The following is a 111,781-nucleotide window of genomic DNA, read 5'->3' as shown; positions in this document are numbered from 1 at the left end:
CGCCTCCTCGGCGTGGGGTGCCGGGGCGCCCGCCGGACGGTTTGACGCGGGGCCACGCCCGGAGGCCTCACCGCCCCGGTCCTGGGCGTCGCCGTCCCCGTCCTGGGGGCCGCCGCCCTGGTGCGCGCCGGGGGCTGCGGCCGGGGCGGTGGCCGTGGCCCGGCCGTCGTCGTCGCGTTCCGCGGAACGCGCCGCGCCCGCCTCCGACCGGGTCTGCTCGGGCTCCGGGGCGGCGGGTGCCGGGGCGGGCACGGCCATCGGGGCCCCGGCCTCGCGTTCCGCGGAACGCGACGGGGCACCGCCGGTCGGCTCCGAGCCGGCCGGGCGCTCGCTGGGCCGGACGAACCGCTTGGCGGCGGCGCCGTCGTCGGCCGGGCCGGCGGGGTCGGGCGCGATCGCGTTGCGCCGCTCGATGCGCTCCAGACGTTCGAGCAGCCCGCCGTCGGAGGTCGTGGCCGCCGGGAGCAGCATCCGCGAGACCAGGAGCTCCAGGAGCAGCCGCGGGGCGGTCGCCCCGCGCATCTCGATCAGGCCCTGGTGCAGGATCTCGCCGTAGCGGGTGAGGGTGGCCGGTCCGAGCCGGGCGGCCTGGTCGGCCATCCGGGACAGCTCGTCCGCGGCGCCGTCGACCAGCCCCTGCTCCGCGGCGTCCGGCACGGCCTGCACGAGCATCAGGTCGCGGAAGCGCTGCAGCAGGTCCGAGGCGAAGCGGCGGGGGTCGTGCCCGGCCTCGACGAGCCGGTCCACCGCGCCGTAGACGGCCGCGCCGTCGGCCGCGGCGAGCGCGTCGACGGTGTCGTCGATCAGGCCGGAGTCGGTCACCCCGAGCAGCGCGACCGCGCGCTCGTAGGTCACGCCCTGCGGCCCGGCGCCGGCGAGCAGCTGGTCCAGCACCGACAGCGTGTCCCGGGCCGAGCCGCCACCGGCCCGGATGACCAGCGGGAACACCGGCGGCGCGACGGTCACCTGCTCCTCGCCGCAGATCTTCTCCAGCAGCGCGCGCATCGTGCCGGGCGGGATCAGCCGGAACGGGTAGTGGTGGGTCCGCGACCGGATCGTCGGGAGCACCTTCTCCGGCTCCGTCGTCGCGAAGACGAAGACCAGGTGTTCCGGGGGCTCCTCAACGATCTTGAGCAGCGCGTTGAAGCCCTGGGTGGTGACCATGTGCGCCTCGTCGACGACGAACACGCGGTAGCGCGACTCGGCGGGCGCGTAGAACGCGCGGTCACGCAGCTCGCGCGCGTCCTCGACACCACCGTGGGACGCCGCGTCGAGCTCGACGACGTCGATGCTGCCCGACCCCTCCGGGGCGAGCGCGATGCACGAGTTGCAGACGCCGCACGGGTCCGGGGTCGGCCCCTGCTCGCAGTTCAACGAGCGCGCCAGGATGCGGGCCGAGGACGTCTTGCCGCAGCCCCGCGGCCCCGAGAACAGGTACGCGTGGTTGATCCGCCCCGCGGTGAGGGCGGTGGCCAGGGGCTCGGTGACGTGCTCCTGCCCCACGACGTCGGCCAGCTTGGCCGGGCGGTACTTGCGGTACAGAGCCAGAGCCACGAGGGGAAGGCTACCCAGGGGGTCCGACACTTCGGGGACCCGCTCGGAGACAGAAGGGGACCCCGCGCACCCGCCAGAGCCTGTTGACCCTTGCTGCCTTCCGGCCCTGGGGGAGTTCACAGGATGGACGCCGCACGGGGTCCACGGACAGTGTGCCACGGACGGCGCCGTCGGGCGGCGAGGGGGCCGCGTCGGATCGCCGAGGGCGTCGCGTAACCTCGTTCGCGGAGGATTCGCCTAGTGGCCTAGGGCGCACGCTTGGAAAGCGTGTTGGGAGCAATCCCTCACGGGTTCAAATCCCGTATCCTCCGCCAGCCTGAACAGGCAGAACGCCGGGCGGCTCCCACGCGGAGCCCCCGGCGTTCGGCCGGGGCCCGATGGCGCTCGTTCAGCCGGCGGCGCGGAGCAGGCGTAGCAGTCCGAGCTCGGCGACGTTCTTCGTCAGCTCGGTGTTCACCCAGGTCAGCGTGTCACCGACGGCCATGTCCGCACCCTCCTCCCACGGGAACGTCGCCCCGGCGGCGAGGTCGTCGTCGGTCAGGCCGTCCAGCACCGCCTTCCAGCCGTCGTGCAGCTCGCGCATCCAGGAGACCGTCGACGCGGCGTCGCCGGGCCACACCACCTCGGCGCGCTCCCGCGGCTGCCTGCCCCGGAGGTGGTCCGTCGTGACGGACCACCACCAGCCGATGTGCCAGGTGACCCAGGCGATCGTCGGCACGGGGACCGGGTCGGGCTCCGGCTCCGCCCAGTCCGGGAGCCACGTGCCGTCCTCGGACCGGCGCACGGTCCGGCACAGGCGTACCGGCTCCCAGAGGAGGTCGTCGTCGCCCAGCCGCTCGAGGTGGTGGTCGAACAGGGCCCAGATCAGGTCGAACTGGCGGTGCAGGAGATCGGTGCGGGTCCGCTGCATCGTCCGACCATCGCACCGGCGCACGCCGCGGTCACCCGGATTCGTGTGGCGTGCGGAAACCGGTCCGGCCTTCGACGCACCGTTCGTTCCGGTGCCGGACGACCGATGGCCCCTCCCCCACCGGACCGACCGGCAGCCGTCGCGCCCGGCCGAAAGTACGACCGCCGACGGTCGGAACGGGCCCGCAGGCCGATCCGCACACCCCGGACATCCGCCACGCTGCACAGATGCACCGAACAGACGTCCGCGCTCCCGCGCACCCGGAGGCCGTCGGCCCCGACCGGGTCGACGCCCTCGACGCGCTGCGCGGGCTGGCCCTGTGCGGGATCCTGCTGGTCAACATCCCGCCGCTCGCCGACATGCCGCCCGCGTCGGGTGCCTGGCACGGGTCCCTCCCCCAATGGCTGGAGCTCACGGCGCACCAGCGCTTCTTCCCCCTGTTCTCCTTCCTGTTCGGGCTCGGTACGGCCCTGTTCCTGGACGGCGCCGCCCGCCGGACCGCCCGTCCACGGCTCGTGCTGCTGCGCCGGCTGCTCGTACTCGGCGTGCTCGGTGCCGCCCATCAGCTCCTGCAGCCCGGTGAGGCACTGCTCCCGTACGCGATCGTCGGTCTCGTCGTGCTGCTGCCGGCCACCTGGCTGCCGCGGCCGGTCATCGCTCTCGGCGGGGCGGTGGCGACAGCCCTGGCACTCACGTTCACCAGTGGCGGGCTCCTGCTGGTCCCCGGCCTGTTCCTGCTGGGTCTCGCCGCCGCCCGCTACGGCCTGCACCGCCGGATGGCGGCACCGGACCGGGCCGTGTGGGCCGCCGTTCTCGCCGGGGCGGTCGTCGTCGCGGTGCCGCTGCTGAGCATCCAGGTCGACACGATCGGGAGCAGCGGATTCGACCAGGTGTCCGCCGTGACGGGCCTCGTGATGGCCGTCGGCTACGCCGCGGCGCTCGTCCTGCTGACCGGCTCCCCGGTCGGGCCGTGGGTCTCGTCGGTCCTCGCCCCGCTCGGGCGGCTCGCGCTGACCAACTACCTGTCGGCGACGCTGCTGGTCCTGCTGCTGACCGCGGTCCCGGCGTTCTCCGGCCCGGACGGGTACCGCGCCCTGCTGCCGGTCAGCGCGGCGATCCTGATGCTCCAGGTGGCCGGGAGCCGCTGGTGGGTGCGCCGCTTCCGGTACGGACCGGTGGAGTGGTTGTGGCGCAGCATCTCCTGGTGGTCACCCGCACGGATGACGTAGCCCCGCCGTCGTCACCCGGCGGGGGGAACTCTCCGCCGGGACCGGGCACGGGGGTCATGATCGGACACCCGCGGGGCGGGCGGACCTCGGACGCACGGCTACCACGACAGGAGTGACGGGTGACGAGACAGGACCATCTGCGCGAGGTCGACGGCCGCTGGAGACGTGCCTCGCTGGCGACCGTCGTCACCGTCGTCGCGTTGTTCGCGGGCCAGTTCCTCTGGCTGATGCTGGGCCCCCCGGCGGACCACACCTGGCTGTGGCGCAGTGTGGGTCTGGTCGTCCCGTTCGGCGTGTCGCTGATCCTGCTCGCGCTGTGGCTGCGGCTGCGTGAGAAGCGGGGGCTGTCGAGCCTCGGCGTCCCGGTGCGGAGGCCCGTCCCGGCGGTTCTGGGAGCAGGGGCGCTCGCCCTGGTGCTGCTCGTGATCGGCTCCGTCGTCGGATCCGTCGTGGGCGGCACAAGCGACGGCGCAGCGGACACCGGAGGGGATCCGGTGTCCCAGGGAGTGCTCGCGGTGGCCGTGATCCTGGTCGCCACCGCGTTGCAGTCGTCGACCGAGGAACTGCTGTTCCGTGGCTACCTGCTCGGTGCGGTGCGGACCGGCTTCGGCAGCGGCGTCGCGGTCGCCTTCAGCTCGCTCGTCTTCGGCCTGTGCCACTCGTTCAACGCCGACATCTCCGTCGTCTACGTCACGTCGACCGTCGCCCTGGGGGCGTTGCTGGGCATCATCTCGCTGGGCAGGGGAGGACTGTGGGCGGCGTGTGGCTTCCACACCGTCTGGAACCTGGTGCAGAACCTCGTCGCCGACCCGTCCGCCGGGTCCGACACCACCGGCTCGTCGTCGGCCGGCATCGCCGTCCTCCTCGTCCTCGTGTGCTGCGTCGGGATTGCGGCGTGGTTCCGTGTCCGTCACCCGGGCCCGGATCTGCCGACGACGGCCTGATGACGGCGGCGGGTGTCCTGTTCGGGCTCGCGGCGGTGTCGGCGGCCCTCTGCGTCGTCGGGATGCTCGTCGAACGACGGCGGTTCCGCAACGCCGTGCTCGGCGGGACTGCGGTAGCCCTCCTGCTGGCAGGGACGGTCGCCGGGCTCACCCGGCTCGACATGGCCGTCGTCGACGTCGCCACAGCGCTGCTGGCGACGCTGTTGATCGTCTGCGTACTGATCCTCACCGGATTTCTGCTCGTCAACGGCGTCGTGATGATGCGGCGGGAAGGACGTCGGCCGGGGAACCTGTTGTCGCTGCTCGCGGGGCTCGCCTGTCTCGCGATCGTCGTCCTCGTCCCCCTCACCGTGGTCGTCGACAACCGGTTCCTGACGACGCTGACCTACGTGGCGCTGCTGCTCGCGGCCTGGTTCGGGTTCCTGCTGTGCAGCCTGGTCGCCTACGCGTTCGTGTACGGACGGGTGGGTGTCCGTCCCGGGGTCGACTTCGTCGTCGTGCTCGGGTCGGGGCTCGTCCGCGGTGCAGTGCCACCGCTGCTCGCCGCCCGCCTGGACCGCGCGGTCGCCCTGTGGGAACGGGAGCGGGAACGGGGCGGGGCCCCGATGCTGGTGACCTCCGGTGGGCGCGGTCCCGACGAGCCGGTCGCCGAGGCCGTCGCGATGGCCGACTACCTCGTGGACCGCGGCGTGCCGTCGGAGAGGATCCTGCGGGAGGACCGGTCGAGGACGACGCGGGAGAACCTCGTGTTCAGCAGGGCGCTCATGACCGAGCGGCTGCCCGGCCACCGGTGCGTCGTCGTCACCAACAACTTCCACGCCTTCCGCGCCGCGCTCACCGCCCGCCGGGCCGGGGTGAACGGTCAGGTCGTCGGTTCCCCGACCGCCCGCTACTACCGGCCCAGCGCCACGCTGCGCGAGTTCGTCGCGATCCTGGCCGAGCATCCGGTCCTGAACGGCGCGATCTGTCTCGCGCTGGTGATGCTCGGGGTCACGGTCGGCCTCGACCGGTAGCCGGCGGCTACTGCGACGACCCCGTCACCGCCACCCCGACGCCGAGCCCGATCATCGCGAGCCCACCGGCACCGCCGACGGCCGCGATCCGTCTCGGCGAGGAGGCGAACCAGGCCCGGGCCGAACCGGCGGCGAGGGCCCACACGCTGTCGAGCACCAGGCCGATGGCGACGAAGAACGCCCCCAGCAGCAGGATCTGCGTGACGACCGGCCCGCGGGCGTCGACGAACTGGGGCAGGAACGCGACGAAGAAGACGACGGACTTCGGGTTCAGCAGGCCGACCACCAGCCCGTCGGCGACGCTGCGGGCCGGACCCACCCGCCGGGCGTCACCGGCGGAGCGCTGCATCGCGCGGACGACGTCGTGCCGGTGCCGGAACGCCGCGATCCCCAGGTACACCAGGTAGGCGGCGCCCACCAGCTTCAGGACGGTGAACGCCACAGCGGACCGGGCGACGAGGTGCCCGAGGCCCACCGCCACCGCGACCACCTGCAGGAAGACGCCGACGGCGTTGCCGACGACCGTCGCCAGGGCGGCGGACCGGCCGGCCGCGAGCGCGCGGCCGACGGTGAACACGACGCTGGGTCCGGGGATGACGATGACGACCGCCGCGGCGGCGGCGAACGCGAGGAGTCGATGGTCCACGGCGGAAGCGTCCGCCGACCCGCCTACGGTGTCGAGCCCGTATCGGGCGCCGCCGCCGTGCGCAGGTCGGCCATGTCGTCCCGGTGCGAGGCCTCGGCGCGCAGGGCCCGGGCCACCGACGGGCCGGCGACCATGTCGAGCTCGGTGGTGACGCCGAACAGCAGCGCCTGCTCCGGGCTGCCCGGGAAGACGTGGGTGTGGGCGTCGATCAGGCCCGGGAGCAGTGTCGCCCCCGCACCCTCGACGACCTGCTCGTCCGGTCCCGGCCCGAGGCCCTCGCCCACCTCGGTGATCAGTCCGTTCGCGACACGGACCGAGTCGGCGGCGACGACGGCCCGGCCGTCGAACACGCGGACGTCGCGGATCAGGGTTCCGGGTTCCGTCACCGTCAGCACCTCGTCCTGTCCGGGCGGACGCGTCGACGACCGCCCGTCGTCCACACCGGTCACGGCCGCCGGTCCCCACCGTCGACGACGCAGAACCGGTTGCCCTCGGGGTCCTGCATGATCACGTAGTCGGCGTCGGCCGGCCGGTTGCCCCAGGGGACCTCCTGCGCGCCGAGGGCGACCAGGCGCCGGACCTCGGCCTGCTGGTCGTCGGCGTAGAGGTCCAGGTGGATGCGCGGCGGCAGGACCCGCTCGGACGGGGCGACGTCGAGCGAGACGTTCGGGCCGGGGCGGCCGTCGCCCGGGCGGAGGAGCACGAAGTCGTCGTCCGCGGGGGTGCGCGCCTCGTAGCCGAGCGCCTCGGTCCAGAACCGGACCTGTCGTGCGAGGTCGGTGACGCGCAGGACGATCGAGCCGACGACCAGCATGCGACGACGGTAGCGGGATCGATGCGGCTCGAGCCTCAGCGCAGCCGGGAGATCAGCCGGAACACCAGCCACAGCAGCGCCGCTCCCCCGCAGACCAGGCCGATGCCGACCAGCACCGCTCCCAGGATCGGCCAGGTCAGGTCCGGACCGGGCGGGTCGGGGGCGCCGGGCGGGAGGTAGTACACGTACGGCTGGTCGTCCGGATCGGGCAGCACCCGGTCCAGCCAGGACGGCAGCAGCACCATCCCGCCGGTGAACAGGCACGACCCCGCGACGACGGCGAGCAGGCGCACCCGAGAAGGGTAGGCGGCGGTCCGACCGGTCACCATCACTCGACCCGGGCCCGGCGGTCCGCCATGCTGGTACCGGACCGCCCACCCGGCGGCTCCCCGGACGAGACGCGCCGTACCCGGAACGCCAAGACGACGCATCCCTTCCGGGAGGAGCTCGTCATGGCATGGATCTACCTCGTGGTCTCCGGTGTGCTGGAGACGGTGTGGGCCGCGGCGCTGTCGCGGAGCCGCGGGTTCAGCAGGCTCGGTCCGTCGCTGCTGTTCGCGGGCGCGCTCGCCCTGAGCATGAGCGGGCTGGCCCTGGCGTTGCGCGACCTGCCGGTCGGCACCGCGTACGCCGTGTGGGTCGGCATCGGCGCGGTCGGCACCGCGCTCTACGGCATGGCCGCCCTCGGCGAGCCGGCGACGACGGCGCGGCTGTTGTGCCTGCTCGCGATCGTCGCGGGTGTGGTGGGGCTGAAGGTCCTGCACTGAGTCCCGGTACGACGACGGGGCCGGCACCCCCGTGAGGAGCGCCGGCCCCGCCGTCTGGGAGCCCCTTACTCGAAGGGTCCGTCCTTCACCAGCCCGCCGGCCGGACCCTCGACGAAGCGCGGGTCAGGCTGCGGGATCTCGGTGTCGGTGCCGTTGACGCCGTCGGGCCGGTTGCTCGGCGAGAACGTGTCGGCGGCGTCGAGGAAGCTCGCCCCGAAGGTCCCGACGGTGGCTCCCACCGCGTCGAGGCCCTGGGTGGGGCTCTGTGTGCTGGGGTAGCCGTGACCCTCGTCGGTGTCGGCGGCGGCGATCCCGGCCAGCGGGAACGCCACGGCCGCGAGGGCGCCGACGGCGATCAGCGAGCGTCGCATCCGGTTCTTCATCGAATCCGTCCTTCGGTAGCGGGGAGCAGACCGTTCACACTAACGGCCCAGTGAGATGCGGCATACGGAGCACGCCGCACCCGGCTCACATGTTGTCGGCGCCGGCCTTGATGGCCTCGCGGATGCGGTTGTAGGTGCCGCACCGGCAGATGTTGCGGATCTCGTCCAGGGCCTCGTCGTCGATGGAGCGCCCCTCGGCCGCGCACCGCTTGACCAGGTCGATCGCCGCCATGATCTGGCCGGGCTGGCAGTAGCCGCACTGGGCGACGTCGTTGTCGATCCAGGCCTGCTGCATCGGGTGCAGCTCCTCGCCCTTCGCGATCCCCTCGATGGTGGTGATCTCGTCGGACTCGGAGATGGCGCCGACCGGCACCGAGCAGGGGTTGAACGCCTTGCCGTTGATGTGGCTGGTGCAGGCCTTGCAGACGTTGATCCCGCAGCCGTACTTCGGACCGGTCACCCCGAGCATGTCGCGCAGGACCCAGAGCACGCGGACGTCGTCCTCGACGTCGACGGTGACCTTCTCGCCGTTGACCGTGAAGGTGTGGGAAGGCATGTCAGTCCTCTCAGCGGGCGACGTCGAGGCCGTTGGTCGGCGACGGCGGGATCGGCGGGACGGTCGGGTACGGCTCGAACGGCAGCGGCTCGTTGTGCAGGATCGGGAACTCGGTCGGGACCTTCCCGGTCGCGCGGGCGTAGGCGCAGGCGATCGCGCCGCAGGTCGCGGCCACGCCGAACTCGCCGGCTCCGCCGGGCTCGGGGGACTCGGAATCCTCGATGAGGACGATGTTCATCTCCGGCGGGGTGTTCCACTGCCGGGTGTAGAAGTAGTTGTCCCAGCTGGCCTCGATGAAGTGCCCGTCGTCGAGGTGCAGGCCCGACGTCAGCGTCATCGCGATGCCGTCGTTGATGCCGCCCATCATCTGGGCCTCGTAGCCACGCGGGTTGATGATCAAGCCGGCGTCGACGACGTAGGTCACCTTCGTGACGCGCGGACCGGTGCGCGCGGAACGGATCTTCCGGTCCACGGTCTCGGGGCGGCAGTCGAGCTCGACGACGGCGCAGGCGACGCCCTTGTACTCGACGTGCATCGCGATGCCCTGGGCGGTGCCCTTCGGCATCGACTTGCCCCAGTCCGCCTCCTGGGCGGCCCGGTCGACGACGTTCTTCCAGCGGGTCAGCTTGGTGTAGGCGGACCGGAACTCGTACGGGTCCTTGCCCATCTTCTCCGCGACCCGGTCCACCATCAGCTCCCGCGCAGTCGCCGTGTCGGGCGAGTAGATGTTGCGCATCGAGCTGGTGTTGAACCGCATGTCGACCTCGTTGAGCAGCGAGGTCGCGACGCCGACGTTGTACGGGTTGGTCTGGGTGAGCACGTAGAGGCTCTGCGAGACCGTGTAGTTGCCGCCCGGGGCCTTCTGCGCCGCCGCGGTGATCGCCTCGCCGAGACCGGGGTTGCCCTCGGTGGCCACGCTGGTGTGACGGATCTCGAAGCTCGTGACGGTGTCCCCGCTGACCTGGGCCCGCACCCGGCTGGTGGCCATCGGGTGCACCCGGCCCTGACGGGAGTCGTCGGCGCGGGTCCACATCAGCTTGACCGGCTTGCCCATCAGCTGGGAGACCTCGGCGGCCTCCTCCGCGGCGTCGAAGAAGAGCTTGCGGCCGAAGGAACCGCCGCCCTGGGTGACGTGGAAGGTGACGGCGTTCTGCGGGATGCCGAGCTTCTTCGCGATCTCGGCCTGGGCCGCGATCGGGTTCTTCGCCGGGCCCCAGATCTCGGCGGTGCCGCCGCGGACGTCGGCGATCGCGCAGTTGGTCTCCAGCGAGGAGTTGCTGCGGAAGTAGAACGTGAAGTCGCCCTCGATCGTCTCACCGGGGACCTGGGGGACGGCCAGCGGCAGCTCGCCCTGGCGCAGCTTCTCCAGGACCGAGCGGTCGTTCTCGCCCTCGACGGTGCCACCGTCCCAGGAGACGTCGAGCGCGTTCACGGCGTCGATCGCCTGGCCGAAGGTCTTCGCCCGCACCGCGACGCCGGTCGTCATCTCGACGACGTCGGTGACGCCCGGCATCCCACGGACCTCGTCGAGGTTGTTGGCGCCCTGCGGGGCCGAGTTCAGGTTCGGGCCGCGGCAGATCACGGTCGGCAGGGCGTCGGGGATCTGCAGGTCGGTGGCGAACTGCTTCTTGCCGGTGACCATGGCGCGCGCATCGGACTTGGTCCGCGACGTCCCGATGACGGTGAACTGCTCGCGGTCCTTCAGCACGACGTCGACGGCCTCGTTCGCCGCGCTCGACGCCAGCTCGGTGAGCTCGCCGAACGGCAGCTCCTCACCGTTGTTGCCGGTGATGAGGCCCTGGCGGCTGCGCAGCACGTTCACGTCCTGGCGCAGCTCGTTCGCCGCGGCGTCGAGCAGGCGCTTCTGCGCCAGCGCGGCGGCCACCCGGATCGGGGTGTAGGTGGAGAAGGTCGTGCTCGACCCGGCGGTGAGCTGGTTGAACACCAGCTCGGGGCGCGCGTCGGCCTGGGTGACGATGACCTGGTCGGGGTCCAGGTTCATCTCCTCGGCGATGATCATCTGCGTCGAGGTGATGATGCCCTGACCGTTGTCGGACCGGGGCAGGGCGAAGGAGACGGTGCCGTCGCGGTTGACCTCGATGCGGATGAGGTTCGCGGTCGGGCGCATGGAGTCGCGCAGCGCGTCGAGCAGGTCGTACAGCTCGGCGGGCAGTGGCGGCGACGGAACCGCGGCCGCGTTGGCCTGCGGGACTCCGGGGAACCAGGTCTGGCGCCCGATCTCGGCCGCGACGACCAGCGTGGGGGCGGCGACCAGGTAGCCGAGGAACCGCCGGCGGCTGACGTTCTTGCGGCCGTCGCCGGACGCCGGGCGCTCGGGGGCGGTGGCGCTGTGAGCGGGCATCGTTGTCCTCTCCGAATGTGCTGCGGTGCACGACCCGATGCGACGTCCGGTGCGGGGAGCGGGGGACGGCTGCGGGGCATTCGGGCGATCAACGACGTGCCTGATTCGACGGATACGCGTCGGTACGCGCGCTACGTGTCATGGGAAATCCGCTGCCGGACCGTCGGAGATACCTTGATTGGCAGGTCAACGAGTTGGCGCTCAGGGTCCCCTTACCCGCAGATGCGGATGACTCGCCGCCGCAAAGTCCGCAGGATGAGGTTGCTCTACTGGGAGGGACACCACTCGTACGGGTGATCAGGTCGAGCCCGGCAGGCCCGGGACGGGTGCGCCACCGAGGGGAGTGCGCCCGCCGCCCGGACCCGTGCGGCGGGCGCTCGCCCTCACATCTTGTCGGCGCCGGCCTTGATCGCCTCGCGGATGCGGTTGTAGGTGCCGCACCGGCAGATGTTGCGGATCTCGTCCAGGGCCTCGTCGTCGATCGAGCGGCCCTCGGCCGAGCAGCGCTTCACCAGATCCACCGCGGCCATGATCTGGCCGGGCTGGCAGTACCCGCACTGGGCCACGTCGTTGTCGATCCAGGCCTGCTGCATCGGGTGCAGCTCCTCGCCCTTGGCCAGGCCCTCGATCGTCGTGATCTCGTCCGACTCCGACAGGGCACCCACCGGCACCGAGCACGGGTTGAACGCCTTGCCGTTGATGTGGCTCGTGCACGCCTTGCAGACGTTGATCCCGCAGCCGTACTTCGGACCGGTCACGCCCAGCAGGTCACGCAGGACCCAGAGCACCCGGACGTCGTCCTCGACGTCGACGGTGACCTTCTCGCCGTTGACCGTGAAGGTGTGGGAAGACATGTCGGGCTCCTCAGCGGGCGAAGTCGAGACCGTTGGTCGGCGACGGCGGGATCGGCGGGACGGTCGGGTACGGCTCGAACGGCAGCGGCTCGTGGTGCAGGATCGGGAAGTGGTCCGGCACCCGGCCGGTGGCCCGGGCGTAGGCGTTCGCGATGGCCCCGCAGGTCGGGGCGACGCCGAACTCACCGGCCCCGCCGGGCTCCGGCCGGCCGTTGTCGACCAGGTGGACCTGCAGGTCGAGCGGGGTGTTCCACTGCCGGGTGTAGAAGTAGTTGTCCCAGCTCGCCTCGACGAAGTGCCCGTCGACCAGGTGCAGGCCCGCGGTCAGCGTCATCGCGATCGCGTCGTTGATCCCGCCCATGATCTGGGCCTTGAAACCGAGCGGGTTGATGACCAGACCGCCGTCGACGGCGAAGACCGCCTTGGTCACGCGCGGACCGGTCCTCGCCTGGCGGACCTTCCGGTCCACGGTCTGCGGGCGGCAGTCGATCTCGACCAGGCAGGCGGCGAAGCCCTTGTACTCGACGTGGAACCCGATCCCCTGCGCGGTGCCGTCGGGCATCGACCGACCCCAGTCGCCCTCCTCCGCGACCCTGTCGAGCACGGCGCGCATGGCGTCGTTGCGGAGGAACTCGCGGCGGAACTCGTAGGAGTCCTTGCCCATCTTCTCGGCGATGCGGTCGACGATCAGGTCACGGGCGGTGCAGACGTCGGGCGAGTACACGTTGCGCATCGAGCCGGTGTTGAACCGCATGTCGACCTCGCTGAGCACCCGGGTCTGGGCACCGAAGTCGTACGGCGTGGCCTGGGTCAGCTCCCAGATCGACTCCGCGACCGAGAGCTGGCCGAGCGGGGCCTTCGCGGCGGCCGCGGTGACGGCGTCGCCGAAGCCGTGCCCGAAGTCGCAGGTGACGCCGGTGTGGCGCTGCTCGAAGCTGACGACGGACTCGCCGGAGACGACCGCCCGGATCCGGGAGGTGGCCATCGGGTGCACCCGGCCCTGGCGGGAGTCGTCGGCGCGCGACCAGATCAGCTTGACCGGCTTGCCGAGCTTCTGCGAGATCTCGGCGGCCTCCTTGGCCGCGTCGCCGAACAGCCGGCGGCCGAAGGAGCCGCCGCCCGGGACGATGTGGATGGTGACCGCGTTGACCGGCAGCCCGAGCTGCTCGGCGATGTCGTGCTGCACGGTGATCGGGATCTTCAGCGAGGTCCAGATCTCGCACCGGCCGTCCCGGACGTCGGCGATCGCGGTGTTGGTCTCCAGCGCCGAGCTGCTGCGGAAGTAGAAGGTGAAGTCGCCCTCGACGGTCTCCCCCGCCACCGACGGGACCGCCAGCGGCAGCTCGGCCGCCCGCACCTTCTGCAGCACCGACTCGTCGTTCTCGCCCTCGACGGTGCCGGCGTCCCACCGCACGCGCAGCGCGTTCACGCCGTCGACGGCCTGGCCGTAGGTGTGCGCGCGCACGGCGACGCCGGTGGCGCACTCGACGACGTCGGTGACGCCCGGCATGGAGCGCACCTCGTCGACGTTGGCGACCGACACCGGGGCGCAGTTCAGGTTCGGGCCGCGGCAGATCACCGTCGGCAGCGCGTCGGGGATCCTCAGGTCGGCGATGAACTGCTTGCGGCCGGTGACGATGTCGTGGGCCTGGGCGTTGCGCCGGTCGGTCCCGATGACCGTGAACTCCTCGCGCGGCTTGAGCACGACCTCGACCGAGCGGGTGGCGTCGACGGCCGCGGCCTCGGTGAGCTCGCCGACCGGGATCGCGCTGCCCCCGGCGCCGGTGATGAGCCCGGCGCGGCTGGTGAGGGTGTTCGCGTCCTGCTGGAGGAGGGCGGCGGCCGCGTCCAGCAGCCGGCCCTTGGCGATCGCCGCGGCGACCCGGATCGGGGTGTAGGTCGAGAACGTCGTGCTGGAGCCGCCGGTGAGCTGGTTGAACACCAGCTCCGGGCGCGAGTCGGCCAGGGTGACCTTCACCTGGTCCGGGTCGAGGTCCATCTCCTCGGCGATGATCATCGCGGTCGAGGTGATGATCCCCTGCCCGTTGTCCGACCGCGGCAGCTGGAACGACACCGTGCCGTCCCGGTTCACCTCCACCCGGATCAGGGCCGAGGTCGGCCGGGAGGTGTCCCGGATCGCGTCGAGCAGGTCGTAGGTGTCGGCGAGCTGGGGCGGCGACGGGATGGCCGCGGCCGAGGCCCCCGGCGGGGCGAACAGCTGCTGGCGGCCGACCTCGGCGGCGACGACGAGGGTGGGGGCCGCGACCAGGTAGCCGAGGAATCGGCGACGGCTGACGTCACGGCGTCCGGTGCGTGCACGAGTCGGGGCAGACATCGTTGTCCTCTCCTTCGCTCCGGGGCCCTGGGGAGCGGCCGACGGAGTCCGTTGGAGAGCGGAACGAGAGGGCGGCCGTCGTGATGCGCCCGCCGATGTGACGTACGGAACCCGGCGAGATCCGCACGACGTCGACGATCGGCAGGGACGTGTCCGCAGATGCGGGTCCGGTGTGTCTCACAGGTCCGAATCAGGAGGTTGCGTGCCGGATATTCCGTTCACCTGTTCGAGCGAGCATCACTACCAACTTCAGTGGGTACGGCGGCCGGCGCGCAGCAGCTTGACGAAGGTCCAGGGCAGCACGACCAGCGCACCCAGGACACCGGCGATCCCGGCGACGATGATCGCCCAGTGCCCGGCGCCCGGCTCCGGGGTCGCCGCGAGGCCCGCGATCAGCACCAGCGCCGGGACGGCGACGATCCCCGGCCACACCAGCGTGCCGAGCCACTTCTCCCCGACCGTCCAGGAGCGCCCGGTCCACAGCATCACGACACCGGCGAGCCAGCCGACGACGGGCAGCACGAAGCCGCCGAGCATCAGCATCAGGACGGTGAGGACGGGGTACGCGTCCGGGTCGCCGGGGCGGGCGGGCTCCGGGGTGCCGTGGCCGTGCGGGGTGGTGGTCATCGTGGTCATCTCCAGCTCCTCGTATCGGGGTGTGCACCCACTGTCGCGCCGGAGGGGGGTCGGCCACATCGGAGCCGGGAATGATCCACGGCGTAGGACCACGGTCGGAGACGACCGGAGACCGCTCCGCCCGTCACCGGCCGCCCGGCCCACCCGGCGCGACGTCCCGCGGTGCGCCGTCGGCTACACGAGCCGGGCAGCGCCGGGGCCGGTGAGCGCCTCCCCGGGGACACGTCGTCCGCAGACCGCGGCGAGCAGGTACGCCGCCCGGCCGCGTACCTCGGCACCGTCGCCGCGTACCGGGCCGGTGTCGGTCGCGACCAGTCGCAACCCGTCGATCGTCGTCCCGAACGAGCGCAGGTGCTCCGGGCGCATCGAGGCCAGCACGGTCGTCGCACGTTCAGGGGAGACGTGCTCGAGGCGCCCCAGTGCGAGCGCGACGTCCAGGCCGTGGATCACGTCGTGTGAGAGCGCGCCGACCGGGCCACCACCGGGTGGTGACCACGGGTCCTCGACGTGCGCGTCGAGACAGGCCACCAGCTCGCCCGGGGTGAGTGCCGCCGCGTCGTCGCGCGCGGCGCGGTCGGCGAACCGGTCGAAGGACCCCCGCGCCCGCACCACACCGAGCAGCAACCGCGGGACCGACCAGCGGAACGGCATCGTCGTGTGGGCCAGGACGTCCCGCACCCGCCAGCCGGTGCAGAGCGACGGCACGTCCCACTCGTCGTCGGACAGGCCGGAGTAGAGGGTGACCTGGGCGCGGCGTTCGTCCGCCGCCATGGGGTGCACGGTTCGCATGCCGGTAGCGACCCGGCCCGGCCGCCGATCTCATCGGTGGGCCCCGGCGGCCCGGCTGCCACCGTCACCGCCACCGACGACAGAGGGCCGGACCCCCGACTCGGGGGTCCGGCCCTCTGACCAGCGGTAGCGGTGGGATTTGAACCCACGGAGGCGTGAACCTCACGCGCTTTCGAGGCGCGCTCCTTCGGCCGCTCGGACACGCTACCGCCGACTAGGTTACAAGAAGCTCAGTCGCGGTCGGCGCACGGGGTCCGGCCGAAGAACTCGCGCATCAGGGCGGCCGCCTCACCTGCGCGGACCCCGCCGACGACCTCGGGACGGTGCGCGAGCCGCCGGTCGCGCAGCACGTCCCACAGCGAGCCCGCGGCGCCGGTCTTGGGCTCCCACGCCCCGAACACGACGCGCTCGACCCGGGCCAGCCCGATCGCGCCGGCGCACATGGTGCACGGCTCGACGGTCACGGCGAGGGTCGTCCCGGTCAGCCGCCACTCCCCCACGACGGCCGCGGCGGCGCGCAGGGCGAGCACCTCGGCGTGCGCGGTCGGGTCACCGGTGGCCTCGCGGGCGTTGCAGGCCGCGGCGAGCTCGGTGCCGTCGGCGGCGAACACGACCGCACCGATCGGGATGTCCCCGGTCGCCGCGGCACCGCGCGCGACGTCGAGGGCACGGCCCAGCGCGAGCCGGTCGGCCGGGCGGAACAACTCAGGAGCCGACGAGCTCGTCCAGCTGGACGGCGAACCCGCAGCGGCGGGCGATGGTGTCCAGCTGCTCGTCGGGGTAGAGCTCGAGGTCGGAGACGAGGATCTCCAGCTCGTCGGCGGGCAGGCCGAGGTCGGCCAGGATGCCGAGGTCGCCCTCCGGCCAGGCGTCGTCGAGGGCGTCGTCGTCCGGGGGGAGCTCGACGCGGAGCAGGTCGAGCACGTCCGCGGCGATGTCGTAGTCCAGCGCGGCGACGGCGTCGGAGATCAGCAGCCGCACCCCGCCCGCGGACGGGCGGAGGAGGACGAAGAACTCGTCGTCGACGTCGAGGAGGCCGAGCACCGCACCGGTGGAGCGCTGCGCGCGCAACGCGGTGATCGCCGCGTCGAGGTCCACGAGCGCCTCGGAATCCAGCCGGACACAGCGCCAACGGCCCTCCTCCCGGATCGCGGCGACCGCGAATCCGGGCAGGGCGGCGCCACGGGTGTCCGGGGCTGCCTCGACGCTCTGTGTGGCCACGCGCCAACGGTACGTCGCTCCGGGCTTGTGAGTCACGCCACGACCAGGTACGCGTGGTCACACCGGGCCCGCGGGCGCCGGACGGGCTCCGGTCAGCGACGATCGGTCCATGCCCATCACGCCCGCCTCGGTCGCGGGGCTCCCCGGCGGCCTGCTCGAGGCCGCCCGCGTCCTGCAGCCGCGGACGGTCGCGCTGCGCCGGGAGCTGCACCGGGCACCGGAGCTCGGACTGCACCTGCCCCGCACCCGGGACGCGGTCCTGCGGGCCCTCGACGGGCTGCCGCTGCGGATCCGCACGGGCGGGTCCTGCACCTCGGTGACCGCCGTCCTCGACGGCGACCGTCCCGGGCCGACGGTGCTCCTGCGGGGCGACATGGACGCGCTGCCGCTGTCCGAGGACACCGGACTGGACTTCGCCTCGGGCACCGCCGGCGCCATGCACGCCTGCGGGCACGACACCCACACCGCCATGCTCGCCTCGGCCGCGCGGCTGCTCGCGGACCGGCGGGACCGGATCGCCGGCCGGGTGGTGTTCATGTTCCAGCCGGGCGAGGAGGGGTTCCACGGCGCCCGGCACATGATCGACGAGGGCGTGCTCGACGAGGACCCCGAGCTGGCCTACGCCCTGCACATCACCTCGACGGTGCCGACGGGGCAGCTCCACCACCGGCCGGGCCCGATCATGGCGGCCGCGGACGTGCTGCGGGTCCGGGTGACCGGCCGCGGCGGGCACGCCTCGGCCCCGCAGGACGCCTGCGACCCGGTCCCCGCCGCCGCGGCGATGGTCGGCGGCCTGCAGACCCTGCTGACCCGCCGGGTCGGGCCGCAGGAGTCCGCGGTCGTCACGGTGTCCCGCATCGAGGCGGGCACCACCGACAACGTCATCCCGGAGACCGCGGAGCTGACCGGGACCCTGCGGACGTTGTCACAGCCGGTGCGCACGCTGCTGCACCGGGCGGTCACCGAGCACTGCCGGCACACCGCGCTGGCCTACGGCTGCACGGCCGAGGCGGAGATCGTCCCGGGCTACCCCGTCACCCGCAACGACGACCGCGCGACCGCCGGGCTGGTGCGCGTCGCGGAGAAGGTGCTCGGCCGCGGCGCCTGCGTCGCCATGCCGGACCCGCTGATGGGCTCGGAGGACTTCTCCTACGTGCTGGACCGGGTGCCGGGCTCGCTGGCCTTCCTGGGGGCGCGGCCGCCGTCGGTCGACCCGGCCCTCGCCCCGCCGAACCACTCGAACCGGGTGGTGTTCGACGAGGCCGCGTTCCCGGCGGGGGTCGCCGTCCACGCGGGTCTGGCGCTGGCCGCGACCGGCTGAGCCCCGCCCGGTACGCGACGGCGCCGCACCCCGTTGCGGGATGCGGTGCCGGGAGCGCGGACGCTCAGACGGTCTCCTCGACCTGCACGGCCGGGGCCACGCGGCCGTAGCCCTTCCAGTTGCGCTGGGCGTAGGCGGCCAGCGCGGAGGTGACCGCCAGGCCCACCCCCGTGCTCGCGATGATCGACAGGAAAACGGCGCTCGACACAGCCATGACGGCTCCTCCTCACACGGGCACGCGCCGGGTCCGGTGACCGGGTCCGGATGACCCGGGCGGAGTCGCGACGCTTGCGAGTCCCACGGGCGCTACCTGCGCCCGTCCCCTACGGTGCCACGCCCGAAAACTGCTGTCCTGCCTGCAGGAAGGCGAATCGCGATGATTCCTCTCACAGACTCGCCCACGTCACATCGAGCAACCCGGCCCGCTCCTCGTTAACGTTTCTCAGAACCACTCAACGAAACGGACACATCGTCACGGATCGACATTTACCCGACGAAAGGGTTGCCGTGGCGTGCGGTGTCGCCAGGGGGAACAACGTGGACGACACGACAGAAGGGACGGTCGACGGCGTCACCGTCACCGATCCCGCGACCATGCGGCGTGCTGTTGCGGCGGCCGCGGTCGGCAACATCACCGAATGGTTCGACTTCGGTGTCTACGGTTATCTGGCCACGACCATCGAGGCCGAATTCTTCCCACCCGGGCCGCTGTCCCAGGTGGCGGTGTTCGCGACGTTCGCGATCGCGTTCTTCTTCCGTCCGCTGGGCGGGCTGTTCTTCGGCCCGCTGGGCGACCGCATCGGCCGGACCAAGGTCCTGTCGATCACGGTCATCCTGATGGCGCTGGGCACGTTCCTGATCGGGCTCATCCCGTCGTACGCCTCGATCGGGCTGGCCGCACCGATCCTGCTCGTGGCCGCCCGCGTCCTGCAGGGCTTCTCCACCGGCGGTGAGTACGCCGGCGCCATGACCTTCATCGCCGAGTACGCCCCCGACCGTCGTCGCGGGTACTTCGGCAGCTTCCTGGAGCTCGGCACGTTCGTCGGCTACGCGCTCGGCGCCACCATCGCCTCGGTACTGCCGCTGGTCCTCAGCTCCGAGTCCATGTCGAGCTGGGGCTGGCGCATCCCGTTCTTCGTCGCGCTGCCGCTGGGCATCGTCGGGGTGTACCTGCGGGTGAAGCTGGAGGAGACCCCGGCCTTCCAGACCCTGCTCTCGGAGTCCGAGGAGCGCGAGGGCACCCAGGTGAAGGACGGCCTCAAGCTGATCTTCACGAAGTACCTGCCGACCTTCGTGATGGTCGGTGGCGTCGTCGTCGCCTGGAACGTCACGAACTACATGCTGACCAGCTACATGCCGACCTACCTGGAGACGACGGTCGACCAGCACGGCGGCACCTCGATCGACTCCACGACGTCGTCGTGGCTGCAGATCGCGGTGCTGTGGCTGGCGGTGTTCATCATCCCGCTGCTCGGGCGGCTGTCCGACCGCACCGGGCGCAAGCCGATCATGTGGGTCGGTGCGGGCGGGCTGATCGTGCTCGGCATCCCGATGATCCTGCTGATGCAGAACGGGTCGGTGCCCGCGGTGTTCCTCGGCCTGCTGGTCATGGGGCTGCTGCTGATCTGCTTCTCGGCCACCGGACCGTCGACGCTGCCGGCGCTGTTCCCGACACAGATCCGCTACGGCGGACTGTCGATCGCGTTCAACATCTTCGTGTCGGCGTTCGCCGGGACCGTGTCGCTGGTGATGTCGGCGCTCGTCCTGTCCACGGGCGACCTGCTGTGGCCCGGCTACTACCTGATCGCGGCGGGGGTCATCGGCGTCGTGACGCTGCTGTTCCTCCCCGAGACGGCGAACCGGCCGCTGCGGGACTCGCAGCCGTCGGCGGGGTCGGTGGAAGAGGCGCGCGAGATCGCGGCGACGATGCACGCCGCGCGCTGACCACCGGTTGTCGGAGTCGGGGAGCGACGGCACGCTGAGCGCGTGCTGCCGCTCCCCGATCTGTTGCGGGCCCTCGACTCCGGGGAGCTCTCCCCCTCCGAGCACGTCGACGACGTGCTGTCCCGGCTGGAGTCCGACACGACCGGCTGCGTGGTCGCCCTCGACGCCGACCGGGCCCACGAACGGGCCGCCGAGCTGACCGCGCTGTCCGCCGCCGGACGACGGCTGGGCCCGCTGCACGGTGTCGCCGTCGGGATCAAGGACCTGGTCGACGTCACCGGGCTCCCGACCCGGTGCGGCTCGCGGCTGCTGGCCGACGCCGCCCCCGCGACCGCCGACGCACCGGTGGTGACGATGCTGCGGGCCGCGGGGGCCGTGGTCGTCGCGAAGCTGCACACCCACGAGTTCGCCTACGGCCCCACCGGCGACGTCGCCGCCACCGGCCCGGCCCGCAACCCGCACGACCCGGCCCGGATCACGGGCGGCTCGTCGTCCGGGTCCGCCGCGGCCGTCGCCGCCGGGCACCTCGCGCTGGCCGTCGGGACCGACACCGGGGCGAGCGTGCGGACCCCGGCCGCGCTGTGCGGCGTCGCCGGGCTGAAGCCGCGGCGCGGGGCCATCCCGGGTGAGCGGGTGTTCCCGCTGGCCGAGTCGTTCGACACGGTCGGGCTGCTGGCCGCCGACGCCGCCTCGCTCGCCGTCGCCCGGACCGCGCTCGGGGAGCCCGGCGCGTCGGCCGCGGCGGTGCTGCCCCGGATCGGCGTCGCCGACGACGACTGGTGGCGCCCGCACGACCCGGTGATCGCCGACGCCGTCCGGGCCGCGGCCGACGCGCTCACCGCGCTCGGCGCACCCGTCGCCGCCCAGGACACCCCCGGCGTCGCCGAGCTCGCCGCCACCTACCCGGTGATCACCGGCGCGGAGGCCTACGCGACCCACCGGCGCTGGTTCGCCGAGCGCCGCGACGAGTACCAGCCCGCGACGGCCGCCCGGCTCGCCCCGCACGCCGAGGCGCCGGCGCACCTCTACGTCGACGCCCGGCGCGAGCGCCGCCGGGTCGGGCGCGCCCTGCTCGACCGGCTCGGGGCCTCCTGCGACGTGCTGCTCTGCCCCACCACCCGGCTGCGGGCCACGCCGATCGGCGCGACCGAGCACGGCGGGGTGCCGGTGCTGCCGTCGATGCTGCAGCTGACCTCGCCGTTCAACCTGCTCGACCGGCCCGTCGTCGCGCTGCCGGTCCCGGTGCCGGGGCTGCCCGCGGGGGTGCAGCTGGTGGGGATCACCGTCAGCGAGGACGTGCTGCTGGGCCTGGCGCGGGCGCTGGAGCGCGCGCTGCGGTGACGGCCGCGCCGCCCACCCGTCCATGATCACCGGTTGTGGAGTCCGGAGTGCGGTTTCCGTACCTCTGCGCTCCACAACCGGTGATCACCGGGTCGGGCGGTGCGACGAGCGGAGTCCGCGCGGGGCCGGGAACCGCGGTCTCTACCCTCGTGACGCATGCGAGCGGTGTGCGTGCTGGGGACCGGACTGATCGGCGGGTCGCTGCTGCGGGCCGCGGCCCGCGCCGGGCGTGAGGTGTGGGGCACCGCCGCGTCCGAGCCGACCGCGGCCGCCGCCGTCGCCGACGGGTTCGACGTCACCACCGACACCGACGCCGCGCTGGCCCGGGCCGCCGAGGCCGACGCGCTGGTCGTCGTGTGCGTCCCGCTGACCGCGCTGGAAGCGGTGCTGCGCCGCGTCGACGCGGTCGCCCCCACCTGCCGGCTCACCGACGCGGTCAGCGTGAAGGTGCCGGTCGCCGACGCGGTCGCCCAGTTCGCGCCCCGCACCCGGTTCGTCGGCGGGCACCCGATGGCCGGCACCGCCGAGTCCGGCTGGCCCGCCGGGTCCGCGGCCCTGTTCACCGACGCCGCCTGGGTGGTCGCCGCCGACGACGGTCTCGACGTCGAGGTGTGGCGCGACGTCGCCGAGCTGGCCTGGGACTGCGGGTCCCGGGTGGTGCCCGCGGCCGTCGACGAGCACGACGTCGCCGTCGCCCGGATCTCGCACCTGCCGCACCTGTTCGCCGCGGTGCTCGCCTCCGTCGGCGCCGGTGAGCAGGGCGACGACCTCGCCCTCGCCCTGTCGGCGAGCTCGTTCGCCGACGGCACCCGGGTCGCCGGGACCCGTCCCGAGCTGGTCCTGGCGATGTGCGAGGGCAACCGGGGCGCGCTGCTCGCCGCCGTCGACGACGCGCTGGGCAGGCTCGGCGCGATGCGCGGGGCGCTGGCCTCCACCGGTGGGCTGGCCGCGACCGTGCGCTCCGGGCACGAGGCGCGGATGCGGTGGGCCTCGACCCGCGAGCCGCTGGAGGTGCCGGTCGACCTCGGCGCGCCGGACGTGTTCGCCGAGCTGCGCGAGCTCGGCCGCCGCGGCGACGTCGTCGAGCCGGTGAAGCGCTAGAGCGTCACCCGGGACGCGATGCCCGGGTAGTCGAGGACGAAGCCGTCGTCGTCGACGGTCATGTCGGCGGCGAACGAGCCCGCGGCGAAGCCGACGACCGCGGGCGTGCCGGGCGACCCGGCCGTCACGGTGCGGTAGGTCTGCTCGGTGTTCTCGACGGTCAGCGTCGGGAGGTCGACGAACACCATCGGCAGCACGTGCTCGGCGGGCTCGCGGTGCAGGGCGAGGCGCCGGACCGGGAGCGCGTTGAACACCGGGCTGAAGGCGAGGTCCACGTCGCGGGCGCCGCCGAAGTGGCCGCGGCTGCCGCCGGAGCCGTCGTCGACCAGCCAGACGCCGTCGGTGCTGCGCGACAGCGTGAGCTGCTGCTCCCCCTCGGCGGTGGCGACGTCGACGGCGAGCCGCGACAGCGTCCCGTCGCCGGCGACGACGAGCCGGTAGGACGCGGTGAGCACCCCGCCCGCCCCGCCGCGGATGATCCGGCCGACGGCACGGAAGCCGCCGCCGTTGGTCGTGATGCGCGCCGACTCCATGCCCGCGGCGCCGTCGGTCTCGGGGTCGGACCGCCAGGTCAGCATGACCGCCACGCGCGTCACCTCCGGGTCGTCGATGTCGGGCACACCGAACCACATCGCCGCACGGACCACGCGAACGGGTGATGATCGGGCGCCCTCAGCGGGGCTCCCGGCGGACGTCGGCGGCGTCGACGTCGTCGCGGATCCCGCGGAAGACCGGCTGCCGCAGCCGGCCGGCCGCCGTCCACCCGAGGTGGGCGACCTCGGCGACGACCGTCGGGGAGCACCAGCGCGCGCCCGCGGCGTCGACCCGGGGCAGGACCTGCGCGAACGGCGACTCCGGTGCCCCGGTCAGCCGGGCGGTGAGCAGCTCCTGCACCGCCGCCCCGGCCAGCCCGGACCCGACCCGGCCGGCGAACTCCAGCCCGTCCGGCCCGGGGACACCGAGCAGCAGCGCCCCGATCCGCCCCGCACCACCGGACCTCTCGGGCTTCCAGCCGCCCACCACACACGACTGCGAGTGCCGGTGGGCGATCTTCACCCAGTCCGCGCTGCGCCGGCCCGGCCGGTACCGCGAGTCCTCCCGCTTGGCGACGACGCCCTCCAGCCCCCGCGACGCCGTCACCTCCAGCAGGGCGGCCCCGTCCGGGTAGAGCGGCGAGGTCTCGACGTGCGGGGTCGCGGACAGGTCGAGCCGTTCCAGGGTGGCCCGGCGCTCGGCCAGCGGGCGGTCGAGCAGCGGCACCCCGTAGAGGCGCAGCACGTCGAACACCATGAACGTGACCGGGCGGCCGCCCGCGGGGCCGTGGATCCGGTGGGCGAGCGCGGCGAAGCTGGGGACACCACCGTCGAGCAGCACCACCTCGCCGTCGAGGAGCACGTCGGGGGCCAGGTCCACCAGACCGGCGAGCTCGGGGAAGTTCGCGGTGACATCGCGTCCGGAACGGGTACGCAGGCGCAGTGCCGGGTCGCCACCGCCGTCGGTGACCTCGGCCAGCACGCGCATGCCGTCCCACTTGACCTCGAACGACCAGCCGGCCCCGGTCGGCAGGGGTCCGGGGGTGGCGAGCATGGGCTGCACACCGTCATGCTGTCACTCCGGACGGCACGCGAGGGGGGACCGCATGCGCGCGATCTGGAGCGGGGCCGTGTCCTTCGGGCTGGTCAGTGTGCCGATCAAGGTCTATTCGGCGACGTCCAACCACGACGTCCGGTTCCACCAGGTGCACGGTGAGGACGGCGGCCGCATCCGCTACAAGCGGACCTGCGAGGTGTGCGGCGAGGAGGTCACCTACGCCGACATCGTGAAGGGCTTCGAGACCCCCGACGGCGAGCTGATCACCCTCGACGACTCCGACCTCGCGTCGCTGCCCGTGAAGACGGGGCACGAGATCGACGTCATCGAGTTCGTGCCGAACGACCAGATCGACCCGATGCTGTTCGACAAGAGCTACTACCTGGAGCCGGAGACCAAGGCCGCCAAGCCCTACGCGCTGCTGCGCGAGGCGCTCGAGGAGACCGACCGCACCGCCGTGGTGAAGGTGGCGCTGCGCCAGCGCGAGACCCTCGCGCTGCTGCGGGTGCGCGGCAAGGCGATCGTGCTCCAGACCCTCATCTGGCAGGACGAGATCCGCGAGCCGGAGTTCGACATCCTCGACAACGAGGTCGACCTCAAGCCGCAGGAACTGAAGATGGCGTCGTCGCTGGTCGAGAGCATGGGCGCGGACTTCGACCCGTCGGAGTTCCACGACGAGTACCGCGACGCGATGGCCGACCTCATCGAGGCGAAGCGCTCCGACGGCGACGCCCGCCCGGCGCCCGCCGCGGAGGCCGCCGACGACGGCGGGGACTCGATGAGCGACCTGCTGTCGGCACTGCAGGCCAGTGTGGACGCGGCCCGGTCGACGAAGTCGGATGCCGGGTCGGGTTCCGGGTCGACGGAGAAGAAGGCCCCGGCCCGGCGGTCGTCCTCCCGGTCGACGAAGACCGAGGAGCCGGAGAAGACCGGGGAGAAGGACACCGGGACCGACGACGCGAAGCCCTCGAAGCCGGCCACCACACGTCGGCGGTCGACGAAGAAGACCGCCTGACCGGCGCCCCTCAGGGGCCGAAGCTGGACTCCGGCGGCGCCTGGTCGTTCTGCAGGGCGCCGAACAGCGCCTGGGCCCGGGTGCGGTCCCAGCGCAGGTTCGACCCGCCCGCGCTGCCGCCGATCGGGACGGTCGTCTGCACGCCGTCGCCGCCGGAGACGCCCTTCATGCCCCAGGCCAGGCCGGCGAGGTTCCAGATGTGGTCGGAGTCGTCGACGGTGATGGTGCCGGTCACCGCGGACGCCAGCGGGACCATCCGGAACGGGTTGATCAGGGTGAGCGGGCTGGTGGCCTTGCCGAGCAGCGCGGAGAGGAACTCGCGCTGCCGCTTGACGCGGTCGAAGTCCGAGCCGGGCGTCGCGCGGGTGCGGACGTAGCCGAGCGCGGTCGTCCCGTCGAGCTCCTGGCAGCCGGCCTGGATGTCGAGCCCGGCCTTCGGGTCGTCGATGGCGCGGGGGACGCACATGTCCACCCCGCCGACGGCGTCGACGGCGCCGACGAACCCGCCGAAGCCGACCTCGACGTAGTGGTCGATGCGCAGGCCGGTGGCACCCTCGACGGTCTCGACGAGCAGCTCCGGGCCGCCGAACGCGAACGCCGCGTTGACCTTGTTGCTGCCCTTCCCGGGGATCGGGAGGTAGGAGTCACGGGGGATGGAGACGAGCACGCTGCCGGAGCTGCCGGTGTGCAGCAGCATGATCGTGTCGGTGCGCTGGCCCGCCGCGTCGCCGGTGGCGAGGCGTTCCTCGTCCTCGGCGGAGAGTCCCTCGCGGCTGTCCGAGCCCACGATCAGGTAGTTCGTCCCCGACGACGACGCCTGGGAGTCCGCGGGCAGCGCCTGCACCCGGGTCATGTTCTGGTCGAGGTAGACGCCGAACCCGACGAACGCGACCAGCAGCAGGATCAGCACGGCCTTCCAGCGACCGCGGGTGGCACGGCGGACGCGGCGCCAGTCCGGCATCGACGGGCCGCGGGTGACCCGGCCGTCGCGGGGGGCCTGCGACGCGGGATGCACCCCGGCGCCCGCGCCCCCGGCCCCGGCTCCGGCGGGACGCGGCATGACCGGGCCACGCGTCGGCGCGGCGGCCCGGGTCGGTGGCGGCGCCCCGGCGGCGCGGCCGGGCGGCGGCTTGCGCAGCGGTCCGCGGCCCCCGCGCGACGGCGGGGCCCCGGGCGGCTGCTGCGGCGGGGACGGCGGCGGGAGCGGACGGCCCCCGTGTCCGGGGAGCGGGTTGCGGGGCTGGTTCGTCCAGCCGGGACTGCCGGGCCGCGCGGGACGGCCGCCGCGCGGCGGCTCGCCCTGCGGCGGGCGCCCGCCCGCGGGGGGCGGGCCGCGGAAGTCTCCGGCCATGCCTGTGCCACCCTCCGATCGGCCCGGATCCTGGGCATTCGTGGCCGACGATACTGCGCGCCGTCGTCCCCGGGACGCCGGGCGAGAGGGTCACCCCGCCCACCTGCGGTGTTCCACCCGACCGGGTGCGCGGGGGATGATCGTCGACGATGGACCTCCCCCTGCACGAGGACGACCTGGACGCCGAGGGCGTGATCCGGGCGTCGGCGATCACCCCGCACCGCCCGGACATGCCGGCCGCGGCGGTGCTGTGCTGGTTCCCCGAGGTCGTCGAGGACGTCGGGACCCGCTCCGAGGCGGTGACCGTGCTGCGCAGCGAGCTCGGCCGCAGCCCGGTGTGGCGCACGACCGGGCCCGGCGGGACACCGGTCGCGGTACTGCACCCGGGCGTCGGCGCGCCGCTGGCGGCGATGTTCCTGGAGCACCTCGCGGCGCTGGGCGTCCGCACCGTCGTCGGGGTCGGCGGGGCCGGGGCGCTGCGACACGAGCTGACGCTGGGGCACGCCGTCGTCCTGGGCAGCGCGCTGCGCGACGAGGGCACCTCGTTCCACTACCAGCCGCCGTCGCGGACGATCGACGCCGACCCGGACGGCGTCGACGCGGTGGTCCGGTTGCTCGACGAGGCCGGGGTGCCGCACGTCGTCGGGCGGTGCTGGACCACCGACGCCGTGTTCCGGGAGACCCCGGCGCGGGTCGCGCGGCGCCGCGACGAGGGCTGCGCGGTGGTCGACATGGAGGCGTCCGCGCTGGTCGCGGCCGCGCGCCGGATCGGGGTCGGCTACGGCCAGGTGTTCCTCGCCGCGGACTCGCTCGCCGGGCCGGAGTGGGAGCACCGCGGCTGGACCAGCGCCCGCGAGGCCCGGGCGGGGCTGTTCGGCCTGGCGCTGGCCGCCGCCGAGACCTGGGACGCGGGTCGGGCGGGCACCGGGCCGGAGGCGCACCCGGCGGGCGGGACCGGCACGCCCTAGCGTCTGCGGGCATGCGCGTCCTCGTCACCGGCGGTGCCGGATTCATCGGGTCCCACGTCGCCGACCGCTTCGTCGCGGACGGCCACGAGGTCGTCCTGCTCGACGCGCTGCTGCCGCAGGCGCACGGCGGGGAGGCCCCGGAGCTGGACCACGAGCTGGTCCGCGGCGACGTGCGCGACGCCGACACCCTGTCCCGGCTCCTGCCGGGGGTGGACGCGGTCTGCCACCAGGCCGCCATGGTCGGGCACGGTGTCTCCCCCGCCGACGCCCCCGACTACGCCTCCCACAACGACCTCGGCACCGCGGTGCTGCTGGCGCAGATGCACGCCGCGAAGGTGGACCGGCTCGTGCTGGCCGGGTCGATGGTCGTCTACGGGGAGGGCCGCTACGACTGCCCCGACCACGGCGTCGTCCGGCCCGGGCCGCGTGCGCTCGACGACATCGAGGCCGGCCGCTACGAGCCCCGCTGCCCGGAGTGCGGCAAGGACCTGGAGTCCGGCCTCGTCCCGGAGTCCGCGCCGGTCGACCCGCGCAGCACCTACGCCGCCACCAAGCTCGCCCAGGAGCACCTCGCGAGCGCCTGGGCCCGCCAGACCGGCGGGACGGTGTGGTCGCTGCGCTACCACAACGTCTACGGCCCGCGGATGCCCCGCGACACCCCCTACGCGGGCGTCGCGTCGATCTTCCGGTCCTCGCTGGAGCGCGGTGAGGCGCCGCGGGTGATGGAGGACGGCCGGCAGCGCCGGGACTTCGTGCACGTCACCGACGTCGCCGCCGCCAACGCCGCCGCACTCGTCGCCGACCCGGAGCCGACCGGCTTCGGCGCCGCGAACGTCTGCTCCGGCGAGCCGCACACCATCGGCGACCTCGCCGCCGAGCTGGCCCGCGCGATGGACGGCCCCGAGCCCGTGATCGTCGGCGGTGCCCGGCCCGGCGACGTGCGCCACGTCGTCGCCGATCCGGCCTACGCCGCGGCCCGGCTGGGCTTCCGCGCCCGGACCACCTTCACCGACGGGGTGACGGCGTTCGCGACCGACCCACTCCGTTCACCGATCACCACGAACCGCTGAGGGGCGCCGTTCGAACCTCCTGCGGGACCCTCCCGCATTCGGCGGGCGGTGGCCCGGCGGAGAGGTGAAGATCGCGACGTGCACCCGGAGATCGTGCTGCCGTGCCTCGACGAGGCGGAGGCGCTGCCCTACGTCCTGAAGCGGATGCCCGACGACTGGCCGGTGATCGTCGTCGACAACGGGTCGACCGACGACACCGCGGCGGTCGCGCGCGGGCACGGGGCGCGGGTGGTCGTCGAACCGCGTCGCGGCTACGGCGCGGCCGTGCACGCCGGGCTGGAGGCGGCCACCGGTGAACTCGTGGCCTTCCTCGACGGCGACGGCTCCCTCGACGCCGACGTGCTGCCCGGCATGGCCGAGACCGTCGCGTCCGGCCGCGCCGACATCGCCGTCGGACGGCGCGTGCCGGACACGGTCGGGGTGTGGCCCTGGCACGCCCGTGCGGCGAACGCGGTGATCGCCGGGATGCTGCGGACCCGAGGGGTCCCGGTGCACGACATCGCCCCGATCCGGGTCGCACGCCGGCAGGCGCTGCTGGACCTGCGGGTCGAGGACCGGGCGTTCGGCTACCCGCTGGAGCTGCTGCTGCGGGCGGGCCGGGCGGGCTGGCGGTTCGACGAGATCCCGGTCGCCTACTCCCGGCGGGCCGGCGGGCGGTCCAAGGTCTCCGGCTCGGTCACGGGCACCGTCCGGGCCGGGCGCGACATGATCCGGCTGCTGCGATGACCGGCCCCGTCACCACCGTCGTCCTCGCGAAGGCGCCCGAGCCGGGCCGGGTCAAGACGCGGCTGTGTCCGCCCGCGACGCCGGAGCTCGCCGCGGCGATCGCCTCGGCGGCGCTGCTCGACACCCTCGAGGCCACCGCCGGGGTGGCCGGCGACACCGTCGTCGCGATGACCGGGGACCGGGCCGCCGCCGTCGGCGCGGCCGAGCTGGCCGCCGCGCTGGACGGGCTCGCCGTCGTCGCGCAGCGCGGGGAGGGACTGGCCGCGCGGATCGCCGCCGCGCACGCCGACGCCGCCGCGCTGCACCCGGGCCGCCCGACCCTGCAGGTCGGGATGGACACCCCGCAGGCCACGGCCGGGCTGCTGTCCCACTGTGCGGACCGGCTCGCCGAACCGGGTGTGGACGCCGTCCTCGGCCCCGCGACCGACGGCGGCTGGTGGGTGCTGGGCCTGCGCGACCCGCTCGCCGCCACCGCGCTGCACGGCGTGCCGATGTCGACCGCCGAGACCGGCGGCCGGACGCTGGACGCGCTGCGGGCCGCCGGCCTGCGGGTGGCCCTCGCCGAGCCGCTGACCGACGTCGACACGGCCGCGGAGGCCGTCGCCGTCGCCGCGCAGGTCCCGGGGAGCCGCTTCGCCCGCGCCGTCGCCGAGCTGAGGCTGCGATGTCCGGAGGTGTCGGTGTGACCGTGACCGCCGAGGGCTTCGACATGCCGCTGTCCGGCGCCCCCTCCCGCCTGCTCTGTGACGACGGCACCGAGATCGCGCTGGACGTCGACCGCTGGGCCGACGCCGCCGGTGGCTGCGACGACTGGTTGCTGCGCCACTGCGCGGGCCCCACCGTCGATCTCGGCTGCGGACCGGGCCGGCTGCTCGTCGCGCTCGCCGCGCGCGGGATCGCCGCCCTCGGTGTCGACGGTTCCGCCGTCTCCCGGGTGCTGTGCCACCGCCGCAGCGTCGCGATGGTCCAGGCCGACCTGTTCGGCCCGCTGCCCGGCGAGGGCAGCTGGTCCCATGTGCTGCTCGCCGACGGCAACATCGGCATCGGCGGCGACCCGGTCGCCCTGCTCGCCCGCGCCGTCCGGCTGCTCGCCCACGGCGGGACGGTGCTGGTGGAGGCCGACCCGCGCCCCGAGCACACCTGGCGCGGTACCGCCCGGGTGCTGTGCGGCAGCGGTGCGGGCGAGCCGATCCCGTGGGCCGCGCAGGGCGCGGTGCCGCTCGCCGTGACGGCCGGGCGGGCCGGTCTGCGGGTGACCGACGTGCACCTCGGCGCCCGGGTGTTCCTGGAGCTGACCGGACCGTGAAGCGCGTGATGCGGTGGCGGAGCCCGATCCGGGGACCCTGGCTGACCTCGATGTTCGCCCTCCCGCTGCTGGTGGGGCTGCCGATCGTGGCGTTCACCGGGCTGCTCGACCGGCTCGCCTACGGCCGGGAGCAGGCCATCCCGGCCGCCGACGCCGTCGGCGGGCTGCAGCTGCCCTGGGTGGACTGGCCGGTGTCGCCGGCCTGGCTGTTCCGGCTCACCGAGGGCCTGCACGTCGGGCTCGGGATCGTGCTGGTGCCGCTGGTCCTGGCGAAGCTGTGGTCGGTCATCCCGAAGCTGTTCACCGCGCCCGAACGCAACCCGGTGACGCTGCTGGAGCGGCTGTCGCTGGTGCTGCTGGTCGGCTCGATCCTGTTCCTGATCGTCACCGGCCTGCTGAACGTCCAGTACGACTACGTCTTCGGCTTCTCCTTCTACGACGGCCACTACGCCGCGGCCTGGGTGTTCCTGGCCTCGTTCGCGCTGCACGTGGTCACGAAGCTCCCGACGATGGTCCGCTCGCTGCGGGGCCGCTCGCTGCGCTCCGAGCTGGCCACGCCGCTCGCGGCCACCCGGTCCGAGCCGGCGCACCCGCTGGTCGCGCCGGACCCGGACCCGCCGACGATGTCGCGGCGCGGCGCGATCGCCCTGGTCGGCGGCGGGATGCTGTTCGTCGCGGCGCTGACCGTCGGGCAGTTCACCGACCGGCTCCGGTCGACGGCGCTGCTGCTGCCCCGGGGCCGGACGACGGCGCCCGACAGCACCGAGCGGGGCGGGCCGAACGACTTCCCGGTCAACCGCACGTTCGTCGCGTCCGGGATCGCCCCGGCCGCGGTCGGGAGCGCCTGGACGCTGACCCTGACCGGCGGCACGGCACCGGTGGTGCTCGACCGGGCGGCGCTGGCCGCGCTGCCGCAGCACACCGCGGAGCTGCCGATCGCCTGCGTCGAGGGCTGGTCGACCTCGCAGGTGTGGACGGGTGTGCGGCTGACCGACCTGGCCCGCGCCGCGGGCGTCACCGATCCGGCGACGGCCGAGGTGCGGTCGGTCGAGGTGGGGAGCCCGTTCGCCCGGTCGCTGCTCAACCGCGCCCAGACGCTGTCGCCGGACTCGCTGCTCGCGCTGCGGGTCAACGGCGCCGAGCTGTCGCCCGACCACGGGTACCCGGCGCGGCTGATCGTCCCGGCGCTGCCCGGGGTGCACAACACCAAGTGGGTCGCGACGATCGGGTTCTCCCGTGCTGCTCCTCGGTAGCCGCCTGCTCGCCGCCCTCGGCTGCTTCGCGCTCGCCGGGTGGGCGGCGTACGCGATCGTCGGCGGGTCCCCCGACCTGGTCACGATGGCCTGGTGGTTCGCCGGCGCGGTCCTGCTGCACGACCTCGTGCTGTTCCCGCTCTACGCCGCCGGGGACCGGCTGCTGCTGCTCGCGCTGCCCCGCACCCGGGTGCCGCTGGTCAACCACGTGCGGATCCCGGTGCTCGGCTCCGGGCTCGCGCTGCTGATGTTCCTGCCCGGGATCATCCGGCAGGGCGCGCTGAGCACGCTGAACGCGACCGGGCTGGACCAGGAGCCGTACCGGATGCGGTGGGTGTGGCTGACCGTCGTGCTGTTCGCCGTCTCCGCGCTGGTCTGGACGGTGCGGACGCTGCTCGCCCGCCGGGCAGTATCGGAGCCATGAGCGAACCCGTCTTCGACAAGCGCGACCAGCTCGACAAGGTCGCCGCCGGCCTGCTGGAGGGCGAGCGGATCATCGCCGTCTACGACGCGATCGGCGCCGGCACCGGCTTCCTCGGCCTCACCGACCTGCGGGCGGTCCTGCAGGACAACTCCTTCGTCGGCAAGCGCACCGCGATCACCTCGATCCCCTACGGCCGGATCTCCTCGGTCTCGTTCGTCGCCGACCGGAACCTGCTGGGCCGGTTCGCGAGCTCCAGCCAGATCGCGATCACCGTCGGGGCGGCCGTGCACGAGGTGGCCTTTCGCGGCGACGACAAGGCCCGCCACGCCCACGACGTGATCCTCTGGCACCTGACCCGGTCGTGACCGGCGCTCACGCGTCGCGCAGGGCCGCCAGGAACGCGAGCAGGTCGGCAGGGCCCTGAGAGGCGATGGCGTGGACCCGGCGCAGGTCGAGCTCGCCGTAGGCGTGGACCAGCAGGTTGCGGAACGCAGCGGCCCTGGCCAGCCGGTTCGCCAGTCCGGTCTCGACGACGCCGTGCCTCCCGAGCAGGCGGAACGCGTCACCGTAGGTGGGCGGGGAGCCCAGCCCCGATGTCACGCAGGCCGACACCGCCGTGTCGATGACGACCTGGATGGCCTGCCACAGGTGCAGGACGACGGCGTCGGTCGCGTCGGTCATCGGGGCCAGCCCGTCCGGGTCCGACGGCAGCCGGTCCCGCACACGATCGAGGTGCCGGCGGACTGTCGCCGCGCGCTCGGCGAGCAGTTCCGGCCGGATCGCCCCGCTCACCGCCCGAGCCCCGCGAGGACGTCCTGCTGCGCACGCCGGATCACGGGACCGGCGTCGCACCAGAAGCGGGTGGCCTCCAGCACGAAGTCGCGATACGCGTCGCCGGTCGTGTGCAGGGCGACGCCGTCACGGGCGGCCTCGTACCGGAGCAGCGCGGTGGCCCGGTCGAGGTCCACGAGGTCGACGGCGTCCGTACCCAGCGCCGACGCGACCGCGTCGAGCAGCGTGGCCGGGTCGGCGTCGCCGCGATAGCCCAGGTCCCAGTCCGACCCGGCATGCTCCTGACCGCGGCTGCGCGACCCGTGCAGGAGCAGGAGCGTCAGCCCCGGTACCCGGGCCGCCACCGCCCGGACGGCGTCGAGCCGGGCCGGGTCCTGTGTCTGCGGTCCGGTCACGGGTGCCACGGTAGCGGCCCCGGTCGTGACCGGGGGCACGCTCGGCGGCGGTCGCCCGGCCGGGTTGCGACACTGGGGTCATGAGCACCGGCCCCGTCCCGCCCGCCACCACTCCGGACTCCACCGACGTGCTCGTCGTCGGGGCGGGACCGGCCGGGTCGGCGGCGGCGGCGTGGGCGGCGCGGCACGGGCTCGACGTCGTCCTCGCCGACTCCGCGACCTTCCCCCGGGACAAGGCCTGCGGTGACGGGCTGACCCCGCGCGCGATCGCCGAGCTGGGGCACCTGGGCCTCGGTGGCTGGGTCGACTCGCACGGCACCAACCAGGGACTGCGCGCGCACGGGTTCGGGCAGGTCCTGGAGCTGCCGTGGCCGGGCGGGTCGCTGCCGGCGCACGGCTCGGCGATCCCGCGCACCGAGCTCGACGCGGGCATCCGCCGTGTCGCCCTGGAGGCCGGCGCGACCCCGATGGAGGGCGCCAAGGCCGTCGACGTGACCTTCGCCGGGGGCCGGGTCGACGCCGTGCTGTTCGACGACGGCCGCTCCGTCCGGTGCCGCAGGCTCGTCGTCGCCGACGGGGCGCGCTCCACGCTCGGGCGGGTGCTGGGCCGGGAGTGGCACCAGGACACCGCCTACGGCGTCGCCGCCCGCGGCTACGTCACCTCCGGCCGGCACGACGACCCGTGGATCAGCTCGCACCTGGAGCTGCGCGGCGAGGCCGACGAGGTCCTGGCCGGGTACGGCTGGCTGTTCCCGCTGAACGACGGCCGGGTCAACATCGGCGTCGGCACCCTGGCCACCGACCGGCGCCCGGCCAACATCAAGCTGCGCGGCCTGATCGAGCACTACGCGAACGCCCGCCGCGCCGAGTGGGAGCTGGGCCCGAAGGTCGAGCTGGTGAGGTCCGCGCTGCTGCCGATGGGCGGCGCCGTCTCCGGGGTCGCGGGCCCGAACTGGGCGCTGATCGGCGACGCGGCGGGCTGCGTGAACCCGCTCAACGGCGAGGGCATCGACTACGGCCTGGAGACCGGCCGGCTGGTCGCGGAGCTGCTCGCGTCGGGCGCCGACCTGGACCGCGCCTGGCCCGCGACCCTGCGCTCGCACTACGGCCTGGCGTTCTCGATCGCCCGCAGGCTCGCCGGGCTGATCACGATCCCCCGGCTGCTGCCGCTGGCCGGGCCGGTCGGGATGCGGTCGCGGGCACTGATGACCGTCGCGCTGCGGGTGATGGGCAACCTCGTGACCGACGAGGACCGCGACCTCACCGCCCGTGCCTGGCGGGCCGCCGGGAAGCTGTCGGTCCGCCTCGACGACCGGCCCCCCTTCCCCGCCGCCGACCTGCGCACACCGGTCGCGGCGCGCTGAGGGCTCCGGGGCGGGAGGATCACCGGGTGGTGGCAGCGCGCCGTCCACCGGGGTGACCGGTTCCGGACGGTACGGTCGCCGCCAGGAGGTCCGCCACGACGGCGGACGGCCGGTGCGCGCGCCCGCGGCCCGGCTGCACCAGCAGACCGGGAGGGCCCGTGACCCGCGGCGACGATCCGGAGCGCACCCGCAGGGATGCGTCCGACCCGTGGCGGACGGGGAACCGCCGGCAGCGGCCGCCGGGCGGTCCCGCGCCCGACCCGACCCGTCGCGTCGGCGGGGCCCGGCCCGCGCCGCGGCGCGCCGACGACGACCCGGCGACCCGCAGCAACGCGCCGGACGCCACCCGCCGGGTCGGCCCGCCCCCCGGCCCCGGCCGCCCGGGCCCCGGTGGGCCCGGTGCCCCCGCGGACGGCACCCGGCGCCTCGGGCCCGGCGAGGCCCCGACCCACCACCTCGGCGCCCCGCCGACCGCCGCCTACCGCGCGCCGCGCCCGTCGCGCCCGGACGCGACCCGGATGATGCCCGCACCCATCACCGAGCCCGAGCTGCTCGGCGGCCGGTACCGGCTGGAGGGGCTGCTCGGCCAGGGCGGGATGTCCGACGTGCACCGGGCCACCGACACCCGGCTCAACCGGCCGGTCGCCGTGAAGATCTTCGGTGCGGCCGACGACCCGAGCGCCGACCAGCGCTTCGAGCAGGAGGCGCAGGTCATGGCGAACCTGCGCCACCCGGGTCTGGTCGCGGTGCACGACTTCGCCGTCGAGGCCGACCGCGCCTACCTGGTCATGGAGCTCGTCGACGGGCCCACGCTCAAGGACGTCATCGCCCGCGAGGACCTGCCGCCCGAGGACATCCGCCGGATCGGTACCGAGGTCGCCCAGACCCTGGCCTACGTCCATTCGCAGGGCGTCACGCACCGCGACATCAAGCCGTCGAACATCCTCGTCGACTCCGACGGCCGGGCCCGGCTCGCCGACTTCGGCATCGCCGCCCTGCTCGGCGCCGACGGCCACACCGCGGCCGGCGAGATCATCGGGACGCCGGCGTACCTGTCGCCGGAGCAGGTCCAGGGCCGACCGGTCGGGCCGCCGACCGACGTGTACGCGCTCGGCCTCGTGCTGCTGGAGGCCTGGACCGGGCGGCAGGAGTACCAGGGCCAGGGGCTGCAGGGCGCCGCCGAGCGCGTGAACCGCGCCCCGGTGGTGCCCGCGGACGTGCCCGAGCCGGTGCGGACGGCGATCGCCCAGTCCACCGCGACCGACCCGCAGCGACGCCCGGACGCCCGCCGCGTCGCCGAGATCCTCTCGGAGCCGGCCGCCGTCGCTCCGCCGGTCGTCGCACCGGAGCCGGAGCCCGAGCCGCGTGACCTCGGCTCGTCGGGGATCGGGAAGTGGATCGCGATCGGCGCGCTCGTCGTCGCGCTGCTGGTGCTGCTGCTCGGGTTCCTGCTGTTCGGCAACGGCGACTCCGACACCCAGGCCCCGCCGACCACCGAGACCAGCGCACCGCCCACCACCGAGACGACGACCGAGGCCCCGACCAGCGAGAACGACGGCGGCATCCAGCTGCCGAGCAACATCCCGGGTCTGCCGTCGGGTCTGCCCTCGCTCCCGTCGAACCTGCCGTCGCTGCCGAGCGAGCTGCCGTCGCTGCCGTCGAACCTGCCCGACCCCGGCCAGATCGGTCAGGACGCGCAGGGTTTCTGGGAGTCGATCCAGCGCTGGTGGTCCGGGATCACCGGCAACTGAGTGACCCGTCCGACCCGGTGCGGCGCGCGCCGGGCCGGACGGGGACCATCGGGGGTGACACGGGCGCGGTACGTGCCCGGTGACCACCTGCGGAGGGGTTCTCGGTGAGCGCGAGCACGGAGCAGGCGACGACCGACGCGGCCGGTGGTGCGCCGCCCGCACCGGCGGTGCCGGCGCGGCGCGACCGCCGTGGGCTCCTGACCGCGCTCACGGTCGCCGTGGTGCTGCTGTGCGCCGGCCTCGCGGTCGCCGTCTCGATCGGCGACGACGGCTTCTGGCGGCAGAGCGGGCTGCCGGTGCCCGCGCCGGGCCTGAAGGCCGCGACGGTCGTCGCGAAGGTCCTGGCCGTCGCCGCGACCGCGCTCGCCGCCGGGTCGCTGCTGGTCGGCGGCCTGGTCGCGGCGCCGCAGGGGTCCGGGACGGTCGACGTCCACGGCTACCGCGCGCTGCGCCGGGGCACCCTGGCCGCCACCGTCGCCGGGGTGTCGGCGATCGCCGCGGGCTGGCTGTCGGTGGCCGACATGACCGGCAACTCCCCCGGCGTCCTGGCGTCGGTGGGCCCGTTCGGGTGGCTCGGCGCCGCCGCGACCATCGAGGAGCCGCTGGGCTGGGCGCTCGCCGGGGCGCTGCTGCTGCTCGTCGCCCTCGGGTCGGCGTTCTCGCTGAGCTGGAAGGCCGCCGCCGCGCTCGGGCTGGTCGCCGCGTGCGGGATGGCGGTGCCCGCAGCGGTCCACCCGGCCGCGACCGGGGCCGGGCACGACTGGAGCGGGGACGCGAACGTGCTGCGCGCCGTCGCCGGGACCGCCTGGCTCGGGCTGGTCGCCGCGCTGGTCGCGTTCCGCGCGCACGGCGGCGTGATCGAGGGACGGACGGCGGGCCGGGTCCGCGGGCTGCTCGCCGTCGGCGGGGTCGTGTACCTGACCGGTGAGATCATCTTCCAGCTGGTGGTGACCGACGCCGGGCCGCTCGGCGGGTCGGCCTACGTGCGGGTCGCCGTGGTCGTCGCGGTGCTGCTCGCAGCCCTGGTCCCGCTGACCGCGCTGCTGGTCCGCGGGCTCGTCGCCGCCCCGGCCGGGCCGGTGCCGGGCCGGCTGCTGCCGGTGGTCGCGGTGCTGGGGGCGGCGGTGGCGACGCTGGGCGTCGCGAGCATCCGGCTGGTGCCGCCGCGGTTCGTCGTCGCCGACGACTCGGCGCTGCAGACCCTGATCGGCTGGGACATCGTCCGGCCGTTCTCCGCGCTCGCGGTGCTGACCGACTGGCGCTGGAACCTGCTGTTCGGCACCGGTGCGCTGGTGCTGGCCGGGCTGTACCTGGTGGCCGTGCGCCGGCTCGCGGCCCGCGGGGTGGTGTGGCCGGTCGGGCGCACCGTCGCCTGGCTGCTGGGCTGCGCGACGCTGCTGCTGGCGACGTCGTCGGGGCTGGGCTTCTACTCCCCGTCCATGTTCAGCGTCCACATGATCAGCCACATGACGCTGAACATGCTCGCGCCGATCCTGCTGAGCCTCGGCGGCGCGGTCACGCTCGCGCTGCGGGTGCTACGCCCGGCGGGCCGCGGCAACCCGCCCGGCCCGCGCGAGTGGCTGCTCGCGGCGGTGCACTCGCGCGTCGCGAAGGTCATGACCCACCCGGCGTTCGCGGCGGTGCTGTTCGTCGGCTCGTTCTACGTCCTGTACTTCACCCCGCTGTTCGACGGGGCGCTGCGGTTCCACTGGACCCACCAGCTGATGAACCTGCACTTCGTGCTCGTCGGCTACCTGTTCTTCTGGCCGCTGATCGGCGTCGACGCCGCCCCGCACCGGCTGCCGCACCTGGGGCGGCTCGCGGTCATGCTCGCGACGATGCCGTTCCACGCGTTCTTCGGCGTCGCGGTGATGAGCTCCTCGACGGTGCTCGGGGAGAACTTCTACCGCCAGGTCGGGCTGCCGTGGCTGGACCTGCTCGACGACCAGCGCACCGGCGGCGGCATCGCCTGGGCGACGGGCGAGATCCCGATGCTGCTGGTGATGGTCACGCTGGTGGTGCAGTGGTCGCGCGACGACTCCCGGGAGGCGACCCGCAAGGACCGGCAGGCCGACCGGGACGACGACGCGGAGCTGAAGGCCTACAACGCGATGCTGGAGCAGATGCGCCGGGGCGGCTGAGCCTGCTCAGCCCGGCAGCGCGGTCCCGTCCGGCTCGGCGGCGTGCACCGTCACACCCTGCTCGCGCAGCCGCGCGGCCGCGCCCGCGGGCAGCCCGGCGTCGGTGACGACGGCGTCGAAGTCGGTGAGCCCGGCGACCCGGAAGGTGCTCACGGCGCCGTACTTGTCGGAGCCGGAGACCAGGTAGGAGCGCTCGGCCGACGCCATCGCGGCCCGCTTGACCGGCACCTTCGCCTCGACCGGGGTGGTGCTGCCGCGGGCGTCGTCCCAGGAGCTCGACGAGATCAGCGCGACGTCGATGTTCAGCTCGCGGACGGCGCGGGCGGTCAGCTCGCCGACGGTGGACCGGTTGCCGCGGTCGACCCGGCCCCCGACGTGGTACAGCTCCAGGCCGGGGTGGTCGCTGAGCAGCACGGCCGTCGTCAGGTCGTTGGTGACGACCGTCAGCCCGGTGTGCCCCCACAGCAGGGCCGCGACCTGCCCGATCGTCGTGCCCGCGTCGAGGTAGACGACCTGGTCGTCGCCGATCAGCCGGACCGCCTCGCGGGCGATGGCGCGCTTCTCCGCGGGCCGGACCGACACCTTGGCGCGGTAGGTCGGCTCGCTGTGCAGCTTCTCCACCGACCGGACGCCGCCGGGGACCGAGGAGACCCGGCCCTCGGCCTCCAGCGAGGCGATGTCCCGGCGCACCGTCATGTGCGAGACGCCCAGCAGCTCGACGAGCTCGCGGACGGACAGCACGCCCGCTCCGCGGAGCTCGGTGAGCAGCCGCTCGCGGCGCTGGTCGGGGATCACTGGACGGCCTCCGGACACCTGCGGTCGAACTCGCCGACGGACCTGCGGACGATAGCGCATGTGCCGCTACGTGAAGAATATTGACTCTCGTGTGAACTGCTGTGCTAGCGTCCGCCGCGCCGCCGGGCGGTCGTCGACAACGCCGTGCTGTCGCCACCGGCGTTCGAGGAGGTCGCATGCCCCCGTCCGGAGCACCACCGGTGCGCTACGCGCTGACCGGCGCACGGGGCGGCTTCGGCCGGACCCTGCTCGCCCAGACCCGGCACACCCCGCGGGTCGTCCCGGACGCGCTGTGCGACCTCGACGTCGACGGCACCGTCACGATGTGCCGCGAGCTCGGCTTCCGCGCCGACGAGCTGGCCGTGTGCCGCACCGCCGACGAGGTCGCCGCCCGCCCGGCGGGCACCGTCGCCGTCGTCCCGGACCTGGCGCTGCTGACCGGGGCCGGGCACGACGTCCTGGTCGAGGCCACCGGCAGCCCCGCCGCGGGGTACCGCGCCGCCGTCGACGCGCTGGAGCACGACCGGCACGTGGTGATGGTGTCCAAGGAGGTCGAGACGGTCGTCGGCACCGACCTCGCCCGGCGCGCCGCCGACCGCGGCCTCGGCTACGTGCCCGGCGCCGGGGACCAGCCGGCGAACCTCGTCGAGTGGTACGCCCGCACCCGCGAACTCGGCCTGGAGGTCGTCGCGGCCGGCAAGTCCGGCGAGTACGACCTGGTGCTCGACCCGTCGACCGGCCGGCTGCGCCACCTCGACCAGGAGATCGACGTCGCCGACCCGGAGCGGCTGCTCGCCCCGCCGGAGCCGGGCGGCGTCCGCGGCACGCTGGACGCGCGCGCCGACGCAGTCGCCACGATCCGGCGCAGCGCGGCCGCGGACCTGTGCGAGATGGCCGTCGTCGCCGACGCCACCGGGCTGGTCCCCGACGTCGAGACCCTGCACTACCCGGTGGCCCGCGTCGCCGAGCTCGCCGACGTCTACGCCCTCGCCGGGGACGGCGGCGTGACCGGGCGGCCGGGCGTGGTCGACGTGTTCACCGTGCTGCGCCGCCCGGACGAGGCGAGCTTCGCCGGCGGGGTGTTCGTCGTCGTGCGCACCCACGACCCGGTGACCTGGGAGACGCTGTCCGGCAAGGGCCACGTCGTGAGCCGCGACGGGCGCTACGCCTGCCTCTACCTGCCCTACCACCTCATGGGCGTCGAGACGCCGCTGTCGGTCCTCGCCGTCGCCGAGCGCGGCCCCGCCGCGGCACCCCCGGACCGCGGTCGCCACGTCGTGCTCGCCGGGCGCGCCCGGACCGGCCTCGCCACCGGCCGCACCCTGGCCATGGGCGGGCACCACCACGACGTCGACGGCGTCGCCCCGGTGCTGTTCGCCGCGGCGGAGGCGCCCGACGACGTCGCACCCCTCTACCTGGCCGCGCACACCACGCTCGCCCGGGACGTACCGGCCGGTGCCCCGGTGCGGATCGGCGACCTCGCCGACCCCGACCCCCACCTGCTCGCGGCCTGGCGCACCGGCGCGACCGGCTGACCCCGCCCTCCCCTTCCCCGATCGGATACATCGTCGTGTCGGACATCTACGTCCTCAGCGCGTTCCTGCTCGCGCTCGTCGTCCTCGTCCTGTTCATCGCCCGCTTCAAGGTCCACCCCGTCGCGACGCTGTTCGTCGTGGTCGTCGCGCTCGGCCTCGCGCTGGGCATGGGCGGGACCGGGACGATCGACCTGGTCACCGAGGGCTTCGGCAACACCCTCGCCAGCGTCGGCCTGCTGGTCATCTTCGGCTGCGTGCTCGGGAAGATGCTCGAGCTCTCCGGCGCCGCCGAGGCCATCACCGAACGGTGCCTGCGGCTGTTCTCCGGGCGGAAGGTCCCCTGGGCCGTCGCGCTCGCGTCGTCGGTGGTGGGGATCCCGCTGATCGCGGACTCCGTCGTCGTCATGCTGATCCCGATCGTCTCGGCGCTCGCGGCCCGCACCGGGATCTCGATGATGAAGCTGGGCCCGATCCTCTACATCGGCGCCTACGTGATGACCTCGGTCGTGCCGCCCGGACCGGGCCCGCTGGCCTCCGCCGCGCTGCTCGGGGTCCCGACCGGCCAGGCGATCCTGCTCGGCCTCGCCGTCGGCGTGCCGGGCATCCTCGCCGCGACCCTCTACCTCACGACCATCCGCACCCACGTCGACCCGAAGCCCGAGTTCGTCGAGCACCTGGCCACCGGCGGGAGCGGACCCTCCGGCGACACCGCCGTGACCGAGCGGACCGCCGTCCGCGGGCCGTCGCTGCTCGCCTGCCTGACCCCGATCGTCGCGCCGATCGTGCTGATCAGCGGCGCCTCGCTGCTCGGGCCGCTGATGGCCGAGGACAACCCCGTGCGCGGGGCGCTGGAGTTCGTCGGCGAGCCCACGATGGCGCTGTTCCTGGCCTGCGTGCTGTCCCTGCCGCTGTTCCGCGGTCGCTGGCGGGACAAGGAGACCCTGACCGACCTGTTCGAGAGCGGCCTGCGGATCGCCGCGATGCCGCTCGCGCTGACCGGTGTCGGCGGGGCGCTGGCGGCCACGATCCGGGAGACCGGGGTGGCCGAGAGCGTGGCCGAGGGCGTCCAGCAGATCGGCATCTCGCCGATCATCATCCCGTTCCTCGTGGCGGCCGCGGTCTGCACCATCACCGGGTCGAACATCCTCGGTGTCATGACCGCCGCGGCGATCATGCAGCCGCTGGTGGACGTGCTCGGGCTCGCGCCGATCGCGATCTACCTGGCCTGCGCCACCGGCGCCCAGATCATGAAGCACGCCAACTCGTCGGGCTGGTGGGTCACCACCACGCTGTCCAACATGACCGTCGGCCAGGGGATCCGCTCGATCGGCGTCGCCTCGGTGATCTCCGGCGTGACCGGCTTCGCGGTGCTCAACGTCCTGATCGCCGTCGGTGTCGTGTGACGACCCCCGTACCGCCCCCCACCCCAGGAGGACGACCGTGACCACGATCGGCGCCATCGCCGACGACCTGACCGGCGCGACCGACCTCGCGATCGTGCTGACCGCCGCCGGGTTCCGCACCGCCGTCGTCCCCGGCGAGGCCGTGTCCGGTGGGCTGCCCCCGGCCGCCGACGGCACCGACGCGGTGGTCGTCGCCCTCAAGAGCCGGACCGCGCCGCCCGCCGAGGCCGTCGCGGGCTCGCTGGCCGCGCTGTCGGCGCTGCGCGCCCACGGCTGCGACCGGATCCTGTTCAAGTACTGCTCGACGTTCGACTCCACCCCCGGGGGCAACATCGGGCCGGTCGCCGACGCCCTGCTCGACGCGCTCGGCGCCCCGTGGACGGTGGTCGCGCCCGCGTTCCCCGCGAACGGGCGCACGGTCTACCGCGGCCACCTGTTCGTCGGCGACGACCCGCTCGACGAGTCGCCGATGCGCGACCACCCGCTGACCCCGATGCACGACTCCAGCCTGCCCCGGCTGCTCGCCCCGCAGGTCCGCGGCGGCGCCGGGGCCGTGGGCCTGGTCCCGCTCCCCGCGGTGACGGCCGGACCGGCCGCCCTGCGTGCGGCGCTGGACGGGCAGGCCGCCGCCGGGGCGCGGCACGTCGTCGTCGACGCCGTGTGCGACGCCGACCTGGTCACCCTGGTCGAGGCCACCGCCGACCTGCCGCTGCTCACCGGGGGCAGCGCCGTCGCCCAGGGGCTCGCCGGACCGCACGCGGCCGCGGAGGCCGCGATCCCCGCCGCGGGCGACGGGCCCCGGGTGGTGCTGTCGGGCAGCGCTTCGCAGGCCACCCGGGCCCAGGTCCGGGCCGGTGCCGCCGCGGGCCGCGGGATCCGGCTCGACCCCGCCGCGCTGCGCCGGGACCCGGCGGGCACCCACCGCGCCGTCGCCGAGGAGGCGCTCGCCTGCTCCCCCGCCGACGGCCCGGTCGTGGTCTACGCGACCGGCGACGACGGCGACCTGTCCGGTCCCGAGGCCGCGCCGCTGTTCGAGGAGGCGCTCGGCGCCGTCGCCCGGCTGCTGGTCGAGCGTGGGGTGCGGCGCCTGGTCGTGGCCGGGGGTGAGACCTCCGGGGCCGTCGTCGCGGCGCTCGGGGTCCGCGGCCTCGTGGTCGGGCCACGGCTCGACCCGGGCGTGGCCTGGGCCCGGGCCGAGCGCGGCGCCGGCGAGGAGCCGCTCGGGCTGGTCCTCAAGTCGGGCAACTTCGGCGGTGCGGACCTGTTCGTGCGGGCCTGGGACGCGGCACCGGACGGGGCACGGTGACCGGGCCGCTTCCCGGGCACCTGCTCGCGGCCGCGGACCGCGTCTGCGCGGCCGGACGGCAGGTCGTCGCGGCCGGGCTGAGCCCCGGCGCCTCGGGGAACCTGTCCGAGCGGGTCGGGGACCTGGTCGTCGTCACCCCGACCGGGCTCGGGCTCGGGGAGCTGGAGCCCGACCGGCTCGCCGTCGTCGACACCACCGGGGCGCCGGTGACCGGGGCGCGGCCGTCCAAGGAGGTCCCGCTGCACCTGGCGCTGTACCGCAGCGAGCCCGGGGTCGCGGCGGTGGTCCACCTGCACTCGCCGTACGCGGTCGCCGCGTCCTGCCTGCCCCCCTGGTCACCGGCCTCGGCGCTGCCGCCGGTCACCCCGTACTTCGTCATGCGGGTCGGCCGCACCCCGCTGGCGCCCTACGCCCCGCCGGGCTCCCAGGAGCTGGCCGCGAGCCTCGACGGGCTGCCCGGGCGGTTCACCGCCGCCCTGCTCGGCAACCACGGCTCGCTGACGGGTGGTGCCGACCTGGACCGCGCCGTCGACGCCGCTGTGGAGCTGGAGGAGGCCGCGCGGGTGACCGTGCTGCTGGGCGGGCGCGAGGCCCGGTGGCTCGACGACGGGCAGGCCCGCGAGCTGGCCGAGCGGTACGGCACGCACTGGGGCTGAGCGCCGCTCACCCCGTGCCGGCGGCCGTCGCCAGCCGGGCCAGGCCCTTCTGCAGGTCCCCGCCGAGCAGCCGGTCCATCGGCACGATCCGGCCGACCAGCGCGGCCACCCCGGACTGCTCACCCGTCATCCGCCAGACGACCTCGGTGCCGGCACCGGCCGGGGCCAGCAGGAACGCGGAGGTGCTGGTCGAACGGAACGGCTTCTCGAAGCGCACGAGGACCTCGATGCGCTCCGGGGTGTCGTCGACGACCTCCATCGTGCCGCGGCCTGCCTTGCGGTTCCCCGACCAGGAGTAGCGGGCGCCGGTGCCACGCTCGGCGCCGTCGTAGCGGCGTTCCAGGGCCGGGTCGAGGTCCTCCCACGGCGACCAGGACCGCCAGGCGTGGAGGTCGGCGACCAGGTCGTGGATCCGGTCCGCGGGGGCGTCGACGACGGTCCGGCGCTCGACGACGTAGCTGCTCACGGCGGCGACCGTAGCGGGATCCGGACGCTCGGTCTGCTCCGCCGGACGATCCGATGGGCCGAGGACCGTTCCGTAGCGAAACCTGGGGGCATGACCGACACCCTCGTACCGACGACCCGCCCCGAACGCACCGCCTGGGGCGCGGTCGCCGTGATGGCGCTGACGAGCTTCGTGCTCGTCCTCGCCGAGTTCCTCCCGCCCGGCCTGCTGACCCCGATGGCCGCCGCGCTCGGGATCACCGAGGGCCAGGCCGGGCAGGCCGTGTCGGCGACGGCGTTCGTCGGGCTCCTCGTCGCCCCCACGATCGGGGTGCTGCTGCCCCGGCTCGACCGCCGGGCCCTGCTGACCGCGCTGGCCGTGGCCGCCGCGGCGTCCAACCTGGCGGTCGCGGTGGCGCCGAACTTCGTCGTGCTGCTGCTGGCGCGGCTGCTCCTCGGGGCCGCGATCGGCGGGTTCTGGGCGATGTCGCTGGCCGTCGCGGCCCGGCTGAGCACGCCCGGGCGGCTCGGCCGCGCGGTGATGCTCGTGAACACCGGGACGACCGTCGCGACGGTGGCGGGGGTGCCGCTGGCCGTCCTGCTCGGGTCGGTGGCCGGGTGGCGGGCCGTGTTCGTCGGCGTCGCCGTGCTGTCCGCGGCCACCGCGGTCGCGATCCGGTCGGCGCTCCCGACCGTGGCCCCGGACGCCTCGGACGGTCTCCGTCCGCTGCTCGACACCCTGCGGGCGCCCGGCATCGGGCGCGGGCTCACCGGCCACGTGCTCACCGTCCTGGGGCACTTCGCCGCGTTCACCTACATCCGCCCGGCGCTCGGGACCGTCCCGGGTCTCGACGCCGGCGGGGTGGCCGTGCTGCTGGCGGTGTTCGGTGCGGGCGGCGTGGTGGGGAACGTCGTCGTCGGGCTGGTCGTCGACCGCCACCTGCGGGTCGTGCGCTTCGCGGTCCCGGCGACGCTCGCGGCCGGCGTCGCCGCGGTGGCCGCGTTCCCGGCGGTGCTGCCGGTGGTCGTCGCCGGCGTGGCCGTCTGGGGGCTGTCGTTCGGGGCGTGGCTGACGGTGGTCACGACCTGGATCGCCCGGGTCGCGCCGACCCGCATGGAGGCCGGGGGCGGCCTGCTCGTCGCCGGGTTCCAGCTCGCCATCACGATCGGGGCCGCCGCCGGCGGGCTCCTCGTGGACGGCCTCGGGGTGCGCGCGACCCTCGCCGGTGCGGCCGTCGCGGCCGCGGTCGGCGGTCTGACCTTCGGCTCCGCCCCGCAGGACCCGCCCTACGACGCGGGCGAGGACCGGACCGACGAGCGCCACCGGGACGGCGACATCCCGGACTCGCGGCGGAACGCCCGGGCGAACCCGAGCTCGGAGCGGTAGCCGACCCGGTGGGCGACCTCGGCGACCGTGGCGCTGCCGTCGGCCAGCAGCGCCCGGCCGGCGTCGACCCGGGTGGCGGCCAGGTAGTCCGCCGGGGTCCGGCCGACGACCTCGGCGAAGCGGGCCGCGAAGACCGCCCGCGACATGGTCGCCTCCCGGGCCATGTCGGCGACCGTCCAGGGGCGGGCCGGGTCGGTGTGGATGGCGTGCAGGGCGCGGGCGATCCGGGGGTCGAGCGCCGAGGCGAGCCACCGGTCGGTACCGGCCGGCTGCTGCTCGACCCACATCCGCACCGCGGTCACGGCGATCGTGGTGGCGATCCGGCTGCAGATCACGGTGTCGCCGCTGCGGACCCGCCCGCCGACGGTGCTCCACCCGCACTCCATCCCGCGCACGAGCGTCGCCATGCCGGGCTCGGCGGGCCCGAACGCGCGGGCGACGAGTGCGGTCGGGAGCGTGCCGTCGTCGCGGGGGCGGGCCGGGGCCCCGGCGAACACGACGGCGGTGAGGTCCGCCCCGTCCTCGCCGCGGACCGTCAGGTCCCCCGGCCGCGGGACGAGGACGAGGTCGCCCGCCGCGACGGTCGTCCAGCAGCCGGTCGTCGTGCGGACCGAGGCGCGGCCCTCGTGCAGGAAGACGAACCCAGCGGCGTCGCGGAGCACCGTGGCCGTCGCGCCGTCGGTCACCCGGGAGCGGCGGGACCGTTGCAGCTCCCACTCCATGCCGGCCAGCATCCGGTCGAGACGGGTGTCGATCGCATCGGGAAGGGGCGCGGTCACCCCTGGATCAGCCGCGGGACGGGCCGCCGTATTCCGGCGACCACGCCCGTCCGGTCAGGGGGTGCGGACCGTGGGCTCCACGTAGTCGGTCGACTCCTCGCCGACCGGGGTGCGTGTCCCGCCGAGGGTGCCGTCGGCCCAGCTCGCCGCCTTCCGCAGCCGCAGGCTGTTGGTGACCACCAGGAACGACGACAGCGCCATCGCGGCCCCGGCGAGCAGGGGGTTCAGCAGGCCCGCCATCGCGATGGGGATCGCCGCGGTGTTGTAGCCGAACGCCCACCACAGGTTCCCGCGGATGGTGCCCATCGTGGCGCGGGCGAGCTCGACGGTCGCCGGGAGCACGCGCAGGTCGTCGCGCACGAGCACGACGTCGGCGGCCTCCAGCGCGACGTCGGTGCCCGAGCCGACGGCGATACCCAGGTCGGCCGCGGCGAGCGCGGCGGCGTCGTTCACCCCGTCGCCGACCATGGCGACGGTGCGGCCCTGCGCCTGCAGCGCACGGACGTGGTCGACCTTGCCGTCGGGCAGCGCCCCGGCGACGACCTCGGTGATCCCGCAGGCCCGGGCGACGGCGTGCGCGGCGGCGGGCCGGTCACCGGTCAGCAGCACCAGGCGCAGCCCCATCGCGACGAGCTCGGCCACCGCGACCGGCGCGGACTCCTTCACCGGGTCGGCCAGCGCGACCAGCCCGGCGAGGGCGTCGTCGACGTGCACGGCGACGACGGTGTGCCCGGCCGCCTCCCACTCCGCGAGCCGCGGCGCGAGCGCGCCCGCGTCCTCCGGGGGGCGCCCGACGGAGACGGTGCGGCCGTCGACGGTGCCGCGGGCGCCGAGCCCGGGCAGCGCGACGAAGTCCTCCACCGCCGGGACGTCCGGTCCGGCGTGGGCACGGATCGCGGCGGCGATGGCGTGCTCGGACCCGCTCTCGACGGCGGCGGCGCGGGCCAGCACCTGCGCCGCGTCCGCACCCGGGAGGGCGGCGACCTCGACCACGGCCATCCGCCCGGTCGTCAGCGTGCCGGTCTTGTCGAGGACGACGGTGTCGGCGGCCCGGGTGGTCTCCAGCGCCCGGTGCCCCTTCACGAAGATGCCCAGCTCGGCGCCGCGGCCGGTCGCGACCATCAGCGCGGTCGGCGTCGCCAGCCCCAGCGCGCAGGGGCAGGCGATGATCACCACGGCGATCGCGGGCGCCAGCGCGCCGGCCCAGCCCGCGCCGGCCAGCAACCAGCCCCCGAGGGTGAGCAGCGCCAGCGCCAGCACCACCGGCACGAACACCGACGACACCCGGTCGACCAGCCGCTGCGTCGCGGACTTCTCGGTCTGCGCCCGCTCGACGGCCGCGATCATCCGCGCGAGCCGGGTGTCCGCGCCGACCTGCTCGGCGACGACGACCAGCCGCCCGCCCGAGGCGATCGTGCCGCCGGTGACGGCGTCGCCCGGCCCGACCTCGACCGGGACCGGTTCGCCGGTCATCGCACTCGTGTCGACGGCGGCCCGCCCGGTCTCGACGACGCCGTCGGCGGCGACCCGCTCGCCCGGCCGCACCAGGAAGCGGTCGCCGACCCGCAGCCGTCGCACGGGGACGCGGGACTCCGTCCCCCCGGACAGGACCGTGACCTCGTCGGTCTCCAGCGCGGCGAGCGAGCGCATGACACGCCCGGCGGTACGGCGGGCGCGGGCCTCGAAGTACCGCCCGGCCAGCACGAACGTCGTGACCCCGGCGGCGACCTCGAGGTAGAGCGGGCCGGACGGGTGCAGCACCGCGTCCCACCCGGTGAGGGTCTGCCGGGTGTCGAGGAACGCCATCTCGCCCAGCGACCAGGCCGACGCCGAGATCACGCCGAGCGAGACGAGGGTGTCCATCGACGTCGTCCCGTGGCGCAGGTTCAGCACGGCGGTGCGGTGGAACGGCCACGCCGCCCAGCCGACGACGGGCAGCGCCAGCGCGACGACCACCCACTGCCAGTACGGGAAGCGCAGCGACGGGACCAGCGACATCGCCAGCGACAGGTCGGCCAGCGGGATGAACAGGATGAGCGCGACGGCCATCCGGGTCCGCAGCCGCCGCAGCGCGGTGTCGTCGGAGGTGGCCTCGTCGCCGGTGTCGGTCGGGCGGATCTCGGTGGCGCCGTAGCCGGCCTTGCGGACCGTCTCGACCAGGGTCGCGACCGGGGTCGCCGACGGGTACCGGACCAGCGCGCGCTCGGTGGCGAGGTTGACGGTCGCGTCGACGCCGTCGAGCTTGCCGAGCTTGCGCTCGACCCGTCCGACGCAGGCCGCGCAGGTCATGCCGTCGATCTTGAGCTCGACCGTACGGACGTCCGTCTCCCCTACGGCCCGGTCCACGGCGCTGTCGGTACTCACGACCCCATGGTTCTACACGCGATCGAAGATCCGCCACCCGGGCCCCTGACCTGCGGCGGACCGGCGCCCCGCCGAACCGTTGCGGGGCGACAGGGCGTACAACTGGTCGTCGGGAGTGGGGGCACGCGGACGTCCGAGGAGGAACCCTGATGGCCACCGGGAAGCGGAAGGCGGCGGCGAAGAACCCGCTCACCGCGAGGAAGGGACCGTCGCAGTTCACGGTGATCGCGCTGATCGTCGTGGTGGCCTTCGCCGCGGTCGTCGGTGTCGGCGTCTACTGGAAGAACTCCGGCGGCGGGATCGCGGTACCGGCGAACGCGTCCGCGCAGGGCGTGACCGTCGGCAACGAGGCGGCCCCGAAGACGATCGACATCTACCTCGACTTCCAGTGCCCGATCTGCAAGCAGTTCGAGGCACAGTCCGGGCAGACGCTCGACCAGATCGTGTCCTCCGGCCAGGCGAAGATCGTCTACCACCCGATCGCCATCCTGGACCGGGCGTCGTCGACCCGGTACTCGACCCGTGCGGGCGCCGCGGCCGGATGCGCCGCCGCGGCCGGGGTGTTCCCACAGTTCGAGAAGGAGCTCTACGACAACCAGCCCGCCGAGGGCGGCGCCGGGCTCCCGAACGAGCAGCTGGTCGCGCTCGGGCAGAAGGCCGGCGCGGGCGGCGACTTCGCCCAGTGCGTCGACGACCAGCGCTACGCGCCGTGGGTCACCCAGATCACCCAGCAGTCGCTGCGCGACGGCGTGTCCGGCACCCCGACCGTGAAGGTCGACGGCACCCAGATCGACGCGACCCCGCAGGCCCTCCAGCAGGCGGTCGCCGCGGGCTGAGGCCCCGAACCTGGGGTGGCGCGGCCCGGATCGCCGCGCCACCCCAGCGCCGCGCTGCCGCGGTCATCCCGTGGCCCGTGGGAACCGTCAGGGTGCGATGTCGCCCGTCGCACGCCACCGGCGGACGGCGTCGGTCACCGCGGGGCCGAGCGACCGCGTGAGGTCCCTGCCCCGGTACGGCGAACGGCTGTCGCGCAGCACCGGAGCGCTCGCGTTGATGTCCTCGGCGAGGCGGTCGAGGTAGGCGTGCCCGCCCTCCTCGTGTGCACGGCGCTCGCCGTCGTCGAGCTCGACGAGCATCGCGTAGCCGATGAAGCTGTGCTCGCAGTTCACATCGAGGTACAGCCGGTCGCCGTCGCGGAGCAGGAACCACCAGTGCGGCTCGTGGTCGACGACCTCCATCACGCCCCGCAGCCTAGGCGGGCAGACTCGGGCCGTGGAGAGGTTGCGGCGCTGCCCCGACGGGTTCGAGGTCATCGTGCACGGCGGCCCGGAGCGGGACCGGGTGGCGGACGCGCTGCTCGCCGACCGCGCGCAGGTCGTCGCCGTCGCGCTGGACATGCTGGGCCGCTACCTCGCGCCCCGGTTCGCGCGGGAGGCGTTCCACCCGGAGTTCGCCGAGGTGCACCCCGAGCCCCTCCCCGAGCGGGGCGACGTGACACTCGGGCTCACCGTGACCCCCGACGACGACCCGCACGCCGAGGGCTACACCCGTTTCGACGTCCACCTGCGCCTCGACGACGACCGGTGGCACGCCGTCCGGTTCGCCGTCGGGTTCTGGTGAGCGCCGGGCGTCCGGCACGTCGGCGGACCGCTCAGCCGGGCCGACGCAACGGGCAGTCCAGCCGGGGGCAGCTGCGGAGGAGCAGCTGCCGTTCCTCCCAGCGGTCCCGGCGTTCGCGGGCGACCCGCTTCCACTGGCGCCGCTGGGTCTCGGTGTCCATCGACATGCCGATGAGCACGGAGAACCAGATGAGGGCGAGGACTCCGCCGACGAGGATCAGCGAGGTGGTCATGGTGTGCCACCTCCGCTCTGGTGCGGCGGGGTGGGGATCTCGGGACTGTGTGTGGTGCCGTCATGGTCGTGCATGGCGCACCCCCTTCAGCGGTGGTGACCGCTGTCCAGGATCTGGGAGCTGAGTATGCGGTGCGAACGCCGGCTGCACCAGACTGAAAGCAATATCCGGTCTGCAATTGCATCCGCGATAGCATCGCCGGGGACCATCCGCAGCAATCACCGGAGGACGTGTGGTCATGACCGCGGCACACGGCCCACTCGTCATCCGCAAACGTCTGGGCTGGGCCCTGAAGCAGCTCCGTGTGGCGCGCCATCGGCAGCTCTCGGAGATCGCGAAACTCCTCGAGGTCTCGGCCTCGAAGTTGTCCCGCATCGAGACGGGGCAGGTGGAACCGAAGTTCCGTGACGTCCGCGATCTGCTGGAGATCTACGAGGCCTCAGATACCGAACGCGATCGCATTCTCGGATGGGCGAACGATGCGAAGGCTCCGGGCTGGTGGGAACCGTTGGGTCCCGCTCCGTCCGGGGTGGACCTGAACATGCTCATCTCGTTGGAGGCGGAGTCTCGCGCCAAGAGCACCTTCAGCATTCCGATATCCGGACTGCTACAGACCGAGGATTACGCCCGTCTGCTGCTGACCGAGGTGTTCGCCGGCCAAGATCACGTCGAGATCGAACGCATGATGGAGATCCGGATGGGTCGTCAGAATGTGATCGAACCGGACCGGGCAGAGGCCCCACCCCTCGAACTGCACGTCCTGCTCGACGAGGTCGCCCTGCACCGGTGCGCCGACGAGGAGGTGCTGCGGGCGCAGATCGGCGAGCTGATCCGCCGCGGCGACCAGCCCAACGTCACGCTGCAGATCCTGCCGTTCCGCGCCGGCTGGACCAGCGCGACCAGCACGTTCTCCGTCTTCACGCCTCGCCATCCCGAGACGGATTGGCCGATGGTCAACGTCGAGGGCACGGAGAACGACGTCTTCATCGACACTCCGCAGGCCGTCGCCGACTACCGGCAGATCTGGCAGCGGCTCCTCGACCAGGCCATGTCCCCGGACGACAGCCGGAGGATGCTGGACCGGAGATTCGCGGGACGGTCCTAACCGCGCAGGCGGTCGAGGTCGAACTCGCCGTTCTTGACCCCACGGACGAAGGCCGACCACTCGTCGTCGGTGAATCCGACGACGACCGCCTCCGCGGTCGTCGACCGGACGCGCACACCGGTCGCGTCAGCCGCGACGGCCACGCATTCACCCTTCGCACAGAAGGAACTGGTGACGAACTGACCGTCGGACACTCTCGACCTCGGCTTCGCATCTCGCCGGTCGGGGCCGGCAGCACTGTCGGCGAGGGGGAGCGACACCGACGTCTCGCACAACGAGTGGGGGCCGGGCGAGATGTTCACTCGTTCGTTCCGGACGCTCGGTCCGTTAGCGGCATTACGCAGCCGTCGCCCGCCCGTGACGCACGGCCGAGAGCGGCAGTCGGAAGACAAGGGGTTCAACCCTGGGTGGCGATCTCACTCGGCGTCGCCGCGACCCGGTTCTCCGCCCGTCGGATCAGCACGATCCCCCCGAGGATCAGCACCCCACCACCCACCTGGACCAGGGTCGGCACCTGCGCGATCAGCACCCAGGCCGCCAGCACCCCGAACATCACCTCGGACAGCCCCACGAACGACGCGACGCGCGTGTCGAGCCGCCGGATGGCGATGATCCCCGTGAGGTACGGCAGCGCCGTCGCGAGCACGACGAGCATCCCCAGCAGCACCGGCCAGGGCACGTCGACGCCCGCCAGCCGGCCGCTGGACTCCCCCACCCGCCACGGCGTGATGCCCAGCAGACCGGTCACGGTGAGCGTGACCGCGCCGACGACCATCGCCCCGGAGATCATCAGCAACGGCGGGACGCCGCCCTCGTCGTCGCCGCCGGGCAGCAGGAAGTAGACGCAGACGCACACCGCCGCGCCGAGGCCCCACAGGATTCCCGTCAGGTCGACGCGCTGGGGCCCGAACGGGTCGACGACCAGCACGAGTCCGGCGAGCGAGACCAGGCAGCCGACGAGCGTCACCGCGGCCGGGGTGCGCCGGGTCCGCGCCCAGGTCCAGCCGACGAGCAGCACGGGCGCGAGGAACTCCAGCAGCAGCGCGACGCCCACCGACAGGTGCTGCAGCGCCTGGAAGAAGCACAGCTGGACACCGGCGACGGCGGCCAGGCCGTAGAGCAGGACCTTGCGGGCGTTCGGCGCGCTGAGCGGGTGCCGGCGCAGCATCACGACCGTGACCGGGAGCAGCAGGACGGCGGCGCCCGCGATGCGCAGCAGCGTCGTGAGCCCGGGCGACCAGCCCGCCTCCAGGAACGCCGCGCCGAGCGGTCCGGAGAAGCCGTACGCGGCGGCCGAGACCAGCGCCCACATCAGCCCGCGGACCATGTGATCCCGTGTCACGACCGAAGCACCCATAGACTCCTGACACTAGGAACCGACCATGTCAGGGGTCAACATGGAATTCGCCCATGACACCCAGGTGCTGCTCGCGGCGGCCGCGGCGCTGGTGAACACCCGTCGGGCCGAGCCGGACCCGCTCGACGACGTGCCGGGCTTCGCGGCGTGGCTGGCCGAGCAGCCGTACTCGGGGCGCCGCTCCGGCTCCGACGACGAGCGCCGGGCCGTCCGTGCGCTCCGCGAGCGGCTGGCCGGGCTGTGGCCCGCCCACGGCGACGACGACGGCCCCCACCGCGACGGCACCGTCACGCTGGTCAACGCGATCCTCGCCGAGACCGACGCGCGCCCGCACCTCGCGCGGCACGACGGCTGGGACTGGCACCTGCACGTCACGCCCCAGGACGCGCCGCTCGCGGACCGGATGGGCGCCGAGATCGCGATGTCGGTCGTCGACCTGGTGCGCGGCGACGACCTGTCCCGGCTGCGCCGCTGCGCCGCCGAGGACTGCGACGCCGTGCTGGTCGATCTGTCCCGCAACCGGTCCAAGCGGTTCTGCGACACCGGCAACTGTGCGAACCGGGCGCACGTCGCCGCCTATCGCGCCCGCCGCGCCACCCGAACCCCCTGACACCCCGTCCCCGCCGTGTCGATCAGTACCCGAGCGCGGTGCGCCCCGGTCGGGACCGCGCTCGGGTACTGATCGACGTCAGCTGCCGGGCAGGTGCTCGGCGAGCAGGGCGTTGACCTCGTCGGGGCGCTCGTAGTTCAGCAGGTGGGCCGAGTCGGCGACCTCGGCGTAGCGGGCGCCGGGGATCGCGTCGGCGATCTCGTGCAGCGCCGACGGCGGCGTCGCCGGGTCGTCCGCCCCCGCGACGACGAGCGCCGGCACCGACACCGCACCCAGCTCGGCGCGGATGTCGAAGGCGCCGATGGCGGCGCAGCAGGCGGCGTAGCTCTCGTCGTCGGCGGCGCGCAGCATGTCCAGCAGCCGCTGCTCTCCGGCCGGGTCGCGCTGCGCCCAGGTCTCGACGTACCAGGTCCCGGGCCGGGAGCCGACCATCGCGGCCGTGCCGTCGGCCCGCACGGTCGCCGCGCGCTGCGGCCACGAGTCCGGGTTCGGGAAGCGCGCCGCCGTCGCCAGGACCGCGATGCTGCGCACCCGCTCCCCGCCGTGCACGCCGAGCCACTGGCCGATCGCCCCGCCGATCGAGACGCCGACGTAGTGGAAGTCCCCGATCCCGGCGGCGTCGGCGGCGGCGAGCGCGCCGCGGCCGAGCTCGGAGATCGTGAGGTCACCGGTGACGGGGGCCGAGTCGCCGTGGCCGGGCAGGTCGAACCGGACGCAGCGGAAGCGGTCGGACAGGGCCGCCACCTGGGCGTCGAACAGGTGCAGGTCGGTCCCCAGCGACGGGCCGAACAGCACGGCCGGTGCGTCGGCCGGACCGTCCACGACGTGGTGCAGAGCGAGTGCCATGTGCCCATCCTGCACCGGCTGCGGATCGTGGCCCGGGTTCGTAGGGTCACCGGCGAGGACGTGCGCCACCGGAGCCGCTGGAGAGAGGACCGTCCATGGCCGAGCTCGAGACCTTCAGGATGCTGATCGGCGGGAAGCCGTCCGACGCGGCGTCCGGCCGCACCTTCGAGACGCAGAACCCGTTCACCGGAGCGCCGTGGGCGACCGTGCCGGACTGCGGCCCCGACGACGTCGACACCGCCGTCGCCGCCGCCCGCACCGCACTCGACGGCGAGTGGGGCGCGATGACCCCGTTCGCCCGCGCCGCCTGCCTGCGCCGGCTGGGCGACCTGATCACCGAGAACGCCGAGGCGCTGGCCCGGACCGAGGTCAACGACTCCGGGAAGCTGTACCGGGAGATGATCGGCCAGCTCAGCGGGCTCGGCGGCTGGTACCACTACTACGCCGGGATCGCCCCGACGATCGAGGGCCGCCAGATCCCCGCGCCGAACCCGAACTACCTGGTCTACACGCGCAAGGAGCCGGTCGGCGTCGTCGCGGCGATCACGCCGTGGAACTCCCCGCTGCTGCTGATGACCTGGAAGGTCGCGCCCGCGCTGGCCGCGGGCTGCACGATCGTCGTGAAGCCGTCGGAGCACTCGCCCGCCTCGACGCTGAAGTGGGCCGAGCTGATCGAGAAGGCCGGGATCCCGGCCGGCGTGGTCAACGTCGTCACCACGAACGACCGGGACACCGCCGCGCACCTGGCCGGGCACCCGGGCGTCGACAAGGTCGCGTTCACCGGCTCCACCGCGACCGGGCGGTCGATCGCGAAGGCCGCCGCGGAGAACCTGAACAAGGTCACCCTGGAGCTGGGCGGCAAGTCCCCGCAGGTCGTGTTCGCCGACGCCGACCTGGAGTCGGCCGCGAACGGGATCATCGCCGGCGTGTTCGCCGCGACCGGCCAGACCTGCATGGCGGGGTCGCGGCTGATCGTGCACGCCGACGTCCACGACGAGCTCGTCCGGCTCATCGCCGAGCGCGCGGCGACGATCACGCTCGGCGACCCGAACGCCGAGGACACCGAGATGGGTCCGGTCGCGAACGGGCCGCAGTACGAGAAGGTCCTCGGCTACCTGGAGACGGCGAAGGCGGAGGGCAACACCGTCGCCTACGGCGGGGCCGCGGAGTCCGGGCTGGGCGGCTACTTCGTGCAGCCGACCGTGATCACCGGGGTGACGCCCGAGTCCACGGTCTACCGGGAGGAGGTGTTCGGCCCGGTGCTCGCGGCGCTCACCTTCACCGACGAGGACGAGGCCGTGAAGCTGGCCAACGACACCCCGTACGGCCTGGCCGGCGCGGTGTGGACGAAGGACGTGCACCGGGCGCACCGCGTCGCCGGACGGATCCGGGCCGGCACGGTGTGGATCAACGCCTACCGGGTGGTGGCGCCGAGCGTCCCGTTCGGCGGGTTCGGGCACTCCGGGCTCGGCCGGGAGAACGGCGTCGCGGCCGTCGAGGAGTACCTGGAGAACAAGTCGGTGTGGGTGGAGCTGTCCGGCGGCACCCGCGACCCGTTCACCCTCGGCTGACCCGGGACCCCCGGTCCGGGGACTCCTCCCAGCCCAGCCGCTCGGTCCAGCGCTCGCCGCGGTCGGCACGACGCGGGGCGGGCACGCGGGCGGCGGGGGTGTCGGTACGGGTCTCGGACGTGCTCATGGGGGCCTTCCGTCGGCGGTGTGCACCGCCGTGCCCGGGGTCGAGGTCCCGGGCACGGCGGTCCTCCGGCACCGCGGCCAGGACGCGCGGGTCCGGCGACGGGGAGCGTCGCCGGATCCGGCGGCACGTCGCGCGGCGCGGAAGTCGGGGAGCGACCACGGAACCGGTGCGGACCACACGCTACGGACCGGTGGGGGCCGCTGTTCGCGAGCTGAGACCCCGACCGGTGGACGGACCCGCGAGCGCGACGGATGGGAATGCGTTCAGCCGTCCGGACCAGCCGAGCCCGTCGTTCGCGCGCAGGGTTCTCAGCGGTCGCCGAGCAGCCCGCTCTCGTGGGCGAAGACGATCGCCCGGGCGCGGTCGCGCAGGCCGAGCTTGTCGAGCACCCGTCCGAGGTGGGTCTTCACCGTCGTCTCGCCCAGGTGCAGGGCGGCGGCGACCTCGGCGTTCGACAGGCCCCGCCCGACCTCGCGCAGCACGTCGGTCTCCCGCGGGGTCAGCCGGGACAGCTCCTCGGCCCGGGCCGACGGGGCGGGGGCCTCGGCGTAGCGGGCGATCACCCGCGGCACGACGGCCGGGTCGAGCTGTCCCCCGCCGGCGGCGATCCGGCGTACCGCGTCGAGCAGCTGCTCCGGCGGGGAGGTCTTGAGCAGGAACCCGGCCACCCGCGCGCGCAGTGCCGCGTCGACGACGGCGTCGTCGTCGAAGGTGGTGAGCACCAGTACCCGGGCGGTCGAGCCGGCCGCGGCGAGCTCCGCGGCGGCGGCGAGCCCGCCCCCGCCGGGCATCCGGACGTCCATCAGCACGACGTCCGGGTCGAGGGCCCGCACCGCCCGGACCGCGGAGGCGGTGTCGTCGGCCTCCCCGACGACGTCGACGTCGGTCTCACCGTCGAGCAGCATCCGCAGGCCCGCGCGGACCAGCGCCTCGTCGTCGCAGAGCACGACCCGGATCACGGTGTCCCCCGTTCCAGCGGGAAGCGGGCGTGCACGGCGAACCCGCCGCCCGGGCGCGGCCCGGCCGCCAGCTCGCCGCCGAACAGCTCGACCCGCTCCCGCATCCCGACCAGCCCGTACCCGGCCCGGTCCGGTCCAGGGGCGCCGGTGCCGTCGTCGTGGACGGAGACGACGAGCGTGCCGTCGGAGTGGTCGACGACGACGTGCGCGGTCGCCGTCCCCGCGTGCCGGACGGTGTTGCTGAGTGCCTCCTGCACGATCCGGTACGCCGACCGGTCCAGGTCGTCGGGCAGGTCCCGCAGCCGCCCGCGGACGTCGACGACGACCGGGGTCCCGGCCGCCCGCACGTCGGCGGCGAGCTCCTCGAGCCGGGCCAGCGACGGCGCGGGCTCGGCCGCACCGGGCGTCTCCTCGCGCAGCAGCCCGACGACGCGGCGCAGCTCGTCGACCGACCGGCGGCCCAGCTGCTCCACCGACTCGAGCGCGGTGCGCTCGGCCGACCCGTCGGGCATCCGCCGGCGCACCACCCCGGCCTGCAGGGTCATCACCGACACGGTGTGGGCGACGGCGTCGTGCAGCTCCCGGGAGATCCGCACCCGTTCCTGGGCGACGGCGGCCTCGGCCAGCGCGTCGCGCTGCGCGGCGAGCTCGGCGGTCATCGCCCGCAGCTGCCCCGACCGCAGCTCCTCGCGCCGCAGCAGCACCCCCATCGCCGTGGCCGCGCCGAGGACGAACGGGTAGAACGCGATCTCCCAGGGCGAGCCGAGCCAGATGCCGACGTAGAGCCCGGCGGATCCGGCGGTGGCGGCGTAGACGCCCAGCGCGACCCGCCCGGTGCACCGGTAGCCGAGGTGGCCCAGCAGCAGCATCAGCGCGATCAGCTGTGCACCGCCCGCGCCGCCACCGAACAGCGGCGGCCACGCGAACGGCACCAGCATCAGCGGCGGCCCGGCGACCGGGACGCGGGCGGCCAGCAGGAACACCGCGGCGACGAACGCGGCCAGCCCCCACGTCGACGGCACCAGCCCCACGCCCTCGGGGTCGCCGCCGGCCTCGGCCAGCACGGCCGCCGCGCACAGCCCGGCCGCGGGCACGGCGAACGCCCACGGCATCGAGGGCTTCGGCAGGCGCACGCCCGCGACGCTAGCGGCGATCCGGGCCCTGCGGATCCTCTCCACGGAGGACCCCGGGGCCGCCCGGGTCCTCTCCGGGGCCCGCCGGGTCGGCCGACCGGGACGATCCGCCGGGGCGGGGTCCGGCGGCATCGTCGTCGCTGCTCAGGGCGCCGCGACCGGCGGGCCCGCCGAGGACGGGGAGTCCACCGATGTCCACCACCACGCCCGCCACCGCCGTTCCGGCCGACGCCGCCGCCGACCGGGCCGCGGCCTCCGTGTGGCCGCTCCGGATCGCGGGCGGCCTGCTCGTGCTCACCCCGCTGCTCGTGGCGGGCGGGTTCGCGACCTCACCGCCGCAGGCGAGCAACTCCGGGTCCGACTACGCCGCCTCGCTCGGCGCGGACCCGGTGGTCACCGGGATCTCCGCGGCCTTCCTGCACTACGGGTGGGTCGCCCTCGTGTTCGGGGCGTTCGCCGCGGTCGCGATGGTGCGGGGTCGCCGGGGCCGGGGCCTGACGACCCTCGGTGCGGCGGCGACGGCGTTCGGCGCGGTGCAGATGTCCGGGCTCCTGCTGAGCGACCACTACCTGGCGTCGATGTCGAACCGGGTCGGACCCGACGTCGCCGGTGCGGTGCTGGAGAGCCTCGACGCGGGCGTCCCGTGGGTGCAGGTCTGGCTGCTCACCGGGAAGGTGTTCGGCCTGCTGGGGCCGGCCGTGCTGATGGCCGGGCTGGCGCGGGCGGGCGTCATCGGCTGGTGGGCGGTGCCGGGCTGGCTCGCGATGTGGTTCCTCGGGCCGATGCTGGGCTCGATGGTCGGCGTCGTCGCGACGGCCGCGCTGACCGTGCTGTGCGGCGCGCCGCTGATGGTGCTCGGCGTGCGGATGATCCGCCGCGGGTCCCCGGACGTCGTCGCGGCGGGCCGGGTGGCCTGACCGCATCCGACGGCGGGCCCGCGCACCGGGGGGTGTGCGGGCCCACCGTCACGTCGGCGGCGTCACGTCGGGACCGTCAGGCCAGGACCACCTGCCCGCCCTCGACCCGCACCGGTCGCGAGGTGAGCGGGGCCTTGGCGGGGCCGTCGAGCGGGGCCCCGTCGGAGACGGCGAACAGGCTGCCGTGGCAGGGGCAGGAGATGCCGGACCGGGAGACCTGGTCGACGAGGCAGCCCTGGTGCGGGCAGGTCGCGTCGAACGCCAGGACGGTGTTCGCGTCCGGGCGGGTCACGACGAGCTTCTGCTCGGCGAAGACCCGGCCGCCGCCGACCGGGACGTCGTCGACGGCGGCGATGCCGGCGGGCGCCGCGGCGGCGCTGCTGCTCGGGGCGGCCGCCGCGGGGGCGGGGGTGGTCGGCGCGGGCGCGGCGGGTGCCGTGTCGCGCGGGGTTCCGTAGGTGGCGCAGCCCGCGGCGCAGCAGGCCACGGCGGCACCGGCGCCGGCGAGGAGCCGGCGGCGCGGGATCGGGGACACGGGGGACCTCCGGGGGACGGTGGGAGCGGTCGGGGGGGGTCAGAACGACAGGCCGTGGCCGGCGAAGAACCACAGCGCCGAGGTCAGCCAGACCCCGGCGAGGACGGCGAGCAGCACCCCGCCCGCGACGGCGAGCAGCCACCCGGGCACGCCGGGGCGGCGCAGGAGCAGCATCTTGGTGACGAACGCGCCGTAGAACAGGCAGCCGAGCGCCGAGTGCAGCAGCGCCGACGTCGTCGCGCCGGACCAGCCGAACGCGTAGAGGCACTGCACGGCGACGGGCACGGTCACCAGCACCGCGGCGCGGCCCGACCAGCGGTGCGCGACCGCGGTGACCGGGTCGGCGTAGCCGCGCATCATCATCCGGCCGGTGACGCCCTGGACGATCGCGAGGACCAGGGCGGCCGAACCGAGCCACGCCTTGGCCGCGGCGCCGCTGGAGAACCCGGCGAGGTTGACCGCGACGCCGGTGCCGACGTGCTGGCGGGCCCAGACGCCGAGCGCGACCGCGACCAGCGACCCGATGACGACGGGGAGGGCGACGACCCGCCACGACAGGCCCTCCGCCGGGAGCGCGACGTCGTGGGCCGCCTCGGCGGCGGGGAGGCGACGGGCGCGTGCCGGGTCGGGTGCCGTCGCGCGGGACCGTCGACGGCCGGGGCCGCGCCGACCGGGCCGGCGGCCGGGGCCGTCGTCGCCGTCGGCCCGGTCGCGGACGGCGGGGCGTGCGGGGCGTTCGCGGTACGCGGCGGCCGGGTCCTCGGCCGGGGCGCCGGCATCGGCCCCGTCGGCCGTCCAGTCGCCCGTCCGGTCGTAGCGGCCGGGTTCGGCGTAGCCGGCGAGCGGTTCGTAGGCGTCGGGGTGGTCGGCCGTGCCGGCCGGCCGGCCGCGGTGGTCGACGTCGTCGGACCAGTGCAGCCGGTCCGCGCCGGCGGGCCGGGAGCGGCCGGGGGTGCTCCCGGACCAGGCCGTGTCGTCGGCGCCCTCAGCCCATCCGGAGGGCGGGAGGTCACCGGCGGCCCGGCGCGGGCGGCCGGGACCCGCGGTCCCGGCGTCCCGCGCCGGGCGGCGCGGCGTGGTGACCCCGTGGGCGCCCGAACCGCCGCCCGGGGGCGGGGTGAGCGGGCCGGTCGGGGTGAACAGGTCCCCCGCGACGGCGTCGCGGCGACGGTCGGCGGTGCCCGCCCACCGGTCCGCGCCGCCGTCGGGGTCGTGGTCGGGCGCCCAGGACGGCTCCGGGACGGCGGCCCAGCCGCCGCTGTGCTCGGGGCCGCGGGGGGTCGGGATGTCCGCGGAGACCGGGGCGAACCCGACCGGGTCGGTGAGCTCGCGGTCCGCGTGCCGCGCGCGGGGGGACATCAGTACCCCCCGCCGTAGCCGCTGCCGCCGGTGGACGGAGCCGGCGCCTCGGCCGGGGCCGGGGCCTCGGCGGGTGCGGGGGCCGGCGTCGCAGCCGGGGCCGGGTCGGACGCGTCGGTCCGGGCCGCGGTGAAGTCCCAGGACCTCCCGTCGGCGCGGGCGGTGCCGGTGGCGACGCCGTCGGCGACGGTGTACTCGACCTCCGCGCCGTCCTTGCCGGTCAGGCGGGTGGTGCCGCCGGGGGTGGCGGTGCCCTTGGTCCAGGACTCGATGCCGCGGTTGTCGCAGACGTAGGCCTTCACGGCGCCGTCGGTGACCCAGATGTCGACGGTGACCTTCCCGTTCGTCGACCGGCCCTTGTAGACGACCTTGCCGGTCGCGGCCGGTGCCGGGGCGGCCGTCGGAGCGGGCGCCGCCGGGAGGGCGAGCGAGCCCGCGGCCTGTTCGACGGCGGCGGGGGCCGCCGCGGGCAGCGGTTCGGGTTCCGCGGTGAGCACGACGTTGGCCGTCGCGGCCCCGGCGGCGACCGCGCCGACGGCGACCATGGTCAGGAGGGGTCCGGAGAGTCGCATGTCAGCCCACCTCGATCCGGACCGAGTCGAACGCGGGCGTCTGGTTGGCCCGCTGCATCATCGGGGTGCGGTGCGACCCGTCCCCCGCCCACGACGAGCACTGCAGCTCGCCGGTCTGCTCGACCCCGGGCACGTCGATCGTGACGCTGTCCGGCCGTGCCCCTCCGCCGCCGTCCTCGGTGGCCTGGAAGAACAGCGGATCGGGCGACGAGTCCGGTGCCTCGCCCGGGTCGGGCAGGATCCGGCAGGCGGTGTGGAAGTGGCCGCGCTGGAGCCCCTGGCCGTTGAGCAGGGACGCCTCGGCGTAGTAGCCGCCCTGGGCCGCGGGGAGGAACCGGTCGCGGACGAGGTTCCGGGTGCTGACGGTCAGGCGGAACGCCTCCCCGAGCCGGACCTTCGTCGGGGCCTGGGTGATGAGCAGCGACGGGCTGCGGTCGGCGTCGGCGACCTCGCCGAACGCGGTGGACACGCAGCGGGGCGCCTTCTGGAAGCCGTCGTGGGCGGTGAGCCGGCTGCCGGAGCAGTCGACGGCGAGGATGTCGAGCGCCGACTGCGCGCCCTTCTTCTCCCCGTCCTTGCCCGCGTCGGGCTTGTCCCCCGCGCCGCCGGAACCCTGGTCGGCGGAGCCGCCGCCGGCCCCGGCCCCGGCGCCGTCACCGGACCCGTCACCGGAGCCCGACGAGCCGGAGCCCGACGAGCCGGAGCCCGTGTGCCCGGAGTGGTCGTGCCCCCCGCCCCCGGACGAACCGCCGCTCCCGGAGGACCCCGCGGACCCGGAGGCGCCGTCGGACGAGCCGGACGAGCCGGTCGAGTCGGACGGCCCGGAGGCGACGTTCGCCGGCCGGTCGCTCCGGTCGGCGGAGGCGGCCCCGGCGGCATAGGCGGCGGGCCCGGCGACGAGCAGGCCCAGGGCGAGCGCGGTGACCGCGATCGTCCTGCTGCGGCTGGTGGTGGATCTCATCGGTATCGGCTCCTCGGGGCGGTGCGGTGCGCTCCGGTGGTGCGGGAGGGCGGCGCTCCGGTGTCGGTGTCCAGGTCGAGGTCGTGGGGGGTGGCGTCGGTGAGGCCGGGCTCGGGATCGGGCCGCGGCCGGACGGGCGGTACGTGCGCCAGCTCGTCCCAGGGGTCGGGCGGGCCGACCGGCAGGGCCCGCCGGGCGCCGTCGCGGGGGTGGCGTGGGGCGGGGACGAGGGCGGCGGCCGGGCCGGGGGCCGGGCGGCCGCGCCGGTGCAGGGTCATGAGCAGCCCGCCCGCGGCGAGCAGCGCGACCCCGACCACCAGCGCCGGCACGACGACGTCGGACGCGGTGCGGGTCCCGGTCGGCACCGGGTCGGGCGGGGCGGGCAGCGCCGCGTAGTCGACCAGCCCGGTCGACTCCAGGTAGCCGATGTGCCGGGTGACGTACGCCGACGCCTCGTTCGCGAACTGCCGCATGAGCTCGTTGCGGGTGCCGACCTTGACGTCGGTGATCACCGGCAGGACCGAGCCGTGCGCGGCGCGCAGGATCTGCACGAACTGGCGGTCGTAGTCGGTCCCGGTGCGGGCGGTCAGGTCGTTCATCCAGCCGATCTGCTGGTCGTTGGGCCTGCTGGGCAGCAGGACCCCGAGCTGTTCGGCGGTGGAGCGGACCAGCTCGTCGAGGTCGTGGTGCTCGACGCCGAGCTTGCGGGCGACCTCGCGGACGGCGGGCGAGGTCGCCTGCTGCTCGCCCTGCTGCCCGGTCGGGGCCTCCCAGAGACCGGCGAGGCGCACCTTCTGCAGCAGGTCGCGGTCGGCGGGGCCGAGCGGACCCCACCGGGTCTGCGTCCACCCCTGCTGCTGGTCGGTGGCGGCCGACGTCGCCACCCAGTACTGGGCGAGCACGACGGCGGCGACCGCGGCCAGTGCGGCGAGCACCGACCAGCGGAGCGGGCCGGGGATCCGGCGGGACATGGGTTCTCCTCCCCTTCTCAGACCTGGGCGAACTGCTCGGTGTGCACCCGGTCGTCCGGGACACCGAGCGCGGTGAGGGTGGCGAGGACGTCGCCGACGAGCTGCGGTCGGCCGCAGACGAAGTAGTCGAGCCGGCGGGCCGGGTCGTCGAGGTCGGTCAGGACGGCGGCGAGCAGCGCGGTGTCGATCGGCCCGGTCGCCCCGGACCAGTCCGCCGACGGGCGGCGCAGCACCTCGGTGACCTGCAGGTCGATCAGCGTGCGCAGGTGCGCGAGCTCGGCCCGGAACAGCAGGTCGGCGCGGTCGCGGGCGTGCACGACCAGCCGGTACGGCCGCCGGTCGCCGCGGTCGGCGGCGGTGCGCAGCATGCTCATCATCGGAGTGATCCCGACGCCGCCCGCGATCAGCACGAGCCCGGTGGACGGCACCGAGTCCGGAGTGAACGAGCCGTACGGTCCGTCCACCCAGACCGGGTCGCCGCGGCGCAGCTCGCGCAGCCGCCCGGCGAAGTCGCCGGTGTGCCGCACGGTGAACTCGACCCGCCCGCGGTCGGACGCCGACGACGCGATGGTGAACGGGTGCTCCTCCACCGACATCCGCTCCAGCCGCAGCCAGGCGAACTGGCCGGGCCGGAACCACGGTCCGGCGTGCCGGCCGGGCCGGGCGAGGACGAGCGTCGACACGGTGGGGCTCTCCGGGCGCACGACGTGCACCCGGAACTCGCCGGTCGCCGCGCGGGCGCCCCAGCGGAGCACCAGCACCGCGACCAGCAGCAGGCCGAGCCCGCCCAGCACGGGCCCCATGACGGCGTCGCCGACCAGGTTGTTCAGCCACAGCACGTGCAGCGACGACGCGCCGACGACGACCGCGGCCAGGCTCAGGTGCAGCCAGCGCCACACCTCGTGCGAGCCGGACCGGACACCGCGCAGCGCGAGCACCAGCAGCACGACGACCGCGATCGTCGCGAGGGTGGCGGCCTGGCCGCGGGCCGGTGCGGCGAGCGGCACGAGCAGCCCGACACGTTCCGGGTGGTCGGCCACCACGCAGGCGAGGTGCAGCGCGACCAGCACCCCGGCGAGCACGCCGAGCCTGCGGTGCAGGCCGAGCAGGGTCTCCAGGCCGAGGGCGCCGGAGAGCCCGCGCACCCGGGACGGCAGCACCGCGACGATCACCATCGCCGACAGCGCGAGCAGCCCGGTCAGCACCGAGAGCTGGTGCAGCAGCGGCTGCGGTCCGGAACGGAGCATCCAGATCAACGACGGGCCGACGAGGACCGTGACCAGCACGGATCCCCACACCGTGCGGGCGCGGCGGTGCGCCAGCCAGGCGTCGGCGGGCGGCGGGGTGTCCCGCCGCAGGGGTGCGGTGACCGGATGCGGAACCGGGCGGGTCACCGGTCGCCGGGCGTGCGCCCGGCCGGTGAGGGTGCCCGCAGCGGGCGGGGGTGGTGGGTGCGCGAGCGGTGGACCGTCACGGACCGGCCTCGGGCCGGTCGCGGGTGCGACGCTACGGTCGGGCGGACGCCGGGGGCGCGTCCGCGCAGGGCGGGGCGGGTCATCGGATCACTCCGGTTCGTGGAACCGGCCGGGTGGGGAGCCCCGGCCACCGCCGCGGCATCCAGGGGGAGCGGGCCGCGGTGCGGTGACACGAACATAGGAACCCCGCCGGGACGGGGTTGCGTTCCTGAGAACGCGCACCGCCGTCCGGTCGCCGGCGTCCGGCGGGCGGGGACCGATCGCTCCGGTCGGAGTACGGACGTACGACCAACCGGCGCGATGACTCTCAGGAACATCACGTTCACCGCGCGCGACCACCGCTGGTCCCGCACAGTCGGCCTCCGGCGGCGCGGGCGGGCACGCCGGCACGGCCGGAGCCCGGACCCCCGGGCGCTCCGGAGACCGGTGGGGCCGCTCCGGACGACCGGGACGATCGGCGGGTGGACGGTCGGGAGCGGCGACCCGGCGGCTGCCGACGACCTCCGGACGCACGACGGCCGCGCCCGCCCACGGGGACGGACGCGGCCGGTGGAGGGGTCAGGCGGAGACGCGCTCCGCGGCGCGGACGCCCTCGGCGAGCTCGCGGGCAAGCGACTCGACCGCGGACGGCCCGCCGGACTCCAGCGCCTGCACGAACGCCGTCCCGACGATGACGCCGTCGGCGTAGGAGGCGACGTCGGCCGCCTGCTCCGCGGTCCGCACACCCAGGCCGACGCACACCGGCAGGGTCGCGACCTCGCGCGCGCGGGCGACCAGGTCACGGGCCTCGACGCCGACCGAGCGGACGCCGGTGACACCCATCAGCGACGCGGCGTAGAGGAAGCCACGGCTGGACTCGACGGTCATCCGCATGCGCTCCGGGGTGGTGGTCTGCGCGACCAGGAAGATCCGGTCCAGGTCGTGCTTCTCCGACGCGGCCAGCCAGTCGTCGCAGTCGTCGGGCAGCAGGTCCGGGGTGATCAGACCGGACCCGCCGGCCTCGGCCAGGTCCGCGGCGAACCGCTCGACGCCATAGCGGTCGATCAGGTTCCAGTAGGTCATGACGACGGCCGGGGCGCCGGCGTCGACGACCCCGCGGACGGCGGTGAACGCGTCGCGGGAGCGGGCGCCGTTGTCCAGCGCCTGCTGGGTGGCGCGCTGGATGACCGGCCCGTCCATCAGCGGGTCGGAGTAGGGCAGCCCGACCTCGACGACGTCGACGCCGCCGGCGACCATGGCCCGCATCGCCTCGACCGAGCCCTCGACGGTCGGGTAGCCGACCGGCAGGTACCCGACCAGCGCGGCACGGCCCTCGGCCCGGACCGCCTCGATCCGCTGCTGCACGCTGCCCATCAGACCGCTCCGTCCGTCACGGCGTTGCCCTCGTCGTCGATCAGCTGGAAGTACTTCGCGGCGGTGTCGACGTCCTTGTCGCCGCGGCCGGACAGGTTGACCAGCACGACCTTGCCCTCGCCCAGGCGCTTCGCCTCGCGCAGCGCACCGGCCAGCGCGTGCGCGCTCTCGATGGCCGGGATGATGCCCTCGGTGCGGCAGAGCAGGCGGAAGGCCTCCATCGCCTCGGCGTCGGTGACCGACTCGTAGCGGGCGCGCTTCAGGTCGTGCAGCCAGGAGTGCTCCGGGCCGACGCCCGGGTAGTCCAGGCCCGCGGAGATGGAGTGCGAGTCGCGGGTCTGGCCGTCCTCGTCCTGGAGGATGAAGCTGCGCGAGCCGTGCAGGACGCCGACGTCGCCGCCGCCGATCGACGACGCGTGCCGCGGGGTGTCGACGCCGTCGCCGCCGGCCTCGAAGCCGACCAGCTCGACGGAGGTGTCGTCGAGGAACGCGTGGAAGATGCCCATCGCGTTGGAGCCGCCGCCGACGCAGGCGCAGACCAGGTCGGGCAGGGCACCGGTGAGGTCCTGGACCTGCTGCCGCGCCTCGACGCCGATGATCCGCTGGAAGTCGCGCACCATCGCCGGGAACGGGTGCGGCCCGGCGACCGAGCCGATGAGGTAGTGCGTGTCGGCCACGTTGGTGACCCAGTCGCGCATGGCCTCGTTCATCGCGTCCTTGAGGGTCCGCGTGCCCGAGGTGACCGGGCGGACCTCCGCGCCGAGCATGCGCATCCGGGCGACGTTGAGCGCCTGGCGCCGGGTGTCGACCTCGCCCATGTAGACGACGCACTCCAGGCCCATCAGGGCGGCGGCCGTGGCCGAGGCGACGCCGTGCTGGCCCGCGCCGGTCTCGGCGATGACCCGGGTCTTGCCCATGCGCTTGGTGAGCAGCGCCTGACCCAGCACATTGTTGATCTTGTGCGAGCCGGTGTGGTTCAGGTCCTCGCGCTTGAGCAGGATGCGCGCGCCACCGGCGTGCGCGGCGAACCGCGGCGCCTCGGTGACCAGGCTCGGGCGGCCCGAGTAGGTGCGGTGCAGCTCGGCGAGCTCGGCCTGGAAGGCCTCGTCGGTCATGGCCGCGTGGTAGGCCTGCTCGAGCTCGTCCAGCGCGGCGACCAGCGCCTCCGGGACGTAGCGGCCGCCGAAGCGGCCGAAGTACGGGCCGGTCTGGTCGACCAGCCGCGCCGTGTCCCCGGCCGGGGGAAGGGCGGTGTCGGTCACGAGTACTCCCTGACGGATCGAGGACCCCGATCTCGGGCCGCCGCCGGGCGGGGATGCGCCGGGAGATCGGGCGGTCACGACGGTACACCGGGCCCACGACGCCGGACGCGGCACCGGGGGCTCTCATATATCAGCGGCCCGGCGCCGCGCGGGCGGGCCTCAGACGTAGCGCGGGCGTCCCGCGACCCAGCCCAGCACCATCTCGGCGACGATCACCGCGCCGAGCAGCACCAGCGACGGCGTCCAGGACCCGGTGAGCCCGTGCAGGATCCCGAACAGGAACGGGCCGGTCGCGCCGATGAGGTAGCCGAAGCCCTGCGCCATCGCCGACAGGTCGGTGGTCTCGGCGGCCTCCCGGGTGCGCAGCGCGATCACGCCGAGCCCCAGCGGGAAGACCGCCATGCCGACGCCGAGCAGGACCGTCCACAGCCAGGGCGCGGCGGCCGGGGCGATCGCGAGCCCGGCGACGGCGGCCAGCGAGCAGCAGGCGAGCCCGACGATCCAGCCCGACTGCGACGCCCGGTTCAGCGCGATCGGCGGGATGACGAAGCTGAGCGGGATGCCGATCAGGTTGATCAGGGCGAGCATCAGCCCGGCGTCGGTACGGGTGACCCCGACCGAGACGAACAGCTCCGAGAGCCACCCCATCGCGACGTAGGCGACGCAGGCCTGGAGCCCGAAGAACGCGGTGACCACCCAGGCCAGCGGGCGGCGCACCATCGGGCGCCGCTCCCCCGCGTCGGCGGCGCGCACGACCGGCTCCGGCTCACCGTGCCGGGCCCCGATCGTCCAGACGACCAGCGCGGCCAGCGACAGCAGCGCCCACGCCCCGACCGCGCCGCGCCAGCCGCCGAGCAGCGGCTCCAGCGGCGGCGTGAACGCGGCGCCGATCCCACCGCCCGCGGCCAGCGCGGCGGTGTAGATGCCGGTGACCCGGCCGACGGCGTGCGGGAAGGACTGCTTCACCACGACCGGGATCAGCACGTTGCCGATCGCGATGCCCGCCGCGGCGACGAAGGTGCCGCCGAGCACGACCCACGGGCCGTCGACGACGCGCAGCACGAGCCCGGCGGTCAGCACCGCCATCGCGAGGCCGATCGCGCGGGCCATGCCGAGCCGGCGGGAGAGCAGCGGCGCGGCGATCGCGGCGAGGCCGAAGCAGATGGTGGGCACCGCGGTGAGCACACTGGTCCAGACCGCGGAGGCGCCGAGGCCGTCACGGACCTCGCCGAGCACCGAGGACATCGAGGTCACGGCCGGGCGGAGGTTCGAGGCGGCGAGTGCCACCCCCACGACGAGCAGCGGGGTCCCGACGAGCGCACCGCGGCGCGACGGCCCGGTCTCCTCGGCCCGTCCGGTAGCGATGGTCTCCTCCGCGCGTGTCTCCTGCTCAGCAATGCTCACGAAACAGTATTGTTACAGACGTAGGATGTTCGGATGGAAGGATGATCCGGTGCCTCTCGTCACAGCGCGCCGCGGTGGCCTGGTCGACCAGGTCATCGACCAGCTCCGTTCCGCCATCACCGGCGGTGAGTGGCCGGTCGGTGCCCGGATACCGCCGGAGTCGGAGCTGGCGTCGTCGTTAGAGGTCGGCCGCAACACCGTCCGCGAGGCCGTCCGCGCCCTCGCCCACGGCGGCCTGCTGGAGGTGCGCCAGGGCGACGGCACCTACGTGCGGGCCACCACCGAGCTGTCCGGGGCGCTGCGCACGCTGTGCGGCCCGGAGCTGCGCGAGGTGCTGGAGGTTCGCCGCACCCTGGAGGTCGAGGCGGCCCGGATGGCGGCCGCCCGGCGGACCGACGCCGACCTGACCGTCCTGCGGGCGGCGCTGGCCGAGCGCGACCGGGCCGTCGCGGCCGTCGCGGCGTACGGCCGTCGCGGGGAGGAGCCGGACACCGCGGACCTGGAGCGTGCGGCCCGTGCGGACACCGACTTCCACGTGGCCGTCGTCCGGTGTGCGGGCAACAGCCTGCTCGTCGAGCTCTACCGGGGCGTGGTGGAGGCGGTCGCGGACAGCGTGAAGACCACGATGCCCGGCACCGCGGGCACCGAGGACGACATCTCCCACACCGGGATCGTCGAGGCCATCGCCGACGGCGACGTGGACCGTGCCGCCCGCGAGGCCGGGGACTTCCTGGACCGGCTCATCGCCGCCCGCCCGGTCACCCCCCAGAGCCCCGCCGGGGCCGGCCCCACCGCCTGACCCGCGACCCCGCACCCGGGCCGCCCGTCGACCGGCGCGTCCCGTCCGCCGCGCCGGGCCGCACGGTGCGGGCGCAGGCCCGGCACGGAGGTCACGGTCCGGTTACCCTCCTTCGCCGGACCCACCCCCCGCCCCCGACCCGATCTCGAGGAGTGCTCCGGCGTGCTGAAGGGCTTCAAGGAATTCCTGCTGCGTGGCAACGTGATCGACCTGGCGGTCGCCGTCGTCATCGGTGCGGCGTTCACGGCCGTGGTCACCGCCTTCACGAAGGCGTTCCTGGAGCCGCTGCTCCGGCTGTTCTCCGGCGGGGAGAACGCCGTGCCCCCGGGCACGATCCCGCTGACCGACGAGGTGCAGCTCGACTACGCGAGCTTCCTCAACGCCGTCATCACCTTCCTGATCACCGCCGCGGTCATCTACTTCCTGGTCGTCTTCCCGATGAAGTGGCTCCAGGAGCGCCGCAAGCGCGACTCCGAGGACCCGGCCCTGGAGACCGACCTCGACCTGCTGAAGGAGATCCGCGACCTGCTCCGCGACCAGGCCGAGCGGGACCGCGAGCGGGCCCTCGCCCCGGCACCCCGCGCCGTCGGACAGCCGCCGGTGCCGGCGCCGCCGATGCCGCCCGGCCCGCCGCCGGGCCGTCCGGTGCCGCCGCCGCACGCGTCGCAGCCGCCGCAGCCCGGCCCGGTCGACGACGGCTTCCCCGAGCCCTACCCGGACACCCCGCGCCGGTCCCGGCACCGCGGCTGAGCCCCGCTCACTCCGGGTCGTTGCCCGACGGCCCGCCTACCCGGTACGGCGTGGTCACGCCCTCGTACATGAGGTGCGCCATCAGCCCCTCCGACGGGTGCGTCAGGTTGTGGCAGTGGTCCATCCACACCCCGGGGTTGTCGGCGACGAAGGCGATCTCGTAGCTGTCGCCGTCCGCGACGTCGAGCGAGTCGATCCACCAGGGACTGCCCGTCGCGGGCACCCCGTTGCGGGACAGCACGACGGCGTGGTGCCCGTGCAGGTGCATGGGGTGCACCTCGCCGCTGCCGTTGGCGATCCGCATCCGCACCACGTCGCCGCGGGCGACCATGAACATCGGCACGTCCGGCCACATGTGCCCGTTGACCGTCCACCACAGACCGGGCACGCCGTCGACGAAGCCGGGGCGGCGGCCGATGTCGTAGTCGAAGCGGCGGTCCGCGGCGGCCGGGTCGAACCCGAGCGGCGCGGGCATGCCGTAGACCAGCGGGTCGAGCACGCGGTCCGGGCGCGGTGCCGCCGCCGGGCCGGGGCCGTCGCCGAGGACGACCGCGGCGTTGCCGCCGATCTCCACCCGGGCCCCGCCGGGCGGCACGGTCACCTCCAGGTCCAGCCGCCCGCCCGCGGTGAGCAGCACCGACTCCCCCGTCACCGGGGGCGGGTCGTGCACCTCGGCCCCGTCGATCGCGACGAGGCGGTACGGCGCCCCGGTCACCCACGCCGAGGTCGGGCCGTTGTCGGTGTTGACCATCCGGACCCGGACCCGGGTGCCGGGCGCGGCGGGGACGGGCAGCACGGCGCGGCGGCCGTCGAGCAGGCGTGCGCCCTCGTAGACGTGGGCAGCGGCGACCACGTCCGGGCCGGTGGGGCCGTCGCGCGGCTCGACGACCAGCACCCCGTACAGGCCGCGCTGCACCTGGGTGTTCGCGACCTGGTGCGAGTGGTACCAGTAGGTCCCCGCGTCGCGGGCGACGAAGCGGTAGACGAACTCGCCACCCGGCCCGACGGCGTCCTGGGTGACGCCGGCGGTGCCGTCGTCGCCGTTCGGGACGTCGACGCCGTGCCAGTGCAGCGTGATGCCGTCCGGCACGTCGGCGTTGACCAGCCGCACCTGCAGCACGTCGCCCTGCCGGATCCGGATCAGCGGGCCGGGCGACGTCCCGTTGAGGGTGTAGCCGTCGAGGGTGCGGCCCGAGGGCAGCGGGATCGCCTGCCTGCGGGCGGTGAGCGTCAGCGACACGGCGGGGGCGGCCGTCGAGGTCTCGCGCAGGGTGTCGACGCCCGCCCCGTGGTGGTCGTGCATCTCCGGGACCGGGGCACCGCCGCCGGTGTCGACGTAGCCCATGTCGGTCACCGCGTACGGGGCCGGCAGCAGGCTCCCCCACCACAGCCAGCCGATCGGGGCCAGCAGGGCGAGCGTCGCGAGCACCGCCACCACCACCCGGCGACGCCCGGGCCGCGGCGGTGCGGGCGGGCCGTCCGGCGGTCCGGGCGGCAGCTCCACCAGCGGACCGAGCGGCGCTCCGGGCTCCGGCGGTGCCGTGGAGGCGGAGCCGGGCCCCGGCGGCGCCGTGCCGACGGGCTGCCGCGGAGCCGGTACACCCACGCCGGCCCCCGGACGCGAGTCCGGGGGCCGCGGTGCGGGGTCGGCGGTGATGGCGGAGCTCCCGGGCTCAGGCGACCCGCTCGCCGGCCGTCGCGGCGGCACCGGACCGCGCACCGGCCCGGTACCCCGCCACGACCGCGCCGGCGAACAGCGCGAGCGCGCAGAGCCCGTGCAGAGCCCCGAGCCCGGTCACCGAGTGCCCGAGGATGCCGAGCAGCACCTGCAGCGCGACCAGCCCGACGACGATCCCCGCCCATCGCACCCCACCCGGGACGCGCGCGAAGAACGCGACGACCAGCAGTGCCAGCGCCAGCACCGGGACGACGATCTGCCCGTTGATGCCGTGCAGCGCGAACCCGCCGACCCCGGTGAAGTCGGTCGTCTCGCTCTCCATCCCGGCCTTGTCGAGGACCCCGCCGCCCTCGATCCAGGTGGACAGACCGAACACGGCGTAGGCGATCGCGGCGGCCTGGATCAGGACCTCCAGCGCGACGAGATAGGCGATCACTCGGTAGGCGGTACGCACGGCGACCTCCGGCTCCTGCGACGAGCGGACGCCGGACAGTGAACGCCACGTGAGCGGGGTCACACATGCTCAATCCAGATGAAACACTCCACCCTTTCGACTCGACACGGCACGAACCCCCCACCAGGCTGTGCCGGTCGCGGGCGGCACGGGCCGCCGCGGAGGGGAGCGCACCACGATGGCGGACGTCACGACGTCGACGGCGGAGGACGGGCCCGCACTGAAGCGGGTCATGGGGCCCAAGCTCCTGCTGCTGTTCATCATCGGCGACATCCTGGGCACGGGCATCTACGCCCTGGTCGGCCAGGTCGCCGAGGAGGTCGGCGGGGCGGCGTGGGTGCCGTTCCTGGTCGCCTTCGCCATCGCCATGATCACCGCGTTCTCCTACCTGGAGCTCGTCACCAAGTACCCGCAGGCGGCGGGCGCGGCGCTCTACACGCACAAGGCGTTCGGCATCCACTTCCTGACGTTCATGGTCACCTTCGTGGTGATGAGCTCGGGGATCACCTCGGCGTCGACGGCGTCGCGGGCGTTCGCGGCGAACCTGAACGAGGGCTTCGGGCTGGACCTGGGCAACGGCGGGATCGTCCTGATCGCGCTCGGCTTCATGCTGCTGGTCGCGGTGGTGAACTTCCGCGGCGTCGGCGAGAGCGTGAAGCTCAACGTGGTGCTCACCCTGGTCGAGCTGTCCGGGCTGCTGCTGGTGATCCTGATCGGGATCTACGCCATCGCCGGCGGCGACGCCGACTGGTCGCGCGTCGTCGCCTTCGACACCCCCGAGGACAAGGGAGTGTTCCTCGCGGTCACCTCGGCGACCTCGCTGGCGTTCTTCGCGATGGTCGGCTTCGAGGACTCGGTGAACATGGCCGAGGAGTGCCACGAGCCGCGCCGCATCTTCCCCAAGATCATGATCACCGGCCTGACCGTCACCGGGGTCATCTACGTGCTCGTCGCCATCTGCTCGGTGGCGCTGGTCCCGGTCGGCCCGCTGGCCGGGAGCGAGACACCGCTGGTCGAGGTCGTCCGCGCCGGCGCCCCCGGGATCCCGGCCGACGTCGTGCTGCCGTTCATCTCGATGTTCGCCGTCGCCAACTCGGCGCTGATCAACATGCTGATGGCCTCGCGGCTGCTCTACGGCATGGCCAACCAGGCCGTGCTGCCCAAGCCGCTGGCCCGGGTGCACCCGTTCCGCCGCACCCCGTGGGTGGCGATCATCTTCACGACGCTGATCTCGTTCGCGCTGATCAGCTACGTGTCGCTGGACTCTGACTCCGACGTCGTCTCCGCGCTCGGCGGCACCACGTCGCTGCTGCTGCTCGCGGTCTTCACCATCGTCAACATCGCGGTGCTGGTGCTGCGCCGCGACCGGATCGCCGAGGACCACTTCCGGGCCCCGCCCGGGCTGCCGGTCGTCGGCGCCGTCGCCAGCCTGTACCTGGTCCTGCCGTTCTCCGGGCGGGACACGATCCAGTACGAGCTGGCCGGGCTGCTGCTCCTACTCGGCCTGGTGCTCTACGCGATCACCCTGCTGCTCAACCGCAGGCTCGGGGTGAAGAACGCGGCGCTGGACCCGTCGAAGCTGGACGGCTGACGAGGGGTCCCGTTCGTCCCGGGGTGTCCGGCGGCGCGGTGTCCGTACCCGGGAATCCGGAGGTCACCGGGGCCCGCCGGTGCCACCATCGACGGGCATGAGCAGCGACATCGTCCTCGTGAGCATGCCCGCCGCCGGGCACGTCCTGCCGACGCTGCCCCTGGTCGCCGAGCTCGTCCGGCGCGGCCACCGGGTCCGCTACGCGACCGGCGCGACGATGGTCGATGCGGTCCGCGCGGCCGGCGCGGAGCCGCTGGAGGTCCCGTTCGTGCTCCCCGGACCGCCGGGGCCGGACGGGAACCACCTCGGCTTCTTCGCGGGTTCGCTGGAGGCCGTGCACCCGGTCCTGACCGCCGCGATCGGGCGGGACCGGCCGGACGTCGTCTGCGGGGACGCGCTGATCCCGGTCGGCTCGCTCGCCGCGCAGGCCTGTGACCTGCCGTTCGTCTGTCTGCGGCCGTCGATGGCGAGCAACGCGCACTTCTCGATGCGCGACCTGGTGCCGCCCGACGACCCGACGAACCGTGCCATGATGGCGGCCTTCGCCGCCAACCACGAGCGGATGGCCGCCTTCGCCCGCTCCCACGGGCTGGAGCCCGTCCCGTTCGGCTCGCCGGCGGAGCTGTCGCTGGTGTTCGTGCCCCGGGAGTTCCAGATCGCCGGGGACACCTTCGACGAGTCGTTCGTCTTCTGCGGTCCCTGTCTGGGCGAGCGCGCCCACCAGCGGTGGGACGGACCCGAGCTCGCCGACCCGCTGCTGCTGGTGTCGCTGGGCACCGCGTTCAACGACCGGGCCGAGTTCTTCCGGACCTGCGCCGAGGCCTTCGACGACGGCGCCTGGCAGGTCGTCATGGCCGTCGGCGAGCGGATCGACCCGGCCGCGCTGGGGCCGCTCCCGCGCTCGGTCGTCGTACGCCCGCACGTGCCGCAGATCGCGCTGCTCCGCCGGGCCCGGGCCTTCGTCACGCACAACGGCATGGGGTCGACGCTGGAGGCGCTGCTGTTCGGGGTCCCGCAGGTCGGGGTGCCGCAGATGGTCGAGCAGTGGGTCAACGCGGGCCGGGTGCAGGAGCTCGGCCTGGGCCGCCGCCTCGACGACCGCACCCCCGACGCCGCGACGCTGCGCCGCGCCGTCGACGAGGTGGCGGGCGACCCGGCCATCCGGTCCGCCGCCGCGGCCCTCGGCGCGCGGATGCGCGAGGTCGACGGCCCCGCCCTCGGCGCCGACGCCCTGGAACGGTTCACCGGGCGCTGAGCCCGGATCAGGGCCGCAGGACGATCTTCCCGACCTGGGCGTTGGACTCCAGGTGCTCGTGCGCGGCGACGACCTGGTCGAGGCCGTCGAACACCCGGTCCACCTGCGGGGCGAAGTCCCCGCCGCGCATCCCCGCGGCGACGAACGCGGCCGCCCGGCGCAGGCGTTCGGCGTCGCGGGTCATCGCGAACAGGGTGAACGAGCGGACGACGAGGTCGGGCAGCGTCGCCGTCGGGAAGATCGTCGGTTCGCCCGAGAGCCTGCCGTGGATGACGATCGTGCCGTCCGGGCGGACCGCGTCGGCCATCGTCTCGACGGCGGGTCCGGCGACGGCGTCGAACACGACGTCCAGGCCCCGCCCGCCGGTGATCTCCCGGCAGCGCGCGACGAGGTCCTCCTCCCCGGTGGCGACGACGTGTGCGGCGCCGGCGTCGAGCAGCGCCTGCGCCTTGGCGCGGCTGCGGCTGGTGGCGATCGGGACGGCGCCGATCCGGTTCGCGGTCGCGATCGCCGCCAGCCCCACGCTCGACGACGCCGCCGTGACCAGCACGTGGTCGCCCGGCTGCAGGACGCGCGGTTCGAGCAACCCGGCGTAGGCGACGAGGAACGGCATCCAGGTCGCGGCCCCGGTCACCGCGTCCACCGGCCGCGGGACCAGGGCCCGGGCCGGGACGAGGGCGTGGTCGCCGTAGACGGTGTGGTCGTTCATCGAGAACGCCGGGACGATGCTCACCGGGTCCCCCGCCGACCAGCGGTCCACGCCCGCGCCGACGGCGGCGACGGTGCCCGCGGCCTCGTAGCCCAGACCGGCCGGGAGCCGGGTCGGCTCGATGTACTCACCGCGCCGGAACATCGACTCGGCCCGGTTCAGCCCGATCGCCTCGACGGCGACGACGGCCTCCCCCGGCCCCGGCTGCGGCACGGGCTCCTCGACGACCGTGAGCACCTCGGGCCCGCCGAGCTCGGTGAAGCGAACGACCCTGTTCATGCCCTCCACCCTGCCGGTCGGCCCGGCCCGTGCACCCCGTCCGACCGGAGGGGCCGGACCGGCCGTGATCCACGATCGGGCACCGTTCGCGTCGCCCGGCGACCCGTCCGGTGCCCGATCCGTGATCACCGGCCGGGCAGGTCGTGCAGGCGCCCGGCGAGTTCCTTCTCGTAGAAGGTGAAGAACTCCTCGACGTCCGGTCCGGCGCTGATCAGCGCGAGCCGGTCGTAGCCCGCGTCGGCGAAGCCCTTCACCGTCGCGACGTGGGTCTCGACGTCCGGGCCCGCCCCGAACGCGTCGGCCATGTCCTCCCTGCGGACGAAGGCCGTCGCGGCCTCGAAGTTGCGCACGTTCGGCAGCTCGGCCTGGATCTTCCAGCCGGTCGGGCCGAACCGGAACAGCCGGTGCGCGGACTCCAGCGCCGCGTCGACGGTACCGGCGTAGGCCAGCGGGACCTCGGCCCAGCGGGAGCCGGTGCCACCGGCCGCGGTGTAGGCGTCGATCAGGTCGGTGCGGGGCTCGGTGGCGAACAGGCCGTCGCCCAGCTCACCGGCGATCCGGGCCGCCTTCGGCCCACCCGCGGCGACGACGATGTCCGGCAGCGTCTCCGGCAGGTCGAACACCCGCGCGTCGGAGATGGACAGGTGGGTGCCGCGGTAGGTGCGGTAGCCGCCGCTCCACAGCAGACGGATGATCTCCAGCGCCTCGCGGAGCATCGCGTGCCGCACCCCGACGACCGGCCACGGGTGTCCGGTGACGTGCTCGGACAGCTGCTCGCCGGAGCCGACACCGAGGGTGAACCGGCCGTCGGACAGCAGCGCGGTCGTCGCCGCGGCCTGGGCGATGATCGCCGGGTGGTAGCGGATCGTCGGGCAGGTCACCCCGGTGGCCAGGCCGATCCGCTCGGTCCGCATCGCGATCGCGGCGAGGATCGACCAGGCGAACCCGGAGTGCCCGTGGCTCTCCAGCCACGGGTGGTAGTGGTCGGAGATCTCGACGAAGTCGAAACCGGCCTCCTCCGCCCGGACGGCCTGGCGGACCATCTCCTGCGGCGTGTGGGCCTCGGCGAAGAGCTTGAAGCCGATCTGCACGACGGGTGTCCTCTCCTCGGGGGTGCCCCGGCGGGATTCCCGGCAGGCGTCGGATCACTCCTGCGGCAGCAGGACGATCTTCCCCGCGGTGTGCCGCTTCTCCAGCTCGGTGTAGGCCTCGCGGACCCCGTCGAGCGGGTACCGGGCCGCGATCGCGACCTGCAGGGCCCCGTCGGCGACGAGCGCGCCGAGCGCGGCGAGGTCGTCGCGGCCCGCGGCGTCGGCGGTGCCCCGGGTGGCGGCGCCGTGGGCCTGCGCACCCTCGAAGTCGATGATCGTGTTGATCCGCTCCGGGGCGACGCCGAGCTCGCGGGCGAGCGCGACGTAGCCGCCGCCGTACAGGTCGACGACAGCGTGCACCCGGTCCGGCGTCGCGGCGCGCAGGTTCGCGAGCGTCTCCTCGGGCGAGGACCCGTAGGCGACCGGGGTCACGGCCAGCTCGCGCAGCCGGTCGTGGTTGCGCTCCGAGGCGATCCCGACGACCTCCACGTCGCGCAGTGTCAGCAGCTGCACCGCGATCTGCCCCACCCCGCCCGCGGCACCGGCGACGACGACCGTCTCCCCCGGCTGCGGGTCCACCGACGCGACCGACGCGGCCGCGGCCGTCCCGGCGATGTAGAGCACGCCGGCCGTCGCGGCGTCGAGACCGGCCGGGCGGCGCAGGACCTGTTCGGCGGGCACGTCGACGTGGGTGGCCTGGGAGGCGCGGTCGTCGGTCCAGCCGAAGACGTCGTCGCCGGGCTCGACGTCGGTGACGCCCTCCCCGACCGCCGCGACGACCCCGGCCCAGTCGCTGCCCTGCCCGCTGGGGAACGTGCTGGGCCAGGCGTCGGCGAACACGCCCTCGCGCAGCGCGGCCTCACCCGGGTTGATCCCGGCCGCGTGCACCTCTACCAGGACGCGGCCCGGACCGGGGTCCTCGAACCCGACACCGGTCACGTACAGCTCGTCGACGCCGCCGTAGCGGTCGTACCGCACGGCCCTGCCCTCACGTGTGCTCATGTCGGGCAGCGTTCCCGCTCCGCGACGGCCTGCACCGATGAGCCGGGTCACACCGGGGGGTGCAGCTCCACGGCCGCGCCGGAGACGGTCCGACGGCCGCCCTTCAGCACCCAGCGGACCGGTGCGACGGCGGCGACCGCCGTGCCCGGGTCGGGTGCGTCGAGGCAGACCAGGTCGGCCGGGGCACCCGCGATGACCCCGGTGGCGGCGGCCGGGGTGCCGAGCACCCGGGCGGCGCGCGGGCCGACCAGGTCAAGGCAGGCCGCCAGCTGCTCCGGCGACGCCTGGTGGGTCAGGTTGGCGTAGAGGTTCGCCATCCGGACCAGGGAGCCGTCGCCGTAGGGGGTGAAGGCGTTGCGCACGTTGTTCGTGGCCACCGCGGCCGCGGCGTCGCGCTCGACGAGCCGGTCCAGCACGACGACCCCGCGCGGCGCCCCGGCGCCGGTCTCCCGGCCGGTGAGGAACAGGTCCGTCGACGGCAGGGAGACCACGCCGACCCCCGTCCCGGCGCACCGGTCCAGCACCGCCGCGCGCCGGTCCGGCTCCAGGAACGACCACGCCGTGCCGTGGCCCGCGGTGACCCGGCCGCCGAGCCCGGCGCGCTCGGTCAGGTCGCACAGCGTGCCGATCAGCGCGCCCTCGGCGGTGCCGTCGAACAGGTCCAGGTGCAGGTCGACGTCGGCGTCGTGGTCCGCGGCCAGCCCGAACACGCGGTCCAGCTGGCCCGCGGGGTCGTCGTCGGCGTAGGGGGCGCCGCCCACGACCGCGCGCCGGCCCGCCGCGCGGGCCCCGCCGAGCGCCTCGTCGAGCAGCCGGGCCGTCTCCGGCGAGCCGGTCAGGCCGTCCTGGGCGAACACGCAGACCTCGACGTCGACGGCCCAGGCCCAGTCCGCCGCGGCCGCCAGCACGCCCTCCAGCCCGCGCCGCCCGACGGTCGGGTCGAGCTCGACGTGGGTCCGCACCCGGGTGGTGCCGTGCGCGACGCAGGACGCCAGGACGGCCCCGGCGCGGGCGGCGACGTCCTCGACGGTGAAGTCCGCCTTCATCGCCGCGGTCTCGGCCATCGCGTCGTCGACGGTGCCGCCGGACCACGAGCAGCGGTCCGCGGTGAGCGCCTTGTCCAGGTGCAGGTGCGCGTCGACGAGACCGCCGACGACGAGCCGGTCCCCCGCGTCGGTACCGGGTGCCCCGGCGGGGGCCGGGGCACCCACCGACCGGATCCTGCCGCCGGACATCACGATGTCGACGGCGCCGTCGTGGCCGGGGACGCGGGCGCGCCGCACGACGGTCACGGCGCCGTCGTCGGCCGGGTCCGGGGGGCGCGGTGATGCGGAGGTGGTCACCCGGTGAAGACTCTCTCCCCGGCCGGGATCCCGCAGGTCGACCGGTGGACAACGGCCCGGGGCCCGGTACGGTGAACCCATCGGAAACTCGGCCGTACGTCCCCGGACACGCGGCCCCGCACCATCCGGCAGGCGGGGTCGTGGGCGAGGCGTGCCCCGAGCCGGGCGGCCGTCGTGACGTCCGCCGAGCCCGGCCGCCGGCGGCTCGGCCACACGGGAAGCTGGCCGGAGCCGCACTCCCGGGTGAGCCTGCGCGAGCACACCCCGGCGCCCGGTGTGACCGTCCTCGAGGTGATCGGTGACGTCGACCTCGCCGAGGCCGAGGCGATCCGGGCCCGGATGTCGGAGATGCTCCACCAGACGCGACCGGCGCGGGCCCTGCTGGACCTGTCCGGCGTCGGGTTCCTCGGGTCGCACGGTCTGACCGCGGTGGTCCGGTCCTCCCGGGCGGCCGGTGAGGCCGGGGTCCGTCTCGACGGGGTCACCGGCCCGGGCAACCGTGCGGTGATCCGGCCGGTGCGGATGACCGGGCTGGACCAGGTCATCACCTGGTACCCGGACCTCGACACGGCCCTGGGGGCCTGAGCCTGCACCCCGACGATCTCGTCCGCCGCGCGCCGCGCCTGTTCCACACCACGCCCGCCGCGTCGTGGCCCGGGATCGCCACGCACGGACTGCTGCCGGTCGCGGGGCTGCTCGACCTGTTCGGGGTGACCGGCGACGAGCGGGAACGGCTGCTGACCACGCGTCGCCCGCGGGCGGTGCGGCTGCACCACCCCGAACACGGCACCGCCTGGCTGCGTGACCAGCGCCCGCTCAACCCCGCCGCCCTGGGACGGATGCTCGACCCGGGGTCCGGCTTCGGTGTGGCCGACTACCTGCGCCGGATCAACGGCTGCGCGTTCCTGTGGGCGGACCCCGCCCGCCTGCGCCGGCTGCACGCGCTGCCCCGCTACGCCGACACCGAGCACGTCGTCCTCACCGTCGACACCGCGTCGCTCCTGGCCGCGCACGGCGACCGGGTGCTCGTGACCCGGATCAACTCCGGCGCCGCGCTGTTCGCGCAGGGGCGGCGCGGGCCGGACACCTTCCTGCCGGTGGAGCGGGTGCCGTCGTCGTGGCGGCCGGTGGAGGTGGCCGTGCCCGGCGGCGTCCCGGACCTGCTCGCGCACCTGGTGGACGCCCCGGCCGTACCGGAGCGCTCCGGATGAGCCGGCCGGTCGCCGTCGTGTTCGCCGACGCCTGGACCCGGCCGTCGGCCGAGGACCACACCGACGACACCGAGGCCGTCGCCGACCTGCTGCGCCGCAGCGGTCACGGGTTCGACGTCCGGACCGCGGGCCCGGCGGGCGACCGTCCACTGCGCGAGGCGCTCTCCGACCCGGACACCATGCTGTTCGCCCACCCCGGTGCCTCCGGCGACGACGAGGCCGCGTTCCGGCGGCTGCGCGCGGACAAGGGCGCGATCCGCCGGTTCGTCCACCGGGGCGGGTGCTACCTGGGCGTCTGCATGGGCGCGTTCCTGGTGGAGCACGGCTTCCTCAACCTCGTCGGCCTCGCCGTCGACGAGTACTGGTCCCGCCCGGGGGCCGATCCGTCCACCCCGGACCCGGCCCTGGTCACGGTCCGGTGGCGTGGAGCCGAACGGCGGATGTACTTCCAGGACGGGGGCGTGATCCGGCCGACACGCCGGGCGCTCGCAGAGACCGAGATCCTCGCCACATACACCGACGGCACGGTGGCCGCCTGCGTGACCCGATGCGGTGACGGCGCGGTCGGAGTCGTCGGCCCGCACCCCGAGGCCCCGCCCTCGTGGTTCCACGACCACGGTGTCGACCTCCCGGCCGACCATGATCATGACCTGGGGATCGACCTCGTCGACACGCTGGTCAGGACGGTCCACGGGTCGTCGTCGCCGTCCTGACGACGGCGGACCCCTCGTCTGGCTACGCACTCCACCCGACCGGGGTTCACCGGTTTGCGAGTGATGATCGCCACGCCCGACCTGCACTTTTCGTCCCCTCGGGAAGGGGTAGGCCGGAGTCATGTCCGACGTGTCCAACCGGTCGGCCCTCACCGGTGGGGTCGACGGCGGCGACAGCCGCAACACACAGCCGGGACAGCCCCAGGTGATCCGCCGGGACCTCCCCTACCGCCCGTCGCCGACCAAACGACCGGTGCCGACCCCGCGTCCCCGGACACTCGACGACCGTGTGCTCGTCCCCGGGGCGACCCTGGAGGCCTCGCGGGCCCGGCCCGGCGAGCAGCTCGCCGAGGTGTTCGAGGAGGCCGTCGACCACCACCCGGACGCCGTCGCCGTCGACACCGGCGACGCCACGCTGACCTACCGCGACCTCGACGGGCGCACCAACCGTCTCGCCCGGCACCTGCGCGGGCGCGGCACCGGCCCCGGCGACGTCGTCGGGCTGCTGCTCGACGACCCGGTGGAGAGCTACACCGCCATGCTCGCGGTGCTCAAGACCGGGGCCGCCTTCGTCCCGATGGACGCGGGCTTCCCCGCGGACCGCGTGGCGTTCATCCTGTCCGACTCCGCGGCCGGACTGCTGCTGGTCACCGACAGCGCGCTGGCGAAGGTCGGTGACCCGGTCGAGGGCGACGTCGAGATCCTCTCGGTCACCGGTGCGGCGGCCGCCGACATCGCCGCCTGCTCCGACGAGCGGCTCGGGCCGGACAGCCGTCGCACACCGGGCCGCGAGCACCCCGCCTACCTGATCTACACCTCCGGCTCCACCGGCCGGCCCAAGGGCGTCGTGATCGGACACCCGGCGATCTGCAACTTCGTGCGGGTCGCCGCCGACGAGTACGGCGTCCGCGCCGACGACCGCATGTACCAGGGCCTGACCCTGGCCTTCGACTTCTCCGTCGAGGAGATCTGGACCTCGTTCCTGACCGGCGCCACGCTCGTCCCCAAGCCGGCCGGGGTGTCGCTGGTCGGCGAGGACCTGCACGACTTCCTGGTCGAGCGCCGCGTCACCGCGATGTGCGTGGTGCCGACGCTGCTCGCCACCGTCGAGGCCGACCTCGACGACCTGCGCTTCCTGCTCGTGTCCGGCGAGGCCTGCCCGCAGGACCTCATCCGTCGCTGGTGGACCCCGCGGCGCCGCTTCCTCAACGTCTACGGCCCCACCGAGGCCACCGTCACCGCGACGATGGCGCAGGTCCACCCGGACCGTCCGGTGACGATCGGGCGGCCGCTGCCGACCTACGCCGCCCTCGTCCTGGACACCACCGACCCGACCCGGGTGCTGCCGTTCGGCGAGACCGGGGAGCTGGCCGTCGCGGGGGTGGGGCTGGCCGACGGCTACCTCAACCGCGACGAGAAGACCGCCGAGGTGTTCGTCCCGGCCCCGGTCGACCTGCCGAACAACCCGTCCGGGCTGATCTACCGCACCGGTGACCTCACGCGGATCAACGCCGACGGCGAGATCGAGTACCGGGGCCGCATCGACCTGCAGGTCAAGATCCGCGGCTACCGCATCGAGCTCTCCGAGATCGAGGCCGTGCTGCAGGACCACCCGTCGGTCGCGATGGCCGTGGTGGACACCTACGAGCCGACGCCCGGAACGAAGGAGCTCGTCGGCTACTACAGCCTGGTCCGCGGTGCCGAACCGCCGACCGACCTGCGGTCCCGCCTGCAGGACCGCCTGCCGTCCTACATGGTGCCCGCCTACCTCGAGCACCTCGAGCTCATCCCGATGACGACCAGCGACAAGGCGGACCGCAGGAACCTGCCCGCGCCGACCGGCAGCCGCGTGGCCGCGACCGGCCCGGTCGTGGGCCCGGCGACCGACGTCGAGCGCGGCCTGGTCGCCGAGCTCGCCACCGCGCTGCGGGTCGAACCCGCCGAGATCTCGGTCGAGGCCGACTTCTTCGACGAGCTCGGCGCCACCTCGCTGCTGCTGGCCGGGTTCGCCGCCGCCGTGCGCCGTCGCGACGACCTGCCGTCGGTGTCCGCACGCGACGTCTACCGCCACCCCACCGTGCGCCGGCTCGCCGCCGCGCTCGGCGACGTCGTGCCCACCGTGGCCGCGGAGCCGGTCGAGCCGGTGCGCGCCCGCCCGGTGGCGCACGCGCTGACCGGCGTCGCGCAGCTGCTGTTCCTGCTCGCGTCCGGGTTCGCCGTCGCCGCGGTGCTGGTCCTCGGCTACCGCTGGGTCTCCGCCGCGCCCGACGCGGTGTCGCTCACCGGCCGGGCCGCGCTGTGGACCGCGGGGGTGCTCGTCGCCGTCGTGCTGCTGCCGGTGCTCGCGAAGTGGACGCTCGTCGGCCGCTTCCGCGAACGGACCGTGCCCCTGTGGGGCGCCGCCCACCTGCGGTTCTGGGTCGTCTCGACGCTGATCCGGACCAACCCGATGGCGCTGGCCGTCGGCACCCCGCTGTACACCGGCTGGCTGCGGCTGCTCGGCGCGCGGATCGGTCGCGGCAGCGCCCTGTTCGGGGCCGTCCCGGTCGCCACCGACCTCGTCCGGGTCGGTGCCCGCACGATCGTGCACCCGGAGGCGTCGTTGCAGGCCTACCGGGCCGTGCCCGGCGCGCTGGAGTTCGGCCCGGTCGACGTCGGCGACGACTGCGTGGTCGGCGAGGCCGCCGTGCTCGACGTCCGCACCCGGATGCAGGACGGGTCGCAGCTGGGCCACGCCTCGGCCCTGCGGCCGGGTGTCACCGTGCCCGCCGGGGAGGTCTGGCACGGCTCCCCCGCCGGTCCGTCCGACTCGGACTACCGCGGGCCCGACGCCGTCGGTGCGGGGCGGCTGCGCCGGGTCGTCTACTCGGCGGTGTTCGCCGGGCTGTCCTGGGCCGTCGCGACGGCGGTGTTCGCGCTGCTCGTCGGCCTGTTCGCCCGTTTCGCGCCGCAGGTGGCCGGGCTGATCGGCCTGACCGGTGCCGACATGGGCACGCACTGGTGGTTCTTCCTGATCGGCGCGATCGCGGTGGTGACGCTGGTCGTGCTCGCCCTGCTGGTGGGCGTGCTCGCCGTGCTGACGCTGCCGCGGCTGGCCGCGCTGTTCGTGCCGGTCGACCGCACCTTCCCGCTCTACGGCGTGCGCCACGTCGCGCAGCAGATCGTGACCGGTGTGTCGAACGCGCGGTTCCTGGTGCTGCTGCTCGGCGACAGCTCGTTCATCACCGGCTACCTGAAGGGCCTCGGCTACGACCTGGACGACCTGCGTCAGACCGGGTCGAACTTCGGCACCCAGCTCCGCCAGGAGTCGCCGCGGCACGCCCGCGTCGGCGCCGGGACGATGGTGTCCGACGGGCTGCGGATGATGAACACCGAGCTGTCGCACGACTCGTTCCGGATCCGCCCGGTGCGGCTGGGCCGGGACAACTTCGTCGGCAACGACGTGCACCTGCCGCCGGACGCCCGGATCGGCGACGACGTGCTGCTCGCGACCAAGGTCATGGTCCCGGTCGACGGGCCGGTGCGGACCGGGGTGGGCCTGCTCGGCTCGCCGCCGATGGAGATCCCGCGCACCGGCGCGGGGCCGCACCCGAACCACCCGGCCACCGACGAGGAGCTGGCCCGCCGGCTGCGCTCGAAGAACCGCTACAACGCCTCGACCGTGGTCGTCACGGTGCTGCTACGGGCGCTCGGCGTCGCGGTCGCGCTGGTCCCGCTCGGGATCTCGGTGGCGCTCTGGCCGGCGTGGGGCCTGTGGGCCCTCGGCCCGGCCGTGTTCCTCGGCCCGCTGCTGCTCATGGTGTGGTCGGCGCTGCTGGAGCGCGCGACGCTCGGCTTCCGTGGCCTGCAGCCGCGCACCGCGTCCATCTACGACCGCTACTTCTGGTTCCACGAGCGGCTCTGGAAGCTCTACGTCCGGCCGGTGCTGGCCGGGACCCCGCTGCTCGTGTGGCGCAACCGCCTGGCCGGTCTGAGCGCCGGGAGGCGCGTCTTCGACGACGGTGCCGCCATGCCGGAGAAGAGCCTGGTCTCCCTCGGCGACGACGTGGTGCTCAACTCCGGGTCGGTCCTGCAGTGCCACTCGCTGGAGGACGGCCGGTTCGAGTCCGGCCGGATCCGGGTCGGCGACGGCGTGTCCGTCGGCGTGCGGGCGTTCGTGCACTACTCCACCGACATCGGCGACGGCGCGACGCTGGCCGCCGACTCGTTCCTGATGAAGGGCGAGCAGGTGGCCCCGGGTGAGCGCTGGGGCGGCAACCCGGCCGAGCCGGAGGCGGACGGCGCCCCGGTGCCCGACCACCGGGCGTCGGCGCCGGCGGAGCCCGCGGTCCCGGTGTCGGTCGTGCCCGTTCTGACGCAGCCGTTCACCGAGGAGGTGTTCCTGTCCCGGGTGCAGCAGTACCTGGAGCTGCACGACGTCGCCTGGGCCACCAACGCCTCGGTCGCGGTGCTCGACACCCTGGCCCGCAGCCTCGGCGCGGACGCCCGTGACGACCTGGCCCGACACCTGCCGTCCGGGCTGCGGGCCCAGGTCCCGTCGCTGACCGGCTACGGCCGGCGCCGCAGTCAGCACGCCGTCGACGACTGACCCGACGCCCCGAGATCGGTTGTGCACTATTGACGAGACCCCCTCCGCAAGGGACCGTGATCCGGTCCCGACAACGGAGTTGGAGCGACGTCATGCCCGAACAGCAGTCCCTGTACGACCGCCTCGGCGGCATCTACGCGATCGCCGGGGCGGTCGACGTTCTCGTCGACCGGCTCTTCGCGAACGCCTCGGTCAACGCGAACGAGGGGGTGCACGCCCACCACGGCGAGCCCGCCAACGCCCCCGGCTACAAGTTCCTGGTCACGGCCTGGTCGGTGCAGGCCGCGGGCGGCCCGCCCTGCTACCCCGGTCTGGACATGGTCGCGGCCCACGAGACCCTGGCGATCACCGACGAGCAGTTCGACGCGGTGGCCCTGGAGATCGCGTCCACGCTGAGCTTCTGCGGGGTGCCGACGGCCGAGCACACCGAGTTCATGGAGATCATCGAGCGCTACCGGCCCGAGGTGGTGCGACAGCAGCCCTCGGCCGCCTGACCGGCCGGTCCCGGGGCGTGGCCGCCGCCCCCCCGGGACCGGTCAGCGGCGGGCCGCGAGACGCACCAGGACCAGCGCGGGACCGGACGGCGCGCGGCCCCGCCGCCACGCGGCGCGCAGGCGTCGCTGCAGGTCGGCGCCGCGCACCGGGACCGTCCGCAGCGTCCCGGCCGCCACCTCGGCCGCCACGGCCAGACCGCTGATCACCGCGGGGCCCGCGCCGCCCGCGACCGCGTTCTTGATCGCCGTCGTCGAGCCGAGCTCCAGCACCGGCGACGCGACGGTCCCGAGCGCGCGCTCCAGGAACTCCCGGGTGCCCGACCCGGGCTCGCGGGCCACCAGCGGCGTCGTCGCGAGCCGCGCCGCGTCGACCGCGCGGCGCCGGGCCCACGGGTGGTCCGGCGCGACGACGAGCACCAGCCGGTCCCGCCCGACGACCTGCCCGTCGAGGTCCGCGGGCAGGTCCGGGCCCTCGACGAACCCCAGGTCGGCGTCGCCGGAGCGGACGTCGTCGACCACCTCGGCGGTGTTGTGCGAGGTCAGCGTGACCGCGGTGCCGGGCAGCTCGGCCCGCAGCGCCACCAGCCAGCGGGGCAGCAGGTACTCCGCGACGGTGAAGCTGGCGGCCACCCGCAGCCGGGCCGCCCGGTCGGTGCGCAGCGCGGCGACGCCCTCGTCCAGGGCGTGCGCGGCGTCCAGCACGGCCCGCGCCCGCTCGACGACGAGCGCCCCGTCCGGGGTGAGCCGGGTGCCCCGCGGCGACCGTTCCAGCAGGGTCAGCCCGAGTGCCGCCTCCAGGGTCCTGACCCGGGCGCTGACCGCCGCCTGGGAGATGCCGTGGGCCGCCGCGGCCCTGCCCATGCTCCCCAGGGTGGCGACCGAGACCAGCAGGTCGTAGGGCACGAGGTCGGCGACGCGCGGGGACAGGGTCACAACCTCTGATTATGACTCCGCAACCTCGCGACGGGTACCGCCGAGCCGCCGAGCGGCCGACCGTGAAGGCATGACGACGCACCTCAGCCCCCCGGCCGCGGCCGCCCCGCCGGCGCCGCACGCGTTCGCCCGCCTCGGGCTGCTGCGCGAGCTCGGCACCCCGGGCGACGCGGTCCGGTCGTTCGGGCCGAACTGGTTCGCCGCGGTGATGGGCACCGGGATCGTCGGCGGGGCGGCCGCGACGCTGCCGTTCCGCTCCCCGTGGCTGACCGCGTGGGCGACCGGGGTGTGGGGCCTGGCCTCGGCGCTGCTGGTGGTGCTCGTGGCCGCGACGGTGGCGCACCGGGTGCGGTTCCCCGAGCGGGCCCGCGCACACGCCGCGGACCCGGTGGCCGTGCAGTCCTACGGCGCCGTCGCGATGGCCCTCATGACGGTCGGCGCGGGCGCGGTCCAGTTCGGCCCGGCCGTGCTCGGCACCCCGGCCGCGCTCGCGACGAGCGGGGCACTGTGGCTGACCGGGACGGCGTTCGGGCTGGTCACCGCGGTCGGCGTGCCGTACCTGATGATCACCCGGCACACGATCGGGCCGGACGCGGTGTCCCCCGCCTGGCTGCTGCCGGTGGTGCCGCCGATGGTGTCGGCCGCGGACGGGGCGCTGCTCGTCGTCCACCTCGCGCCGGGCACGGGCCGCACCACGCTGCTGCTCGCCTGCGTCGCGCTGTTCGGGATGAGCCTGTTCGCGACGCTGGCCCTGCTCCCGCAGATCTGGAACCGGCTCGTCGTGCACGGGACCGGACCGGCGGCGGCCGTCCCGACCCTGTGGATCGTGCTCGGCCCGCTCGGCCAGTCGGTCACCGCGGCCGGGCTCCTGGCGAACGCCGCGCCGGGCAGCCTGCCCGAGCCGTACGCGGGCGCCGCGGCGGTGGTCGCGGTGGTCTACGGCGTCCCGGTCTGGGGGTTCGCGATGCTGTGGCTGGCGCTCGCGGCCGCGGTGACCCTGCGGACCGTCCGGCGGGGGCTGCCGTTCACGCTGACCTGGTGGAGCTTCACCTTCCCGGTGGGGACCTGCGTGACCGGCACGAACCTGCTGGTGGCGCGGCTGGGGACGCCGGCGCTCACCGTCGTCGCGACGGCGCTGTACGTGCTGCTGGTGGCGGCCTGGCTCGTCGTCGGGGCCCGGACCGTGCACGGTGCGCTCGTCCGCTCCGAACCTGCTCGACCCCGCGTGAGGCGCCCTCAGCGGCGCGGGTCGCTCCGGTCGGGGGACCCGAGCAGGTCGAGCTGGTAGCCGTCGCGGGTGGAGAAGTCGGCCCGCAGCACGAAGCGGTCGCCGCGCACCAGCGTGCGGCGCCACTCGACGGGGCGGCCCTTCGCGCTGCCGAGCCGCGACACCGAGAACGCGGCGGTCGACGGGCTCCCGCCCAGCAGCCGGTGCTCGGCGGGGGTCGGCAGGATCGGCGCGATGGTCTCCTCGCCGCCGGTGAGCACCACGTCGCACAGCTCGGCGTAGCGCTGGTAGAGGGCGACCCCGGTGAAGTCGGCGTGCAGCAGCGGGGCGGCCAGGTCGTACGGGAGCCACACCCGGTCCAGCGCGAGCGGCTCACCACCGGCGAGCCGCAGCCGTTCCAGGTGCACCAGCGGCGTCGACTCCTCCAGCCCGAGCCGCGCCGCGACGACACCGTCGGCGCGCACGTCCAGGGCCCGCACGACGCTGCGCTGCTCCAGGCCCATGGCCCGCACGGACTCGTGGATGCTGTAGAGCGCACCCAGGCGCTGGGCGGTCTCGACCGGTGCCGCCTGCCGCGACGGCCGGCCCCGCGTCCCGACGACGCGGCCCTCGTCGCGCAGCACCTTCACCGCCTGACGGACGGTGTGCCTGCTGACGCCGTACTCCCGGCCCAGGGCGAGCTCGCCGGGGAAGCCGTGGGTGAACGCGTCGGAGTCCAGGCGGCGGCGCAGGTCCTCGAGCAGCTGCTCCCAGAGCAGCCGTCCCGGCTCGCGGCGGAGCACGGCGGGTCCGGGGACCGGTCCGGCCTCGGCGTCACGCACCCTGGTGAATGTACGGACCGGACCGTCGCGGCCCCCCGGGCAGGCGACCCGGGCCGGTGGGTCAGCGGACCGACCAGGTGCAGGCGCCGGTGAAGACGACCGCCTCGCCGTCGAGGATCCGGGCGGCGGCCGGGCCGTGCAGGACCCCGCGGGACACCTCGGCGCCGTCCGGCCCGGTGCGGGTGTAGACGCACTCCCGGCCCGGGGCGGGCCCGTCGGTGCTCCAGGTGCCGGGCGCGAGGTCGAGACCGGCCCGGTACACGCCCTCGGCCGCCTCCCGCACCGGGACGGGTGCGGCCTGGTGGACGGCGGTCGCCTCGGCACGGTCGTCGCCGTGCACGAACACCCCGACCAGCACCACCGGCACGACCAGTGCCAGCAGCACCCACGGCCAGAGCACGGTGCGCTGACCTGCTGCGGCGCGCTCCGCGTAGTACCGCCCGTACGGTCCGGTGCCGTCCATCCACCCGCCTCACGTCCGACGTCACTCTGGTGATCGAAGCGGATACCCGTGAGTGTTACGTCCCGTCCCACGATGTGAGCGGACGTGCCGGATCGGCGGTCGTCAGATCGCGGGGTTCGCCAGCATCCCGGAGCCGAGCGCGATCGACAGCAACGCGAGCATCACGAACAGCACCCCCATGAGCAGCCACGCCTCGCCGAGCCCCTGCCGCCGGGCCCGCCGCGCGAGCGCCGCCTGCTCGGCCGCGGAGGCCACCGGCAGCGACGCCCGCACGCCGAACCGGGCGTCCAGGTCGGCGGCGGTGGTGATCCCGCCGAGCACCTCCTCGACCGGGCCGTCGGCGACGATCCGGCCGCCGAGCAGGAGCGCGACCCGGTCGCCCAGGTCGCGGGCCAGGTCCAGGTCGTGGGTGACGACGAGTGCCGTCGCGTCCGCGGCGCGCCGGCGCACGGCGCGCACGACCTGCTCGCGGTTGTGCAGGTCCATGGCCGGCCCGGGGTCGTCGAGCACCAGCAGCTGCGGCGCGCCGACCAGTGCCCTGGCGAGCGCGGCCCGCCGGCGCTGCCCCGCCGACACCGCCGACGGCAGCGCGGTGGCGTGGTCGGCCAGGTCGAACTCGTGCAGGATCCGCCAGGTCGCGGCGTCGGCGTCGGGTGCCCCGGCCGCCCGCAGCGGGTAGGCGACGTTGTCGAACAGCGTCAGCGACGCGAACAGCGACGCATCGTAGACCGAGGACCCGCCGAGCAGGACCCCCATCCGGCGGCGCAGCCCGGCCAGCTCGGCGTCGCGCAGACCGGCGACGACGTGGCCGTCCACCAGGGTCTCGCCCGACTCGGGCGTGTAGAGCCCGAGCAGGATCCGCACCAGCGTCGTCTTGCCGACGCCGGACGGACCGAGCAGGACGGTCGTGCGGCCGGGTGGCAGCTCCAGGTCGATCCCCTCGAGCACGGGCTCGGAGTCGAAGGACATCCGGACCGCGCGGAACGAGACCGCCGGTGCCGTCGGGACCAGTACGTCGTCGATCATCGTCACCCCCTCGGGTGACGAACCATAGGGTCGGGTGGAGCAGCGTGTACAGACATCCGCTGTGCGGCCGGGGGCTACCCTGCCCCGCATGGTCTCCCCCGCGGACGAACCGCGTCCGCCCCGGCCCCGCCGCACGCAGGGCGAACGCCGGGCCAGCAGCCGGGCGATCATCCTCGCCGCCGCCCTCGAGGAGCTGTTCGAGAACGGCTACGCGCACTCCACGACCGTGACCGTGCAGCGGCGCGCCGGGGTGTCGCGCGGGCGGCTGCTGCACCACTTCCCCAGCCGCGAGTCGCTGCTCATCGCCGCCGCTCAGTACCTGGTCGTCGAGCGGATCGCCGACATGGAGCAGTGGGTGCTGGGCTCGGAGTACGGGCGCACCACCGGCCCCGCGCGCTGCGACCGGGCCGTGGAGCTGCTGTGGGACACGTTCCTGCAGCCGTACTTCTGGGCGTCGATGGAGCTGTGGGCCGCCGCCCGTACCAATGCCGACATCCGGGCCGAGCTGCTCCCCGCGGAGCGCCGGCTGGGCATCGCGCTGACCCACGTGGTCGCGACGATGTTCGGGCCGGTGCTGTCCAGCCACCCCGACTTCGACGAGTGCCGCGACCTGCTGTTCACCAGCATGCGGGGGGTCGCGATGACCTACGCGATCCACCCCCGCGACCCGGTGACCGAGCCGCACCTCCCGAGCTGGAAGCGCCTGGCCCGCCGAATGCTCGACGTTCCCGACGAGGACCCGGCGGGCGGCGCCGACGGCTAGGAGACGCCGGCGAACTCCAGCGCCTCGGCCCAGCTCGCGCGCTTCGAGATCAGCCGCTTGTACTTCATGATCTGGGTGGGCCGGTCGATCGTGATCGTCCCGACGAGCCGGTCGCCGCGCCGGTAGAGCGCGAGGAACCGGTCGTCGCCCAGCTCGGAGGACACGACCCGGATCTCGTCGGCGGCCGGGCGGCCGACGAACTGGATCCGGCTGGAGTACCAGTCCGACCAGAAGTACGGCACGGTCCCGAGCTCGGTGGCGTTCTCCGGGTCGAGCGCGTTCTTCGCGGCCAGCGCGCCCTGCTCCGCGGCCGTCGTCCAGTGCTCCAGGCGCATGACCTCGCCGTCGAACAGGTGGTTCGGGAAGTGCACGACGTCGCCCGCGGCATACACGCCGTCGGCGGCGCGCAGGGTGGCGTCGGCGACGACGCCCCGGTCCCGCTCGTGCAGCTCGACGCCGGAGCCCTCCAGCCAATCCGTGCAGGGCGACACGCCGATGCCGACGACCACCAGGTCCGCCGGGACCACCTCGCCCGAGCCCAGCCGGACGCCGGTGACGGCGCCGTCGGCGGAGGACTCCAGCCCGTCGACCGTCTCGCCGCAGCGCAGGTCGGTGCCGTGCTCGCGGTGCAGGTCCGCGCAGGCCTTGCCCATGTCCTCGCCGACCGAGCGGACCAGCGGGACCGGCAGCGTCTCGACGATCGTGGCGGACAGGCCGCGCTTGCGCGCCGAGCTCGCCACCTCCGAGCCGATGAACCCGGCACCGATCACGACGGTGCGGGCGCCCGCGTCCAATGCGGACCGCACGGCGAGCGCGTCGTCCCAGGTCCGCAGGGCGTGCACACCGGACAGCTGCCCGGTGCCGGGCAGCATCCGGGCCGCTCCCCCGGTGGCGACGACGAGCGCGTCGTAGGACAGCTCGGAGCCGTCGCCGATCCCGATCAGCTTCCCGTCCGTGTCCAGCGACGAGGCCGGGCTCCCCAGGCGCAGCTCCACCCCCAGTTCCTCACGCAGGTGCTCCTCGGTCCGGTACCGCGGGTCGGCGGGCTCCTCGCCGGTGTCGTCCAGGAACGCCTTGGACAGCGGGGGCCGGTCGTAGGGCAGGTGGCGCTCGGCACCGACCAGCGTGATCCGGCCGGTGTGGCCGGCCCGGCGGGCGGACTCGACGGCACGGATCCCGGCGAGCGACGCCCCGACGACGACGAGGTGCTCCACGGTGGTCCTCCTCGGGAACGAGCAGACGCCGGGGGTGGCGGCCCCCGGCGTCTGCGGTGTGGTGTGACGGGGTGGGGTCAGCTCTCGACGAGGCGCAGGGCCTCGGTCGGGCAGGAGGCGATCGCCGCCTCGCAGGCCGCGCGGTGCTCGTCGGACGGGGTGGCGTCGAGGATGTCGAGCGACCCGTCGTCACGCACCTCGAACAGCTCCGGCGCCTCGGCCTCGCAGAGGCCGAGCCCGCTGCACTTGCTCTCGTCCAGCTCGATACGAAGACCCATCACTTCTCCAGGGAGAATCGGAACGGCATGCGCTTCACCCCGCGCATGAAGTTGGTGCCCAGCAGCTCGGGCTCACCGACCTCGAACTGCGGGATGCGGAACAGCAGCTCACGGAACAGCGCCTTCAGCATGGACTTGGCGAGCTGGTTGCCCAGGCAGAAGTGGACACCGCCGCCGCCGAACCCGGTGTGCGCCTTCGCGTTCTCGCGCGACAGGTCGAACTTCTCCGGGTTGTCGAAGACCTTCTCGTCCATGCAGCCCGACGGGTAGAACATGACGACCTTGTCGCCGGGGACGATCTTCTTGCCGCCCAGCTCGGTCTCGACGACCGCGGTGCGACGGAAGGTCATCACCGGGCAGGCGTACCGGACGAACTCCTCGATGGCGTTGTTGATCCGGCCGTCGTAGTCCTCCATGAGCCACTGCTTCTGCTCGGGGAAGTGGGTGAAGGCGCGGACGGTGAACGACGAGGTGTGCCGGGTGGTGTCGGTGCCGGCGACGGCCATGAGCACGAAGAACGAGCCGATCTCGAACTCGTCGAGCTTCTGCCCGTCGACCTCGGCGTTGATCAGCGAGGTGATCAGGTCGTCGGAGGGCTCGGCGGTCTTGAGCTCGATCAGCTCGGTGGCGATGTCGTGCAGGTTCGTCGCGGCCTGCACCTGCACCTCGTCGGCCTGGCGGCCGGCGAGCACCTCGTCGTCGGCCCAGGCGACGATGTCCGCCGCGTTCTTCTCGGTGGCCTCGCGCAGGTGCTCCGGGATGCCCATGATGTCGCAGAAGATCCGGGTGGGCAGGACCTTCGCGACGCTGGTGACGAAGTCGATCTCGCCCGAGGTCTCGGCGACGACGCCGTCGACGACCTCCTTCGCGGCGAGCGCGATCTTGTCGTCGATCAGCTTGATCTGCTTGGGCGTGAACGCCGAGGCGACCAGCTTGCGCAGCCGGTCGTGCTTCGGGTTGTCCATCGCCAGGAAGGACTGGGTCAGCTCGAGGAAGATCGGCGGGAGCAGGTCGAACAGCACGCCCTGGCCGGAGACGTAGGTGTCGTTGTCCCGGCTCACGGCGACGATGTCGGCGTGGCTGACCACGGCCCAGTAGCCCGGATCGTCGGGGTCGGGGGTGACGGCGTCGTCGACCGGACGCTGCCAGGAGACCGGCTGCTCGGCGCGGAGGACCTTGAAGGTCTCCTCACGCTGCTCGGAGGTCTGGTTCCAGAACGCCTTGGTGGAGATGTCGACCGGGTAGTGCTCGGGCTTGCCCTCGCTGGTGGCCGGGATCATGTTCACGGCGTCCGGGTCGTACATCTCCGACTCGAAGTCGGTGGCGTCGAAGGTGGCGGTCATCGGATCTCCTCCGAGCCCTGCGGTCTGCTCCGCGGGCGGAAAGCTGGCGACACACGGTCGGGGAACAGTGTGCGGAGACGGGTGGGGGGCGGGCGTCACCCCGGGAGGGCGACGTCGTACCCCCAACGGGAGAGGGAGGGGCCCTCCCCGGCACGGGCGGTTGCCGGGGAGGGCCCGGGAGGGTGCTCAGTCCTCGGCGTGGCTGAGCAGCACGTCGTACGGACGGGCGTCGCGGGTGCCGGACAGGTCGAGGTGGACGTTCTTCTCCTCGACGTAGGGGTCCAGCGCGCGCGGGCCGAGCTCGCGGCCCACACCGGACTGCTTGTACCCGCCGAAGGGCACCTCGCAGTTGATCTGGTGTGCGTCGTTGATCCAGACCGAGCCGGCCTTGATCTTCTCGGCGACGTCCAGGGCACGGGAGTTGTCGCGGCTCCACACCGACGACGCGAGCCCGTACTGGGTGTCGTTGGCCAGGGCGACGCCCTCGGCCTCGGAGCCGTAGCGGATGACCGACAGCACCGGGCCGAAGATCTCCTCGCGGGCGATCCGCATGTCGTTGCGGACTCCGGTGAAGATGGTCGGCTGGATCCAGTGGCCGCCCTCGTAGCCCTCGACGTGGGCCTCTCCGCCGCCCAGGACGGCGGTGGCGCCCTCGTCCTTGCCGGACCGGATCAGCTCGAGGATGCGGTCCTTCTGCTTCGCCGAGACGACCGGGCCCATGTCGGTCTCCCAGTCCCGGGTGTCCCCGAGCTGGATGGTGGAGGCCCGGGCGACCATGCGCTCCACGAACTCGTCGTGCAGCGAGTCCGGCAGCAGCAGCCGGGTCATCGACTCGCAGACCTGGCCGGAGTAGAGCATGCAGCCGTACAGCACGCCGTCGACGGCGATGTCCAGGTCGGCGTCGTCGAGGACCAGCGCCGGCGACTTGCCGCCGAGCTCCAGGGTCACCGCCTTCACCGTGCCCGAGGCCAGGCGCATGATCTCGCGCCCGACGTCGGTGGACCCGGTGAAGCCGATCTTGCCCACGCCCGGGTGCGACGCCAGGCGGGCACCCGCGTCCGGGCCGGGGCCCGGGACGACGTTGAACACACCCGGCGGCAGCCCGCACTCCTCGGCGATCCGGGCGAACTCCAGCGCCGACAGCGGCGTCTTCTCGTCCGGCTTGAGGATCACCGAGTTGCCGACGGCCAGGGCCGGCGCGAACTTCCACAGCGACAGCAGCAGCGGGAAGTTCCACGGTGCGATCGCGCCGACCACGCCGATCGGCTCCTTGCGGAGCGTCGACTGGCCGAGCACCGGGAACGTCGCCCGCGGCATGGGCGTCTCGAACTCGTAGCGCTCCGCCAGGCCCGCGAAGTACTCCAGGTGCGGGGCGCAGTAGCCGACGTGGAAACCGGTGGCCTGCCGCACGGTGGCGCCGTTGGCCATGATCTCCAGCTCGACCATCTCGTCGAGCCGCTCGCCGAGCCGGTCCGCGATCGCCCGCATCACCGACGCGCGGTGTGCGGGGGTGGCGCGGGACCAGCCGCCGTCGTCGAAGGCCGCCTGGGCCGCGTCGACGGCGGAGTCGATGACCGCCGCCCCGCCCGACGCCGCGGTGGCGACGAGCTCGCCGTTCTGCGGGTCGCGGATCTCCAGGTGGTCGTTCGAGTCCACGTCCTTGCCACCGATCCGCATCGGGAAGTGGCGGACGGTCGTCCCGGCGGTCATGCGGTGGGGTCCAGGACGATCTTGGTGGCCTCGCGCTCCTCGAACATCCGGTACGCCTCCGTCGCCTGCGACATCGGCATCCGGTGCGAGATGAACCGGCTCGGGTCGAGCTTGCCGGCGGCGATCAGCGCGAGCGTCTCGTCCATGTAGTTGGTGATGTTGGCGACGCCCTGGGAGATGGTGACGCCCTTGAGGTAGAGGTCGCCGAAGGGCAGCTCGATCGAGTCCTCGGTGTAGACGCCGGGGATCGAGATGGCGCCGCCGGAGCGCACCAGGGAGCAGGCCGAGAGCAGCGCCGACGGGTGGCCGACGGCGTCGATCACGACGTCCGCGCCGCGCCAGTCGGTGAGGTCCTGCACGGCGTCGGCCGGGTCGGTCTCGTCGGCGTTGACCGGGATCGCGCCGATGGCCTCCGCCTCCTTGAGCCGGGAGGCGACCTTGTCCACGACGACGGTCTGGGACGCGCCGAGCACGTTCGCGGCCATCGCGGCGCAGAGCCCGACCGGGCCCGCGCCGACCACGGCGACGGTGTCACCGGGCTGGATGAACTTGCGGACGGCCTCGTAGCCGGTGGCCATGATGTCGCCGACGAAGAGCTTGTCCTCGTCGTTGCCCTTGCCCTCGTCGGTGAGCTTGCGCAGCGTGCGGTCGGCGTTCGGCACGATCACGTACTCGGCCTGGCCGCCGGACAGGCTGCCGAAGGTCACGCCGAGACCGAAGATCATCGTGCCGAAGCACTGGCCGGGACGGTTGCGGCGGCAGTTGTAGCAGCTCCCGCAGCTCACGACGCACGACGCGACGGCCCGGTCGCCCTCGGAGATCAGGTTGACCCCGGACCCGACCGCCTCGACGGTGCCGAGGAACTCGTGGCCCAGGACGACGTCGTCCTCGATCACGATCCGGCCCTCGTAGGGGTGCAGGTCGGTACCGCAGATCGCGGTGAGGTCGACGCGCATCAGCACGTCACCGGGGTCGGTGATCTCCGGCTTGGGGACCTCCATGACCTCGATCTTGTGCGGCTCGCGGAGCACGACCGCCTTCATGGTCGCCATCTCGTCGGCGTCCCTTCCTGTGTCGTCGGGTGGGTCAGGCGTTCGCGGAGGCGTCCTTCTCGGCGACCAGCTCGCGGTACATCGGGAACAGCGGCTTGGTCAGCGGGACCAGCTTCAGGATCTTGTTGACCGGGCCCTTGGCCTTGACCTCGCCCTTGGCCAGCCCGACGGCGAGGTTGTACTCACCGCGCCAGAACTTGTCGCCGGTGTCGGCGCGCATCATCAGGGTGATGTCGGCCTTGTCCTCGTCGGCGCCGGTGTGCACGTCCAGGGCCGGCTCGTGCATCTTGACCCACATCTCGGTGTCGGGGTCGGTGTAGAGCACCCGCAGGTTGATGTCCGCGGCGCGCATCTTCGGGCCCGACTCCGGGTGGTCGTTGGCCGCGCGGAAGACGCCGCCGATGTACTTGTCGACCTCGTTGCTGTCGGCGAAGAAGCCCATCTCGATCTCCTCGTTGAGTGCTGGTGCCGACACCCGGAAGTGGGCGCCGTCGGTGGTACGAATGCTGTCCGGGAGCGAGGGGGGTCACATCGCTCCCGGGGGGTGGTTCCGTGCTCCCTACGGATGCACGGTGCGTGACGGACGGTTCCGCGCGGTGACCGTCGCGGCGCGTCCGTCAGGCGGGGGCGACCTCGGTGTACTGCTTGCGCAGCTCGCCCTTGACGAGCTTCCCGGTGGCGCTGCGGGGCAGCTCCGCGGCGAAGTCGACGCTGCGCGGGGCCTTGTAGTGCGCGATCCGCTCGCGGACGAACTCCAGCAGCTCGGCCTCGAGCTCCGGGGAGCCCTCGACGCCCTCGGGGGTCTGCACGACGGCCTTGACCTGCTCGCCCATCTCCGGGTCGGGCACGCCGATCACGGCGACGTCGTAGACCTTCGGGTGCAGGGTGAGGACGTCCTCGACCTCCTGCGGGTAGATGTTCACCCCGCCGGAGATGATCATGAAGGCCTTGCGGTCGGTGAGGAACAGGTAGCCGTCGTCGTCGACGTAGCCGACGTCGCCGGTGGTGGACCAGTTCTCGTGCTCGGGGTGGCGCGCGTCGCGGGTCCGCTCGGGGTCGTTGTGGTACTCGAACGGCGGGACGTCGCGTTCGAAGTAGACGGTGCCGACCTCGCCGGTCGGGAGCTCCTTGCCGTCGTCGTCGCACACCCGGATGACGCCGAGGCCCGCCTTGCCGACGCTGCCGGGCTTCTCCGCCCAGGCCGCCGAGTCGATGAAGGTGACGCCGTTGCCCTCGGTCGAGGAGTAGTACTCGTGCAGGACCGGGCCCCACCAGTCGATCATCTTCTGCTTGACGTCGACCGGGCACGGCGCGGCCGCGTGCACGGCCACCCGCAGCGACGAGACGTCGTAGGAGTTCCGGACCTCGTCGTCGAGCTTGAGCATGCGCACGAACATCGTCGGCACGAACTGTCCATGCGTGACCTGGTAGCGCTGGAGGTGCTCCAGGGTGTCCTCGGCCCGGAACCTCTGCGCCATGACGACGGTGCCGCCGAGGGCGTGCACGATGCCGCCGAACCGCAGCGGCGCGGCGTGGTAGACCGGCGCCGGGGAGTAGTAGACGGTGTCCTCGCCGAACTTGTACATCGGGCCGAACACCGCGGTGTAGAGGTCACCGGGCTCGTCGACCTGGATGGTCGGCAGCGCGGGCTTGATGCCCTTCGGCCGGCCGGTGGTGCCCGAGGAGTAGAGCATGTCCGCACCGCGGGGCTGCTCGGGCAGCGGCTCGTCGGGGGCGAGCTCCATGGCCGCGCCGAGGGCCTCGTAGCCCTCGACCGCTCCCCCGAAGGCGAAGCGGCGCTCGACGCCGGGCGTCCGGTCCACGAGCGCCTCGGCCAGCTCGCGCTTGGCGGCCGAGGCGAACAGGACCCGCGCGCCGCAGTCGGTGACGATGTAGGCGGCCTCGTCCGGGGACAGGTGGTGGTTGATCCCGGTGACGTAGAGGCCCGAGCGCAGCGCGGCCCAGTAGATCTCGAAGACCTCGGGGGCGTTGTCGGAGACGAACGCGACGTGGTCGCCGCGGCGCAGTCCGGCGTCGCGCAGGACGTGGGCGATCCGGCGCGAACGGTCGTCGAGCTCGGCGTAGGTCGTGGTACGGCCGGTCTCGGGCTGGACGACCGCCGGGTGGTCGGGCCGGGTGCGCGCATGGGTCCCTGGGAACACGGGCTGCTCTCCCCTTCGAGAGTGGGTCGGAACGGCGCCGGGGCGAGGCACCGCCGTCGCAGCCCGCATCGTGTCGGCACACCGGGTGACCCGGCATCCCTCCCGAGGGGGTGGTTCCTCCCCCGCTCGGGAACGCGGCCCGGTCAGGCGGGGCGGCGGTCCCGGTTCCGGCCCGCGAGGTGCCCGGCGATCGCGCCCATGACCACCGCGGTGAGCAGGGTGAGGACCAGCTGCGTCGGGTCGAGGCCCCCGGTGCCGAGGACGACCAGCGGCAGCACGAGCAGGTACCCCGCGACGGCCGCGCCGGCGCCGTGCACCCGCGGGTCGACGGCGTCGCCGATCCGGTAGCCGGCCAGCACGAACGCGACGACCGCGGTGATGATCAGCCAGGCCGGGCCGACCACCGGGATCTGCGAGCCCAGCGGCGCGGCGAGGCCGCCGATCACCAGCACGCTGAACGCCAGCGAGGCGCCGCGGACCAGGCTGACCCAGTCCACGCGGTCGGAGAACCAGTCGAACCCCGGGACGGCCACGAGGTCTCCCTTCGGTCGGCTCAGCGCAGGTGTCGCAGCGCGGAGGGTGTCAGCAGCGGGACGGTCCCCACCACAAGCAGCACCATCGCCGGGACGGTCTCCCAGCGCCCCGCCGAGGCGAGGAGCACCACCGACACAACGGACAGGACGACCGCGGGGTAACGGGCCGCGCGGCGGCGCAGCGCCAGGCCGGCGCCCGCTGCGACGAGCAGCACCGCGAGCAGGAGCAGCAGCCACGCCGGGTACGGCGCGGTCGTCCCGACCTCGACGACGGGGGCGCCCTGCCCGGCCAGCGTGCTCGCGGTGTCCTCGTCGACCGTCGACTCGGGCCGCAACCCCGCCCACGCGACGGCCAGCAGCACCGCGGTCAGCATCCACGCGGCGGCCGACACCACCAGTGCCCACGGCATCGTGGACCGGCTCCGCACCTGCTCGCTCATGGCCGCAGGCTAGAGCGCCCGTCCGGCCGTACGGACCCCTCCACGCGCAGGGACACCCACTACGGGAGAGGGAGTCACCACCCCCGGGAGACGAGCGGCCCGCCGCGACGGCGTCCACTGGTGCGATGACGGGACCCGTGTCCGGCGAGTCCCCCCGCGGGCCCGCGATCGACTTCACCGACGTCACGACGATGATCGACGACACCCCGGTGCTGTTCCGGCTCGGCCTGCACCTGGCGCCCGGCACCGTCACCGTCCTGATGGGACCGTCCGGCTCGGGCAAGACCACCCTGGTCCGTCACCTCGCCGGGCTCGTCGCCCCCGGCCGGGGCACCGTCACGGTCGACGGCGTCGACGTGCACGCGGCGGGCGAGGCCCAGCTGCGACGGCTGCGGCGCGGCATGAGCGTGCTGTTCGGCGGGCCGTCGGTGTTCGAGTCGTCGCTGTTCGGGTCGCTGTCGGCCTACGACAACCTCACCTACGCCCTCGACGGCCGCGGCCTGTCCCCGGAGCGGGTCGAGCGGGTCGCGATGCACCGGCTGCGCGAGATGCGGCTGCACGACCGGGCCGACGCGCTGCCCGCCGAGCTGCCCGCGCACGGGCGCAAGCGGCTGGCGATCGCCCGCACGCTCGCCGTCGAGGCCCCGGTGCTCGTCCTGGACGAGCTGGAGACCGGGCTGGACGCCGCGCACGCGGGCACGCTCGTCGCGGCCGTCCGGGAGCAGCACGAGCGCACGGGGGCGACGGTGCTGGTCACCACGCACGACATCGCGCTGGCCCGGGAGCTGGCCGACACCGTCGCGATCCTGTGCCACGGCCGGATCGTGGCCTGCGGGCCGCCGTCGGAGCTGCTGCACGGCGTCACCGACTCCGACGACTTCGACCGCCGCTTCCGCATCTCGGACTTCCTCGGCCCGCCCGACCCGGACGCGACCCGCGCCGAGCTGGACGGACCACGCCGCGGCTCCCGCACGATCGAGCTGGACCCGCGGCTGCTGGTGCCGGCACTCGTGGTGCTGGCGCTGGTCACCTCGTACTGCCTTTTCCTGCTGCTCACCCGCTGAGCCCCAGCCCACCGACCCCCACCGTCCGGAGGAACCGTGCCCACCCCGTCCCGCCACCGTGCCGCCCTGCTCCTCGCCGCGGCCGCCCTCACCCTCGGCGCCTGTTCGTCCCCCGGGCCCGCGGCCCCCGAGGAGCGGTTCACCCTCGCCGGCGGCGACACGACCGTCGACGTCGTCACCTCGGCGGCCGGCGCGGTGCTCGCCGACGGGCAGGGCCGGGTGCTGTACGCCCGCGTCCCGGCCGGGGACTGCACCGGTGACTGCCTCGCGCAGTGGCCGGCCTACGTCGCCGAGGGCGTACCGCACCCCGCCGACGCGGCGCTGAACCCGCTGCGCACCGACGTGCTGGGCACCACCCCGACGGCCGGCGGCGAGCAGGTCGTGACCTACGCCGGGCACCTCCTGCACCGCTTCGCGGGCGACGCGGCCCCGGGTGCGGTGACCGGCCAGGGCGTCGAGGCCTTCGGCGGGACCTGGATGCCGCTGAACCCGAACGGCGACCCGGTCCCGGCGGCGACCGTCCGCTGACCCGCACGGGAGAGCCCCGGCCGGATCCCGGCCGGGGCTCTCCCGTGTCGGCGGTGCCGTGACGGCCTCACAGCAGCGGTGCCAGCACCCCGATCACGACGAACGCGACGCCGACCACCAGGCAGGCCGTCGCGCCGCGGCGGATGACGGCGACCCGGTGCTGCTGCAGCTCGGCGGGCATCCCCGGGACGGCGCCGAGGCCCGCCGCGTGCCGGCGTCCCGCCCACCCCATCAGGGCGAGCAGGACGCCGAGACCCGCGAAGGTCAGGACGGTCCAGGCAGGACTCACCCGCCACCGCCCGGCGCGGGCGGGACCGTCTGCGGCGTGCCCGACGGCAGGCCCGGGCTCGCGCCGGTGGGGGCGGTGTCCGGGTCGGCGGGGCGGTAGTCGTCGGCGTAGCGGACGTCGCCGTTCGCCAGCGAGTCGGTCATCCACTGTCCCCAGAGGCTGATCCGGCGGTCGAACAGCACCAGCTCGCGGAGCCGGTCCTTGACCTGGTCGAAGTTCGCCGGGACGCCCGGGGTCACCGCGCCGGACCGGCCGACGTTCCAGCCGAACTGGTTCTGCACCGGGCCGAACACCTGGCCGGCCGGGGCGCCGAAGGCGGCCTTCGCGTAGTCGGGCTGGAGCTGGTCGGCGCTGATCGGGCCCAGTGCGCCGCCGTTCGCGCGGGTGGCGTTGTCGATGGTGCTGGCCCGCGCGACGGTCGCGAAGTCGGCGCCGCCCCGCAGGTCGGCCGCGATCTTCTCGGCGGCCTCCTTGCTGGCGACGACGATGTTGGACAGGTCGCGCTTCTCCGGGGTCCCGAGCCGCTCGGCGTACTTCGGGAACTCGGCGCGCAGGTCGTCGTCGGTGACGGTCACGTCCTTGGTGACCCGGTCGAACAGCTCGCCGACCACCATCTGCTGGCGGACCTCGGTCATCACCTTGTCCTCGGTGGTGCCGACGTTGCCGAGGACCTTGATGAAGTCGTCGCGCGCGCCGGGGCCGTTGCCGAGCTGCTGGGTGATGTACTGGTCGAGGGTCTGGCGGACCTTCGCGTCGGCGATGCCGACGCCCATCTCGGTCGCCCGGTCCTCCAGCACCATGCTCAGCGCGACGGCCTTGGCGGCGTCCCGGCGGAAGCCGTCCATCTTCACCGGGTCCTCGACCGGGGGCTGGACGCCGTAGAGCGCCCGCAGGGTCTGCACCCGGTCGTCGAGGTCGGTGACGGTCACGACCCGGTCGCCGACGGCCAGCGCCGCGCCGTCGGGGACCTGCTGCATCTTCCACCAGACCCCGCCGCCGATCCCGGCGACGAGGGCGAGGACGAGGACGCCCGCCACGATCCGGCCGGTCCAGGTGGTCCGGATCCGGTCGAGGGCGGCGCCGGCGATCCACGCCAGTGTGGACTTCACTCGCATCACATCACTCCAACGAGCTTCTCCCGGGCGGGGGTACTCCGGGAGGGTCCGGCCGTGCCGTGCGCGGGCGGGAACGCCCGCACGACGAGCCGCGCGGCCAGGTAGGACAGCAGTACGGACAGCGCCAGCAGCAGCCCGAACTCGCGCATGAGGGCGAGGTCGGACAGCGCCAGCACGGCGAACCCGGTGCCCGAGGTGAGGGCGGCCAGGGTCACCGCGGTCCGCAGGCGCGGGTCGCGCGAGCGGACGGCGTCGCAGGTCATGACGGTGAACTCGCAGCCGACCGCGGCGGTCAGGGACCCGAGCGCGACGGTGAGCGGGTTCAGCGGGATGCCGAACGCCCAGAGGATGAACAGGTTGGCGCCCGTCGCGAGCACGGCGGCCAGTGCGGCGCGCAGCGCGTCGCGGCGGTGCCGCAGCCCGACGGCGAGCACCAGCGCCGCCGCGACCAGACCGGCGGTGCCGGCGAGGTAGCGGTCGGCCGAGACGAGCTCGTAGCCCTGCACCGCGACGGCGGGCAGCCCGGACACCTCGGCGACGAAGCCGGGCGGGGCCGGGGGGAGCTCGGCGGTGATGGCGTCGGTCAGCCGGCGGAGCCGGTCGAGGTCGTCGAGCCGGACACCGAACGACAGCACCGCGACCTCGCCGTCGGGCCGCAGCACGGCCCCGGTGAGGTACGGCGGCAGCAGCCGGACCCCGGCGCGGATCTGCTCCTGGTCCGGGGTGGGGCCGAGGAACGACAGCAGCGACGGCGCCGACAGCGCGGGCCGGGCCTCGTCGCCGTGCAGCCGCACGATCTGCTGCTGGGCCGTGGTCATCCACTCCCAGGCCTGCGGGGTGAGCACGTCGCCCGTCCCGTCGGTGGAGCGCAGGACGACGGCGAGCTCGCCGCCGGAGCCGAGGACCTGCTCGACCCGGGTGGCGTCGTCGACGGCGGGCAGGCCCGCCGAGAGCGCGTCGACGCTGGTCTGCAGGGGCAGGAAGGGCAGCGTGGCCCAGCCGCCGACCGCGACCAGCCCGGCCAGGACGACCGCGACCAGCCGCGACCGGCCCGGGCGGGTGACCGGCCCGGGCCCGTCCGGCGCCGCCGCGTCGTCGCCGGCGGGTGCACCGGCGTCGGCCGGGTCGGCGTCGGGGGCGGCCGGGTCCGTGTCGGCCGTGTCGGCCGGGTCGGCCGGGTCGGCGGCGGCATCGGGTGCGGGGTCGGTCGCGGGGTCGGCCTGCGCGTCGGACGCGGGCCGGTCCGGGCCGGCCCAGCCTCCGGGCCGGTAGACGAACCAGCCGAGGGCCACCGCGAACGCGACACCCAGGGCCAGGGTCGACCCGAGGTCGCGCACGAACGGCAGCGGCGAGAGGAGCAGCGCGCCGAACCCGGCCGCCGTGCCCGCCGCGACGACCACGACCGTCCGCGGCCGCGCCCCGCGGGCGAAGTAGGTCGGGTAGTAGCTGCCGAGCCCGACCAGCACCGGCAGGAACGCGACGACCCCGAGCGAGACCGGGCGCCCGGCCCAGCCGAGCACGGCCAGCGTCGCGGCCGTCGCGGCGAGGGTCACCGCCAGCGGGATCAGCCGCCGTCGCCGCCGGGTCCACGGGACCAGGAACAGACAGAGGCCGATCGCGACGACCGCGACGGCACCGAGGACCGGGGCTTCCCGGTCCACCGCGACACCGAGCGAGGCGGTGATCGCGGGGACGCCGGAGACGGTCGCCTCGGCGGGCAGCTGGGCCTGCGCGACGGTGTCGTTCACCGCGGCGACGAGCTGCTCGGTCCCGGCCTGGTCGAGTCCCTCACGGGGGCGGACCAGGATCGCCAGCGACCGGTCGTCGGGGACGACGTAGCGCCACTGCGGCCGCGGCTCACCGCCCGATCCCATGATCGAGTGGTCGATGAAGCGCTGGTTGCGCAGCGTCGGCAGCCCGACGGGCAGGCCCTGCACGATCAGCGGGCCGTAGCGGGCGTCGAAGGCGGCGACGGCCGCGTTGCCGGCCGCCACCGGGTCCTCGCCGCGCTGCTCGGCGGTGATCGCCGCGGCGCGCTGCAGCCCGTCGCGGCGGCCGGTGAGCTCGGCGAGCAGCTTCTGCGACTGCGACGCCAGCTGGTTCAGCGTGGTCGCCGGGCCGTAGACCGACGCGACGTCCGGCAGCTGCGACAGCCTGCCCTCGACGCCGAGCACCTGCGGCAGCACGTCCCGGTCGAGCAGGCCGGGGGCCTGCGGGGCCCGCAGCAGCACGACGATCGGGTCACCGCCGAAGGAACGGGCGAGCTCGGCGTAGCGCTGCACCGACGGGTCCGACGAGGGCAGGAACGACTCGACGCCGGTCTCGACCTTCACCCGGGACACGCCCACCGCGGTCAGCGCCGCCAGGACCAGCACCATGATCAGGACGAGGCCGGAACGCCCCGAAGGGCGCAGCGCCGCGGATGCGGCGCTACGCCCTTCGAGGGTCGTGCGGAGGCGGCGGATCATCCGCCCAGCCCGAACAGTCCACCACCGGACGGCTCCGGCTCCGGTGCCGGCCGGCTGCCCCGGGCGGCGTCGCCCTCGGACTGCGGCCCGACCGTGGGAGCCGGTCCGGGTGGCGGCGACTGGTTCGCCGGTCCGGGGTCGGCCACCTGCGGCGGGGGCGCGTCGTCCTCCGGGCTGTTCTGGGTGCCCGGCCGCGGGTACGGGTTGTTGTCGTCCAGCGGCGGGATCTCGTTCAGCGGGACGGGGTTCCCCGCGAACGACTGCGCGTGGAACACCAGCATCACGCGCAGGAGCGTGCCGTTGGCGTCGCCGCGCGACACCGTCTCACCGAAGTTGGTGAAGAACTGGTAGATGTCGCCGCCGTAGGGCTTCAGGTACTCCAGCATCGGGTTGAGCTGGAGCAGGGCGCGGTCGGCCTCGGGCAGCAGGGCACGCAGGTCGTCGGAGAACTGCGGGACCTTGTCCAGGGTGACCGGGGCCTTGCCCAGGGTCGCGTCGAGCGAGGGCAGCAGCCCCCGCAGGTCGCGGGTGGTGGCCGGGAGCTCGTTGAGCGCGGCGTTGAGCGCCGGTGCCGCCCGGTCCAGGTTCGCCGCGACCGGGCCGAGCCCGCCGGCGAGCCGGGACAGGTCGTCGCTGGCGTCGTCGGCCGCCTTCAGCGTCGGCGGCAGCTCCCGGATGGTGTTCTCCAGGTCGGTGCGGCTGTTCGCGGTGACCTCGGTGACCAGGTTGGCGTCGGTCACCAGGTCGGCGATGCGGCCGCGCTGGATGTCCAGCGCGGCGAGCACCGCGGCGGTGTTCTGCGACAGCTGCTCCAGGTCCTTCGACTGCGCGGCGAGCGCGTCGAGGGCGGTGCCGCCCTCGCGGCCCAGCTGGCCGAGGCCGGCCAGGGCACCGTCGACGCCGGCCTGGGAGTCCTTCGTGGCCGCACCCAGCGACTGCAGGGTGGAGGCCAGCGCGACGCGGCGGTCCTCGGGCAGGGTCCGGATCAGGTCGTCGAGCAGCACCGCCGACTGGACGGCGCCGTCCGGGAGCCGGCTGCCGTCGGGCAGCTCGGCACCGCGGCCGTCGACGAGGGACACGTAGGTCTCCTCGACCAGGGTCTTCGAGTTGATCCGGCCGGTGACGCCCTCGTGCAGCGGGATGGCGTCGGCGTCGGTCATGTTGACGAGCACGTCGGCGCGCCCGTCCGGGGTCGCCTCGACGGTCAGGACCTTGCCGACCTTCACCCCGTTGAGGGTGACGTCGGACTGCGGGACCAGGTTGTTGACCTTGTCGACGTGGAACGCCGTCGTGTACTGCTTCTGGGTGTATCCGGGCACGTAGCCGCCGACCGAGGTCCAGAAGAACAGGAACACGAACGCCGACGCCGCGGTGAAGGCGAGCAGGATCGTCGTCCTGATCGCGGGGAGCGCGGAGTGGGGGATCTTCATCCGGGGGTCACCTCCTTACCGGGGCGTCTGGGTGAGCTCGTCGGCGCCGGGCGCCGGGATGGTGGTCGGGCCGAACTGGAGCAGACCGCGCAGGATGCCGCCGTTGGCGTCGCGCAGGCTGGTGACCGACGACGTCTGGTAGACGAAGGCGTTCAGGTCCGGCAGGTACTGCTGGAGACCCGCGGTGACCGGGTCGAGCCGGCCGGAGATCTCCTTCAGCGCGGGCAGCGTCCCGTTCAGGTCGTTCACGAACGGGCGCAGGTCCGCCGCGACCGGCTTCAGCTTCTGCGCGACCGGGCGGGCCTTGTCGACGGTGGTGTCGAGCGTGTCGACGGTGTCGGTCAGCCGGTCCAGGGCGTCCGGCAGCTGCTCCGAGGCGGCCCGGACGTTGTCCAGGGTCGGGTCGAGCTGGTCGGACAGCTGCTGGACGTTGCCGGTGGCCGCACCCAGGTTGTCGACGACGCCGGGCAGCTGGTTCAGCGAGTCGCGCAGGGCCTGGCTCTGCGCGGACACCGTCTTCAGCGTGGTCGACAGCGAGTTCGCCAGGGTGGTGAGGCGCTTCTCGTCGCCGCCGACGGCGGTGGACAGCTGACCGATCGAGGTGACCAGGCGGGCGAGGTTGTCGCGGCGCCGGTCGAGCTGGTCGACGACCGGCTTGAGCCGGTTGACCACCTCGGTGGTGGCGCGCACGCCCTGCGGGAGGTCCTGCGGCGCCGTCGCCAGCGCGACGTCCGAGGCCTCCAGCAGCGACTGCACCGCGGCCAGCGCGTTCTGGTCCAGGTGGGCCAGTGCCGCGTCGATCTGCACCGGCGGCTTGGCGTTGGCGACGGGCAGCACGCCGTAGTCGTCGAGGACCTTGCCGGCCGGGGTGCCGGGGTCCATCTCGATGTACATCTCGTTCAGCGGGCTCTTCGGCCGCAGGACCACGGTGGCGTTGTCGTAGACGGGGCCGTCGTAGTCGTTGCGGTCTATCGCCAGCAGCACCCGGGCGGTGCCCTCCGGCGTCAGCTCCGAGGAGCGGATGTCGCCGACCGGGACGCCGGACATCCGGACCTCCTGGCCGCGGCCCGGAGCGAGCGCCGGGGTCTCGGAGAAGGTCGCGTAGACCATCTTCTCGTTCGCCCACGGAGCGACGAACCGCTGCTGGGACAGGATGTAGCCCCCGCAGACGAGCCCGAGCACCATCACCACGCCGAGCGCGATGACGTTGCGGCCCAGCCCCGGCTCGTTCCGGACGCGGTCCAGACCGGACCGCACCCGGGCGCCGAGGCCCCGCGGGGCCTCCGGTGCAGGTGTGGGAGTTGCCGTCATCATCGACCACCCGTCCCGTGGAAGATCTGCTGGAACATGTTCTCCAGGCTCACCGAGCCCAGGCCGGGCACGGTGCCGAGCCCGGGACCGGGGTGGAAGGACACCGCGTGCCCGTTGGGGTCGACGTAGGCGCCGGTCTTGTTCAGGTTCGAGAACATGTGGCCGACCTCGTCCTTGAGCGGGACACCGCGGTTGTCGACCGCGGAGTAGGGGCCCTCCCCGACGAACGGGGTGTTCAGCGAGTCCAGGACCGGACCGTTGAGCCGCTCGAGCGGAGCGGGCAGGTCGTCGAAGACCCTGGTGGCGCCCTCGCTGGCCGGGATGAGGCCCTCGACCAGCGGCCGGGTGTCGACCAGCGCGCCGCGCAGGTCGGACACCAGCGGGCGGGCGTTGGCGAGCACCGGCTCGGCGCGCCCCAGGAACCCGTCGAGCTCCTGGACGGTCGGCCGGGCCGGGCCCGCGGTGTCGCGCAGCTTGTCCAGCGACACGTCGAGCCGCTTGAGGCCGGCGTCGGTGGTGTCGAGGACGCCGGGCAGCTTGTTGATCGCGTCCGCGACCGGCCCGGAGGTCTCGGCCATGACCTGCGTGGTGTCCTGCAGGTTCGCGACGATGCCGTCCAGCTGACCGGGCTCGCGGTTGAGCGTGCCGGTGGTCCGCTGCAGGCCCCGGACGACCTCGGTCAGGTCCTTCTCCGGCTGGGTGCCGCGCAGGGACTCGATGACCCCGGCGCCCGGGCCGAGGGTCCCCGGTGCCGCGGCGAGGAGCTCGTGCAGCGCCTCGTTGCCGCCGGCGTTGCCGAGGGTCTCGTCGAACTGGGTGACCGCGACCTTCGCGCCCTCCAGGGCGTCGGGCTGCAGGCGCTCGGCGACGTCGTCGACCTCGGTGGGCAGCCGGGTGCGGTCCACCGGGATCTGCTGGGTCCACTCCGCGGTGCGGTCACCGCCGGGGACGATGTCGATGTAGAACAGGCCGGACAGCAGGGTCGTGGGCCGCAGGCGCGCCGACGGCTGGTCGCCGACGGTGTTCACGACCTTCGGGTCGACCACGACGGTCACGATCGCGCCGCCGTCGGGGGCCGGGTCGACCGAGCTGACGACACCGGAGTCGACACCGGCGACCTTCGCCTTCGACGCGTCCTCGAACAGGAACTGGTTCGCGGCGAAGTGGATGGTGCGGGTCTCGGACCCGGTCAGCTTCATCAGCAGCGTCGTGACCTGCGGCTTGAACAGCCCGAGGACCAGCGACAGCAGCATCAGGCCGATGACGGCGAGCGCGGCCACCCAGAGCGGGAGGCGGCGCCGCAGCCGCGGCGTGGCGGTGGTGCCCTGTGCGGGGGCGCTCATCAGTTACCTCCGAGAAGGCCGCCGCCGGCGGCGCTGTCGCCCTGGCCGGGCTGCTCCTGGGGGGTCCGGTTGGACGGGCCCGGGGCGGGCAGCAGGCCGAGCGAGGCGTCGTTCGGTGCCTGGCCGGGGGCCGGGTAGGGGTCGCCCGCCCGCGTCGGGTCGGGCAGACCCGCCGCACCGGCGAAGGACTCCGGCCGGACCATCAGCGTGAACCGCAGGTGGTGGCCGGCGGCGTCACCGTCGGACAGCGCGAAGCTGGCGTTGGTGAACCACTGCGCGATCTCCGGCGAGTAGGGCGCCAGCACCTGCAGCGGGGTGTTCGCGAAGCCGACTCCCTGGGTCACCTTCGGCGCGACGGGGCGCGCGTCGGCGACGGCGGGGGTCAGCGAGCCGAGCGCGGGCTCGG

General features: G+C 74.4%; 111 protein-coding genes, 2 tRNA genes, 1 other RNA gene, 1 pseudogene and 1 riboswitch (2 of these 116 only partly in view). Of the genes and pseudogenes, 45 read left to right on the top strand and 70 right to left on the bottom strand.

Going from position 1 to position 111,781, the window contains the following annotated elements; genetic code table 11:
• Positions 1-1,554, bottom strand: the 5' portion of a protein-coding gene (locus tag KPL57_RS34355; protein WP_226354748.1) for a DNA polymerase III subunit gamma and tau. Its footprint begins 978 nt before the window's first position; only the first 1,554 of its 2,532 coding nucleotides appear in the window; its start codon is at positions 1,552-1,554; its stop codon lies off the left edge, out of view.
• A gap of 51 nt (positions 1,555-1,605) precedes the next feature.
• Positions 1,606-1,700: signal recognition particle sRNA small type (gene ffs / locus KPL57_RS34350), an RNA gene on the bottom strand.
• Positions 1,701-1,780: 80 nt separating this feature from the next.
• Between ffs and KPL57_RS34345 the strand changes: the two genes are divergently transcribed.
• Positions 1,781-1,868, top strand: a tRNA-Ser gene (locus KPL57_RS34345).
• Positions 1,869-1,942: 74 nt separating this feature from the next.
• Here KPL57_RS34345 and KPL57_RS34340 read toward each other — a convergent pair.
• Positions 1,943-2,464, bottom strand: coding sequence for a DinB family protein (locus KPL57_RS34340; RefSeq protein ID WP_226354747.1), 522 nt, complete (start codon positions 2,462-2,464; stop codon positions 1,943-1,945).
• 227 nt (positions 2,465-2,691) lie between these two features.
• Here KPL57_RS34340 and KPL57_RS34335 point away from each other — a divergent pair, with 227 nt between their 5' ends.
• The 3 genes from KPL57_RS34335 (at position 2,692) to KPL57_RS34325 (ending at position 5,650) form a co-directional block, all read left to right on the top strand.
• Positions 2,692-3,693, top strand: a complete 1,002-nt coding sequence (locus KPL57_RS34335; protein WP_226354746.1) for a DUF418 domain-containing protein — start codon at positions 2,692-2,694, stop codon at positions 3,691-3,693.
• A gap of 119 nt (positions 3,694-3,812) precedes the next feature.
• Entirely contained in the window at positions 3,813-4,637 is an 825-nt protein-coding gene (locus KPL57_RS34330) for a CPBP family intramembrane glutamic endopeptidase (RefSeq protein WP_226354745.1), read from the top strand.
• Positions 4,637-5,650 carry a YdcF family protein gene (locus tag KPL57_RS34325; RefSeq protein WP_226354744.1) on the top strand — a complete coding sequence of 338 codons (1,014 nt, stop codon included), beginning with the start codon at positions 4,637-4,639 and terminating at the stop codon, positions 5,648-5,650. Before KPL57_RS34330 ends, KPL57_RS34325 begins: the two co-directional genes overlap by 1 nt.
• A gap of 7 nt (positions 5,651-5,657) precedes the next feature.
• Here the strand turns inward: KPL57_RS34325 and KPL57_RS34320 are convergent, their stop codons facing one another.
• From KPL57_RS34320 to KPL57_RS34305, 4 genes are read right to left on the bottom strand one after another with little or no spacing between them, the layout of a single operon-like run.
• Positions 5,658-6,296, bottom strand: a complete 639-nt coding sequence (locus tag KPL57_RS34320; protein WP_226354743.1) for a LysE family translocator — start codon at positions 6,294-6,296, stop codon at positions 5,658-5,660.
• A gap of 23 nt (positions 6,297-6,319) precedes the next feature.
• Positions 6,320-6,682, bottom strand: a complete 363-nt coding sequence (locus KPL57_RS34315; RefSeq protein WP_226354742.1) for a hypothetical protein — start codon at positions 6,680-6,682, stop codon at positions 6,320-6,322.
• Between the two features lie 59 nt (positions 6,683-6,741).
• Positions 6,742-7,110 carry a VOC family protein gene (locus tag KPL57_RS34310; protein WP_226354741.1) on the bottom strand — a complete coding sequence of 123 codons (369 nt, stop codon included), beginning with the start codon at positions 7,108-7,110 and terminating at the stop codon, positions 6,742-6,744.
• Positions 7,111-7,145: 35 nt separating this feature from the next.
• Positions 7,146-7,403, bottom strand: coding sequence for a hypothetical protein (locus KPL57_RS34305; RefSeq protein ID WP_226354740.1), 258 nt, complete (start codon positions 7,401-7,403; stop codon positions 7,146-7,148).
• Between the two features lie 72 nt (positions 7,404-7,475).
• Positions 7,476-7,542, top strand: a riboswitch (guanidine-III (ykkC-III) riboswitch).
• Positions 7,543-7,562: 20 nt separating this feature from the next.
• Between KPL57_RS34305 and KPL57_RS34300 the strand changes: the two genes are divergently transcribed.
• Positions 7,563-7,877 carry a multidrug efflux SMR transporter gene (locus KPL57_RS34300; RefSeq protein WP_226354739.1) on the top strand — a complete coding sequence of 105 codons (315 nt, stop codon included), beginning with the start codon at positions 7,563-7,565 and terminating at the stop codon, positions 7,875-7,877.
• 65 nt (positions 7,878-7,942) lie between these two features.
• On the opposite strand, the gene KPL57_RS34295 is transcribed toward KPL57_RS34300, so the two are convergent.
• The 10 genes from KPL57_RS34295 to KPL57_RS34250 all read right to left on the bottom strand — a co-directional run bounded on the left by KPL57_RS34295 (position 7,943) and on the right by KPL57_RS34250 (position 17,013).
• Entirely contained in the window at positions 7,943-8,260 is a 318-nt protein-coding gene (locus KPL57_RS34295; protein WP_226354738.1) for a hypothetical protein, read from the bottom strand.
• Positions 8,261-8,345: 85 nt separating this feature from the next.
• Positions 8,346-8,816, bottom strand: coding sequence for a (2Fe-2S)-binding protein (locus KPL57_RS34290; protein ID WP_226354737.1), 471 nt, complete (start codon positions 8,814-8,816; stop codon positions 8,346-8,348).
• Positions 8,817-8,826: 10 nt separating this feature from the next.
• Complete coding sequence (locus tag KPL57_RS34285) at positions 8,827-11,178, bottom strand: molybdopterin cofactor-binding domain-containing protein (RefSeq protein WP_226354736.1); 2,352 nt, start codon at positions 11,176-11,178, stop codon at positions 8,827-8,829.
• A 383-nt stretch (positions 11,179-11,561) separates the two neighbouring features.
• Positions 11,562-12,032 (bottom strand): (2Fe-2S)-binding protein, encoded by a 471-nt coding sequence (locus KPL57_RS34280; protein WP_226354735.1) that lies wholly within the window; start codon positions 12,030-12,032, stop codon positions 11,562-11,564.
• Positions 12,033-12,042: 10 nt separating this feature from the next.
• The gene (locus tag KPL57_RS34275; protein ID WP_226354734.1) at positions 12,043-14,367 is read right to left on the bottom strand and encodes a molybdopterin cofactor-binding domain-containing protein; all 2,325 of its coding nucleotides are present in this window, start codon (positions 14,365-14,367) and stop codon (positions 12,043-12,045) included.
• A 249-nt stretch (positions 14,368-14,616) separates the two neighbouring features.
• Positions 14,617-15,003 carry a hypothetical protein gene (locus tag KPL57_RS34270; protein WP_226354733.1) on the bottom strand — a complete coding sequence of 129 codons (387 nt, stop codon included), beginning with the start codon at positions 15,001-15,003 and terminating at the stop codon, positions 14,617-14,619.
• Positions 15,004-15,177: 174 nt separating this feature from the next.
• Entirely contained in the window at positions 15,178-15,774 is a 597-nt protein-coding gene (locus tag KPL57_RS34265; RefSeq protein ID WP_226354732.1) for a maleylpyruvate isomerase family mycothiol-dependent enzyme, read from the bottom strand.
• Positions 15,775-15,916: 142 nt separating this feature from the next.
• Positions 15,917-16,001, bottom strand: a tRNA-Ser gene (locus KPL57_RS34260).
• A 21-nt stretch (positions 16,002-16,022) separates the two neighbouring features.
• Complete coding sequence (locus KPL57_RS34255) at positions 16,023-16,496, bottom strand: nucleoside deaminase (RefSeq protein ID WP_226354731.1); 474 nt, start codon at positions 16,494-16,496, stop codon at positions 16,023-16,025.
• A 1-nt stretch (position 16,497) separates the two neighbouring features.
• Positions 16,498-17,013 (bottom strand): tRNA adenosine deaminase-associated protein, encoded by a 516-nt coding sequence (locus KPL57_RS34250; protein WP_226354730.1) that lies wholly within the window; start codon positions 17,011-17,013, stop codon positions 16,498-16,500.
• Positions 17,014-17,122: 109 nt separating this feature from the next.
• Here KPL57_RS34250 and KPL57_RS34245 point away from each other — a divergent pair, with 109 nt between their 5' ends.
• Positions 17,123-18,334, top strand: coding sequence for a M20 family metallopeptidase (locus KPL57_RS34245; protein ID WP_226354729.1), 1,212 nt, complete (start codon positions 17,123-17,125; stop codon positions 18,332-18,334).
• Positions 18,335-18,398: 64 nt separating this feature from the next.
• Here KPL57_RS34245 and KPL57_RS34240 read toward each other — a convergent pair whose 3' ends face one another.
• Entirely contained in the window at positions 18,399-18,548 is a 150-nt protein-coding gene (locus KPL57_RS34240) for a hypothetical protein (RefSeq protein ID WP_226354728.1), read from the bottom strand.
• 380 nt (positions 18,549-18,928) lie between these two features.
• Here KPL57_RS34240 and KPL57_RS34235 point away from each other — a divergent pair, with 380 nt between their 5' ends.
• The 3 genes from KPL57_RS34235 to KPL57_RS34225 all read left to right on the top strand — a co-directional run bounded on the left by KPL57_RS34235 (position 18,929) and on the right by KPL57_RS34225 (position 22,720).
• Positions 18,929-20,278, top strand: a complete 1,350-nt coding sequence (locus tag KPL57_RS34235; RefSeq protein WP_226356624.1) for an MFS transporter — start codon at positions 18,929-18,931, stop codon at positions 20,276-20,278.
• A 42-nt stretch (positions 20,279-20,320) separates the two neighbouring features.
• Positions 20,321-21,619, top strand: a complete 1,299-nt coding sequence (locus tag KPL57_RS34230) for an amidase (RefSeq protein ID WP_226354727.1) — start codon at positions 20,321-20,323, stop codon at positions 21,617-21,619.
• 156 nt (positions 21,620-21,775) lie between these two features.
• Positions 21,776-22,720: a prephenate dehydrogenase gene (locus KPL57_RS34225; RefSeq protein ID WP_226354726.1), complete on the top strand. Its 945-nt coding sequence runs from the start codon at positions 21,776-21,778 to the stop codon at positions 22,718-22,720.
• Here the strand turns inward: KPL57_RS34225 and KPL57_RS34220 are convergent.
• Both KPL57_RS34220 and ligD read right to left on the bottom strand, forming a co-directional pair.
• Positions 22,717-23,340: a putative glycolipid-binding domain-containing protein gene (locus KPL57_RS34220; RefSeq protein WP_226354725.1), complete on the bottom strand. Its 624-nt coding sequence runs from the start codon at positions 23,338-23,340 to the stop codon at positions 22,717-22,719. The two genes, KPL57_RS34225 and KPL57_RS34220, sit on opposite strands and share 4 nt — an antisense overlap.
• Positions 23,341-23,392: 52 nt before the next feature.
• Positions 23,393-24,307, bottom strand: a complete 915-nt coding sequence (gene ligD, locus KPL57_RS34215; RefSeq protein WP_226354724.1) for a non-homologous end-joining DNA ligase — start codon at positions 24,305-24,307, stop codon at positions 23,393-23,395.
• Between the two features lie 52 nt (positions 24,308-24,359).
• On the opposite strand from ligD, the gene KPL57_RS34210 reads away from it, so the two are divergent.
• Positions 24,360-25,325 (top strand): Ku protein, encoded by a 966-nt coding sequence (locus KPL57_RS34210; RefSeq protein WP_226354723.1) that lies wholly within the window; start codon positions 24,360-24,362, stop codon positions 25,323-25,325.
• A 10-nt stretch (positions 25,326-25,335) separates the two neighbouring features.
• Here KPL57_RS34210 and KPL57_RS34205 read toward each other — a convergent pair whose 3' ends face one another.
• Positions 25,336-26,676, bottom strand: coding sequence for an LCP family protein (locus KPL57_RS34205; RefSeq protein ID WP_226354722.1), 1,341 nt, complete (start codon positions 26,674-26,676; stop codon positions 25,336-25,338).
• Between the two features lie 149 nt (positions 26,677-26,825).
• Between KPL57_RS34205 and KPL57_RS34200 the strand changes: the two genes are divergently transcribed.
• From KPL57_RS34200 to KPL57_RS34165, 8 genes are all read left to right on the top strand, one after another.
• Positions 26,826-27,644: a nucleoside phosphorylase gene (locus KPL57_RS34200; protein ID WP_226354721.1), complete on the top strand. Its 819-nt coding sequence runs from the start codon at positions 26,826-26,828 to the stop codon at positions 27,642-27,644.
• 11 nt (positions 27,645-27,655) lie between these two features.
• Positions 27,656-28,714, top strand: a complete 1,059-nt coding sequence (locus KPL57_RS34195; protein WP_226354720.1) for an NAD(P)-dependent oxidoreductase — start codon at positions 27,656-27,658, stop codon at positions 28,712-28,714.
• A 78-nt stretch (positions 28,715-28,792) separates the two neighbouring features.
• Complete coding sequence (locus KPL57_RS34190) at positions 28,793-29,440, top strand: glycosyltransferase family 2 protein (RefSeq protein WP_226354719.1); 648 nt, start codon at positions 28,793-28,795, stop codon at positions 29,438-29,440.
• Complete coding sequence (locus KPL57_RS34185; protein ID WP_226354718.1) at positions 29,437-30,126, top strand: DUF2064 domain-containing protein; 690 nt, start codon at positions 29,437-29,439, stop codon at positions 30,124-30,126. Before KPL57_RS34190 ends, KPL57_RS34185 begins: the two co-directional genes overlap by 4 nt.
• Positions 30,123-30,746 carry a bifunctional 2-polyprenyl-6-hydroxyphenol methylase/3-demethylubiquinol 3-O-methyltransferase UbiG gene (locus KPL57_RS34180; protein WP_226354717.1) on the top strand — a complete coding sequence of 208 codons (624 nt, stop codon included), beginning with the start codon at positions 30,123-30,125 and terminating at the stop codon, positions 30,744-30,746. The genes KPL57_RS34185 and KPL57_RS34180 overlap by 4 nt, the downstream gene beginning before the upstream one ends.
• Positions 30,747-30,754: 8 nt before the next feature.
• Entirely contained in the window at positions 30,755-31,999 is a 1,245-nt protein-coding gene (locus tag KPL57_RS34175; RefSeq protein ID WP_226354716.1) for a molybdopterin-dependent oxidoreductase, read from the top strand.
• Complete coding sequence (locus tag KPL57_RS34170) at positions 31,983-32,423, top strand: hypothetical protein (protein ID WP_226354715.1); 441 nt, start codon at positions 31,983-31,985, stop codon at positions 32,421-32,423. The genes KPL57_RS34175 and KPL57_RS34170 overlap by 17 nt, the downstream gene beginning before the upstream one ends.
• Positions 32,420-32,788 carry a hypothetical protein gene (locus KPL57_RS34165; RefSeq protein ID WP_062399487.1) on the top strand — a complete coding sequence of 123 codons (369 nt, stop codon included), beginning with the start codon at positions 32,420-32,422 and terminating at the stop codon, positions 32,786-32,788. Before KPL57_RS34170 ends, KPL57_RS34165 begins: the two co-directional genes overlap by 4 nt.
• A gap of 7 nt (positions 32,789-32,795) precedes the next feature.
• Here KPL57_RS34165 and KPL57_RS34160 read toward each other — a convergent pair whose 3' ends face one another.
• Both KPL57_RS34160 and KPL57_RS34155 read right to left on the bottom strand, forming a co-directional pair.
• Positions 32,796-33,215 carry a HepT-like ribonuclease domain-containing protein gene (locus KPL57_RS34160; RefSeq protein ID WP_226354714.1) on the bottom strand — a complete coding sequence of 140 codons (420 nt, stop codon included), beginning with the start codon at positions 33,213-33,215 and terminating at the stop codon, positions 32,796-32,798.
• Positions 33,212-33,610, bottom strand: coding sequence for a nucleotidyltransferase family protein (locus KPL57_RS34155; protein WP_226354713.1), 399 nt, complete (start codon positions 33,608-33,610; stop codon positions 33,212-33,214). Before KPL57_RS34155 ends, KPL57_RS34160 begins: the two co-directional genes overlap by 4 nt.
• Before the next feature lie 80 nt (positions 33,611-33,690).
• Here KPL57_RS34155 and KPL57_RS34150 point away from each other — a divergent pair, with 80 nt between their 5' ends.
• The 3 genes from KPL57_RS34150 to KPL57_RS34140 all read left to right on the top strand — a co-directional run bounded on the left by KPL57_RS34150 (position 33,691) and on the right by KPL57_RS34140 (position 38,866).
• On the top strand, positions 33,691-34,974 hold the full coding sequence (locus KPL57_RS34150; RefSeq protein WP_226354712.1) for a geranylgeranyl reductase family protein: 1,284 nt from the start codon (positions 33,691-33,693) through the stop codon (positions 34,972-34,974).
• A 158-nt stretch (positions 34,975-35,132) separates the two neighbouring features.
• A complete protein-coding gene (locus KPL57_RS34145; protein WP_226354711.1) occupies positions 35,133-36,725 on the top strand; it encodes a serine/threonine-protein kinase in 1,593 nt (530 codons plus the stop codon).
• A 104-nt stretch (positions 36,726-36,829) separates the two neighbouring features.
• Positions 36,830-38,866: a cytochrome c oxidase assembly protein gene (locus tag KPL57_RS34140; RefSeq protein WP_226354710.1), complete on the top strand. Its 2,037-nt coding sequence runs from the start codon at positions 36,830-36,832 to the stop codon at positions 38,864-38,866.
• Between the two features lie 6 nt (positions 38,867-38,872).
• On the opposite strand, the gene KPL57_RS34135 is transcribed toward KPL57_RS34140, so the two are convergent.
• On the bottom strand, positions 38,873-39,661 hold the full coding sequence (locus KPL57_RS34135) for a DeoR/GlpR family DNA-binding transcription regulator (protein WP_226354709.1): 789 nt from the start codon (positions 39,659-39,661) through the stop codon (positions 38,873-38,875).
• Between the two features lie 176 nt (positions 39,662-39,837).
• On the opposite strand from KPL57_RS34135, the gene KPL57_RS34130 reads away from it, so the two are divergent.
• The 4 genes from KPL57_RS34130 to KPL57_RS34115 are packed head-to-tail and all read left to right on the top strand — an operon-like array spanning position 39,838 to position 44,561.
• Complete coding sequence (locus KPL57_RS34130) at positions 39,838-41,196, top strand: homoserine dehydrogenase (RefSeq protein ID WP_226354708.1); 1,359 nt, start codon at positions 39,838-39,840, stop codon at positions 41,194-41,196.
• Between the two features lie 35 nt (positions 41,197-41,231).
• On the top strand, positions 41,232-42,599 hold the full coding sequence (locus KPL57_RS34125) for a GntP family permease (RefSeq protein ID WP_226354707.1): 1,368 nt from the start codon (positions 41,232-41,234) through the stop codon (positions 42,597-42,599).
• A gap of 37 nt (positions 42,600-42,636) precedes the next feature.
• Positions 42,637-43,905: a 3-oxo-tetronate kinase gene (gene otnK / locus KPL57_RS70545; protein WP_226354706.1), complete on the top strand. Its 1,269-nt coding sequence runs from the start codon at positions 42,637-42,639 to the stop codon at positions 43,903-43,905.
• On the top strand, positions 43,902-44,561 hold the full coding sequence (locus KPL57_RS34115) for a class II aldolase/adducin family protein (RefSeq protein WP_226354705.1): 660 nt from the start codon (positions 43,902-43,904) through the stop codon (positions 44,559-44,561). Before otnK ends, KPL57_RS34115 begins: the two co-directional genes overlap by 4 nt.
• A gap of 7 nt (positions 44,562-44,568) precedes the next feature.
• Here KPL57_RS34115 and KPL57_RS34110 read toward each other — a convergent pair whose 3' ends face one another.
• Complete coding sequence (locus tag KPL57_RS34110; protein WP_226354704.1) at positions 44,569-45,027, bottom strand: SRPBCC family protein; 459 nt, start codon at positions 45,025-45,027, stop codon at positions 44,569-44,571.
• 90 nt (positions 45,028-45,117) lie between these two features.
• Between KPL57_RS34110 and KPL57_RS34105 the strand changes: the two genes are divergently transcribed.
• Positions 45,118-46,392, top strand: a complete 1,275-nt coding sequence (locus KPL57_RS34105) for an MFS transporter (protein WP_226354703.1) — start codon at positions 45,118-45,120, stop codon at positions 46,390-46,392.
• Here the strand turns inward: KPL57_RS34105 and KPL57_RS70540 are convergent.
• Both KPL57_RS70540 and KPL57_RS34095 read right to left on the bottom strand, forming a co-directional pair.
• Positions 46,293-47,171 (bottom strand): helix-turn-helix transcriptional regulator, encoded by an 879-nt coding sequence (locus tag KPL57_RS70540; RefSeq protein WP_226354702.1) that lies wholly within the window; start codon positions 47,169-47,171, stop codon positions 46,293-46,295. The two genes, KPL57_RS34105 and KPL57_RS70540, sit on opposite strands and share 100 nt — an antisense overlap.
• 54 nt (positions 47,172-47,225) lie before the next feature.
• Positions 47,226-49,535, bottom strand: coding sequence for a cation-translocating P-type ATPase (locus KPL57_RS34095; RefSeq protein ID WP_226354701.1), 2,310 nt, complete (start codon positions 49,533-49,535; stop codon positions 47,226-47,228).
• 149 nt (positions 49,536-49,684) lie between these two features.
• Between KPL57_RS34095 and KPL57_RS34090 the strand changes: the two genes are divergently transcribed.
• A complete protein-coding gene (locus tag KPL57_RS34090) occupies positions 49,685-50,371 on the top strand; it encodes a thioredoxin domain-containing protein (protein ID WP_226354700.1) in 687 nt (228 codons plus the stop codon).
• An 87-nt stretch (positions 50,372-50,458) separates the two neighbouring features.
• Here the strand turns inward: KPL57_RS34090 and KPL57_RS34085 are convergent, their stop codons facing one another.
• On the bottom strand, positions 50,459-50,776 hold the full coding sequence (locus KPL57_RS34085) for a hypothetical protein (RefSeq protein WP_226354699.1): 318 nt from the start codon (positions 50,774-50,776) through the stop codon (positions 50,459-50,461).
• A gap of 31 nt (positions 50,777-50,807) precedes the next feature.
• Here KPL57_RS34085 and KPL57_RS34080 point away from each other — a divergent pair, with 31 nt between their 5' ends.
• Complete coding sequence (locus tag KPL57_RS34080) at positions 50,808-51,155, top strand: hypothetical protein (protein ID WP_226354698.1); 348 nt, start codon at positions 50,808-50,810, stop codon at positions 51,153-51,155.
• Positions 51,156-51,186: 31 nt separating this feature from the next.
• Here the strand turns inward: KPL57_RS34080 and KPL57_RS34075 are convergent, their stop codons facing one another.
• Positions 51,187-51,387 carry a hypothetical protein gene (locus KPL57_RS34075; protein WP_226354697.1) on the bottom strand — a complete coding sequence of 67 codons (201 nt, stop codon included), beginning with the start codon at positions 51,385-51,387 and terminating at the stop codon, positions 51,187-51,189.
• 238 nt (positions 51,388-51,625) lie between these two features.
• Here KPL57_RS34075 and KPL57_RS34070 point away from each other — a divergent pair, with 238 nt between their 5' ends.
• On the top strand, positions 51,626-52,492 hold the full coding sequence (locus KPL57_RS34070; RefSeq protein ID WP_226354696.1) for a helix-turn-helix transcriptional regulator: 867 nt from the start codon (positions 51,626-51,628) through the stop codon (positions 52,490-52,492).
• On the opposite strand, the gene KPL57_RS34065 is transcribed toward KPL57_RS34070, so the two are convergent.
• Positions 52,489-52,686, bottom strand: a complete 198-nt coding sequence (locus KPL57_RS34065) for a DUF397 domain-containing protein (RefSeq protein WP_179762957.1) — start codon at positions 52,684-52,686, stop codon at positions 52,489-52,491. The genes KPL57_RS34070 and KPL57_RS34065 overlap by 4 nt on opposite strands.
• A 203-nt stretch (positions 52,687-52,889) precedes the next feature.
• A complete protein-coding gene (locus KPL57_RS34060) occupies positions 52,890-53,834 on the bottom strand; it encodes a DMT family transporter (protein ID WP_226354695.1) in 945 nt (314 codons plus the stop codon).
• A 55-nt stretch (positions 53,835-53,889) separates the two neighbouring features.
• Between KPL57_RS34060 and KPL57_RS34055 the strand changes: the two genes are divergently transcribed.
• Positions 53,890-54,459 carry a CGNR zinc finger domain-containing protein gene (locus KPL57_RS34055; protein ID WP_226354694.1) on the top strand — a complete coding sequence of 190 codons (570 nt, stop codon included), beginning with the start codon at positions 53,890-53,892 and terminating at the stop codon, positions 54,457-54,459.
• A gap of 78 nt (positions 54,460-54,537) precedes the next feature.
• Here KPL57_RS34055 and pcaD read toward each other — a convergent pair whose 3' ends face one another.
• Entirely contained in the window at positions 54,538-55,305 is a 768-nt protein-coding gene (gene pcaD / locus KPL57_RS34050) for a 3-oxoadipate enol-lactonase (RefSeq protein ID WP_226354693.1), read from the bottom strand.
• A gap of 95 nt (positions 55,306-55,400) precedes the next feature.
• On the opposite strand from pcaD, the gene KPL57_RS34045 reads away from it, so the two are divergent.
• Entirely contained in the window at positions 55,401-56,876 is a 1,476-nt protein-coding gene (locus KPL57_RS34045; protein ID WP_226354692.1) for an aldehyde dehydrogenase, read from the top strand.
• Here KPL57_RS34045 and KPL57_RS34040 read toward each other — a convergent pair.
• From KPL57_RS34040 to KPL57_RS34030, 3 genes are all read right to left on the bottom strand, one after another.
• Entirely contained in the window at positions 56,863-57,003 is a 141-nt protein-coding gene (locus KPL57_RS34040) for a hypothetical protein (RefSeq protein WP_208826422.1), read from the bottom strand. The genes KPL57_RS34045 and KPL57_RS34040 overlap by 14 nt on opposite strands.
• A 308-nt stretch (positions 57,004-57,311) precedes the next feature.
• On the bottom strand, positions 57,312-57,962 hold the full coding sequence (locus tag KPL57_RS34035; RefSeq protein ID WP_226354691.1) for a response regulator transcription factor: 651 nt from the start codon (positions 57,960-57,962) through the stop codon (positions 57,312-57,314).
• Positions 57,959-59,095, bottom strand: coding sequence for a sensor histidine kinase (locus KPL57_RS34030; RefSeq protein WP_226354690.1), 1,137 nt, complete (start codon positions 59,093-59,095; stop codon positions 57,959-57,961). The genes KPL57_RS34035 and KPL57_RS34030 overlap by 4 nt, the downstream gene beginning before the upstream one ends.
• A gap of 191 nt (positions 59,096-59,286) precedes the next feature.
• On the opposite strand from KPL57_RS34030, the gene KPL57_RS34025 reads away from it, so the two are divergent.
• Positions 59,287-60,012: a hypothetical protein gene (locus tag KPL57_RS34025; RefSeq protein WP_226354689.1), complete on the top strand. Its 726-nt coding sequence runs from the start codon at positions 59,287-59,289 to the stop codon at positions 60,010-60,012.
• A 76-nt stretch (positions 60,013-60,088) separates the two neighbouring features.
• On the opposite strand, the gene KPL57_RS70535 is transcribed toward KPL57_RS34025, so the two are convergent.
• The 9 genes from KPL57_RS70535 to KPL57_RS33980 all read right to left on the bottom strand — a co-directional run bounded on the left by KPL57_RS70535 (position 60,089) and on the right by KPL57_RS33980 (position 69,904).
• Complete coding sequence (locus KPL57_RS70535; RefSeq protein ID WP_226354688.1) at positions 60,089-60,547, bottom strand: Rieske (2Fe-2S) protein; 459 nt, start codon at positions 60,545-60,547, stop codon at positions 60,089-60,091.
• A gap of 39 nt (positions 60,548-60,586) precedes the next feature.
• The gene (locus KPL57_RS34015; RefSeq protein WP_226354687.1) at positions 60,587-61,906 is read right to left on the bottom strand and encodes a DUF6529 family protein; all 1,320 of its coding nucleotides are present in this window, start codon (positions 61,904-61,906) and stop codon (positions 60,587-60,589) included.
• Positions 61,906-62,478, bottom strand: coding sequence for a hypothetical protein (locus KPL57_RS34010; protein ID WP_226354686.1), 573 nt, complete (start codon positions 62,476-62,478; stop codon positions 61,906-61,908). The genes KPL57_RS34015 and KPL57_RS34010 overlap by 1 nt, the downstream gene beginning before the upstream one ends.
• A gap of 1 nt (position 62,479) precedes the next feature.
• Positions 62,480-63,439 carry a hypothetical protein gene (locus KPL57_RS34005; protein WP_226354685.1) on the bottom strand — a complete coding sequence of 320 codons (960 nt, stop codon included), beginning with the start codon at positions 63,437-63,439 and terminating at the stop codon, positions 62,480-62,482.
• Positions 63,436-64,410, bottom strand: a complete 975-nt coding sequence (locus tag KPL57_RS34000; protein WP_226354684.1) for a DUF4142 domain-containing protein — start codon at positions 64,408-64,410, stop codon at positions 63,436-63,438. Before KPL57_RS34000 ends, KPL57_RS34005 begins: the two co-directional genes overlap by 4 nt.
• A 17-nt stretch (positions 64,411-64,427) precedes the next feature.
• Positions 64,428-65,804 (bottom strand): ferric reductase-like transmembrane domain-containing protein, encoded by a 1,377-nt coding sequence (locus KPL57_RS33995; RefSeq protein ID WP_083658629.1) that lies wholly within the window; start codon positions 65,802-65,804, stop codon positions 64,428-64,430.
• A gap of 639 nt (positions 65,805-66,443) precedes the next feature.
• Positions 66,444-67,238 carry a tryptophan synthase subunit alpha gene (trpA, locus tag KPL57_RS33990; RefSeq protein ID WP_226354683.1) on the bottom strand — a complete coding sequence of 265 codons (795 nt, stop codon included), beginning with the start codon at positions 67,236-67,238 and terminating at the stop codon, positions 66,444-66,446.
• The gene (trpB, locus tag KPL57_RS33985; protein WP_226354682.1) at positions 67,238-68,500 is read right to left on the bottom strand and encodes a tryptophan synthase subunit beta; all 1,263 of its coding nucleotides are present in this window, start codon (positions 68,498-68,500) and stop codon (positions 67,238-67,240) included. The genes trpA and trpB overlap by 1 nt, the downstream gene beginning before the upstream one ends.
• Positions 68,501-68,659: 159 nt before the next feature.
• Positions 68,660-69,904, bottom strand: coding sequence for an MFS transporter (locus KPL57_RS33980; RefSeq protein WP_308253066.1), 1,245 nt, complete (start codon positions 69,902-69,904; stop codon positions 68,660-68,662).
• Positions 69,905-69,953: 49 nt separating this feature from the next.
• Between KPL57_RS33980 and KPL57_RS33975 the strand changes: the two genes are divergently transcribed.
• Both KPL57_RS33975 and mscL read left to right on the top strand, forming a co-directional pair.
• Entirely contained in the window at positions 69,954-70,703 is a 750-nt protein-coding gene (locus KPL57_RS33975) for a FadR/GntR family transcriptional regulator (RefSeq protein ID WP_226354681.1), read from the top strand.
• Positions 70,704-70,865: 162 nt separating this feature from the next.
• Positions 70,866-71,243, top strand: a pseudogene (mscL, locus tag KPL57_RS72890) (large conductance mechanosensitive channel protein MscL); the annotation flags it as partial.
• Positions 71,244-71,460: 217 nt separating this feature from the next.
• Here the strand turns inward: mscL and KPL57_RS33965 are convergent.
• On the bottom strand, positions 71,461-72,957 hold the full coding sequence (locus KPL57_RS33965; RefSeq protein ID WP_226354680.1) for a multicopper oxidase family protein: 1,497 nt from the start codon (positions 72,955-72,957) through the stop codon (positions 71,461-71,463).
• Between the two features lie 169 nt (positions 72,958-73,126).
• Positions 73,127-73,648, bottom strand: a complete 522-nt coding sequence (locus KPL57_RS33960; RefSeq protein ID WP_226354679.1) for a DUF6220 domain-containing protein — start codon at positions 73,646-73,648, stop codon at positions 73,127-73,129.
• A gap of 115 nt (positions 73,649-73,763) precedes the next feature.
• Between KPL57_RS33960 and KPL57_RS33955 the strand changes: the two genes are divergently transcribed.
• Both KPL57_RS33955 and KPL57_RS33950 read left to right on the top strand, forming a co-directional pair.
• Positions 73,764-75,176, top strand: a complete 1,413-nt coding sequence (locus KPL57_RS33955; RefSeq protein ID WP_226354678.1) for an APC family permease — start codon at positions 73,764-73,766, stop codon at positions 75,174-75,176.
• Positions 75,177-75,273: 97 nt separating this feature from the next.
• The gene (locus KPL57_RS33950) at positions 75,274-76,431 is read left to right on the top strand and encodes a macrolide family glycosyltransferase (protein ID WP_226354677.1); all 1,158 of its coding nucleotides are present in this window, start codon (positions 75,274-75,276) and stop codon (positions 76,429-76,431) included.
• 7 nt (positions 76,432-76,438) lie between these two features.
• Here KPL57_RS33950 and KPL57_RS33945 read toward each other — a convergent pair whose 3' ends face one another.
• The 4 genes from KPL57_RS33945 to KPL57_RS33930 all read right to left on the bottom strand — a co-directional run bounded on the left by KPL57_RS33945 (position 76,439) and on the right by KPL57_RS33930 (position 80,855).
• Complete coding sequence (locus tag KPL57_RS33945; protein ID WP_073575685.1) at positions 76,439-77,419, bottom strand: zinc-dependent alcohol dehydrogenase family protein; 981 nt, start codon at positions 77,417-77,419, stop codon at positions 76,439-76,441.
• Positions 77,420-77,544: 125 nt separating this feature from the next.
• Complete coding sequence (locus KPL57_RS33940; protein ID WP_226354676.1) at positions 77,545-78,510, bottom strand: TIGR03557 family F420-dependent LLM class oxidoreductase; 966 nt, start codon at positions 78,508-78,510, stop codon at positions 77,545-77,547.
• A gap of 54 nt (positions 78,511-78,564) precedes the next feature.
• Positions 78,565-79,512, bottom strand: a complete 948-nt coding sequence (locus KPL57_RS33935) for an NADP-dependent oxidoreductase (RefSeq protein ID WP_226354675.1) — start codon at positions 79,510-79,512, stop codon at positions 78,565-78,567.
• A 47-nt stretch (positions 79,513-79,559) separates the two neighbouring features.
• Positions 79,560-80,855 carry an amidohydrolase family protein gene (locus tag KPL57_RS33930; protein WP_226354674.1) on the bottom strand — a complete coding sequence of 432 codons (1,296 nt, stop codon included), beginning with the start codon at positions 80,853-80,855 and terminating at the stop codon, positions 79,560-79,562.
• 174 nt (positions 80,856-81,029) lie between these two features.
• On the opposite strand from KPL57_RS33930, the gene KPL57_RS33925 reads away from it, so the two are divergent.
• The 5 genes from KPL57_RS33925 (at position 81,030) to KPL57_RS33905 (ending at position 87,861) form a co-directional block, all read left to right on the top strand.
• Entirely contained in the window at positions 81,030-81,440 is a 411-nt protein-coding gene (locus KPL57_RS33925) for an STAS domain-containing protein (RefSeq protein WP_083658628.1), read from the top strand.
• Positions 81,404-82,066, top strand: coding sequence for a hypothetical protein (locus KPL57_RS33920; protein ID WP_374203861.1), 663 nt, complete (start codon positions 81,404-81,406; stop codon positions 82,064-82,066). The genes KPL57_RS33925 and KPL57_RS33920 overlap by 37 nt, the downstream gene beginning before the upstream one ends.
• A complete protein-coding gene (locus tag KPL57_RS33915) occupies positions 82,063-82,779 on the top strand; it encodes a hypothetical protein (RefSeq protein WP_226354672.1) in 717 nt (238 codons plus the stop codon). Before KPL57_RS33920 ends, KPL57_RS33915 begins: the two co-directional genes overlap by 4 nt.
• Before the next feature lie 121 nt (positions 82,780-82,900).
• Positions 82,901-87,367: a Pls/PosA family non-ribosomal peptide synthetase gene (locus KPL57_RS33910; RefSeq protein WP_226354671.1), complete on the top strand. Its 4,467-nt coding sequence runs from the start codon at positions 82,901-82,903 to the stop codon at positions 87,365-87,367.
• Positions 87,368-87,459: 92 nt separating this feature from the next.
• Positions 87,460-87,861 (top strand): group 1 truncated hemoglobin, encoded by a 402-nt coding sequence (locus tag KPL57_RS33905; RefSeq protein ID WP_226354670.1) that lies wholly within the window; start codon positions 87,460-87,462, stop codon positions 87,859-87,861.
• A 42-nt stretch (positions 87,862-87,903) separates the two neighbouring features.
• On the opposite strand, the gene KPL57_RS33900 is transcribed toward KPL57_RS33905, so the two are convergent.
• On the bottom strand, positions 87,904-88,794 hold the full coding sequence (locus KPL57_RS33900) for a LysR family transcriptional regulator (protein ID WP_374203824.1): 891 nt from the start codon (positions 88,792-88,794) through the stop codon (positions 87,904-87,906).
• 70 nt (positions 88,795-88,864) lie between these two features.
• Here KPL57_RS33900 and KPL57_RS33895 point away from each other — a divergent pair, with 70 nt between their 5' ends.
• Complete coding sequence (locus KPL57_RS33895; protein ID WP_226354669.1) at positions 88,865-90,082, top strand: TDT family transporter; 1,218 nt, start codon at positions 88,865-88,867, stop codon at positions 90,080-90,082.
• On the opposite strand, the gene KPL57_RS33890 is transcribed toward KPL57_RS33895, so the two are convergent.
• The 3 genes from KPL57_RS33890 to KPL57_RS33880 all read right to left on the bottom strand — a co-directional run bounded on the left by KPL57_RS33890 (position 90,031) and on the right by KPL57_RS33880 (position 92,332).
• A complete protein-coding gene (locus tag KPL57_RS33890; RefSeq protein WP_226354668.1) occupies positions 90,031-90,843 on the bottom strand; it encodes a GntR family transcriptional regulator in 813 nt (270 codons plus the stop codon). The two genes, KPL57_RS33895 and KPL57_RS33890, sit on opposite strands and share 52 nt — an antisense overlap.
• 61 nt (positions 90,844-90,904) lie before the next feature.
• On the bottom strand, positions 90,905-91,306 hold the full coding sequence (locus KPL57_RS33885; protein WP_226354667.1) for a hypothetical protein: 402 nt from the start codon (positions 91,304-91,306) through the stop codon (positions 90,905-90,907).
• A gap of 102 nt (positions 91,307-91,408) precedes the next feature.
• Positions 91,409-92,332, bottom strand: a complete 924-nt coding sequence (locus KPL57_RS33880) for an ATP-binding cassette domain-containing protein (protein WP_226354666.1) — start codon at positions 92,330-92,332, stop codon at positions 91,409-91,411.
• A gap of 88 nt (positions 92,333-92,420) precedes the next feature.
• Here KPL57_RS33880 and KPL57_RS33875 point away from each other — a divergent pair, with 88 nt between their 5' ends.
• Positions 92,421-93,095, top strand: coding sequence for a TetR/AcrR family transcriptional regulator (locus tag KPL57_RS33875; RefSeq protein ID WP_226354665.1), 675 nt, complete (start codon positions 92,421-92,423; stop codon positions 93,093-93,095).
• Here KPL57_RS33875 and KPL57_RS33870 read toward each other — a convergent pair.
• The 9 genes from KPL57_RS33870 to KPL57_RS33830 all read right to left on the bottom strand — a co-directional run bounded on the left by KPL57_RS33870 (position 93,092) and on the right by KPL57_RS33830 (position 101,827).
• Entirely contained in the window at positions 93,092-94,309 is a 1,218-nt protein-coding gene (locus KPL57_RS33870) for an NAD(P)/FAD-dependent oxidoreductase (RefSeq protein ID WP_226354664.1), read from the bottom strand. The two genes, KPL57_RS33875 and KPL57_RS33870, sit on opposite strands and share 4 nt — an antisense overlap.
• Before the next feature lie 77 nt (positions 94,310-94,386).
• Positions 94,387-94,587 (bottom strand): ferredoxin, encoded by a 201-nt coding sequence (locus tag KPL57_RS33865; RefSeq protein ID WP_062399393.1) that lies wholly within the window; start codon positions 94,585-94,587, stop codon positions 94,387-94,389.
• A complete protein-coding gene (locus KPL57_RS33860) occupies positions 94,587-95,930 on the bottom strand; it encodes a cytochrome P450 (RefSeq protein WP_226354663.1) in 1,344 nt (447 codons plus the stop codon). Before KPL57_RS33860 ends, KPL57_RS33865 begins: the two co-directional genes overlap by 1 nt.
• Before the next feature lie 186 nt (positions 95,931-96,116).
• Entirely contained in the window at positions 96,117-97,640 is a 1,524-nt protein-coding gene (locus KPL57_RS33855; protein ID WP_178376694.1) for an aldehyde dehydrogenase, read from the bottom strand.
• A complete protein-coding gene (locus tag KPL57_RS33850) occupies positions 97,637-98,692 on the bottom strand; it encodes an alcohol dehydrogenase catalytic domain-containing protein (protein ID WP_226354662.1) in 1,056 nt (351 codons plus the stop codon). Before KPL57_RS33850 ends, KPL57_RS33855 begins: the two co-directional genes overlap by 4 nt.
• A gap of 34 nt (positions 98,693-98,726) precedes the next feature.
• Complete coding sequence (locus KPL57_RS33845; RefSeq protein ID WP_226354661.1) at positions 98,727-99,167, bottom strand: SCP2 sterol-binding domain-containing protein; 441 nt, start codon at positions 99,165-99,167, stop codon at positions 98,727-98,729.
• A gap of 142 nt (positions 99,168-99,309) precedes the next feature.
• On the bottom strand, positions 99,310-100,854 hold the full coding sequence (locus KPL57_RS33840; RefSeq protein WP_226354660.1) for an acyl-CoA synthetase: 1,545 nt from the start codon (positions 100,852-100,854) through the stop codon (positions 99,310-99,312).
• A gap of 143 nt (positions 100,855-100,997) precedes the next feature.
• Positions 100,998-101,387 carry a hypothetical protein gene (locus KPL57_RS33835; protein ID WP_226354659.1) on the bottom strand — a complete coding sequence of 130 codons (390 nt, stop codon included), beginning with the start codon at positions 101,385-101,387 and terminating at the stop codon, positions 100,998-101,000.
• Positions 101,388-101,407: 20 nt separating this feature from the next.
• Positions 101,408-101,827, bottom strand: a complete 420-nt coding sequence (locus KPL57_RS33830) for a hypothetical protein (protein WP_226354658.1) — start codon at positions 101,825-101,827, stop codon at positions 101,408-101,410.
• A 125-nt stretch (positions 101,828-101,952) separates the two neighbouring features.
• On the opposite strand from KPL57_RS33830, the gene KPL57_RS33825 reads away from it, so the two are divergent.
• Positions 101,953-102,891: an ABC transporter ATP-binding protein gene (locus tag KPL57_RS33825; protein WP_226354657.1), complete on the top strand. Its 939-nt coding sequence runs from the start codon at positions 101,953-101,955 to the stop codon at positions 102,889-102,891.
• Between the two features lie 36 nt (positions 102,892-102,927).
• A complete protein-coding gene (locus KPL57_RS70530; RefSeq protein ID WP_226354656.1) occupies positions 102,928-103,419 on the top strand; it encodes a hypothetical protein in 492 nt (163 codons plus the stop codon).
• 67 nt (positions 103,420-103,486) lie between these two features.
• Here KPL57_RS70530 and KPL57_RS33815 read toward each other — a convergent pair whose 3' ends face one another.
• The 7 genes in view from KPL57_RS33815 to KPL57_RS33785 are tightly spaced (at most 15 nt apart) and all read right to left on the bottom strand, a layout consistent with a single transcriptional unit that may run on beyond the window.
• Positions 103,487-103,708 (bottom strand): hypothetical protein, encoded by a 222-nt coding sequence (locus KPL57_RS33815; RefSeq protein ID WP_226354655.1) that lies wholly within the window; start codon positions 103,706-103,708, stop codon positions 103,487-103,489.
• The gene (locus KPL57_RS33810; protein WP_226354654.1) at positions 103,705-104,817 is read right to left on the bottom strand and encodes a peptidyl-prolyl cis-trans isomerase; all 1,113 of its coding nucleotides are present in this window, start codon (positions 104,815-104,817) and stop codon (positions 103,705-103,707) included. The genes KPL57_RS33815 and KPL57_RS33810 overlap by 4 nt, the downstream gene beginning before the upstream one ends.
• A gap of 5 nt (positions 104,818-104,822) precedes the next feature.
• Complete coding sequence (locus tag KPL57_RS33805) at positions 104,823-107,291, bottom strand: RND transporter (RefSeq protein WP_226354653.1); 2,469 nt, start codon at positions 107,289-107,291, stop codon at positions 104,823-104,825.
• A complete protein-coding gene (locus KPL57_RS33800; protein ID WP_226354652.1) occupies positions 107,288-108,721 on the bottom strand; it encodes an MlaD family protein in 1,434 nt (477 codons plus the stop codon). The genes KPL57_RS33805 and KPL57_RS33800 overlap by 4 nt, the downstream gene beginning before the upstream one ends.
• Before the next feature lie 15 nt (positions 108,722-108,736).
• Positions 108,737-110,032, bottom strand: coding sequence for an MlaD family protein (locus tag KPL57_RS33795; protein WP_226354651.1), 1,296 nt, complete (start codon positions 110,030-110,032; stop codon positions 108,737-108,739).
• Positions 110,032-111,375, bottom strand: a complete 1,344-nt coding sequence (locus tag KPL57_RS33790) for an MlaD family protein (protein ID WP_226354650.1) — start codon at positions 111,373-111,375, stop codon at positions 110,032-110,034. Before KPL57_RS33790 ends, KPL57_RS33795 begins: the two co-directional genes overlap by 1 nt.
• Positions 111,375-111,781, bottom strand: partial view of an MlaD family protein gene (locus KPL57_RS33785; protein WP_226354649.1) — the 3' portion only. Its footprint extends 955 nt past the window's final position; the window shows 407 of its 1,362 coding nt (coding positions 956-1,362); its start codon lies beyond the right edge, outside the window; it ends in the stop codon at positions 111,375-111,377. Before KPL57_RS33785 ends, KPL57_RS33790 begins: the two co-directional genes overlap by 1 nt.

The sequence above is a fragment of the Pseudonocardia sp. ICBG601 genome (assembly GCF_020496245.1).
This window is presented reverse-complemented; position numbering and strand designations above follow the sequence as displayed.

Coding starts and splice junctions, on each gene's coding strand:
- KPL57_RS34340 (WP_226354747.1), bottom strand. CDS start 2,464: ATGCAGCGGACCCGCACCGATCTCCTGCACCGCCAGTTCGACCTGATC.
- KPL57_RS34335 (WP_226354746.1), top strand. CDS start 2,692: ATGCACCGAACAGACGTCCGCGCTCCCGCGCACCCGGAGGCCGTCGGC.
- KPL57_RS34325 (WP_226354744.1), top strand. CDS start 4,637: ATGACGGCGGCGGGTGTCCTGTTCGGGCTCGCGGCGGTGTCGGCGGCC.
- KPL57_RS34310 (WP_226354741.1), bottom strand. CDS start 7,110: ATGCTGGTCGTCGGCTCGATCGTCCTGCGCGTCACCGACCTCGCACGA.
- KPL57_RS34300 (WP_226354739.1), top strand. CDS start 7,563: ATGGCATGGATCTACCTCGTGGTCTCCGGTGTGCTGGAGACGGTGTGG.
- KPL57_RS34295 (WP_226354738.1), bottom strand. CDS start 8,260: ATGAAGAACCGGATGCGACGCTCGCTGATCGCCGTCGGCGCCCTCGCG.
- KPL57_RS34290 (WP_226354737.1), bottom strand. CDS start 8,816: ATGCCTTCCCACACCTTCACGGTCAACGGCGAGAAGGTCACCGTCGAC.
- KPL57_RS34285 (WP_226354736.1), bottom strand. CDS start 11,178: ATGCCCGCTCACAGCGCCACCGCCCCCGAGCGCCCGGCGTCCGGCGAC.
- KPL57_RS34280 (WP_226354735.1), bottom strand. CDS start 12,032: ATGTCTTCCCACACCTTCACGGTCAACGGCGAGAAGGTCACCGTCGAC.
- KPL57_RS34275 (WP_226354734.1), bottom strand. CDS start 14,367: ATGTCTGCCCCGACTCGTGCACGCACCGGACGCCGTGACGTCAGCCGT.
- KPL57_RS34270 (WP_226354733.1), bottom strand. CDS start 15,003: ATGACCACGATGACCACCACCCCGCACGGCCACGGCACCCCGGAGCCC.
- KPL57_RS34265 (WP_226354732.1), bottom strand. CDS start 15,774: ATGGCGGCGGACGAACGCCGCGCCCAGGTCACCCTCTACTCCGGCCTG.
- KPL57_RS34245 (WP_226354729.1), top strand. CDS start 17,123: ATGCCCATCACGCCCGCCTCGGTCGCGGGGCTCCCCGGCGGCCTGCTC.
- KPL57_RS34240 (WP_226354728.1), bottom strand. CDS start 18,548: ATGGCTGTGTCGAGCGCCGTTTTCCTGTCGATCATCGCGAGCACGGGG.
- KPL57_RS34235 (WP_226356624.1), top strand. CDS start 18,929: ATGCGGCGTGCTGTTGCGGCGGCCGCGGTCGGCAACATCACCGAATGG.
- KPL57_RS34225 (WP_226354726.1), top strand. CDS start 21,776: ATGCGAGCGGTGTGCGTGCTGGGGACCGGACTGATCGGCGGGTCGCTG.
- ligD (WP_226354724.1), bottom strand. CDS start 24,307: ATGCTCGCCACCCCCGGACCCCTGCCGACCGGGGCCGGCTGGTCGTTC.
- KPL57_RS34210 (WP_226354723.1), top strand. CDS start 24,360: ATGCGCGCGATCTGGAGCGGGGCCGTGTCCTTCGGGCTGGTCAGTGTG.
- KPL57_RS34205 (WP_226354722.1), bottom strand. CDS start 26,676: ATGGCCGGAGACTTCCGCGGCCCGCCCCCCGCGGGCGGGCGCCCGCCG.
- KPL57_RS34200 (WP_226354721.1), top strand. CDS start 26,826: ATGGACCTCCCCCTGCACGAGGACGACCTGGACGCCGAGGGCGTGATC.
- KPL57_RS34195 (WP_226354720.1), top strand. CDS start 27,656: ATGCGCGTCCTCGTCACCGGCGGTGCCGGATTCATCGGGTCCCACGTC.
- KPL57_RS34185 (WP_226354718.1), top strand. CDS start 29,437: ATGACCGGCCCCGTCACCACCGTCGTCCTCGCGAAGGCGCCCGAGCCG.
- KPL57_RS34175 (WP_226354716.1), top strand. CDS start 30,755: ATGCGGTGGCGGAGCCCGATCCGGGGACCCTGGCTGACCTCGATGTTC.
- KPL57_RS34165 (WP_062399487.1), top strand. CDS start 32,420: ATGAGCGAACCCGTCTTCGACAAGCGCGACCAGCTCGACAAGGTCGCC.
- KPL57_RS34150 (WP_226354712.1), top strand. CDS start 33,691: ATGAGCACCGGCCCCGTCCCGCCCGCCACCACTCCGGACTCCACCGAC.
- KPL57_RS34130 (WP_226354708.1), top strand. CDS start 39,838: ATGCCCCCGTCCGGAGCACCACCGGTGCGCTACGCGCTGACCGGCGCA.
- KPL57_RS34105 (WP_226354703.1), top strand. CDS start 45,118: ATGACCGACACCCTCGTACCGACGACCCGCCCCGAACGCACCGCCTGG.
- KPL57_RS34090 (WP_226354700.1), top strand. CDS start 49,685: ATGGCCACCGGGAAGCGGAAGGCGGCGGCGAAGAACCCGCTCACCGCG.
- KPL57_RS34075 (WP_226354697.1), bottom strand. CDS start 51,387: ATGACCACCTCGCTGATCCTCGTCGGCGGAGTCCTCGCCCTCATCTGG.
- KPL57_RS34070 (WP_226354696.1), top strand. CDS start 51,626: ATGACCGCGGCACACGGCCCACTCGTCATCCGCAAACGTCTGGGCTGG.
- KPL57_RS34055 (WP_226354694.1), top strand. CDS start 53,890: ATGGAATTCGCCCATGACACCCAGGTGCTGCTCGCGGCGGCCGCGGCG.
- pcaD (WP_226354693.1), bottom strand. CDS start 55,305: ATGGCACTCGCTCTGCACCACGTCGTGGACGGTCCGGCCGACGCACCG.
- KPL57_RS34045 (WP_226354692.1), top strand. CDS start 55,401: ATGGCCGAGCTCGAGACCTTCAGGATGCTGATCGGCGGGAAGCCGTCC.
- KPL57_RS34040 (WP_208826422.1), bottom strand. CDS start 57,003: ATGAGCACGTCCGAGACCCGTACCGACACCCCCGCCGCCCGCGTGCCC.
- KPL57_RS34025 (WP_226354689.1), top strand. CDS start 59,287: ATGTCCACCACCACGCCCGCCACCGCCGTTCCGGCCGACGCCGCCGCC.
- KPL57_RS34015 (WP_226354687.1), bottom strand. CDS start 61,906: ATGTCCCCCCGCGCGCGGCACGCGGACCGCGAGCTCACCGACCCGGTC.
- KPL57_RS34010 (WP_226354686.1), bottom strand. CDS start 62,478: ATGCGACTCTCCGGACCCCTCCTGACCATGGTCGCCGTCGGCGCGGTC.
- KPL57_RS34005 (WP_226354685.1), bottom strand. CDS start 63,439: ATGAGATCCACCACCAGCCGCAGCAGGACGATCGCGGTCACCGCGCTC.
- KPL57_RS34000 (WP_226354684.1), bottom strand. CDS start 64,410: ATGTCCCGCCGGATCCCCGGCCCGCTCCGCTGGTCGGTGCTCGCCGCA.
- trpA (WP_226354683.1), bottom strand. CDS start 67,238: ATGGGCAGCGTGCAGCAGCGGATCGAGGCGGTCCGGGCCGAGGGCCGT.
- KPL57_RS33955 (WP_226354678.1), top strand. CDS start 73,764: ATGGCGGACGTCACGACGTCGACGGCGGAGGACGGGCCCGCACTGAAG.
- KPL57_RS33950 (WP_226354677.1), top strand. CDS start 75,274: ATGAGCAGCGACATCGTCCTCGTGAGCATGCCCGCCGCCGGGCACGTC.
- KPL57_RS33945 (WP_073575685.1), bottom strand. CDS start 77,419: ATGAACAGGGTCGTTCGCTTCACCGAGCTCGGCGGGCCCGAGGTGCTC.
- KPL57_RS33935 (WP_226354675.1), bottom strand. CDS start 79,512: ATGAGCACACGTGAGGGCAGGGCCGTGCGGTACGACCGCTACGGCGGC.
- KPL57_RS33915 (WP_226354672.1), top strand. CDS start 82,063: ATGAGCCGGCCGGTCGCCGTCGTGTTCGCCGACGCCTGGACCCGGCCG.
- KPL57_RS33910 (WP_226354671.1), top strand. CDS start 82,901: ATGTCCGACGTGTCCAACCGGTCGGCCCTCACCGGTGGGGTCGACGGC.
- KPL57_RS33905 (WP_226354670.1), top strand. CDS start 87,460: ATGCCCGAACAGCAGTCCCTGTACGACCGCCTCGGCGGCATCTACGCG.
- KPL57_RS33895 (WP_226354669.1), top strand. CDS start 88,865: ATGACGACGCACCTCAGCCCCCCGGCCGCGGCCGCCCCGCCGGCGCCG.
- KPL57_RS33885 (WP_226354667.1), bottom strand. CDS start 91,306: ATGGACGGCACCGGACCGTACGGGCGGTACTACGCGGAGCGCGCCGCA.
- KPL57_RS33880 (WP_226354666.1), bottom strand. CDS start 92,332: ATGATCGACGACGTACTGGTCCCGACGGCACCGGCGGTCTCGTTCCGC.
- KPL57_RS33875 (WP_226354665.1), top strand. CDS start 92,421: ATGGTCTCCCCCGCGGACGAACCGCGTCCGCCCCGGCCCCGCCGCACG.
- KPL57_RS33865 (WP_062399393.1), bottom strand. CDS start 94,587: ATGGGTCTTCGTATCGAGCTGGACGAGAGCAAGTGCAGCGGGCTCGGC.
- KPL57_RS33860 (WP_226354663.1), bottom strand. CDS start 95,930: ATGACCGCCACCTTCGACGCCACCGACTTCGAGTCGGAGATGTACGAC.
- KPL57_RS33855 (WP_178376694.1), bottom strand. CDS start 97,640: ATGACCGCCGGGACGACCGTCCGCCACTTCCCGATGCGGATCGGTGGC.
- KPL57_RS33850 (WP_226354662.1), bottom strand. CDS start 98,692: ATGGCGACCATGAAGGCGGTCGTGCTCCGCGAGCCGCACAAGATCGAG.
- KPL57_RS33830 (WP_226354658.1), bottom strand. CDS start 101,827: ATGAGCGAGCAGGTGCGGAGCCGGTCCACGATGCCGTGGGCACTGGTG.
- KPL57_RS33825 (WP_226354657.1), top strand. CDS start 101,953: ATGACGGGACCCGTGTCCGGCGAGTCCCCCCGCGGGCCCGCGATCGAC.
- KPL57_RS33805 (WP_226354653.1), bottom strand. CDS start 107,291: ATGATCCGCCGCCTCCGCACGACCCTCGAAGGGCGTAGCGCCGCATCC.
- KPL57_RS33800 (WP_226354652.1), bottom strand. CDS start 108,721: ATGAAGATCCCCCACTCCGCGCTCCCCGCGATCAGGACGACGATCCTG.
- KPL57_RS33795 (WP_226354651.1), bottom strand. CDS start 110,032: ATGACGGCAACTCCCACACCTGCACCGGAGGCCCCGCGGGGCCTCGGC.
- KPL57_RS33790 (WP_226354650.1), bottom strand. CDS start 111,375: ATGAGCGCCCCCGCACAGGGCACCACCGCCACGCCGCGGCTGCGGCGC.